This window comes from Sphingomonas lacusdianchii, assembly GCF_022664395.1.
In the GTDB taxonomy this organism is placed as follows: Bacteria; Pseudomonadota; Alphaproteobacteria; order Sphingomonadales; family Sphingomonadaceae; genus Sphingomonas; species Sphingomonas lacusdianchii.
This window is the reverse complement of the sequence record NZ_JAKRET010000005.1, coordinates 113,395-227,109: the sequence shown is the minus strand read 5'-3', so window position 1 is coordinate 227,109 and position 113,715 is coordinate 113,395. Positions and strand designations below refer to the sequence as shown.

Here is a 113,715-nt window from a genome sequence, read left to right as displayed (position 1 = left end):
CCGGGTCGGCGCGGTGCTGGAGGCATGGTATCCGGGCACGTCGGGCGGTGAGGCGATCGCGCGCGTGCTGACCGGCGAGGTCAATCCGTCGGGGCATTTGCCCGCGACCTTCCCGGCATCGCTGACGCAACTGCCGCGTCCGGTGATCGAGGGCGATCCGAAGCTCGACCGTGATTCGCATCCGATGAGCAACTACAATATCGAAGGGGCGGCGGTCGGCTATAAGTGGTTCGACAAGACCGGCGCCAAGCCGTTGTTCCCGTTCGGATACGGCCTGTCCTATACCAGCTTTACGCTCGGCGGCCTGACCGCCCAACCGGCCGGCAAAAGCGTGCAGGCGCGCTTCACCATCACCAATGCGGGGAAGGTGCGTGGCAAAGGGCTGGCACAATTGTACGTCGCCGGCACCGGTTGGGAAGCGCCCAAGCGACTGGGCGGCTTCGCCAAGGTCGATCTGGCACCCGGCGAAAGCCGGACCGTCGACGTGACCGTCGATCCGCGTCTGCTGGCGACGTTCGACAGCCAGACGCGCGGCTGGAAGATCGCAGGCGGGACGTATCACCTGCTGCTGGCCAACAGCGCGACCGACATCGTCGCACGGACGAGCGTGCAACTGGCAGCGGCAACGCTCGACAATCGCGGGCGCTAACGCCGCCACCGGGGATCGCGAAGACGGCGATCCCCGGCTCGTCCGACGCAGCATCGTCATACCCGCGCAGGCAGGACCTATGCGAAAGCCCCTTTTCGTACCCCGGCGGAGGCCGGGGCCCAGTTGGGGGACGGTGGCAAGGTGCGGAAAGGCCTTCCCAACTGGACCCCGGCCTTTGCCGGGGTACGGCAGTTTTCAGGCGATCGAGTGACTTTCGCAGGGGTCTCGCGAAGGCGGGAATCCATATGCGCGGATGTTGCGCCTCAAGTCGAAACGGCAGCGGCTATGGATTTCCGCCTGCGCGCGAATGAAGAAGAAGCAAACCGCGCATTCCCCCGAACGACAAAAGGCCGCGGTAGCAGACGCCACCGCGGCCTTTCGCGAAGTGCTCGGCGCCGGGGCGCCTTCGGCTTACTTCTTGCCGAGCGTGAGACCGCCGAAACGCTTGTTGAAGCGTGCGACCTGACCACCCGAATCCAGCATCTGGCCACGGCCGCCGGTCCATGCCGGGTGCGCCAGCGGGTCGATGTCGAGCTGCATCGTGTCGCCTTCCTTGCCCCAGGTGGAGCGGGTTTCGAACACGGTGCCGTCGGTCATCTGGACCTTGATCATGTGATAGTCGGGATGCGTGTCTTTCTTCATCGGTCTTCTCCGCGAGCGGCTGGTTCCGACCAGCCTGGAAACAGGAAGGCGCGCCCGTACACGGACGCGCCCCAAATAGCAATGATCGGCGCGGATTTACGCCTTGGGCGGATCGGCGATCATCGCGGTGAACTCGCATTCGGCGGCAAGGTCGCCATCGATGCGCGCCTTGCCCGCGAATTTGCAGACGCGCGCGCGCTTCTGCACGAATTCGGCCTCCAGCGTGAGCAACACGCCCGGTTCGACCGGCTTGCGGAACTTCACGCCGTCGATCGACATGAAATAGACCAGCTTGCCCGAACCGGCGAGGCCGAGGCTTTCGACCGCGAGGATGCCGGCGGCCTGCGCCAGCGCCTCGACGATCAGCACGCCCGGCATGATCGGACGGCCGGGGAAATGTCCCTGGAAAAAGCCTTCGTTGATCGTCACCGCCTTGATCGCGGTGATCGACCGGTCGGGGATCAATTCCACGACACGGTCGACCAGCAACATGGGATAGCGATGCGGGATCGCCGCCATCACGCGCGTGATGTCGAGCGGTCCGATCGAGGTCGCCTCCCCTTCCACGATCAGCGGCCTGCCGGTGCCGGACGCGTGCCGGCGGCGGGTGCAGCGGCAGCCGGAGCGGCCTGCGCCGGCGCGGTCACGCTGACGCTCGGCAGCTGGGTGTTGAGAGCTGCAAGCACCGCATCGGTGATTTCGGTCGCCGGCGCGTTGTAGAAGCTGTTGCCCTTGTCCACCGCCAGCGTGGCGCCGCGCTGCTGCGCGATCTGGGTGATGATCGGGCCGAGGCGGGTGCCGATCTGTTCACGAACATAGGCGATGTTGCGCTGGACCTGTTGTTCCTGCTGGCCGATCTGCTGCTGCGCCTGCTGCTGACGCTGTTCGAAGGTGCGGATGCGCGTCTGGAGCGCGGCGTCGGGGTTGCCCTTGGCGGCATTGACGGCGGTCTGCAGCGACTGTGCTTCGGTCTGCAACGGCTGACCGAGCGAGGTGGCCAGCGACTGAAGCTGCTGACGCTGCGACTGAAGCTGGGTCGTTGCCGCCTTGCATGCGGTGCAGTCGCGGAAGATCCGCTCCGAATCGACGACGGCGATCTTCGCGTCGGGCAGCGCCTGCGCGAAGGCCGGTGCGGTCGGAGCGGCAAAGACGAATGCGGCGATCGCCGCCTTGGTAAGGCTACGCATCAGAATTGAGTTCCTACGTTGAAAGTGATGAGTTTCTTGTCGTCGCCCGGCTGGCTCAGCAACGCCTTGGCCAGATCGATCCGCAGCGGGCCGAACGGCGAGTTCCAGTTCACGCCGATACCGATCGACAGGCGCGGACGAGCCGAATCGCCGAGGAACTGTTCGAGGAAGGGCTGGGTCGTGTTGATGGCGACGGTGTTCGGCTCGCCGCCGACACAGGTACCGCCGATCGTCGACGAATAGCCGACCGCGCAGGTCGTCTGGCGGATCGCCGGCGAGCCCGAACCATCGGTGAACTGGTTATTATAGACCTGCAACCCGTCCGAGGTCTTGATCGGCGAGCTGAACGGCAGCAACGACGGCGACCCGTCCTTGTTGAACTGCAACGTCCCGTCGGCATTGCGCGCCTGCTCGAACGCCAGCGTCGGGCGCGGCCGGGTGACGCCGAACAGCGCACCCGCCTGCACGAAGATCGACGGCCGCAACCCCAGTTCGGCGATGCCCGAACCCAGCGGCGGTTCGAGTTCGATCTTGCCGAGATAATAGGCCTTGCCGCCCAACGGGTCGTTCAGCACCTGTTCGCGCGCGGTTACCAATGCCTGATCGCCGCTCGCGACCGATCCGGTATATTGCTGGCGCTGGATACGCGGGCCGACGCCGCGAATGTCGAAGCCGCGGAACTGGGGTTCGCCGAGGTAGAAGCGGTCGACGATGCGGACCGGATCGATCCCCTCGCCCGCGCTCTTCTGCAGCGAGTGGATATAGCCGCCCTCGATGCCGGCCGACAGGATGAAGCCGCCAACATTCCAGTATTTGTCGAAATCGCCACGGATGCGCGCGAAACGCACGTCGCCGCCCAGACCGGCGAAATCGAGCCCGGTCACCAACCGCTGCCCGCGCGACGGACGCAGACGATTGTTGAGATTGTCGAAGATCAGGTTCGCACCGACCATGCTGGTCAGCCGATTGCCGATCGAATCGCACAGATAGCGTCCGGCCTTCAACGGATCGCAGACGCCGTTGGTGAAATAGGTCGCCTCGTCCAGCCCGACATTGTCCTGGCTCAACTGATACCGGCCCGACAGCGTCCAGAATTCGGTTAGCGGCACGCTGGCGACGATCTGCCCGCCAGTCGAAATCTGCGAATAGAGCGAGTTGCGGCCGGTGCCGAGGAAGTTGAACGAGTTGAAATCGCGGCGGAAGAGCGTACCGCCCAGCGCAATGTTCTTGTCGAACAGATAGGGTTCGGTGAAGCCGAGTTCGACCGACTTCTGATAGGTCGAATAATTGACCGACGCCTGCAGATCCTGCCCCTTGCCGCGGAAATTCCGCTGGCGGATCGACGCCTGGATGATGAAGCGTTCGAGGCTGGAGAAGCCCGCCGACAGCGTCAGTTCGCCCGTCGACTTTTCCTCGACATTCGCGCCGAGCACGATGCGATCGGGAGCCGACCCTTCGGTGCGCTCGATCTCGAACTTGTCCTGGAAATAGCCGAGCGAATTGATGCGGTCCTGCGAACGCTTGATGAGGAAGGCATTGAACGCATCGCCCTCCGCCACGCGGAATTCGCGGCGGATGACGCGGTCCTGCGTCTGGGTGTTGCCGGTGATGTTGATCTTTTCGACATAGGTGCGGTTCGCTTCGTTCAGGACGAAGGTGATCGACATCGTATGTTTTTCGCGATCCGGCACATAATCCGGGCGAACGTCGGTAAAAGCGTAGCCGAACAGGCCGGCATATTCGCTCAGCTGGTCGATCGTGTCCTCGACCTGCTTGGCGTTGTACCAGTCGCCCTTCTTCATCGGCAGCGTCTTGGTCAGCGCCGCATTGTCGAAGTCGCGGATCGCGCTCTCGACCTTTACCTCGTCGAACTTATAGCGCGGACCTTCCTCCACCACATAGGTGATGATGAAGTCTTCCTTGTCCGGCGTCAGTTCGGCGACCGCCGAAATCACGCGGAAATCGGCATAGCCTTCGGTCAGGTAGAATTGGCGCAGCTTCTGCTGGTCATAGGCCAGCCGGTCCTGATCGTAGCTCGTGTTCGAGCTGAAGATGCGCCACGGCCGCGATTCCTTGGTCGCCATCTCGCCGCGCAACTGGCTGTCGCTGAACACCTCGTTGCCGAGGATGTTGATCTGGCGGACCTTGGACTTCGCCCCTTCGCTGATCTCGAAGATCACGTCGACGCGGTTCTGGTCGAGCATGACCATCTTCGGCTCGACGTTCGCGGCGAAGCGGCCCTGCCGGCGATACAGTTCGATGATGCGCGCGACGTCGGCGCGAACGGCGGTCCGGGTGAAGATCTGCCGCGGGGCGAGCTTGATCTCCTTGGTGATCTTGTCGTCCTTCAGCCGCTTGTTGCCTTCCAGCACCACGCGGTTGATGATCGGATTCTCTCTGACCACGACGACGATGTCGCCAGTCTCGACACCCGTGATTTCGACATTGGCCAGCAGATCGGAGGCGTAGAGGTCCTTGATCGCCTGATCGAGGGTCTCCGCCGTATACGGAATGCCGATCCGCAGCTTGGTATAGGACAGTACCGTATCGGGTTCGATGCGCTGCGCTCCCTCGACGCGGAGCGAGCGAATGGTGCGAACCGGCGCGACGGGGGCGGCAGGTGCCTGTGCGGCGGGCGGGCGTACCGTGGGCGCAGCGGCGGGCGCAGGCTGGGTCTGCGCCAACGCCGTGCCCGAGAGCATCGTGCCCGCGAGCAGCGCGGCACCGCGCACGCCATGAATCGAAAACTTGCTTAGCGTCACCAAACCCACCCCAACCGGAGGAACTTTTACCACAGGACGTTCGCGCCCTGCCCTAACCACGTCAGCCGATCAAGCCGGCCAGCCCCTGCCACACGCCGAACGCCCCCAGATCGTTCACCGTGACGAAGATCATCAATGCCAGCAACAGGGCCAATCCACCGCGAAACGCCCATTCCATCGTCTGCGGACGGACCGGCCCCCGCTTCACCGCCTCGATCGCGTAGAACAACAGGTGCCCGCCATCCAGCATCGGAACTGGCAACAAGTTGATGAATCCAAGATTAATCGAAACGAACGCCACGAACGTCACCAGCGCCGGCCATCCGAGCGAGAATTGCTCGCCCGATGCCTTCGCAATGCGCAGCGGGCCGCCCATTTCCTCGACCGACCGCCGGCCGGTAATGATCTGGACCAGCCCGTCGACTGTCCCGCGCAGGATGCTGCCGACCATGCGTACGCCCTCGGCCGGCGCCTGCCAGATCGGGACCGAGACGAAGACCGGGTCGCCCCGTTCGATGCCGAAGCGGCCGATCTGCGCCTCGTTGCCGAAACGGTCGCGCTGGCGCACGGCGCCGATCGTCGCTTCGGTCTGGCGCGCGGCATCGCCGCGCAGATAGTCGACGCGGACGCGCTCGTTGGGGCGCATGACGGTATAGAAGGACAGGTCGGAGAAGGTGTCGATCGACCGGCCGCCCATCGCGGTGATACGATCGCCCGCCTCCAAACCCGCGCGCGCTGCCGCGCTGCCCTCGACCACCCGCCCGATCGTCGCCGGCGTCCGGTCGACGCCATAGGCTGCGGCAAAGCCACCGAGGATCGCGACGGCAAGCAACAGGTTCACCGCCGGCCCCGCCGCGACGATGATCGCGCGCTGCCACACCGGCTTGGCCTGAAACGTCCGCGCACGCTCGGCGGCCGGGAGTTGCAGCCATTCGGCGTCGGGTTGCGACGCCGGGTTCATATCGCCGGCAAAGCGGACATAGCCGCCCAGCGGCAGCCATCCGAACTTCCACCGCGTGCCCTGCCGGTCGGTAAAGCCGGCGATTTCCTTGCCGAAGCCGACTGCGAACGCATCGACCTTCACGCCGAACCAGCGCCCTGCCGCATAATGACCCAGTTCGTGCAGGAACACGAGCGGCCCCAGCACCAGCAGGAACGCGACGACGGTAATCAGCAACCCCGGGGATTCGATCAAGCCGCGCAATCCTTCACACGCTCCCGTGCCAATGCACGCGCTTCGGCATCGATCGCCAGCACGGCGTCGAGCGTCTGCGGCCCTGCCGGGTCGAAGCGCTGCAAGACATCACCGACGATTGCGGCAATTTCGAGGAAACCGATCCGCCGGTCGAGAAACGCGGCGACCGCGACCTCGTTGGCGGCGTTCAGAATCGCCGGACGCCCGCCACCGGCCGACAATGCGGCACGGGCCAGCGCCAGCGCCGGAAAGCGTTCCATGTCGGGCGCTTCGAAATCGAGCCGGCCGATGCGTGCCAGATCAAGGCGTTCGCACGGCGTCGCCATCCGGTCGGGCCATGCCAGCGCGTGCGCGATCGGCACGCGCATATCGGGCGATCCGAGTTGGGCGAGTGTCGACCCATCGACATATTCGACCATCGAATGGATGACCGACTGGCGATGGACCAGCACGTCCAGTTGTTCGGGCGTTACCGGGAACAGATGATAGGCCTCGATCAGTTCGAGCCCCTTGTTCATCATCGTCGCCGAATCGACCGAAATCTTGGCGCCCATCGACCAATTGGGATGCGCCACCGCCTGTTCGGGGGTGATGCCCTGCATCTCCGCCAGCGAGCGTTCGCGGAACGGGCCACCGCTCGCGGTCAGGATGATGCGGCGGATGCGCTCGGGCGGGCAATCGTCGAGGCATTGGAAGACGGCGTTGTGTTCGCTGTCGACCGGCAGCAGCGTGGTGCCGCCGCGGGTCGCAGCCGCCATCATCACCTCGCCAGCCGACACCAGCGCTTCCTTGTTGGCGAGCGCGACCGCGCCACCGCGCGCGAGTGCCGCCATCACCGGCTTCAACCCTGCGGTGCCGACGATCGCCGCCATGGTCCAGTCGACGGCACGCGCCGCGGCATCGATCACCGCCTGCTCGCCGCCCGCCGCTTCGATGCCGCTGTCGCCGAGCGCGTCGCGCAGTGCGGGCAGGCAGGCTTCGTCGCCGACCACCGCCAGCTTCGCGCCGACCCGCCGCGCCGCCGCCGCCAGCCTGGCAACGTCGCGATGCGCGGTCAGCGCTTCGACCTCGAAATCGCCCGGCGCGCGCTCGATCAGGTCGAGCGTCGACGTGCCGACCGATCCGGTCGCACCCAATATGCTTACGCGCTTCATGCCAGATACAGTCCTGCCAACAGCATCAGTGCCGCCGCCGGCGCGACCGGCACCAGCCCGTCGAGCCGGTCCATCACGCCGCCATGACCGGGCAGCACATTGCCCGAATCCTTGACCCCGGCGGCACGCTTCAACTGGCTTTCATAAAGGTCGCCCGCCTGTGCCAGCACCGCCAGCAACGGTGTCGCCAGCACGAGGTGCAGCGGCAGGCCGGCATATTGCAACGCGCCGCCCAGCACCGAGGCGGCAATGACCCCGCCGATCAGACCCGCCCAAGTCTTGTTCGGGCTGATCGTCGGCGCGAGCTTCGGTCCGCCGATCGTCCGTCCGGCGAAATAGGCGCCGATGTCGCATGCCCAGACCAGCGCCATCGCCCAGAAGGCGAGCAGCAATCCGTCCGGCCGATCGCGCAGGAACACGACCGCCAGTGCCGGAAAACCGCAATAGACAATCCCTCGGGCAAGCTTGGGCAGGCCGGTCGTGATGATGATGAAGAACGCCGCCCCGATGATGAGCCCGAACGCGAGGAACCCCGCTCCCGCCGCCAGCGGCGACAGGATCGCCAGCGGCACGGTCAAAGCCAGTTGCGCCAGACGCTTATGCTCGCGCGACACTTTGTGCAGATCGGCCCATTCGGCCATCATGAACAAGGTCCCGAGCGCGACCAGCAGCCAGAAGGCGAAGCCGCCGAGCCACAATGCCGTCGCGGCGACGGCGATCATGCCGACGCTGGCGAACGTGCGGGTGGCGAGGTCGGACTTGCGGCGCGCTACGGGGTCGGTAACGGGTTCGGGCGTCACAAGCCCCCGAACCGGCGCTGCCGCCGGCCATAGGCAGCGATGGCCTCCGCCAGCGCCGCGCCGTCGAAATCCGGCCACAGCGTGTCGACGAACAGCAGTTCGGCATAGGCCGCCTGCCACAACAGGAAATTCGACAGCCGCTGTTCGCCCGACGTCCGGATCATCAGGTCGAGCGGCGGCAGGTCGTGGGTATCGAGTTCACGGTCGATCGCCGCTTCGTCGATCGCCGATACCGGCATCCCGGCCGCGACCCGCTCCGCCAGACGACGGGCCGCCGCGACCAGTTCGGCCTGCGCGCCATAGTTGAGCGCGATGGCGAGAATCGGACCATTATTGGTCGCGGTCCGCGCGACCGCATTGTCGATCAGCTTGACCAGATCGGGCTGCAATGCCTGGTAATTGCCGAGGATTCGCAGCCGCACGCCTTCGCGGTGCAGTTCGTCGATCTCGCTCTTCAGGAAATGGCGCAGCAACCCCATCAGGTCGCCGATCTCCTGTTCGGGACGACGCCAATTCTCCGAGGAAAAGGCGTAGAGGGTCAGCGCCTCGACACCCTGTTCGCGTGCCGCCCGCGCGATGCGCCGCACCGCTTCCACACCCTGCCGATGGCCGGCGATCCGCGGCAGGCGCCGGGCCTTCGCCCAGCGGCCATTGCCGTCCATGATGATCGCGACATGGCGCGGGATCGGCGCGGAATGGGGCAGCCCCGGCGCCGCGCGATCGTCCGCCGGAACCGAAGCGCGAGCGGCGAACGACGTCACTTGCCGAGAATTTCCTTTTCCTTGGCGTTGGCCGCAGCATCGAGTTCGGCAATAGTCGCGTCGGTCAGCTTCTGCACCTCGGTTTCGTGGCGCTTGCGCTCGTCTTCCGAATAAACGCCCTTCTTCTCGTCGGTCTTCAGGCTTTCCATGCCGTCGCGCCGGACGTTGCGCACCGCGATGCGTGCCGACTCCGCATATTTGCCGGCGAGCTTCGCCAGTTCCTTACGGCGTTCCTCGGTCAGGTCGGGGATCGGCAGGCGCAGCGTCTGGCCATCGACGATCGGATTAAGACCGAGGCCCGCCGAACGGATCGCCTTGTCGGCCGGGCCGACATTCGACTTGTCCCACACCTGTACCGACAACATGCGCGGCTCCGGGGCCGAAACGGTCGCGACCTGGTTCAGCGGCATGTGCGCGCCATAGACTTCGACCATGACCGGATCGAGCAGCGATACCGCCGCGCGTCCGGTGCGAAGGCCGCCCAGATCACCCTTCAGCGATTCGACTGCGCCGGCCATGCGGCGTTCCAGATCGGCCTTGTTATATGCGGCCATAACCGACTTCCTTCTAATTCAAGCGTTGTTCTGGACGATCGTCGACACACCCTCGCCCGCCAGCACGGCGGCGAGATTGCCTTCGTCACGAATGTTGAAGACGACGATCGGGATATTGTTGTCGCGGCACAGCGCAACTGCCGATGCGTCCATGACCTTCAGGTCGTCGGCCAGCACGCGGCCGAAGCCGAGCGTGTCGTAACGCTTGGCAGTCGGCACCTTCTTGGGATCGGCATCATAGACGCCGTCGACGCTCGTGCCCTTGAACAGCGCCTCGCAGCCCATTTCGGCGGCACGCAACGCAGCGGTGGTATCGGTGGTGAAGAACGGGCTGCCGGTGCCGGCGGCGAAGATCACGACGCGACCCTTTTCCATGTGCCGCACCGCGCGGCGGCGGATATAGGGTTCGCACACCGATGCCATCGGGATCGCCGACTGCACGCGGGTCTCGACGCCCATCTGTTCGAGCGCGTTCTGCATCGCCAGCGCGTTCATGACGGTGGCCAGCATGCCCATATAGTCGGCGCTGGCACGTTCGAAGCCCTTGGCAGCGCCCGCCACGCCGCGGAAGATATTGCCGCCGCCGACGACGATGCAGACCTCATGCCCCACTTCCCGCGCGGCCTTGATCTCGCGCGCGACGCGTTCGCACATCGCCGGATCGATGCCGAACTGTCCCGATCCCATCAGGACCTCGCCCGAGAGTTTCAGGAGGACACGGTTGAAGCGAGGACGGATCATGACACCTGCGAAAATGGTCTATCGGGAGCGGGGCGGACCCTAGACGCGCCCGACCGCAAAGCCAAGCAACGTTATGCCCATACCAAAACGGGCCGCGTGGGCAGAGTGCCCGCGCGGCCCGCGAAGTTGGCAAAGGTTGCGCGTATTAGCGCGCGAGACCCGCCGTGGCGGCGACTTCGGCGGCGAAGTCGCTCTCTTCCTTCTCGATGCCTTCGCCAAGCTGGAAGCGGACATAGTCCTTCAGCACGATCGAGGTACCGGCGTCCTTCGCCGCCTTGGCGACGACGTCGGCGACCGGGGTCTTGCCGTCCATCACGATCGGCTGGCTGAGCAGCGCGTTTTCCTTGGCGAACTTCTTCACCGAGCCTTCGACCATCTTGGCGATGATATCGGCCGGCTTGCCCGAATCGGCGGCCTTTTCGGTCGCGATCTGGCGTTCACGCTCGAGAATGTCCTGGTCGAGACCGCTCTCGTCCAGCGCCAGCGGGAAGGCAGCGGCGATGTGCATCGCGATCTGCTTGCCCAGCGGCTCGAGCACGTCGACACCCGCGTCCGATTCCAGCGCGACCAGCACGCCGATCTTGCCGAGGCCCGGCGCGGCGGCGTTGTGGACATAGGGGATCACGGCGCCCTTGGCGACTTCGATCCGCTTCGCGCGGCGCAGCACCTGGTTCTCGCCGATGGTCGAGATATTGGCGACCAGCGCGTCCTCGACGGTGCCGCCATTCGGCATCGCCTGCCCCTTCAGCGCTTCGATGTCATCGCCCGATTCCAGTGCGATGGCGACGACGTCGCGGACGAAGCCCTGGAACTGGTCGTTCTTGGCGACGAAGTCGGTCTGGCTGTTGACCTCGATCGCGACGCCCTTGGTGCCGGCGACGGCAACGCCGACCAGACCCTCGGCCGCGGTGCGGCTCGACTTCTTGGCGACGGCGGCAAGGCCCTTGGTCCGCAGCCAGTCGACGGCGGCTTCCATGTCGCCATTATTCTCGGACAGCGCCTTCTTGCAGTCCATCATGCCGGCGCCCGAGCGCTCACGCAGTTCCTTGACGGCGGCGGCGGTAACTTCTGCCATGATCAGGCTCCTGTTTGGTGTTCGATATGCTTGCGGGCGAGGCAGCGCGATTTCCGCCCTGCCCCGCCCGCACGTCAGTTCCGTGACAGCTTAGGCTTCGACGGTCGCTTCCGGCTCGGCGGTCAGCGCCTCTTCCGCCGGCGGCTCGTCCATCGCGCCCAGATCGCGGCCCGAATGCGCCATCGCCTGCTGACCACCGCGGGTCGCGGCGATCGCGACGGCTTCGCAATACAGACGGATCGCGCGGCTGGCATCGTCGTTCGCGGGCACCGGGAAGGCGATGCCGTCCGGCGACACGTTCGAATCGAGGATCGCGACGACCGGGATGCCGAGCGTGTTGGCTTCCTTGATCGCCAGCTCTTCCTTGTTCGCGTCGATCACGAACATGATGTCGGGAATGCCGCCCAGATCGCGGATACCGCCGAGCGACAGCTCGAGCTTGTCCTTCTCGCGGGTCAGGTTCAGCACTTCCTTCTTGGTCAGGCCGTGCGTGTCGCCCGACAGCTGCTCCTCGAGCGCCTTCAGACGCTTGATCGAGTTGCTGATCGTCTTCCAGTTGGTGAGCATGCCGCCCAGCCAGCGATGGTTGACGAAGTGCTGGCCCGACTTGCGGGCTGCTTCGGCGATCGGCTCCTGCGCCTGGCGCTTGGTGCCGACGAACAGGACCTTGCCACCCGACGCGACGGTCGACGCGACGAATTCCAGCGCGCGGGCGAACAGCGGCACGGTCTGCGACAGGTCGAGGATGTGGACACCGTTACGATCGCCGAAGATGTACGGCTTCATCTTCGGGTTCCAGCGGTGGGTCTGGTGGCCGAAGTGTGCGCCCGATTCGAGCAGGGCCTGCATGGTGACGACAGGTGCCGCCATAGGATAATTCCTTCCGGTTGATCCTCTGGGAAGCAGGAACCCTTATCGAGCCAAAGGCTCGGGCACCGGTATATGCGCTTCCCATGTGGGGTTGAGATCGGCGCCGTTAGCGCAAAACGTACCAACGATCAAGCCTTGACGTTGGAACGATATGAGAACATTAAGGGTTCAGAAACGGACCATGGAACCGTGGTTCGGCGAAGATGTTGCACCTTTTGCGGTTTTTTTGAAATCGCATGTCCCGGGGAGTTTCGAGATGGCCCTGTTCGCTTACGCCTTGTTCGCCGCCGCGTTCCTGATCGCCATGGGAACGATCGTCGCCACCATCCTGCCGGCGAGCGGCCGCATCCTGCGCCTGCTGCGTCAGGGGCCGGAATGGACGATCGATCCGCTGCCGCCGGTCCGCCTGACGTCGCGTCGCGGCGTGATCCGGCAACGTGCCGTTACGGTCGCGCCGCAGCCGCTTCGCGTTGCCGCCTGATCCGACCGTAGCTGCGGATGCTGAACGGTAGCGTCGCCAGATAGGCGACGCAAACCACCGTCAGCGTCTGCCACGGCGCCGAGACCAGCGCGGCCGCGACGACGACCAACGCAACGATCGCCTCGAACCGGATGTTACGGCGCAGCTTGAGCGACGACCAACTGAACGTCGCGAGGCTCGATACCATCAGGAACGCCACGAACGCGACCCATGGTGCGACGATCCATGGCGAGCGGAAGATCGCCTCACCGCTCCAGATCCAGGCATAGAGCGGCAACATTGCCAGCCCGGCACCGGCCGGCGCTGGAATACCGGTAAGGAAGCCGGCCGATTTGTGTGGCTGGTCGACGACGTCGATCCGCGCATTGAAGCGCGCGAGCCGCAGCGCGGTGAACACCGCATAGATCAGCGACACGATCCAGCCGACCCGCGGTTCGTTGAGTAACGCCCATAGATACATGATCAGGGCCGGCGACACGCCGAACGAGATGGCGTCCGAAAGCGAGTCCAGTTCGGCGCCGAACCGGCTTTCTCCGCGCAGCATCCGCGCGACGCGGCCGTCGATGCCGTCGAGCACCCCGGCGAGCAACACCATCAGAACGGCACGTTCCCATTCGCCGCCTATGGCAAAGCGAATGCCGGTCAGTCCGGAACACAACGCCAGCGCGGTGACCGCGTTGGGGGCGAGGGCACGCAGCGGAATGCCGCGGACGGGCAAGGGGCGCCGCATCTTACTGTGCGATCCCGGTCGGCGCGGGCAGACCCGGCCGGCCCAGCACGGTTTCCCCAGCGACGCTGCGCTGGCCCAGCACGACCTGCGGCTCGATCCCCTCTGGCAGGAACACATCGACGCGGCTGCCGAAACGGATCAGCCCGACGCGCTGTCCCGCGGCGACGATGTCGCCCGGCTTCACGAAGCCGACGATCCGGCGCGCGACCAGTCCCGCGATCTGGGTAAAACCGACGCGTTGCCCGTCAAGGCTTTCGACGACGACGTGCTGACGCTCATTCTCGTCGCTCGCCTTGTCAAGATCGGCGTTCAGGAACTTGCCCGAGATATAGACCACCTGCCGGATCGTCCCCGCAATCGGGGTACGGTTGATATGGACGTCGAACACCGACATGAAGATCGACACGCGCACCAGCGGTTGATCGCCAAGGCCGTTGGGTCCGCGCAGTTCGGGCGGCAGGTCGACGCGCTGGATCATCGTCACCAACCCGTCGGCGGGTGCGACGATCAGCCCGTCGCCCTGCGGCGTGGTCCGCACCGGATCGCGAAAGAACGAGGCGACCCATAACGTCACCAGTCCCATCGGCCATGCCAGCGTCTCCCACGCCATGAAGGCGAAGAAGGCGGTGACGGCGGCGGCGATGAGGACGTATTTGCGCCCTTCGGGATGTACCGAGGGCCAGCGCCACTTGACGGTCGTGGTGCCGACCGCGGGCTTTTCGAGCGATGCCATGAAGCGTGGTGTACCCAAGGTGGGCCGTGCTGACAACCGCCGCGCATCCGCGACGCGGTTGATCCTTGCCGACCGACCCCGTAAGGCCGCGCCAATCGCAACAGAAATCGAGAGCAGGCGCATGGCGAAGATCAAGGTCAAAACCCCGGTCGTGGAGATCGACGGCGACGAAATGACCCGCATCATCTGGGCATGGATTCGCGAACGGCTGATCCAGCCCTATCTCGAAATCGACCTCGATTATTATGACCTCGGCATCGAGAAGCGCGACGAGACCGACGACAAGATCACCGTCGACAGCGCCAAGGCGATCCAGAAGTACGGCGTCGGCGTGAAGTGCGCGACGATCACCCCCGACGAGCAGCGCGTCGAGGAATTCGGCCTGAAGAAGATGTGGCGCTCGCCCAACGGCACGATCCGCAACATCCTGGGCGGCGTCGTCTTCCGCGAACCGATCGTCATCTCGAACGTGCCGCGCCTGATCCCGGGATGGACCAAGCCGATCGTCGTCGGCCGCCATGCATTCGGCGACCAGTATAAGGCGACCGATTTCAAGGTGCCGGGCGCGGGCAAGCTGACCATGAAGTGGGAAGGCACCGACGGCCAGGTGATCGAGGAGGAAGTGTTCGACTTCCCCGCCGCCGGCGTCGCCATGGGCATGTACAATCTCGACGAATCGATCCGCGATTTCGCCCGCGCGTCGATGAACTATGGTCTCGGCCGCGGCTGGCCGGTCTATCTGTCGACCAAGAACACGATCCTGAAGGCCTATGACGGCCGCTTCAAGGATATCTTCGAAGAAGTGTTCGCGACGGAATTCAAGGACCAGTTCCAGGCGGCGGGCATCGAATATCAGCACCGCCTGATCGACGACATGGTCGCATCGGCGCTGAAGTGGCATGGTGAATTCGTCTGGGCCTGCAAGAACTATGACGGCGACGTGCAGTCGGATCAGGTCGCGCAGGGCTTCGGCTCGCTGGGCCTGATGACCTCGGTGCTGATGTCGCCGGACGGCAAGACGATCGAGGCGGAAGCGGCGCACGGCACCGTCACCCGCCACTATCGCCAGCATCAGCAGGGCAAGGCGACCTCGACCAACCCGATCGCGTCGATCTTCGCATGGACCGGCGGCCTGAAGTATCGCGGCAAGTTCGACGATACGCCGGACGTCACCAAGTTCGCCGAAACGCTGGAGCGGGTCTGCATCGAAACCGTCGAAGCCGGCCACATGACCAAGGATCTGGCGATCCTGATCGGCCCGAACCAGCCGTGGATGACCACCGAACAGTTCTTCGAACAGGTTCGCGTCAACCTCGAAGCGGCGATGGGCTCGCAGGGCTAAAAACCCCTGCCCTCGCGGCCATGCGAACGGCGTCCATCCCAACGGATGGGCGCCGTTCGTGCGTTAGCGGTTGCCGCGACCGTGCCGCATCCGCAACAATGGCCCTATGCCGTTGCCGATAGATTCCACGCCGTTCAGTGATTCGCTGGTCATATTGGGGGCCGCCGGCCTCGTCATTCCCGCCTTCGCCCGTTTCCGCGTCAACCCGGTGATCGGGTTCATCCTCGTCGGCGTGCTGGTCGGCCCTTACGGCCTCGGCGCCTTGGTCGACCGGGTGCCGTGGCTGTTCCACATCACCATCACCGATCGCCATTCGATCGAACCCTTTGCCGAATTCGGCATCATCCTGCTGCTATTCTCGATTGGCCTCGAACTGTCGTTCAAGCGGCTGTGGGCGATGCGGCGGCAGGTGTTCGGGCTGGGCGCGGCGGAGCTGCTCGGGTCGGGGCTGTTGATCGGTTTGGCGCTGATGGTTATGGGCCAGGCGAGCGCGGGGGCGATCGGCCTCGGCCTCGCTCTGGCGCTGTCGTCGACCGCGCTGGTGCTGCCGATGGCGGGCACGACCGGACCGGTCGGGCGCACCGCCTTTGCGATGCTGTTGTTCGAGGATCTGGCGCTGGTCCCGATCATCTTCGCGCTGGGCGCGCTGGCACCGACCGCCAGCGACGATGGCTGGGCGGGCCTTGCCAACACCGCGCTATGGGGCGGGGTCAGCGTCGCCGCGCTCTATCTGGCCGGGCGGTTCATCCTGCCGAAGCTGTTCGCACAGGCGGCGCGGACGAAGAGCCCCGAACTGTTCCTGTCGGCCAGCCTGCTGGTCGTGATCGTCGCCAGCCTCGTCACCACCGCCGCCGGCCTGTCGCCGATCGTCGGTGCGCTACTGGCGGGCCTGCTGATCGCCGAAACCGAATATCATAGCGAGGTCGAGGTCATCACTGCGCCGTTCAAGGGGCTGGCGCTCGGCGTGTTCCTCATCACCATCGGCATGAGCCTCGATATCGCGACGATCATCGAGAATTGGCCGGAACTGCTCGGCGCGATCGCCGGTGTCGTTGTGCTGAAGGCCGTGGTGACCGGCGCGCTGCTCTGGGTCAACGGGGTGCGTCCCGGCACCGCGACCGAAACCGGCCTGCTGATGGCCAGTCCGTCCGAGACCACGTTGATCGTGCTCGGCGCAGCGACGCAGGCGCAGTTGATTCAGGCATCGACCGCCGCCTTCTGGCAGACGGTGACCGCCATCGGCCTCACCATCACGCCGTTGCTGGCGATGCTCGGCAAGCGCGCATCGCGGCGAATCGAGCGCCGGACCGGGACCGAGGAGGCGCCGCCGGTCGATCCGACCGGATCGGGCGTGGTTATCATCGGCTTCGGCCGGGTCGGGCGGCTGGTCGCGGAGATGCTCAAGACGCATGACAAGCGCTACATCGCCGTTGATTCGGACATCGACAATGTCGCCGCGGCGCGGGCGGAGGGGCATCCGATCCTGTTCGGCGACGTCGCGCGATCCGAACTGGTCGACCGGCTCGATCTGGGGCGGGCGACCGCCCTCGTGCTGACGATGGACGACCCGGTACTGACGGTGCGGCTGACGCGGCGGGTGCGTGGATGGGTGCCGAACCTGACGATCCTCGCCCGCGCTCGCGATGCGGCCCATGCCGCCGAACTCTATGCGGCAGGGGTCAGCGATGCGGTGCCGGAAACGCTCGAAAGCTCGCTGCAACTGTCCGAAGCAGTGCTGGTCGATCTCGGCGTCGCGATGGGGCCGGTGATCGCCTCGATCCACGAGAAGCGCGACGAACTGCGCCAGTCGATCCGCGAACAGGCCAGCATCGAACGCGAACCGCGCATCCGCCGGTTGCGCCGGGTCGACGACCCGGCGTGACGCCTCATCCGCGGCCGATCAGGCGGCGGGCAATGGCGTCGGCGACTTCGGAGTGTGGACGGCCGCTGACGTCGCTTTCGTCCCAGACCTCGACCAGCCGGTCGGGGATGCGGGCGATGCGGCTCTCGACCTCAACGCGGTCGCCCTGACCCAGATATTCGAGCGCGACGTTGATGATGCCGCCGGCGTTGATGACGTAATCGGGCGCGTATAGGATCCCGCGATCCTGCAGGCGCTTGCCGTCCCCCGCCGTCGCAAGCTGGTTGTTGGCACCACCGGCCACCGCCTTGCACTTGAGCGCCGCGATCGTCGCCTCGTCGAGTACCGCGCCGAGCGCATTGGGGCTGACGATATCGGCCTCCAGCGTCAGCACCGATGCCGGATCGGCGGTGGTCGCGCCTAGTTCGCTCGCGAGTGCTTCGGCACGTGCTTCGTTGACGTCGGCGAGCGTCAGTACCGCACCGTCCTTCGCCAACAGCCGCGCCAGCCCGCCGCCGACCGAACCGACGCCCTGCACCGCGACGCGCACGCCGCGCATGTCGTCGCTGCCCAGCGCCCGCTTCGTTGCGGCGCGGACGCCCAGATAAACGCCCATCGCGGTGAACGGCCCCGGATCGCCACCGGCATTGCCCGCCGCGACCGGCAGGCCCGACACATATTTGGTCGCGCCGGAAATGGTCAACATGTCGGCTTCGGACATGCCGACATCCTCGGCGGTCACATAGCGACCGCCGAGCGATTCGACCGCGCGGCCAAAGGCGCCGAGCAGTTCGGGGGTCTTGGCGCCGCCCTCGGGTGCCAACACCACGCCCTTGCCGCCGCCCATCGGCAGCCCGGCCATCGCGTTCTTGAAGCTCATGCCGCGCGACAGGCGCAGCGCGTCGGTGACCGCCGCATCGCTGCTGGCATAGCGCCAGAAGCGAACCCCACCCGCCGCCGGCCCGAGCGCGGTCGAGTGGACCGCGATCACGCAGCGCAGACCGGTCTTGTGATCGGAGAACAGGTGAATGCCTTCGTGATCGTCGAAGTCGGGATAGCCCCAATCGGTCTGCACGGCGGCGGCTCCAGCGCTGTAAGGGATGGGGCGACCGACGGGACTTGAACCCGCAACTTCCGGCATCACAAGCCGGCGCTCTAACCAATTGAACTACGGTCGCCGTGGAAGGGCGCGCTTAGCCGGGCCGTACGCATCGGTCAAGCAGTGGCGTGCCGACAATCGTTCTGGCAGGAAAAAGTCCATGGAAACGGCCCCGTCCCCCGCCCGCCCGACTCTCGGCTCCGGCTTTCCCAGCGAACCGGTCGTCGACCACATCATGACCCGACCGGGCGTACAGCGGGTGCCGAGCGCCAAGCTGTCGCTGTTCATTCGCCGCGGCCTGATCCCGGCCGATCTCTGCGCCGCGTTGATCGACCGGATCGATGCCAAGCGCCGCCCTTCGACCATCGCAGACGCCAATGGCGACCCGACTTTCCGCACCAGCGAGACCTGCGACCTCGATTCGAGCGACCCGGTCGTCGCCGCCGCCGAAGCGCTGATCTTCGATTTCTGCGGCCTCGACCCGGCGCATGGCGAACCGTTGCAGGGGCAGCGCTATGCCGTCGGGCAGGAATTCAAGGCGCACACCGATTATTTCGATCCGCAGGGCGGCGACTTCGCCCGCTATTGCTCGGTTGCGGGCAACCGGACATGGACAGTGATGCTGTATCTGAACGAACCGGGCGCCGGCGGCGCGACGCGGTTCAAGGCGATCGACAAGATCGTCCAGCCCGAGACCGGCAAATTGCTGGCGTGGAACAATCTGCGCGCCGATGGCGGGCCCAATCCGGCGACCTTGCATCATGGGATGAAGGTGCGCGAGGGCACCAAATATGTGCTGACCAAATGGTTTCGCGAACGCCCATGGGGATAAGCGAACGGGCCGCCGGCATTGCTGCCGACGGCCCGTCCATCGCCACCCGTTCGATCAGAACTGCGCGGTGATCCCAAGCGAGAATACGCGGCCCAGATCGTAGCGGTTGATATAGACCGGGTTGCCGGCGAAATCCTGGCTTTCGCTGTAACGCGTGCCGGTCAGGTTGCGCGCTTCGGCCTTCACTTCCAGCTGCGCCCCGGCGACTTCGAAGCCCTGCCGCCCGACTAGATCGAGGCGGATGCCCGGACGCTCGACGATATCGGGCTGGAACCCCGCACCCGAGAGGTTCGACGGACCGCGATTGGTCACGCGGTCGCTGGCATAGTTGAACAACAGCGTCAGCTGCGACAGCGCCGCCGTATCCTCGACGCCGATTTGGACGTTGACCAGATGGTCCGACTGTCCGGTCAGCGGCGCGCCGTCGCGGAACAACGCGCTGGCCCGACCGAAGCCCGCTTGACAACCGCCAATCCCCGGCGAGCCGAGCGCCGCCGCCGGGTTGGGCACGCAGGTGCCGTCCGCGGTGATCTGCGACTGGGTATAGGTATAGTTGGCGAGCAGAAGGAGGCGACGGGTCGCGAAGAAATTGCCGAGCCCGCTCAGCGGAACGTATTTCTGCGCCTCGACCTCCGCGCCGTACAGCGTCGCCTTGGGCAGATAGGTGAAACCGGTCTGCAACGTCGCGTCGGGGCTGGGATAGAAACCCGCCTGTTCGATCGGGTTGTCGATCCGCTTGTAGAAGCCCGCGGCGGTGATGCGCTGATCGCGGCCGAAGAAATATTCGTAACGGCCTTCGAGGTTCCACAGCTCGGAATCGCGCAAGTTCGGGTTACCGAAGAACAGGCGATCCGAATCGGGATCGCGGAACTGCTGCGGGGCCAGTTCGCGGAACTGCGGCCGCGAGATCGTCTTCGCACCGCTGAGGCGGAACTGCATGTCCGATGCGAAATTCCACGTCAGCGTGCCGGCCGGCAGCCAATAGGCATTCTTCAGGATCGTCGGCGTCAGGTTGATTGGCGTCACCTGCTCGTTCGCCGTTTCGTAGCGGACGCCAGCCACCGCACGCAGGCCGTCGGACACCTCGGCCTCCGCCTGGACGTAACCGGCATGGATTTCGAGGCTGGCGTCATAGGCATAGGCGCCGGCCTGGGTATTGAACTGCAACTCGATCGTGCAGGCACCCGTACCGCGCTGCGGACAGGCGTTAAACAGCGAATCGGGCGACAGCAGATAGTCGGGCCGCAACAGATTGTTGGGGAAGCCCGGCGCAGTGCCGGCACCGTCGCTGGTCTGGTAGTTGAATTGCAGACGACGCGACGAGCGATCGGTATTCGAATAGAAATAGCCCGTCGATATGGTCATCGGGCGATCGGTCGGCAGCTTGTAGGCGAGGTCCGCCTGCCCCGTGTACAGGTCTTCGTTCAGCTCGCTGAATACCACGCTGGCGAAGGGCGAGAAGCGCTGCGTCACCTGATATGCGCCGTTGCAGTTGAAGCCGCGCGATACCGGGGCGTCGGTGACGGTGATCGGATAGCCGTTGGTGGTACGGTTCGAGCAGAGATAGTCGAACTGGCGCTCGTACGGCGCATTACGCTTCGAATTGGCGAAGGCGCCGCGGGCGTCGAACTTCAACGCGTCGGTCAACTTAAATTCGCCGACCAGCTGGCTCTCGATCAACTGGCGTTCGAACCAGTTGGTGTTCTGCTGCACGCGCAGGCCGCTGAAATTGTTGTAATTGTCCGACGCGGCCAGACGCCCCTGCTTCAGCGTGTCGTGGATATAGACGTTGGTCCAGCGCAGCGTGTTATCGTTGAACTCATAGCCCAATCCGACCAACCCGTTGGCAACGATCCGGTTGTCGGTCAGCACCGTGCGGAAGTCGTTGCGGACGGTGCCGTTCTCGCTGACGCTGTCCTGCTGGGTCGCATCGCGCGTGCGAAAGGTGTTCGACAGGCCCAGCGACGCGATGACGCCCAGCCGGTCGCTGCCGATATCAAACACCGATCCGCCAGCGATTTCGCCCGACAGATTGGCGGGCAGCTGGTTGTTGACCTGCAACAGCGAGGTGCGGGCATTGTCGAGCTGGGCGACCTGCGCGACCGGGATCAGACCCGAACCCTTGTCGGCATTGCGGATGAACGACGGCACACCGCGGGTTCCGTCGTCATAGCCGATCCAGTCGCTCTTGCCGCCGGCATAGACATAGCCGAGCTCGCTGGTCGTGACCGTATCGGCGGCGATCGATCCGCCGATCGACAGGAAGTTCTTCTTGGGGATCGCCTTCGACGTCAGGTTGATGACACCGCCGCCGAATTCGCCGGGGAAGTTGACCGAATAGGTCTTCTGCACCAGCGCCGATCCGACGATCGACGTCGGGAAAATGTCGAGCGGGACCGAACGGCGCAGTGGCTCGGGGCTCGGCAAGGGCGACCCGTTGAGCAGCGACGACGAGTAGCGATCGCCGAGACCACGGACATAGACGAAGCCGCCGCCGACGACCGACAGGCCGGTCACGCGGGTCAGTGCGCCGGCAATGTCGCCGTCGCCGGTGCGGGCGATGTCGGCTTCGGACAGGACCGACACGATCTGCGGCGTGGCGCGGACCACGTTCGGGATGTTGCGACCGACGACGACGATTTCCTCGCCGGCGGCTTCATCGAAACCGGGCGACGAAACTTCGGCGGGGGCGTCGGTCGTCGTTCCGTCCTGCGGTGCGGACGTCGCGGTATCGGGTTCGGTACCAGTCTGCACGACCGGCGGCGTCGCGGCGGCGGGAGCGGCGGGCGTGGTCGACTGTGCCAGCACGGCCGGCGCAACCAGTTGCGACGTCAGGAGAAGGAGTGTTGCGTAAGCGCGGCGGTGCTGCATGACCGTTGATCCACCTTGTATATCTGAAAGAGCGAATGCCGGGACGGGCGTATCGGCCCGCCCCGGCATCGGCGTGTCATCGCGGGCTACGCGACGGGTCGGATCAACGGCCCTGGCAGGCGAAGTAGACCGACGAGAATACCGGCGGGCCGGCATCCTGCTTGGTGGTGTCGGCCGCACGGATGGTCGAGCGATCCGACGCGCTGGTCTCGCCGGCAATCAGGTTGACGCAGGCGACGTTGCCGACCGACTTCACCACGCCATTGACGTAGCGCATGTCCGAACCGCCGCGCTGACGGATCGCCGCCGGGGCGAGCGCGGTCTGGATGAAGGTGAAGTTGGCATAGGTGCTGTACGTACGCGGCAGCAGGTCCTCGCCATTGTTCGAGTCGATCTCCGTCGAGAACGAGTCGGCGGTCGCGCCGAGGACACGCTGCGCCGCGATCATGAACTGCATGAAGCCGCGATAGCCGTTGTCGATGTCGAAGCCGTCGTCGTCGGCGCCGGTGATGGCGATATACTTCAGGTTGGTGGTGCCGCCGAAGATTTCGATGCCGTCGTCGGCCGAGTTGTGGCTCTGGATATGATCCAGCACGGTGCCGCTGCCGGTACCGCCCAGCGTCAGGCCCTGCAGTTCATTGCCGTCGCTGATCGCGATGCCCGAATAGCGGATCTGGACGTAGGACATCTGGCCCGAATTGTCAGCGGCGTTCGGCCCGCCATAGAAGCGGCCGGTGACGCCTTCGATCGCCTGCTGGCAGGTCGTCGACGAACCGTCGGCGTTGTTCGGACCGGTGCCGGTGGCGCAGACCGCGGTCGGCGCACGGCCGAGCAGGATTATGCCGCCCCACTGACCCTGGCTTGCGTCGGACACGCCGTTGTTCACCAGATTCTGCTGCGAGGTGAAGATGATTGGCGCGTCGCGGGTACCGATCGCCGAGATCTTCGAACCGCGGTTCACCAGCAGCAGGTCGTTGGTATTTTCCGACGAGTCGGCGGCGATCACCGAACCGGCGGCGATCGTCAGCGTCACGCCGGCGGGACCGGTGCTGCCGAGATCGGTGCCGACTTCGGTCTGGCCGCGCAGGCGATAGACGACGCCAGCGATCTTCGGCAGCGACAGGTCGGTCGTGATGTTCTGCGGCAGGCGGCAGTAGCGGAAAGACGGGCTCGACGAGCTGTTCGTACCGTCGTCGATCGTGCCGGTCGGGCAGACCGAGGTCGCAACGGCATAGGTGCCGATCGACGGCACCGCGGTGCAGCGCGCGCCCGAACCGCCGAATTCAGCCGAGGTCGAGTTGCAGGTCCATCCCTGGAAGGCGGTATCGGTCGGGCCGTTCAGTGCGCCGACATAGTTGGTGCTGGTGAAAAAGCTGTTGATCGTCGACGGATCGGTCGCGGTCGTCAGCGATGCAGCGCCGACCGGATACACGCCGTTCAGCACCGAACCGACGCCGTTGACGTTGTTGTTGGTACCGGCGTTGACGATCGCCAGCTGTTCGTCCGACGTAATCGTGATGCCGTTGACCGTCGTCTGCGCGGCGAACTGCGCCGCGGTGATGGCGCTCGGCGCGGTCGAGGTCGGGGTCGGCGTGGGGGCCGGCGCCGGGACGGTCACGTTGATGCTGCCCGCCCCCGGCGATGCGACGCCGTCGGCGCCGCTGCACCCGGCCAGCGCGGCGCAGGCCGTGGTCGCCATGAGAATAAAGCCGAAGCGCTTGCTGCTGGCCATCACCGATGAAACTCCCGAAAACTTGGTTGTTCGTTATGCGGGCGCAAGACCCGGCGATCGTCCAAGGCTCCCCCTTCGGCCGACCCACGGCCGCCGCGTTAGGGATGCTGCATGACGGGAACATGCGATTCCGATGAAGTTTCGGAGACGTTATGGTTTCGGTTTTATGACAGCGGGCGACAGGCCAACGAGCCGACCGGAATCAGAAACGGCCGCCCGGCCCGTCGCCTCTGAACAGAGGTCTGACGTGCCGGACGGCCGTTGATCTGGTGGGCGCGACAGGGATTGAACCTGTGACCCCACCCGTGTGAAGGGTGTGCTCTACCGCTGAGCTACGCGCCCGGAAACCCGGAGGCCGGCTCCCTAAAGGGGTCCGGCCATGGTGTCCAGAACTTAATTCACCGAATCCTTCAGGCCCTTGCCGGCCTTGAACTTGGGCTGCGACGACGCCTTGATCGTCATCGGCTCGCCGGTACGCGGATTACGGCCGGTCGATGCCTTGCGCTTCGATACCGAGAACGTGCCGAACCCGACGAGACGCACTTCGTCGCCCTTCTTGAGCGCCGCCGAGATGACGTCGAATACCGCTTCGACCGCCTTCATCGCATCGCCGCGGGTGAGCCCCGAATGGTCGGCGACCTGCCCGATCAGCTCCTGCTTGTTCATCCCGTGGAACCCCCTTCGTCTCTGAAAAAATATGACCAGACTCGAACGCGGCAATAAGGCCGCTCCGTCGAACGCTGTCAAAGCAAATTGGCATTGTTAGCGCAATCCAATGGATTGCGTAGCGTCGCCTGCGTACGTCGCTTCGACGATGCCGGCGGGACGTCGTACCCTTCCCGCCGGCTCCGATCAATGCGGTCGCGATTCGGCGATACCGGGTACCGGCACCGGCGGTTGGGCGGCGAGATCGTCCGCCTCGGTCCAGTCGATCGCGGTCAACGGCTCGGTCAGCGCGAGTCGCAGCACCTCGTCGACATGCGACACCGGGATGATCTCGAGCCCGCTACGGATGTTCGCCGGGATTTCCGCCAGATCCTTTTCATTCTCGACCGGAATCAGGACGGTGGTGATGCCGCCGCGCAATGCCGCCAGCAGCTTTTCCTTCAGCCCCCCGATCGGCAGCACCCGACCGCGCAGCGTAACCTCACCGGTCATCGCCACCTCGCGCCGCACCGGCACGCCGGTCAGCGTCGACACGATCGACGTGACCAGCCCGATGCCCGCCGACGGACCGTCCTTCGGCACCGCGCCTTCGGGCAGGTGGATATGCACGTCCTTGCGATGGAACAGGCTCGGCTTGATGCCGTATCCCGGCGAGCGCGCCTTGACATAGCTCCACGCCGCCTCGACCGATTCCTTCATCACGTCGCCGAGCTTGCCGGTGGTCTTGACCGATCCCTTGCCCGGTACGGTGACGCTTTCGATCGTCAGCAACTCGCCGCCGACTTCGGTCCATGCCAGGCCGGTGACAGCACCGATCTGATGCTCTTCCTCGCCGACGCCGAAGCGATATTTGCGCACCCCGGCAAATTCGGAGAGGTTTTCGGGCGTTACCGTAACCGACGAAGCCTTACCCTCAAGGATCCGCCGCAGCGCCTTGCGCGCCAGCTTGGCGATTTCGCGCTCCAGCGTCCGCACACCCGCCTCGCGGGTGTAATAGCGGATCAGGTCGCGCAATCCCGCCTGGGTCAACTCGAACTCGCCGGCTTTCAGCCCATGCGCGTCGACCTGCTTGGCGACCAGATGGCGTTCGGCGATCTCGACCTTCTCGTCCTCGGTATAGCCCTCCAGCCGGATGATCTCCATCCGGTCGAGCAGCGGCTTCGGCAGGTTCAGCGTGTTCGCGGTGCAGACGAACATCACGTCCGACAGATCGATATCGATCTCCAGATAGTGATCGTTAAACTTCGCATTCTGTTCGGGGTCGAGCACCTCCAGCAGCGCCGATGCCGGATCGCCGCGGAAATCCTGACCCAGCTTGTCGATCTCGTCGAGCAGGAACAGCGGGTTCGACGCGCCGGCCTTGCGCAGGTTCGTCACGATCTTGCCCGGCAGCGACCCGATATAGGTCCGGCGGTGCCCCCTGATCTCCGCCTCGTCGCGCACGCCGCCCAGCGACTGGCGGATGAACTCGCGCCCGGTCGCCTTGGCGATCGACTTGCCGAGGCTCGTCTTGCCGACGCCCGGCGGACCGACGAGGCACAGGATCGGCCCCTTCAGCTTGTTGGTCCGCGCCTGCACCGCCAGATATTCGACGATCCGGTCCTTGACCTTCTCCAGCGCGTAATGGTCCTCGTCGAGCACCGTCTGCGCAACGGCAATGTCCTTCTTCAGCTTGGACTTCTTGCCCCATGGCAGGCCGAGCAGCACGTCGAGATAGTTGCGTACGACCGTCGCCTCGGCGCTCATCGGCGCCATCGTCTTGAGCTTCTTCAGCTCCGACGTCGCCTTGGTCCGCGCTTCCTTGCTCAGCTTCAGCGTGGCGATCTTCTGCGTCAGCTCGGCGATCTCGTCGCCGTCGCCATCCTCACCCTCGTTGCCGAGTTCGCGCTGGATCGCCTTCAGCTGTTCATTGAGATAATATTCGCGCTGGGTCTTCTCCATCTGCCGCTTCACGCGGCTGCGGATCTTCTTCTCGACCTGCAGCACGCCCAGTTCGCCTTCCATGAAGGCGAACACCATCTCCAGTCGCTTGTGCGGATCGGCCTCGACCAGCAGCGCCTGCTTGTCGGCGACCTTGACCGCGATATTGCCCGCGACCGCATCAGCCAGGCGCGAGGCGTCGTCCAATTCGGACAGCTGGACCGCAGTTTCAGCCGGCAGCTTCTTGTTGAGCTTTGCGTAATTTTCGAACTGGTCGACGACCGAGCGCATCAGCGCCTTCAACTCGGCACTTGGCTGCGCAACCGTCTCGGCGACCCGCTCTTCCATGCCTTCGTCGGCATCTTCCAGCGTCGTGTCGCCGGCACCCGCCGGCGTGACCGTTGCGACCAGATAATTGTCGACCGTTTCCAGATCGGTCAGCGTCGCGCGCGCCTTGCCCGACACCAGCACGCGGACGGTGCCATCGGGGAGCTTCAGCATCTGCATGACTTCGGCCGACACGCCGACATCATACAGGTCGTCGCGCGCGGGATCGTCCTCACCCGGATCGAGCTGCGCCACGAGGAAGATTTCCTTCGATCCCGCCATCGCCGCTTCCAGCGCGGCTACCGACTTGTCGCGCCCGACGAACAGCGGCACGATCATGTGCGGAAAGACAACGATATCGCGCAGCGGCAGCACCGGCAGCTTCAGCGCCTCGGACGAAACGGAATTGGTATTCTCGGACATGGACACTCCACGACCCGGCCGAACTGCCGGACCCATACACCTATATGGTGGTGATTACCGCCCCATCAATCTCCGGTCGATGGGAAGCTGAATCGTGACATCTTCTCTGGCGTTATTGCTTGCTGCTGCAACGGTGCAGGCCCCCGCCCCCAAACTGCCACCCATCCCGCCCGTCCACCCGATGACATTGCGTTCGGGAGGCGCGGTCGCCCCCGAACGCGCCGCGTTGCGATTGGCACATGTCGACTTGGCGATCGAAGCGCTGCCTGCACGCCGTGCGCTGTCCGGCCGGGCGGTGCTGACGATCGACGCGCAGGCAGCGACGCCACGGATCATCATCGATCTCGACGATGCCTTCACGGTTTCGGCGGTCGCGATTGGCAGAACCGTCCTTCCCGAGGCCCAGTGGCGGCAGGCTGGTGGTCAGATCGCGATCGACCGCCCGCTGGCCGCCGGGCAGCGCATGACGGTCGAAATCCGCTATGCCGGGCAGCCGCGCGTCGCCAAGCGTGCCCCATGGGACGACGGCTTCGTGTGGAGCGAATGGCAGGGCAAGCCATGGTTCGGCACGACCGCGCAGCTGACCGGGTGCGATCTGTGGTGGCCCTGTCTCGATTTTCCGGCGGGCGAGCCGGCGGCGGCCGACCTGCATTTCACCGTGCCCGCCGGCCTGTCGGCCCCCGCCAATGGCGTGTTGCGCGGCATCGACCGGCTGCCCGACGGACGCACGACGTGGAACTGGCATTCGGGATCGGTGAACCCCTATGCGCTGGCGATCAGCATCGGCCCCTATACCGAGATCGAGGGCACGTATCGCAGCCGCTACGGCAACGTCATCCCGCTGCAACTCTGGCACCTGACCGGCAAAGAGGCGCAGGCGGCACAGTTGTTCGCAGAATTCGCGCCGACGCTCGATTTCTTCGAACGGGTCATCGGCCCTTATCCCTTTGCCGATCAAAAGGTCGGGGTGGTCGAGACGCCCTATCTCGGCATGGAGCATCAGACGATCAACGCCTATGGCAATGGCTACAAGCCGGCGCCCGAGGGGTTCGACTGGCTGTTCCAGCACGAATTCAGCCACGAATGGTTCGGCAACCAGATGACGGCGGCCGACTGGGACGATTTCTGGCTCCATGAATCGTTCGCCGCCTATATGCAGCCGCTCTATGCAAAATGGCGCGAGGGCGATGCCCGCTATATCGCGATGATGCTGATCCAGCGCGATCGGATCGCGGCCAAGGTACCGGTCGTCTCGGGCGTGCCCCGCACCGCGCGGGCGATGGAAGGGAAGGCCGGACCCGGCACCGACGTCTATTTCAAGGGCGCGTGGATGCTGCACAGCCTGCGCAGCCTGATCGGGGACCGGGCGTTCTTCGCGGCAACCCGGCGGCTGGTCTATGGGCGTCCCGATCCGAAGCCGGGCAATTTCCGCCCCCGCTTTGCTACCACCCGCGATTTCGAAACCGCGGTGGCGCAGGAGAGCGGACGCGATCTGCGCTGGTTCTTCGACGTCTATTTGCGGCGCGGCACCCTGCCCGATCTGATCGAGAGCCGCGACGGCAACAGCCTGACGCTGCGGTGGAAGGTGCCGGGCGATGGCCCCTTCCCGCTGCCCGTCGAGGTGGAGGTCGACGGCGTCGTGCGGACGCTTCCAATGACCGATGGCAGCGGCTCTATCCCCCTGCCGGCCGATGCGCATGTCGTGATCGACCCGATGGCGCGTTTGCTACGCCGGTCGATCGCGGTCGAACGGATGCAGGCACCGATTGCGAAGCCGAACGTTGCAACCCGATGAAACACCTTGGGAAACGATCGGCCGAAATGGCCGCGACCTTCATGATCGGCGACGGGATGCTCGGCCTGTTGCAGCCGCGCCGCCATGTCGAACTGTGGCGGGAGCAGGCGGGCGGCGCCGAATGGCTGGTACGGCCGTTTGTCGGCCATCCCGGCCGCCGCCGCGCCTATGCCGTACTGCAGATCGCCGCCGGGCTGGCGCTCGCCGCCCGGCAGATCAGGGCACGACGGTGACGAAGATATAGGCGGCGAAGATCGTCAAATGGACGATACCCGCCAACACCGTCGTCCGCCCATTGCCCAGCGTCAGCGTAGACACCAGCAGCGACAGCGCGAACAGCACCGTCGACTTGCCGTCGATTCCCAGCGACAGCGGCCAGCCCATGACCAGCGATACGATCGCGACGCTGGGGATGGTCAGCCCGATCGTCGCCAGCGCCGATCCCATGGCAAGGTTCAGACTGGTCTGGAGCCGGTCCTTGCGCGCCGCTTTCACCGCCGCGAGGCTTTCCGGCGCCAGCACGAGCGCGGCGATCAGGATGCCGACCACCGCCAGCGGTAGCCCTGCCCCCAGCACCGCCGCCTCGATCGTCGGCGACAGGTCCTTGGCGAGCAGCACCACCCCGACCAGCGCCACCAGCAGCACGGCGAAGGCGATCCACGCGGTGCCGGCACTCGGCGGCTCGGCATGGGCGTCCTTGGGCAGCGACCCGTCGGCCGCCGGCAGGAAATAATCGCGGTGCCGCACCGTCTGCACCATCACGAACGTCGCATACAGGATGACCGACACCACCGCGACGAACGCCAGCTGCGAAGCCGACAGCGTCGGTCCGGGCACGGTCGAGGTATAGTTGGGCAGCACCAGCGACATCACCGCCATCGCCGCCAGCACCGACAGCGCGGCGCTCACCCCGCGCAGGACGAAGCGTTGCTCATGATGCCGGATTCCGCCGACCAGGACGCAAATCCCGACGATGAAATTCAGGATGATCATGATGGCCGCGAACACCGTATCGCGCGCCAGCGTCGCGACGTCGCCCGACCCCGACAGCATCAACGATACGATCAGCGACACCTCGATCACCGTCACCGCCACGGCCAGCACCAGCGTCCCGAACGGCTCGCCAACCTTGTGCGCCACAACCTCTGCATGGTGGACCGCGGCAATCACGCAGCCGATCATCACGACTGCCGCCAGTACCGCCCCGGTGCCACCGGCCTTGGCAAGATCCATCAGGATCGCGACCAGGCCGAGCACCGGGATCAGCAACGACCACCGTGGCAACGCCGTCCGATCGAGCAACGCCCGCTTCGTCGCCGGCGGGACTACCGCTTCCGACTGTTCCACCGCCATCATTGCATCGTGGTCGTTTGCTGCCGACATCATGCCTCCATGTTCGTTACGGTAAGGCAACACATGGTCGGACCGATGTTTCCCTGTCCGCCGGATTATCCGATGGACGAACGACCGATCGTATCGATCCAGTCCGGCAGCTCGGCCAGCGATCCCAATTGCCGGAAGCGGTCGTGATTGGCCGGCGGCGGCGCGGCCTCATGACCCCAAGCGAGCGGTTGCGGCACGAATGCCGCCCATGCACCCGCCGCGAGCGCCGGCAATATGTCCGAACGCATCGAATCGCCTGCCATCACCGCACGGTCGGCATCGACGCCGTAACGACCGAACAGGCGGGTAAACGTCTCGGTCGTCTTGTCGCTGACGATCTCGATGCCGGAAAAGCGATCGCCGAGCCCCGATGCCGCCAGCTTGGCTTCCTGATGCAGCAGGTCGCCCTTCGTCACCAGCACCAGTCGACCGCGCTCGGCCAGGGCATCGAGCGTCGCCTCGATCCCGTGCAGCAGTTCGACCGGATGCGCGAGCAACCGCCGCCCTGCGCTGAGCAGGTCGGCAATGACCCCGCCCGGCAGCCGCTCGCCGCCCAGTTCGAGCGCGGTTTCGATCATCGAAAGGGTGAACCCCTTGGCGCCATAGCCATAGAGTTTCAGGTTCCGCGCCTCGCACGCCTCAAGCGTCTCGATCGCCACATCGGCGGCTGCAAAGTGTTCGAGCATCGCGACGAAGGCGTCCTGTGCCTCTTCGAAATGGCGCATATTGTGCCACAGCGTGTCGTCAGCATCGAGGCAGATGAGTTCGATCGGCATGACGAAGCCGGTAGCCGACGAATCGGCCCTTCGAAAGCCCGCACAAACGAAATGGGCGCCGGTTGCCCGACGCCCATCTCTATCGATGGTTGGCGATGCAGCCTATGCCGCGTCGCCCGCCTTCTTCTTTTCGGCGTAGACGCGGACGGGTTCCTTGCGGCCCTCGATCACGTCCTTGTCGACCACGACCTCGTCGACACCGTCCATCGACGGCAGGTCGAACATCGTGTCGAGCAATATGCCTTCGAGGATCGACCGCAGCCCGCGTGCACCGGTCTTGCGCTCGATAGCCTTCTTCGAGACCGAGACCAGCGCCTCGTCGTTGAAGCCGAGCTTCACGCCCTCCATGTCGAACAGCTTCTGATACTGTTTGACCAGCGCGTTCTTCGGTTCGGTCAGAATCTTGATGAGCGCCGCCACGTCGAGATCCTCGAGCGTCGCGATCACCGGCAGACGACCGACGAACTCCGGGATCAGCCCGAATTTCAGCAGATCCTCCGGCTCGGTCTGGCGCAGCACCTCGCCGGTGCGGCGCTCTTCGGGTGCGGCGACATAGGCACCGAAGCCGATCGACTTGCCCTGCAGACGATCCGCGATGATCTTTTCGAGACCCGCGAACGCGCCGCCGCAGATGAACAGGATGTTCGTCGTATCGACCTGCAGGAATTCCTGCTGCGGATGCTTGCGGCCGCCCTGCGGCGGAACCGAGGCGGTGGTGCCTTCCATCAGCTTGAGCAGCGCCTGCTGCACGCCCTCGCCCGACACGTCGCGCGTGATCGACGGATTTTCGGCCTTCCGGCTGATCTTGTCGATTTCGTCGATATAGACGATGCCGCGCTGCGCCCGCTCGACATTATAGTCGGACGCCTGGAGCAGCTTCAGGATGATGTTCTCGACATCCTCACCAACATAGCCGGCTTCGGTCAGCGTCGTCGCATCGGCCATGGTGAACGGCACGTCGAGAATGCGTGCCAGCGTCTGCGCCAGCAACGTCTTGCCGCAACCGGTCGGCCCGACCAGCAGGATGTTCGACTTCGCCAGTTCGACGTCGGCACCCTTCTGACCATGATTCAACCGCTTATAGTGGTTGTGAACCGCGACCGACAGCACACGCTTCGCCTGCTTCTGCCCGATGACGTAATCGTCGAGCACATTGCAGATTTCCTGCGGCGTCGGGACCCCGCCATCCTTCTTGGCGACCAGTGCCGACTTCGTCTCCTCGCGGATGATGTCGTTGCACAGTTCGACGCATTCGTCGCAGATGAACACGGTCGGACCCGCGATCAGCTTACGCACCTCATGCTGCGATTTGCCGCAGAACGAGCAGTACAGGGTGCTCTTGGAGTCGCCGCCGCTGAGCTTCGTCATTCAATTCATCTCCCGCGTCGCCGTGACGCGTCTTTCCGCCTGTCAGGATACACACAGGCTTGTATCCGGCAATGCCTTAAAACTTTACCCGACCGCGCCGCCGGTTGAGGCGCGGCCGGCTTGGCCGCTTATGCCGCCGGGGTGGCTTCCTCGGGTGCGCCCGGACGCTTGTCGAACACCTGATCGACCAGCCCGAACGCCTTGGCTTCCTCCGCCTCGAGGAAGGTGTCGCGATCCATCGCCCGCTCGATCTCCTCCAGCGGCTTGCCGGTATACTTCACGTACAGCGCGTTCATCCGGTCCTTGATCCGCTGGATTTCCTTGGCCTGGATCTGGATGTCCGACGCCATGCCCTGCGCACCGCCCGAGGGCTGGTGGATCATGATGCGGGCATTGGTCAGCGCCACGCGCATGCCCGGCTCGCCCGCCGCCAGCAGGAAGCTGCCCATCGACGCCGCCTGGCCGATGCAGACCGTGCCGACGCGCGGACGGATATATTGCATCGTATCGTGAATCGCCATGCCGGCCGTCACCACCCCGCCCGGCGAGTTGATGTACATCCAGATGTCCTTCTTCGGATTTTCCGATTCGAGGAACAGCAGCTGGGCGGTGATGAGCGAGGCCATATGGTCCTCGACGCCGCCAGTCACGAACACGATCCGTTCGCGCAGCAGACGCGAATAGATGTCGAAGCTGCGCTCGCCGCGGCTCGACTGTTCGATGACGATGGGGACGAGGGCGTCGTGAATATCGTGCATTGGGTTCCCGCTGAGTAGATTTCGCCCCCTACATCGGCGCTCGCGAGAGGCGACGCAAGAGGCGACCCTGCCGCAGCGCACCCGGAAAGATGGTTAGTGGTCGCCGGGTGCCCGATGCGCGAGATAGGCGAGCCGTCGCACCTCGCGCCGCCCGCGCACCACCGTGTCGAGGATCAACCCCGAAAACAGGCAGAGCGACGCGAGAATGACAAGACCAGTGGCGAGGATCGCGGTCGGGAAACGCGGCACCAGCCCGGTCTGCGCATAGGTGACGGCAAGCGGCACCGCGAGGACCACCGCCAGCACGGCCAACGCCAGCCCGATCGCCCCGAAGAACCACAGGGGCCGTTCGATCCGGTACAGCGTGGCGATCGTCCGCGCGATCCGGAAGCCATCGCCATAGGTCGACAGCTTCGACGCCGATCCTTCCGGTCGCGCGAAATAGCGCGTCGCGACCTCGGCGACCGGCATGCGGAGTTCCAGCGCATGGACGCTGATCTCGGTCTCGATCTCGAACCCGGCCGAAAGGGAGGGAAAGCTCTTCACGAACCGGCGGGAGAATACCCGATACCCCGACAGGATATCGGTAAAACTCCGCCCGAACAGCCGTGCCAGCATGCCGGTCAGCATCGCGTTGCCGAACCGGTGCCCCCGTCGATAGGCCAGTTCCGCCTCGCTGACCCGTTGCCCGACGACCATATCAAGCTGCTCGTCGACCAGCCGCGCGACCAGTTGCGGCGCAGCCTCCGCATCATAGGTCGCGTCGCCATCGGCCATGACATAGATGTCGGCATCGACATCGGCGAACATGCGGCGCACGACCGCCCCCTTGCCCTGCAACCGCTCGGTCCGCACCACGGCGCCCGCGGCGCGCGCGACGTCGACCGTCCGGTCGGTGGAGTTGTTGTCATAGACATAGACGGTCGCCTGCGGCAGCGCGGCGCGGAAACCGGCCACGGTCGCGGCGATCGCGGCTTCTTCGTTGTAGCAGGGCAGCAGGACGGCGACGGTCATGGACATGGCGGGCCGTACAACATCCCCCGCCATCGAAAGCAAGCATCCCGACAGCAAAAGGCCGCCCGCTCCCGTTCAGGAAGCGGACGGCCTTCAAGCCGTTCGGTCGGGAAGGATCAGCCTTCGCTGGCTTCGGTCTCGACCTTCTTCTTGGCGCGCGGCTTCTTCGCCGGCGCCGGCGCGGCGTCGCCCTCGGCAACGTCGGCAGCCTCTTCGGCCGGCGCCGCTTCGGCCTTCTTTGCCGGTGCCTTGCGGGTCGCGGCCTTCTTCTTCGGCGCCTCGGCTTGAGCCGGAGCATCCGGCGAAGCCGGCTCGACGTCCTTCGCCGTCACCGGCTGGGCTTCGGCATGGTCATGATCGTGGTCATGGCCGTGATCGTGACCACAGCCCGGGCCATGCACATGCGGCACCGCGCCTTCCTCGCTCTCGATCTCGGCTTCGAGTTCCTCGCGCGTCACTTCGCGGTCGGTGATCTCCGCCTTGCCGAACAGGAAGTCGACGACCTTGTCCTCATAGAGCGGGGCGCGCAGCTGAGCGGCCGCCATCGGCTCCTGCTGGACATACTGCATGAAGCGCTGGCGATCCTGCGGGCCGTACTGCTGCGCAGCCTGCATGATCAGGCGCTGCATTTCCTGCTGGCTGACCTCGATGCCGTTGGCCTGGCCGATTTCCGACAGCAGCAGGCCGAGGCGAACGCGACGGACGGCGATCTGACGGTAATCCTCACGCTCGGCTTCCAGTTCGGCGCGCGCCGCTTCCGGATCGGCTTCATGGCCGGCTTCGTGCTGAAGCTGCGCCCAGATCTGGTCGAACTCGGCCTCGACCATCGACGGCGGCACTTCGAAATCATGGCCGGCGGCGAGCTGGTCGAGCAGCTTGCGCTTCATATGGGTGCGGGTCAGGCCGTTCAGTTCCTGCTCGATCTGCCCCTTGATGAGGCCGCGCAGCTGCTCGAGGCTTTCGAGACCCAGCGACTTGGCGAACTCATCGTCCGGTCCGCCCTCGGCCGGAACCTTCACGTCGGTGATCTTCAGGTCGAAGGTTGCGGCCTTGCCCTTCAGATTCTCGGCCTGATAATCTTCAGGGAAGGTGACTTCGATCGTCTTTTCGTCGCCCTTCTTGACGCCGACCAGCTGGTCTTCAAAGCCGGGGATCAGACGGCCCGAGCCGATCTCGATCGACATGCCTTCGCCCGTGCCGCCGTCAAAGGCAACGCCGTCGACCTTGCCGACGAAATCCATCACGACCAGATCGCCGGTCGCGGCTTCATGGCCATCCTCGGCGTCGTCATGCCGCTTGTTGTTGCTGGCAAGCTGCTCGAGCTGCTGATCGACGACCGATTCGTCGGCCGGAACGGTCAGGCGCTCCAGCTTCAGCCCGTCGATCGCCGGGGCCGGCACGTCGGGCAGCACTTCCAGCGACACGGTGACCGCAGCGTCCTGACCGGGGGCATAGGTGCCGTCCAGCGAGACCTGCGGCGCGGTGGCCGGGCGCAGCTTCTGTTCGGCGATCAGCGTCTGGATGCCGTCCTGGATCGAGCTGTTGAGCGCATCCTGCGACAGCGCTTCGCCATGCATCTTGCGGATCAGGTTCGCGGGCACCTTGCCGGGGCGGAAGCCGGGCATCTTCACGGTCGGCGCAACGCGCTTCACTTCGGCATCGACCTTCGCGTCCACCTCGGCCGCGGTGATGGTCAGCGTGTAGGCGCGCTTCAGGCCCTCGTTCAACGTCTCGACAGTCTGCATTCTCGAAGCTTTCGTCAAAGGAATCGATTCGGGGCGGCTCCAGCCTCGACCGGGCGGCGGCGTCACTGGTGCGGGCGAAGGGAGTCGAACCCCCACATCTTTCGATACTGGAACCTAAATCCAGCGCGTCTACCAGTTCCGCCACGCCCGCCGAGCGGACGCCGCCGGCACGGGCGCGTCTATAGCAGCCATGCACGCCGGGGCAAGTCGCCACGCTTCGCAGAGTTGCATGGCGACCGCAACCCGCATCCATCGGACGCGTTGGATAGAGCGAAGGAGAGCATTTTCATGCCCGTCGAACCACCGATCCCCGCCGAGACCCCCGCCCCCGATCCCGGCGTTGCGCCGACCGCGCCGCCGCCCGAACAGCCCGTTCCGCAAACCGAACCGGGCCAGCCGACTGCGCCGCCGCCCGAAATCGACGTGCCGGGCCCCGATATCGACGTGCCCAGCCCGATGCCCGGCGGTGATCCGGGGGTAACCCCGGTACCCGGCCAACCCGTGATGGAAGGAAACTGACATGAGCGATCGCGATCGCAGCAGCCACCCCGACAGCCCGCCGGAAGGCGAGACCGATCGCCGCAGCGATATCGAGAAGGCGGTCGACTCCGTCAACGGCGACATCGAGCGGGGCGGGACCGATCTTGGCGCGATCTCGCCGACCGAACCGACCGTCTCGCCGGATACGGCAGGTGGTTCCGGCGGCGTCGTCCGCAATCAGGAGGGGGACGGGCAGTAGGATCGCCACCAAAACCTTTTCAGCCAGGTCATTCCAGCGCACGCTGGAATCTCCCGGTCGGCTGGCCGCGTAGGAGCGGCGCGAGACCCCAGCCTTCGCTGGGGTGACGTCGCGACCGATGATACGCCCCTTTACCCGGTTACCCGCCGCGCAGTGAGGATCCGCACCGGCGCGGCGGGCATCTCGCCTTTGAATGCGCCGTTACTCGCCTTGGCCGGATCGACCGGCGTGTCGAGGATTTTCAGCAGTACATCGCGACCGTCGACGATACGGGCGAAGGCGGCATAGCCCTGCCCGTCCGCCGGCACGCCCGGCGCCGCATCCAGCGCACGTCGCTGGTCGCCGACCGAGATCGTGAACTCGCCGCGCGCGGTGCCGATGCCCAGTCGCGCGACCGACAGCGTGCCGTCGGTATGCGACAGCCCGGTCTGCGTCGTCGGTTCGTGCTTGATCGGGGGCAGCATCTTCTTGACATCGGTATGCGGGCCGAACTGGACAAAGCCGAATTCCGGCCCGACCTTCACGATGCGGTAGAAGCTGACGCCGTCGAGCCGCTTCTGGTCGATATAGCGCAGGAAATTGGCGGCGGTAATCGGCGCACGCTTCACCTCGACCTCGACAGTCAGCGTGCCGGCGGTGGTGACGATCGCGACGCGCGGCAGCGGCGGCTCGGCGGCCGGTTGCGGAGCGGGCGTCTGGGCCCATGCCGGCCCGACACAGGCAAATGCCACCAGCAGCGCGCGTCGCGTCGTCTTCATCATCCCAGCGCCTTCTTCAGCAGGTCGTTGACTACGCCGGGATTGGCCTTGCCACCCATCGCCTTCATCGTCTGACCGACGAAGAAGCCGAACAGCTTGTCCTTGCCACCACGATAGTCGGCCACCTTGTCGGCGTTCTTTTCCATGACCTCGGCGATCACCGCCTCGATCGCGCCGGTGTCGCTGGTCTGCTTGAGCCCACGCTCCTCGACAATGGCATTCGCGCCCTGCCCGGTTTCGAGCATGATCTCGAAGACCTGCTTCGACAGCGTGCCCGACAGCGTGCCATCGGCGACCAGCTTGAGCAGTTCCGCGCCCTGTGCCGGCGACACCGGGCTGTCACCGATCGTCTTGCCCAGACGATTCAGTGCGCCATACAGGTCGGAAATCAACCAGTTGGCGGCCGACTTTGCCGGCACGTCCGAACCGCATTCTGCCAGCAGCGCTTCGAACCAGCGCGCCGTTTCGACCTCGGCGGTCAGCACCGCCGCATTATATGCCGACAGGCCGAGTTCGCCTTCATAGCGCTTGCGCTTGGCGTCGGGCAGCTCAGGCAGCGACGCGCGGCATTCCTCGAGGAAAGCATCGTCCAGTTCGAGCGGCAACAGGTCGGGATCGGGAAAGTAGCGATAATCGTGCGCGTCTTCCTTTGACCGCATCGACCGCGTCACGCCCTTGTCCGGATCGAACAAACGGGTTTCCTGCACGATGCGACCGCCATCCTCGATCACCGCGACCTGCCGGTTCGCCTCATATTCGATCGCCGCCATGACGAAGCGCACCGAATTGACGTTCTTCGTCTCGGTCCGGGTACCGAATTCCTCGCCCGGACGGCGCACCGATACGTTGACGTCGGCGCGCATCGACCCCTGGTCCATATTGCCGTCGCAAGACCCGACATAACGGAGAATCGTTCGGAGCTTCGACAGATAAGCCCCTGCTTCGGCGGGAGAACGCATGTCGGGACGGCTGACGATTTCCATCAGCGCGACGCCCGAACGGTTGAGATCGACATAGGAACGCGTCGGATGCTGGTCGTGCATCAGCTTGCCGGCATCCTGCTCGACATGGATGCGCTCGACCCCGATCGCCTTGGGCACGCTGTTCGGGTCCTTCTCGTCCAGCACGATCTCGACCACGCCCTCGCCGACCAGCGGGTGGTAGAGCTGGCTGATCTGATAACCCTGCGGCAGATCGGCGTAGAAATAATTCTTGCGGTCGAAGCGCGACCATTTGTTGATGACCGCATCGATCGCCATGCCGGTCCGCACCGCCTGCCGGATGCATTCGCGGTTCGGGGTCGGCAACATGCCCGGCATTGCCGCGTCGACCAGCGACACCTGCGTGTTCGGCTCGGCGCCGAACGCGGTCGCCGCGCCGGAAAACAGCTTGGCGTTCGACGTGACCTGCGCATGGACTTCAAGGCCGATCACGACCTCCCAGTCGCCGGTCGCGCCACGGATGCGGTAGGTGGACTCAGTCATTCTCGTTCAATCCACGTTCTGGGCGCCGGAACAGTCGATGCCGTTCGCGCCGTTCCGTCTTTTCCTGCCGTTCGATCACTCTACGGCGTGCAGGACGATCATCGTTGCGCTTGCTCGACCAGTCGAGGGCGCCGGCAAGATCGCCGAGCGCCTCCAACCAGTCGAACAGGTTCACCACCATTTTTCCGCACGCGCGACGAACCCGGCCCGCTGTTCGAGCGCCAGCCCGGCGTTGAGCACGCCCTGCTCGTCGAGCGGCTTGCCGATCACTTGCAACCCCAGCGGCAGGCCATCCTTGTCGACCCCGCCCGGCACGCTCATCGCGGGCAGGCCGGCGAGCGACGACGGCACGGTGAAGACGTCGTTCAGATACATCGCAATCGGGTCGGCACTCTTCTCGCCCAAGACGAATGCGGCGGACGGCGCGGTCGGGGTGAGCAGCACGTCGCACTGCTCGAATGCCTGCTCGAAATCGCGGGCGATCAGCGTCCGCACCTTCTGCGCCTGCGTATAATAGGCGTCGTAGAAGCCGGCGGAGAGCACATAGGTGCCGATCATGATCCGGCGCTTCACCTCGTCACCGAAGCCGGCGGCGCGGGTCGCGGCATACATGTCCTGTAGCCCCGCCCCATCGGGCAGCACCCGCTGGCCATAGCGCACGCCGTCATAGCGGGCGAGGTTCGACGACGCCTCGGCCGGCGCGATGATGTAATAGGCCGGCAGCGCATATTTGGTGTGCGGCAGCGAGACCTCGACGATCTCCGCCCCCGCATCCTTCAGCCAGTCGATGCCCTGTTGCCACAGCGCCTCGATCTCGGCCGGCATGCCGTCGACGCGATATTCCTTGGGGATACCGACGCGCTTGCCGCGCAGGTCGGCGTTCAGCCCCGCTTCCCAAGCCGGAACCGGCAGATCGAGCGAGGTCGCATCCTTCGGATCGAAGCCGGCCATAGCCTCCAGCATGATCGCGCAGTCGCGCACGTCGTGCGCCATCGGCCCCGCCTGATCGAGCGAGGAGGCGAAGGCGACGACGCCGTAGCGCGAGCAGCGGCCATAGGTCGGTTTGATGCCGGTAATGCCGACGAACGCGGCGGGCTGACGGATCGACCCGCCGGTATCGGTGCCGGTCGCCGCCGGGCACAGCCGCGCCGCGATCGCCGCCGACGACCCGCCCGACGATCCGCCCGGCGCGAGCGGCGCGGTATCGCCCGGCCGCCGCCATGGCGAGATGACATTGCCGAACGCGCTGGTCTCGTTGGACGACCCCATGGCGAACTGGTCGAGGTTCAGCTTGCCGAGCATGCCCGCACCGGCATTCCACAGATTACCGGAAACCGTCGATTCATATTGCGGAACGAACCCCTTCAGAATGCCGCTCGCCGCCGTCGTCTCGACGCCCCGCGTGCAGAACAGGTCCTTCATGCCGATCGGCACGCCGGCCAGCGGCTTGAGCGTTTCACCCGCCGCGCGCGCATCGTCGGCCACCTTCGCGGCGGCCAGCGCATGGTCGGGGGTTTCGACGAGGAACGCGTTGAGCGGCTTCGCAGCGGCGACCGCGTCGATGAACGCATCGGCGACGTCGCGGGCGGAGAATTCGCCGCCGCGCACGCCGTCGCGGATCGCAGCGACGCCAAGGTCGGTCAGGTTCGACACTATTCGATCACTTTCGGAACGGTGAAAAAGCCATGCTCGCCCTGCGGCGCGTTGGCGAGCACCTTGTCGCGCACATCGCCATCGGTGACGACATCGTCGCGCAGGCGCAGATGATTGGGGATGACGGCGGTCATCGGCTCGACGCCGCTGGTATCGACCTCGCCCAGTTGCTCGATGAAGCCGAGGATGTTGCCGAGTTCGGGTGCGAGCTTTTCGGCTTCGGCATCGGTGATCGCGATACGGGCAAGGCCGGCCACGCGTTTGACGGTTGCAGGTTCGACGGACATGGCACGGCGGCTAGCATCCCGCCGCGCCCCCCACAAGCACCGCAAAGCGGTTGCACGGGAACGCCGCTTCCCGCACCTAGGGCGCAATCACCAGCGGAGATCGGTTTGGCGCGCAAGTTCCTGTATGTCGTGGCGGCGCTGATCGTCCTCGCGATCGCGGCGCTGTTCGCGTTTCGCCTGTTCGGCAACGACCTGTTGCGCCGCGCGATGGTGCCGAGCGTCGCCTTTCGCGCCGAACCGGCGATGCCCGCCAACGCCTATGCCGACCGCGCGATGTGGTTCGCGCGGCCGGGACTGACCAACACACCGATCGACTGGCTGCCGCAGGGCCTCACGAGGACCGCACCCGGCAATGCCGAAATCTTCTTCCTCCATCCGACTTCGTTCGTCGGCACCGATCGGTGGAACGCCGCGCTGAACGACAGCGAGACCAACGCCCGCGCCCAGGTGTTCCTGCGCGGACAGGCCAGCGCGTTCAGCGCCGCCGGCCGGGTCTGGGCACCGCGCTATCGCCAGGCGACGTTCGGCGCGTTCCTGACCAGCGATGCGGCCGCCACCCAGGCGCTCGACCTCGCCTATCGCGACGTGGCGGCCGCCTTCGACAGCTTCGTCGCCGAAGCCGACCCCAAACGGCCGATCATCCTCGCCGGGCATAGCCAGGGTGCACTGCACCTGACGCGCTTGCTGCGCGAGAAAGTCGCCGGCACCCCCCTCACCCGCCGGATCGTCGCCGCCTATGTCGTCGGCTGGCCGGTATCGAAGGCGACCGATCTCACGGCACTCGGCTTGGCCGAATGCGCCACTGCCGATCAGGCCGGTTGCATCCTGTCATGGCAAAGCTTCGCCGAACCCGCCGACCCGGCGCTGATCGTCGAGCAATATGACGCCTCGACCGGCTTCGACGGCCGCCCGCGCAAGGGCACGCCGATGGTCTGCACCAATCCGCTGACCGGCACCGCCAATGCCGCTGCGCCCGCCAGCGCCAATCGCGGCACGCTGATCCCCGACAAGGCGCTGGAGGATGCGACTATGGCGCCCGGCCTCGTCCCCGCCCGGTGCGACGAACGCGGCTTCCTGCTGATCGGCGACAATCCGCCCGATCTCGGCCCCTATGTGCTGCCGGGCAATAACTGGCACGTCTATGATTACAGCCTGTTCTGGGCGAATGTCCGCCTCGACGCGCTGCGCCGGCTGGCGGCGTGGGAGAAACGATGATTACCGAAGACCGCGCCGTCTTTCGCGACGCGCTGCCCGATGGCGGACGACTGATCGGGCTGGACGTCGGCACCAAGACGATCGGCACGGCATTGTGCGACGCCGGGTGGAGTTTCGCCAGCCCGGCCGTTCTGGTCAACCGCACCAAGTTCACGGCGGACAAGGCGCAGCTGAACACGCTAATCCGGCAGCAATCGGTACGCGGCATCGTCATCGGCCTGCCGCTCAACATGGACGGCAGCGATTCGCCCCGCACGCAATCGGTCCGCGCCTTCGCCCGCAATCTCGACGACACGGGCCTGCCGATCTTCCTGTGGGACGAACGCTGGTCGACGGTCGCGGTCGAGCGGCAGATGATCGCCGAGGATCTGAGCCGCGCCAAACGCGCCGAGCGCGTCGACAAGCTCGCCGCCGCCTATATCCTGCAAGGCGCGATCGATGCGCTGGTCAACGTTCCGCTCGCCTGACCTTGCGCGCGCGCGCCCTCCGGCTTAACCGGTCGCCTCGATGCCTAGCTCAGACCACCGCCCCGCCGCCATGATCGATGGGGGCGCCGTTTTCCCGCATCGCCACCTGACCGGGATAGAGGGGTTGCAGCCCCATGAAATCCTGTTCCTGCTCGACGAAGCCGAACAATGGATCGACGCCAATCGCAGCCGCGCGCCCGGCGACCACCGGCTGGACGGCGTGACGCAAATCAACGCCTTTTTCGAGAACAGCACCCGCACGCTGCTGTCGTTCGAAATCGCCGGCAAGCGGCTGGGCGCAGATGTCGTCAACATGCATGCCGGCCAGTCGAGCGTGAAGAAGGGCGAGACGCTGATCGACACCGCCGTCACGCTCAATGCGATGCGCGCCGACGTCATCGTCATCCGCCACAGTTCGTCGGGCGCGGTGCAGTTGATCGCCGACAAGGTCGACTGCCCGGTGCTGAACGCCGGCGATGGCTGGCACGAGCACCCGACCCAAGCGCTGCTCGACGCGCTCACCATCCGCCGACGGCTGGGCGAGATCGCCCACAAGCGGGTCGTGATCTGCGGCGACATCCTGCACAGCCGGGTCGCGCGGTCGAACATTCTGGCGCTCACGACGTTGGCCGCCGAAGTCCGCGTCGTCGCGCCGACGACGCTGATGCCGCAGGCGATCGAATCGATGGGCGTCACCCCCTTCACCGATTTCGATGCCGCGTTGGAAGGCGCCGATGTCGTGATGATGCTGCGGTTGCAGAATGAGCGGATGAATGGCGGCTTCATCCCGTCGACCCGCGAATATCATTTGCGCTACGGCCTGACCCGCGAACGGCTGACGCGCGCCGAACCGCATGCGATCGTCATGCATCCCGGTCCGATGAACCGCGGGATCGAGATCACCAGCGACGTTGCCGACGATCCCGAACGGTCGACGATCACCGAACAGGTCGAAATGGGCGTCGCGGTGCGCATGGCATGCCTCGACGTGCTGACCCGGCGCAGTCGCGGCGTGGAGGGCTGGGCATGAACATGATCTTCACCGGCGGCACGTTGGTCTGCCCCGACCACGGCGTTCGCAAGGGCGACCTGTCAGTCACCGGCGACCTGATCACGCAGGACGCGCCGGATGCCGAACGCATCGACATTGCAGGCAAGCTGCTGGCGCCCGCGATCGTCGATCTCGGCGTATTCGGCATTGATGCGGCGGCATGTCGGGCCGGCGGGATCGTCCGCGTTGGGCTGATGCCCGATCAGGCACCCGTGCTCGACGATCCGGGCATCGTCGCGCGCGCGGCGCATATGGGCAAGCCCGACATCTGGATTCATCCGCTGTCGGCCGCGACTCAGGGGCTGCGCGGCACCGACCTCGCCGAAATGGCGATCAATGCCGAAGCCGGCGCGGTGGCGGTCGCGACCGGGCGACGCTGGATCGCCGACAGCGGGGTCATGCGCAAGGTGCTGGCCTATGCGCGCGACTGCAACCTCGTGGTGGTGGCGCATGCCGAGGATGGCGGGTTGGCGGGCGATGCGGTGGCGACATCGGGCGAGACCGCGACCCGGCTTGGCCTGCCCGCGGCGCCGGCCATGGCGGAGGCGCTCGCGATCGCCCGCGACGTGATGCTGGCCGAGGATACCGGCGCACGGCTGCATTTCCGGCAGGTCACGACCGCTGCCGGATTCGACCTCATCCGGGCGGCGAAGCGGCGGGGGGTCCGCGTGACATGCGGCATCACCCCCGCGCATCTCTATTTTTCCGACATCGCGATGAGCGATTTCCGCACCTTCGCCCATCTCTCCCCGCCGCTGCGCGACGAAGGCGATCGGCGGGCGGCACGCGCCGCGCTGGCGGACGGGACGATCGACGTGCTGTGTTCGGGCCATGATCCGCGCGGACCCGAGGCAAAGCGCCTGCCCTTCGCCGATTCGGAGCCGGGCATGGCGGGGGCGGAGACGCTGCTGGCGTTGGGACTGGGGCTGGTCCGCGACGGGCTGATCGGGCTCGATCGCCTGTTCGCGCTATTGGCGCGCAATCCTGCGAAGCTGCTCGGGCTCGATTCGGGCACGCTGACGATTGGAGCGCCGGCCGACCTGATCGTCGTCGATCAGGATTTGCCGTGGCAGGTTCGCGCCGATGCGCTGGCGGGCAAGGCGGCAAACACCCCGTTCGACGGGCTGCCGGTGCAGGGCCGCGCAGTGCGGGTGATAAAGGGCGGCGCGTTCCTGTAACGGAACGCGCCGCCTCCTCCTGGGAGAGGCTCGGGAAACTGGTTTAGCGCGATGCGAGCCGTTCGGGACCGGCCCAGCTCGCAATTTGTTCGCCGGCATGGGTGCGAACGAAGCAACGGTCGCCCTTCGCCCGGACGCTGCTGCACAGCGACGCCGCATCGGCCCGCGCGAGCCCGCCGACCGACAGCCGATAGAAGCTGGCGCCACGGACGCTTGCCTGCATACCCTGCGGCGACATTTCGGCAAGCCGGGGTACGTTTCGGCTCAGACGCCGCCATGCCGTACGGGCAACCGCCGCATTGTCGAACGCGCCGAGCTGCACATAATAGTCACCCGCGCTGCGTGGGGCGGCGGCCATACGAACCGGCGCAACGGAACGCCCGCCCGCCCCGCGATAGTCGCGCGGCAGCGCTTGGACGATCTCCTGCCGCGGGGCGAAGGTGATCGCCGGCCGCACGATCGCCGCCAGTTGCGTCGGGGCTGCGTCAGGCGCCGGCGGCACAACGACCGGCTCGGCTGCCGCCCGCGCGACCGCCACCGGCGCTGCGTCGCCCGGCGCCGCCAAGGCGAGTTGCACCGGCTGCCCGCGATCGACCACCGGCGTCACGCCCAGCAACGCCGCCACCTGCTGCGCCGCCGATTGCGGCCGCGCGAAGCCGGCCCATTCGACCAGCCGCGCATCGACCTGTTCGGGCGACATATCGACCGACGCGATCGTCCGCGCCTCGACCCAGCGTCCGTCGAGCGCCAGTGCCAGCGCCAGATTCTGCCGCATCGTCGCGGTCGCCGCCGGATCGCGCGCCGCATTGCCGAGCAACGCGATGCCTCCCGCCGGATCGCCGGCAAGTGCCAGCGCCAACCCGCGATCTGCATCGGTGATCCTCGCAGCATGGGCGCTCAGCGTTTCACGCGCCGCCACCCATTCGCCGGTCGCCGTCTGCGCCAGCGCCAGGTTCAGCGCCGCGCGACCATCGGCGGGGTTCAGCGCCAGCACGTCGCTGAACGCCTGCGCCGCCGAGGCGAAGCGACCGGCCTGCAGATAGGCCCTGCCCAACAGGGTGCGATATCCCGCATCGCGCGGCATCAGCGCGACCGCCTGTTCGGCAAAGGTAACCGCTTCGTCACCGCGCCGCTTGGCCAGCGCTTTCGCCGCCTTGCCGGCCAGCTTCTGCGCCATGCCCTGCTCGGACGACGCCACCGCCATGGTGCCGCTGGCAACGAGCGCCAGCGAACCGCCAAGCATGGTTGCCGCGAGGCCGATCGATACGAACAAATGGGTCTTCATTGCGCACCCTTTGCGGCCCCATCGGGGGCAAGGCGCTGAACGAGCGCCGCGATGTCGGACGTCGACGGGAGGGACCGGTCGAGTGTTTCGAGAATGAACGCTTCGGGCGAAAGATTGCGCACCGTCGCCGCCAGCCGCAGCCGCAACAGCCGATCGGCGTCGAGCCGCAGCGTGATGGCGTCACCGGTTGCCGTCTGCAGTTTCGCACGCTCGTGCAACACTGCCGGAACCGGCATCGTCTCGCCAAGGTCGTTCCAGCCGAGATCGTCGCCGGGATCGGTCGCGTCGCCGGTCCCATGCGGTCGCATCGCCGGGCGCGCTTCGCCCTTGCGTGCCAGCAGGCCCGGATTGATCTGCGCCGGATTGCGCGGTGCCCCCATGACTAGCCCCGTACGCGCCGGCCGAAACCGCCCGTCGCCCGTGGTCCGCCCGGCAGGGTCGGCACCGCGAACACGGTACGGCGGAAATTCTTTTCCAGCCGGTCCTGGATATAGGACCACAACGCCTCGATCTCCGCGCTCGATTTCGACATCGGGTCGATCTCCATGACCGTGCGGCCGTCGACCATCGACGATGCGAAATCAACGCGATGATGGATCGTCACCGGCGCGACGGTGCCGTGCTGCGACAGCGCCATTGTTGCCTCACTCGTGATTTTCGCCCTCGGCGTCGCAGCATTGACCACGAATACCAGCGGTTTGCCGGCACGGTCGCACAGGTCGACCGTCGCCCCGACTGCCCGCAGGTCGTGCGGGCTGGGCCGGGTCGGCACCACGATCAGTTCGGCGACGGCGATCACGCTCTGGATCGCCATGGTGATGGCCGGCGGCGTGTCGATCACCGCCAGTTTGAAGCCGTGCCCGCGCAGCGTCTCCAGATCGGCGGCCAGTCGTGCGACCAGCGTGTGCGCAAAGGCGGGTTCGTCGGAGACGCGTGCATTCCACCAGTCGGCCAGCGATCCCTGCGGATCGATATCGACCATCACGACCGGCCCGGCGCCCGCCCGCTCCGCCTGCACGGCGAGATGGCCGGACAAGGTCGTCTTGCCCGATCCGCCCTTTTGCGATGCCACCGCCAGAACGCGCATGCCGCCAACGTCTCCCTTCTCTTGGCGCCGGGAGTCGCATGGTCGTCGCTAAAATGCGGTTAACGTCCGGTACGGGGACGGCGGATCGCGAAAGCCGTTCCGCAGACCGCCAAGCGCTGGTAATGGATCGGCATGATCGCAAAGGGAATTCGGATGCGCGCTGCGACGGGGCTGGCGATGGTGGTGGCGATGCTGGCGGCACCGGCGCTGGCCGATGTGAAGGCCGGGGTCGAGGCGTGGTCGCGCGGCGACTGGGTGACGGCGGTGCGCGAATGGCGCGAGCCGGCGGTCGCGGGCGACGCCGATGCGCAGTTCAATCTGGGGCAGGCGTACAAGCTTGGCCGCGGCGTGCCGATGAGCCTGACCGAAGCCGAAACATGGTATACCCGCGCCGCCCAGCAGGGCCATCGCCAGGCCGAGGACAATTACGGCCTGATCCTGTTCCAGAACGGCAAGCGCGCCGAAGCCGTGCGATGGTTGGAGAAATCCGCCGCGCGGGGAGAGGCGCGTAGCCAGTTCGTGCTCGGCACTATGTTGTTTAACGGCGATGCCGTCCCGAAGGACTGGCGACGCGCCTATGCGCTGATGACGCGCGCGTCGTCGGCCGGATTGCCGCAGGCGTCGGCGACGCTGGCACAGATGGACCGCTACGTCCCGTTGCCCGACCGGCAGGCGGCACTGATGATGGCGCGCGATCTGGAACGCGGTGCGGGACGGCCCACCCTCCCCGTCGCGACCGTGCCACCGGCGCAGGTCAAGCCGTCCGGGCCACCCCCGAAGCCTGCCCCCGCCCCCAAGCCCATCACGAAGCCGCAGGTCGCCAATGGCGATTGGCGCGTACAGCTCGGCGCGTTCCGTGATGCGGGCAATGCGCGGCGGCTATGGGCCGAGGTCGCGAGCAAGTTCGCCGGCCGTCAGCCCTTTTACGACGATGCCGGCGGGGTCACCCGGTTGCAGGTCGGCCCGTTCGCCAGCAGTGCCGAGGCGAGCCGCGCCTGTGCCGCGATCCGCCCGACAACCTGCGTGCCGGTCAAACGCTGATCTTCAGTCCGCCGCCCAGGCGGCGGACGCGATCCCCTGTATATAAAGCAGCGCGGTCAGGTCGTTATGGTCGATCCGCACGCCTGCTTCGGCGGCGACGATCGGCTTGGCGTGATAGGCGACGCCCAGCCCCGCGCGACGGATCATCGGCAGGTCATTGGCACCATCGCCCACTGCCAGCGTTGCCGCCGGATCGATCCCCAGTTCGTCGATCGCTTCGAGGAGCGTGACCTCCTTGGTCGTCGCATCGACGATCGGTTTGCGAACCTTTCCGGTCAGCTTGCCGTCCTCGATCAGTAGGCGGTTGGCGATCATCCGGTGAATGCCGAGGTCGGTCCCGACCGGCTCGGCGAAGCGGGTGAAGCCGCCCGACACTAGGATCGTCATCGCCCCCCGCGCGCGCATCGTCCGGATCAGCGTCTTCGCCCCCGGCATCAGCTTGACCCGCTCTTCAAGGCAGCGCTGGATCGCGCTTTCTTCCAGCCCCTCCAGCAGCGCCACCCGCGCGTCGAGTGCCGACGCGAAATCGAGTTCGCCCCGCATCGCCCGCTCGGTCACTTCGGCGATCTGCGCCTTGATACCGGCATAGTCGGCAAGTTCGTCGATGCATTCGACGGTGATCATCGTCGAATCCATGTCGGCGACCAGCAGCTTCTTTTCGCGGTCGGTGGCGGGCTGGATGGCAATGTCCGTGCGAAGGAAACGCCCCCCCAACACGCCCCATGCCCAGCCGATGTCGTCGGCGAAATGGATATCTGCAGCACGGCCCTCGTCGATCCAGTTCCAGCCGGTAACGCCGCAAAGCTCGCCCATCTCGCTGACCGCTTCGGAAATATCGCCCGCGGCGATCGATTCGGCTGCTATCAGCGTGGCGATGAACATGGCGAATTCTCCTGACCGTCCGAGGGTCGCGCTCATCGCAGGCCCGACCGCCAGCGGCAAGTCCGCGCTCGCGATCGAAATTGCCCGCGCGCATGACGGCGTCGTCATCAATGCCGACAGCGCGCAGGTCTATCGCGACCTGCGCATCCTCTCCGCTCGGCCGTCCCCACAGGAGGAAGCACAGGCGCCGCACCGGCTGTTCGGCCATGTCGACGGCGCGGACAGTTATTCGGCGCCAGCATGGGCGAAGGACGCCATCCGCGAGATCGACGCTGCCCATGCCGCTGGCAAGCTGCCGGTACTGGTCGGCGGCACCGGCCTGTATCTACGCACGCTGATCGACGGCATCGCGCCCGTCCCGGAGATCGATCCCGCCATTCGCGAAACGGTCCGGGCGCTGCCGGTCGCGGACGCGGCCGAAGCGCTGAAATCCGCCGACCCGGAAGCTGCCGCGCGGCTGAACCCGGCCGACACCACCCGTATCGCCCGCGCCCTCGAAGTGGTGCGGTCGACCGGCCGGACGCTTGCCGACTGGCAGCGCGACCGGACCGGCGGCATCGGTGATCGCATCGCCATTTCGCCGATCATTCTCCTGCCCGAGCGCGACTGGCTGACGGAACGCTGCGACCGTCGCTTGGCGGCGATGTTCGATGGCGGCGCGGTCGAGGAAGTGGCGGCGCTACTGGCGCGCGACGATGTCGCGCCACAGGCCTCGGTCCGTCGCGCGATCGGGGTAATCGAGATCGAACGCTGGCAAAACGGCGAATGGACCCGCGACGAAGCGCTACGCGAAGCCCGTTTCGCAACGCGGCAATATGCCAAACGGCAATATACCTGGTTCCGCAACCAGCCGCCGGCCGAATGGCTTCGCACCAGCGAAACCGAAACATGCGCACTAGCTGCAAAATTCGACACTTTATTACGCGTATGATGGTTGACACGTACATTTATGGCGACTAGCGACGCCGTTCCAACGGTGCTATCGCGCCTGCGAAATTGTTTGAGGAGTTGAAGACCCATGACCGAGAAGAGCGGAGCCGCCATTTTGGTCGAGGCCCTCGTCGACCTCGGCGTGGAAGTCGTATTCGGCTATCCCGGCGGCGCAGTGCTGCCCATCTATGATGCGCTGTTCGAACATAGCCGAATCAAGCACATCCTCGTCCGCCACGAACAGGCTGCAACCCATGCGGCCGAGGGCTATGCGCGTTCGACCGGCAAGCCCGGCGTCGTGCTGGTCACTTCGGGTCCGGGCGCGACCAATGCCGTCACCGGCATCACCGACGCGCTGCTCGACTCGATCCCGATGGTCGTCATCACCGGGCAGGTTCCGACCGCGCTGATCGGCACCGACGCGTTTCAGGAGGCCGACACCGTCGGCATCACGCGCCACTGCTGCAAGCACAATTATCTGGTGAAGGACCCGGCCAAGCTCGGCCATGTCATTCACGAGGCGTTCCATATCGCCACTGCCGGTCGCCCCGGACCGGTCGTGATCGACATTCCCAAGGACGTGCAGGTCGCGACCGCGCGCTATACCAAGCCCGGCCCGATCCAGCACAAGACCTATCGTCCGAAGGTGAAGGCCGACCGGGCGGCGATCGAACAGGTCGTCGACATGCTGGCCGCCGCGGAACGCCCGGTGCTCTACACCGGTGGCGGTATCATCAATTCGGGTCCGGGCGCGTCGCAGCTGCTGCGCGAACTCGCGCGGATTTCGGGCGCGCCGGTCACGTCGACGCTGATGGGTCTGGGCGCCCTGCCCGCATCCAGCCCGCAATGGCTGGGGATGCTCGGCATGCACGGCACCTACGAAGCGAATATGGCGATGAACGAGGCCGATCTGGTCGTCGCGATCGGTGCGCGCTTCGACGACCGGGTGACGGGGCGGCTCGATGCCTTTTCCCCGCGCAGCCGCAAGGTCCATATCGATATCGACCGTTCCAGCGTGAACAAGATCGTCCGTGCCGATCTCGGCATCATCGCCGATGCCGGTCACGCGATGGAGGACATGGTCCGCGTCTGGAAGGCGCGCCAGCATCCCAAGCCCGACCTGTCGGCATGGTGGTCGAAGATCGATGGCTGGCGGGCGAAGCGCTGCCTCGACTTCCCGGAGTCGACCAAGGAAATCATGCCGCAGCGGGCGATCCGTGCGCTGTACGAGGCGACCAAGCATCGCGCCCCGATCGTGTCGACCGAGGTCGGTCAGCACCAGATGTGGGCCGCGCAGCATTTCGGCTTCGAAGCGCCCAACAAGTGGCTGACCAGCGGCGGTCTCGGCACGATGGGCTATGGCCTGCCCGCCGCGATCGGCGCGCAGCTCGGCAATCCGGGGGCGCTGTGCATCGACATTGCCGGCGAGGCGTCGATCCAGATGAACATTCAGGAACTGGCGACGGCGACGCAATATCGCCTGCCGGTGAAGGTGTTCATCCTCAACAACGAATATATGGGCATGGTCCGCCAGTGGCAGGAACTGACCTATAGCTCGCGCTATTCGAACAGCTATTCGGACTCGCTGCCCGACTTTGTGAAGCTGGGCGAAGCCTATGGCTGGAAGGGCATTCGCATCGAGGACCCGGCTGATCTGGAATCGGGTATCCAGGCGATGCTCGATCATGACGGCCCGGTGATCGTCGACTGCATGGTGGCGAAGCTCGCCAACTGCTTCCCGATGATCCCGAGCGGCGCGGCACATACCGATATGATCCTGCAAGCCAACGAAGTCTCGGGCGAAATGGACGACGAGGCCAAGGCGCTGGTTTGACCTTTTAGTTCCTCCCCGCTCGCGGGGAGGGGGACCGCTCGAAGAGCGGTGGAGGGGGATCGCCTCATACGTATCGCCGGTGGAGGTCCCCCTCCACCAGCCTGCGGCTGGTCCCCCTCCCCGTGCCGGGGAGGAATTTTTCAGAATGCACATCAAGACCGAACAGACCGAACGGCACACGCTGGCCGTGCTCGTCGACAACGAACCCGGCATCCTTGCGCGCATCGCCGGGCTCTTTTCGGGGCGTGGCTATAACATCGAGAGCCTGACCGTGTCGGAGATCACCGTCGACAAGGCGGTTAGCCGGATCACCATCGTCACCAGCGCATCGCCCCCGGTGATGGAACAGATCATCGCCCAGCTCGACCGGCTGGTGCCGGTACACAAGGTCGTAGACCTGACCGTGCAGGGTGCGCATGTCGAACGCGAGCTGGCGCTGGTTAAGGTCGTCGGCACCGGCGAGCATCGCATCGAAGCGCTGCGCCTGGCGGAAGTCTATCGCGCCCGCGTGGTCGATGCGACGGTGTCAAGTTTCGTGTTCGAGGTGACGGGATCGATCGAAAAGATCGACAAGTTCACCGAATTGATGGCCGAAGTCGGTCTGGTCGAGGTTGCTCGCACCGGCATCGCCGCCATCGCCCGCGGACGAGAGGCCGCCTGAACCCATCCATCGCGCCCGAAACCGGGACTGCGCCAATTTCGAAAGGGAACCCACATGCGTGTCTATTATGATCGCGACGCCGATCTGAACCTCATCAGCGACAAGAAGATCGCGATCCTCGGCTATGGTTCGCAGGGCCATGCCCATGCGCAGAACTTGCGTGACTCGGGCGTCAAGAACGTCGCCATCGCCCTGCGTCCCGGTTCGGCCAGCGCGGCCAAGGCCGAAGGCGCCGGCTTCAAGGTGATGCCGAATGCCGAAGCCGCCGCATGGGCCGATATCCTCATGATCCTGGCGCCCGACGAGCATCAGGCCGCGATCTATGCCGCCGACATTCACGAAAACCTGCGTCCCGGCGCGGCGCTCGCCTTCGCGCATGGCCTGAACGTCCATTTCGGCCTGATCGAACCGCGCGCCGACGTCGACGTCATCATGATTGCGCCGAAGGGTCCCGGCCATACCGTGCGCAGCGAATATGTGAAGGGTGGCGGCGTGCCCTGCCTCGTCGCGATCCATCAGGACGCATCGGGCAATGCCCATGACATCGCGCTCGCCTATGCGTCGGGCGTGGGCGGCGGCCGTTCGGGCATCATCGAAACCAATTTCCGCGAGGAATGCGAAACCGACCTGTTCGGCGAGCAGGCCGTGCTGTGCGGCGGCGTGACCCACCTGATCCAGGCCGGGTTCGAAACGCTGGTCGAGGCCGGTTACGCACCGGAAATGGCCTATTTCGAATGCCTCCACGAAACCAAGCTGATCGTCGACCTGCTGTATGAGGGCGGCATCGCCAACATGCGCTATTCGATCTCGAACACCGCCGAATATGGCGACATCGTCACCGGCCCGCGCATCATCACCGACGAAACGAAGAAGGAAATGAAGCGCGTCCTAGCCGACATCCAGTCGGGCCGCTTCGTCAAGAACTTCGTCCTCGACAACCGTGCCGGTCAGCCCGAGTTGAAGGCCGCCCGCAAGCAGGCGGCGGCGCATCCGATCGAGAAGACCGGCGCCGAACTGCGCGCGATGATGCCGTGGATCGGTGCGAACAAGTTGGTCGATCAGACCAAGAACTAACGGCGTTAGTTCGTACTGATCGACCAACCGGCCGGCGCGACAAAGCCCGCCTTTCGGGGCGCGGCTTTGCCGCGACCGACGGGCGGGCGGGCCGCATCCGCTTCCCGTCATTCCGGCGAAGGCCGGCATCCATCGTGCCGGGTAGTGTCGATGGATCGCGAGCGTGCGGCATCCGTGGATCCCAGCCTTCGCCAGTATGGCGGCAGCCGACGCACCCTACTCCCAACCTACGGCACCCAAACCGAAACCAAGTGTTTCGCATCCGGTATTTGACCCGAAGCGCGGCGCCCCCGACAAAGGCGGCATCCTGACTTCGCCTTACCGGAGAGCACCAAATGCGCACGCCCCTGATCCTCGCCGCCGCCCTGTTCGCGGTCGCCGCCCCGACGGTTGCCCAAATGCCGGGCGCGCCCGACAAAGCCCGCGTCACCGCCGGCAACTACACTGTCGACACCGCCCACACCCAGGTCGCATGGCGCGTGAATCACATGGGCTTCTCGATGCTCGACGGCCTGTTCGGCGCGACGGGTGGATCGGCGACGATCGACCCGAAGAACGCTGCTTCCAGCAAGGTGGCGATTGACTTCAACATTGCCGATTCGCTGACCGTCACCAGCCCGCAGTTCGCGAATCACCTCAAGTCGAAGGACTTTTTCGACGTCGCCACCTATCCGACCGCGAAGTTCGTCTCGACCCGTATCCAGCCGATGGGCGACCACTGGATGATGGCCGGCGACCTGACGATCAAGGGCCAGACCAAGCCGGTTCAGTTGACCGTCCGTTTCATGGGCGCTGGCGAGAACCCAATGAACAAGAAGAAGAATGTCGGCTTCGTTGCAACGGGTTCGATCAACCGCAGCGATTTCGGCCTAGGCTTCGCCGTACCGGCGGTGTCGGACAAGGTCGACCTGACGATCAACGCCGCCTTCGTCGCGGCGTGATCCAGCCGCGCGCGGTTCAGGCCGCGCGCATCCCCGCAAAACCTTCGAAGGTGCCGCGCACGCTCGGCGCGGCGCCTTCGACGAGCTTCGCCACCTGTTCTATCACGCTGCCGCTGCCATCATCGGCGGCCATCGCCCAGTCGCCGAATTCGCGCGTTTCGACCGAACGCCGCGACAGCACGACCAGGGCGAAATGACGCGGATCCCGGGCGATGCGGGCATAGGCCGCTTCGACCTTGACCACGTCCCCCTCCAACGCCTGCAGGAACCGCCGCCCTTTCGCATGCAGCAGCCCGGTGATCCCGTCACGCCGGTTGTTGCGCCGCGATTTGGCGAGAATATCGTCGAGATCGATCGTCTCGCTGCTCCGCGCCGTACTCACATAGATTAATTGCAGCATGACATTCCGATGCGTTTCTCATCCAACGTGTTGGCATTGAACCGGAAAATATTACCAACCGGTGTCCCTGCCATCGGTGCTGGACTTTCGGTCCGCTTTTGCCCACAGACGCGTCATGGTCCGCGCGTTCGCCAGCCTGCTACGACTTAGCCGCCCTTAGGGCAGGATCGCACGCGCGTGCGCCTTCCCTGAGGGAGTATCGAACCTTTCCGGCAGATACCGGCGTCCGCACGACGCCCCAGACAGGCTGTAGACGACATGTTGCGCGATCCTTCGACCAAATACCGCCCCTTTCCGACCATCGACCTGCCCGATCGCCAATGGCCGTCGCGCACCATCACTCGTGCGCCGCGCTGGCTGTCCACCGACCTGCGCGACGGCAATCAGGCGCTGATCGATCCGATGGGCGCGGAGAAGAAGAACCGCTTCTTCGACCTGTTGCTGAAGGTCGGGCTGAAGGAGATCGAGGTCGGCTTCCCGTCAGCGGGCGCGACCGAGTTCGACTTCATCTCCGGCCTCGTCAAGCAGGACCGCATCCCCGACGATGTGTGGGTGCAGGTGCTGACCCAGTCGCGCCGCGACCTGATCGAACGCAGCTTCGAAAGCCTCGATGGCGCGAAGCAGGCGATCGTCCATCTCTACAACGCGGTCAGCCCGGCATGGCGGCGGATCGTGTTCGGCATGGAGCGCCCCGAGGTGAAGGCGATCGCGGTCGCCGGCGCCAAGGTGCTGCGCGACGAAGCCGGCAAGCGGCCGAACACCGACTGGCGGTTCGAATACAGCCCTGAAACCTTCTCGACCGCCGAACTCGATTTCTCGGTCGAGGTGTGCGCGGCGGTGATGGAGGTGCTGCAGCCGACGCCGGACAAACCGCTGATCCTGAACCTGCCGGCGACGGTCGAGGCAGCGACGCCCAACGTCTATGCCGACCAGATCGAATGGTTCTGCCGCAACGTGCCGAACCGCGACAGTGTCGTCATCTCGCTGCATACCCATAACGACCGCGGCACCGGCGTCGCCGCCGCCGAACTGGGGCTGATGGCGGGGGCCGACCGGGTCGAGGGCTGCCTGCTCGGCAATGGCGAGCGCACCGGCAATTGCGACCTCGTGACCGTCGCGCTGAACCTCTACACGCAGGGCGTCGACCCAGCGCTCGACCTGTCGGATATCGACGAGGTCGTGAACACGGTGAATTACTGCACCGCCCTGCCCGTCCATCCGCGCACGCCCTATGCCGGCGATCTGGTGTTCACCGCCTTTTCGGGCAGCCATCAGGACGCGATCAAGAAGGGCATGGCGGCGCAGGCGGTGCGCAATGACGGCCTTTGGGAAGTGCCCTATCTGCCGATCGATCCCGCCGATCTCGGCCGCAGCTATGAAGCGGTGATCCGCGTCAATTCGCAGTCGGGCAAGGGCGGCGTGGCGTGGGTGCTGGAACAGGACAAGGGGCTGAAACTGCCCAAGCGGTTGCAGGCCGATTTCAGCCGCCATGTGCAGGCGATGGCCGATACGCTCGGTCGCGAATTGAACGCCGCCGATATCTGGGCCGCGTTCCACGACGCCTATCTGCCGCATGGCAAGGATCGCTATGCCCTGATCGACTATGCCGAGACGCATGCGCCGGGGGGCGGGCCGCCGCGTACCTTTGTCGGGCGCGTCCGGCTGGATGGCGAGGAACGTTCGATCTCGGGCAAGGGCAACGGCCTGCTGTCCGGTCTCCTCGCCGCGCTGCGGGAAGAGGGCGGGATCGACATGGACGTGGTCGATTATAGCGAGCATGCGATCGGCCATGGCGCCGATGCGCAGGCCGCCGCCTATCTCGAATGCAGCCTGCCCGACGGCCGGCGCGTGTTCGGCGTCGGCATCGATGGCGACGTCGCGACCGCCACCGTCCGGGCTGCGCTGAGCGCGGCCAACGCGGCGGCGCGGGGTTAAGGCTACACCTCGACCTTTACTGTATCCCCGCGCGGGCGGGGATACAGCTGTTTCGTAAAGGTCAGAAAGCGACCCTCGCCCGCGCGAGCACCCGGTCGCCGCTATTCCCGCGATCACCGATCGCGCTGACCGGCCGCCCTTCGGCCAGATCGGTCCCGACATACTCGAGCGCCAGCGTCAGCGGTCCGGTCACATGCTCCAGGCCCAGCCGCCAGTCGCGATAGCTGCCCCCCGGCCGCAGTCGGTCGGCACGCACCGGATCGTCGACCGTTCCCGAAGACCGCCCGACCCCGCCGACCAGCGTGAACGGCGTCATCGGAATGCCCGCCACCGCCTGTGCCGACAGATACAGGTTGCTGCCCCCGATCGCGTCCTGCGGCGGCGCGTAAAGGGCACCGGCGGTCAGTTCCAGCGGACCCAGCGTGTAGCGCGCATCACCGCCGATCTCGCCATAGTCCATGCCGCTCGACGCGCCGGCAAAGACATGGCCGATCGCGCGCGCACGAAGCTGGAACGGCCCGACGCCGGTCACGAATGCCGCGCCCAGATCGGCCACCGCATCGGCATTGTCGTGCCGTATCGATCCGCGCAGCGCCGCCACCCGGGCGTCCAGTTCGATCGTTCCCAGCGTGACAGCGAGATCGCCCGACACCGACGCCCGGCCCTCGCTCCAGCTAAGCCCGCGACGCCGCTCGTCGATCGTCGCTTCGACACCGACGGACGGCAGCGACTGGCCATGCGCCGCCGCCAACGGCAGCAGCGACGCCGCACCTAGCATGACCCGGCCGATCATCCTGCCTGGGTCGTTCCGTGCATCCGGTCGATCTCGGCGTGCAGCACGCCGTGATCGTCCTGCGCCAAACGCACCAGTCGCTCGCGCAACTCGGGCTGTCGCAATGCGACCTCCTGTGCGATCGAACGACGCTGCGCGCTGCACCAGCCGGGCCGACTGCCCGCGACGACACCGTCATGCGCGAACGTACGGGCCATGGTCGACCCCGACGCGTGGCGCGCCTGCCGGTCGACGACCAGCCCCGCGCTCCACAAGCAGCGCAGCGTCGAGGGGCGGCCGCCGACGCCGACCGTGCCGACCTGCCTGCGCGTGATCCGAACATCGGCGCTGTACCGGGATTCCACTGCACCGGTGCGGTGGTCGATGCGGACCTCATGTTCCATGCCGCGATCCGGCGCGGCCACCATTGCACCCAGCAACAGCCCGACCATTCCGAATGTCATTCCGGTTCTCCTTATCCTTCTGCGGATGGTCCCGGCCCATGCTGGCCGGTGACCGTCATCGGACTTTCGTCCGATATGTACATAACCGATCGCCACCAGACCGCGTTCCGATATTTTCACCGGCAAAGCTTTGTTACGAAACGAAAAACGCCGCCCGGCAATGACCGGACGGCGTTCGTTCGTAACGGCGGCGCTGGTTTGCGCCGGACATCGTTACTTCATGTGCGCGCTCAGCAGCTTGTTCATTTCGAACATCGAGCACGACTTCTTGCCGAACAGCTTTTCAAGCGTTTCGTCGGCAAGGATTTCGCGCTTATCCTTCGGATTCTGAAGGTCGTGCTTCTTAATATATTCCCACATCTTGCTGACGACTTCGCTGCGGGGCAGCGGGTCGGATCCGGTGATCTTCGCCAGATCGGCCGACGGCGTCACCGGCTTCGCGATTCCGCCCCGGGCGCCGCCGGTCGTCGTGGTTTCCTTGGCCATAATATTTCTCCTATCCCCCTGCAGGGCCGCACCCCGTGGGCACGGCAGGCCGACGGTTATGCAAGGTTACGCTACGGTTGTCGCGGGGGAAAAGCGACAAACCGCACCGACGATTCCACGATTTTTCCGCTCGATCCAGCGTATACCGCCTGTCGCACCGTCAGAAGCCGAACCGTGCGCGCACGCCGTAGAAGCGTGGCATCGCCGGATAGACGCCATAGGTGCCGGTCTGCTCGGGAATCGCGAAGCCGGAAATATTGTAATATTGGTTGGTGATATTCTCGACGAAGAACTCCAGCTGCTTGCGCCGATCGTCGGTCGCAACGCCGATCTTCCCGTTCAGCAGCGGATAGCCGTCATTGCCGACCGTGGTCGCGCCCGTGCCGTCCCGGACGATCGACACGTCGCTGTTATAGCGCATGTCGACATGGAACAGCGCATTGAGCGTGCCGGTCAGTCGCGGCTGCCACGTCGCCGCCACAGTGACAACGTTGCGCGGCTGGTTCAGGAATTGCCGGCCCTGCTGGTTCTGCAGCGGAGTGCCGCTAAAATCGTTATCGGCATCGTAGGACGCGTCGAGCAACGTGTAGCCGAAGCGGAAGCTCAATTCGCGGATCGGCTGGATCAGCGATTCAAGCTCGACGCCCTTGGCGGTCGATCGGGGCACGTTCTGCACCACGAAGCTGTTGCCGGCAAAGATGAGCGACTGCAGCCCCTTGAACTTCTGGTAGAACAGCGCCGCATTGAATGAGAATTGCCGGGTGAAGCTGGTTTTGAAGCCCAGTTCGTAGCTGTCGACCGTCTCCGCCCCGAATTCCAGGTCCGTCGCCTGTGCGCCGTCGCCGCCCAATACGGTCGTGTCGAAGCTCGCCTGATCGAGATTGTAGCCGCCCGATTTGAAGCCGCGATCATAGCTGGCATAGCCGAGGATATCGGGCGTGAACTTGTACGCCAGCTTGGCCGTGCCGGTCAGGCGGCTTTCCGACCGGTCATGGCTGTAATTGCCGTTGAATTCGCTCGACACGGCGGGATTGCAGCTGAGTAGGAACAGGTTCTGGAACAAGGCGGGGCTCGCTGCGCGGATCGCGTTGCGATAGGTCACCGCGCGCGGATCGTTGCCGAGGAAGAAGCCGCACGCCGCCGGATTGCTGTTGACCGTCGCCGCCAGTTCCTTGCGCTCGTAATTGTAGCGCAGGCCGAGCGTCAGCGAGAGCTGGTCGGTGATGTTGACGATATTATGGGTGAACAGCGCGAAGGCGTTGGTATCGACCTGAAAATCATCGTTGTTGTTGCCCTGCCCGGCGACGTTCGGGGTCAGCGGCGTGTTGAAATAGGCGAACAACGCCGGGTTAGCGGCACCCGCCGCCTGCAACTGCGGGCTCTGCGCATAGAGGAGCTGTGAGAACAGCGGCACCGTCCCCGCCGGCAACGCAGCGCCGCCGCGGAGCGCGGTGACGAGCTGCGTAAAGGTCGGCACGTTGAAACTGCCATAGAATTGCGCCGCGCGTCCGATGCCGCCGGCGGAGGCCGGCTGTCCCAGCACGCCCGCCAGCAGCGTATCGACATAGCGATTGGCATCATTGCCCAGCCGCACCGTATCGCGCAGCTTCAGCTGTTCGTTGAGGTAGAAACCACCGACGAGGAAATCGAGCTTCCCGTCGAACAGCTGCCCCTGCAACCGCAATTCCTGCGTGATGTTGCGCAGCGACGACCGGTATCCGTCGCGATAGGCGCGATCGATCCCCGAATAATCGATATCCTGGTTCCGCAGCACCCGGAAATCGCGATAGGCGCTGATCGAGGTCAGCTTCATCTCGCCGACATCGGCATTGATCTCGCCCGACACGCCCCAGTCGCGCACGGCTTCGCCATAATCGCGATTGGGCGACGCGGCCATGCGCCGGTCGGAGGGCGGACCGGTATAGATGCCGGTGCGGCCCTGTTGCGCGGCAATCGCCTGTATCGCCGGGGCGGTCGCGCCGCGGGTGCCGCTGACCACGCCGCAGCATTGTTCATCGGTCTGGTAATAGTCGCCGATCAGCCGGAAGCTGAAGGCCGACGTGTCGTACAGCGCCTGTCCGCGCACATACCAGCGGTTGATGTCGTTGAACGCACGGTCGGAATTGACGTCCTGAATATAGCCGTCGCGCTGCCGCCAGCCGCCGTCGACGCGCAAGGCGAGCTGTTCGGACACCGGCCCGGTCAGTGCGCCCTTCAGCTCATAGGCGTTGAAATTACCATATTCGCCCTCGACATAGCCGCCCAGATCGAATTTCGGCATCGCCGTCGTCACCGACAGCGCGCCTGCCGAAGTGTTCCGCCCGAACAGCGTCCCCTGCGGTCCGCGCAGCACCTCGACCCGCTCCACCTCGGGCAGTTCGGCGATGGCGATGCCGGCGCGGGCGCGGAACACGCCGTCGATGAACACGCCGACCGCCGGTTCGAAGCCGGGATTGTCGCCCGCCGTGCCGACACCGCGAATCGACAGCGACGTCGACACCGCCGACGACTGACCGGTCGTGGTTTGCAGCGACGGGGCAAGCTGTTCGAGGCCACGGATGTCGCGCACCCCGGCATCGTCGAGCAGCTGCGCATTCACCGCGGTTACCGCGATCGGCACGTCCTGGATCGGTTCGGCGCGACGGTTGGCGGTGACGATGATCTCGTTCCCCCAATCGTCATCGGTCGTTGTCCCTTCCGACTGGACGGCGGCGGGTTCGGTCGCCGGAGTCGCGGTCTGTGCGATCGTCGGGCTGGTGCCGGCGACCATCGAGAGAGCGGTTGCGGCCAGCAGTTGGAACTTCGTCATGACATCCCCTCATCCGCGCTGCCGATATCGTCCGGCTAATGCAGTTGGCATTTGGTGACGGAGCATCTATCCCGCGTCAACGGGCAACCTGCACCTTCGTACAGCTTTTATCGGCGAACGGGTATGGAAGCCACAGTCGCGCCGATGCAGGGATTTTATGCGGCGGATGCGAACAAGTTCGAATATCGGGAATGGACGACGATCATGTGTGACGCGAATGACGATGCCGGGACCGGCGACCTGGTGGCATCGGCGCCGAAAATTCCGGTGCCCGACGACGTCGCAGAAGCGATCCGCACCCTGATCCGCTGGACCGGCGAGGACCCGAACCGTGAAGGGCTGCTCGAAACGCCGCTGCGCGTCGCCCGTGCGTGGAAGGAATATACGCAGGGCTATGCCGACGATCCCGCCCGCCACCTCGAACGCGTTTTCGAAGAGGTCGGCGGCTATGACGAGATCGTCCTGCTGCGCGACATTCCGTTCCAGTCGCATTGCGAACATCACATGGCGCCGATCGTCGGCAAGGCGCATATCGCCTATCTTCCGAAGGATCATGTCGTCGGCATCTCGAAGCTCGCGCGCGTCCTGCACGGCTATGCCCGCCGGTTGCAGGTGCAGGAGCGGCTGACCGCCGAAGTCGCCGACTGCATCTGGAACGGGCTGCAGCCGCGCGGCGTCGCGGTGGTGATCGAGGCAGCCCATGGCTGCATGACCGCGCGCGGCGTCCGCACCCCGGGCGTCACCATGACGACCAGCCGGATGATGGGCGTGTTCCGCGACGACGAACGCAGCCGCAAGGAAGTGCTGGCCCTGATCGGGCGCGGATGACGGAACGGTAGCGACCAGTCGACGTTTTGGAACGATGAACCGTTACGCCGCGCTGCTCATCCCGTTCGCGCTCGCCGCCTGTTCGGCCGAGCCGCCTGCCGACGCCAACGCGACGCAGGCGGCGATGCCGGTCGGTTCGTTGGGCGGTGTCGAACCGGCAGCCAATGGCGCGGTCGTCTCGACGCGCGGCGTGCCGACATCGCCGTCGCTACATACGGCGTCGGAATTGCAGCCGCTTGTCTATGACGACTTCAAGGACAAGGACCTGCTGGGGTCGGGCTGCGCCTTCCATGCCGGTGCCGGTACGCCCACGCTGCTGATGGTCCGCGACGAAGGCGACGGGCTGGTCAAATATGACAAGCGCTTCCATCGCATCACCGCCGCCACGCCCGGTCGCGAAGCGATACAGGGTGGTGCGATCCTTGCCGGCGACGGCGTGTCCTTCACCCTCGCACACCAGCCGGGCAATCCGGTGCAGGGGAGCACCGCGACGCAGGCGTGGCCGGCGACGCTGACCATGCGCACCGCCGATGGGGGCGAGCGCGTCTATCGCAATGGCCGCTGGGAATGCGGCAGTTGATCGCCCCCGTTGCACGACGGGCGACGGCATTCTACAGCGCACGGACGGTCTCGTAGCTCAGCTGGACAGAGCGCCGCTTTCCTAAAGCGGGCGTCGGGGGTTCGAGTCCCTCCGAGACCACCACCCCAACCCGGGCGATCGAAAGAGGCGTGGGTGGCGTCGACCCCCAGTTCGGCGAGTGTCGTTCCGCCGAAAGGCTGCCGCATGTCGGTCACCGTCATAACGTGATGACAAGAGATAGATCCGTTCGTGCTGCGTAGGGGCTGAGCGAAGTCGAAGACCCGTATCGAAGCACCTGCCACCGACGGTCCTTCGATACGCCATTTCGACAGCTCAATGGCTACTCAGGACGAACGGGTCGGGTTCATCTTCTCCGACCCTAATTCGCCCGCTCGGGCGGCACGACCGGCAGTAACAGTGGCGCTACGGCCACGCCCTCCTCGACTAGCGCCTTCGCCTCGGCACGCGTCGCCTGGCCATGGATCGTCGCCGGTTCGGCATCGCCGACATGCATCGCCCGCGCCCGATCGGCAAAGGCGGTGCCGACCCATTCGCTATTCGCCAACGCCGCCTGCTGCGCCTGCGCCAGCGTCTGCAGCGCCGCCTTCATCATTTCGGGCGTGGGGCCGGCGGCGCGATCCCCCTTCGGCGCGATATTGGGCGCCATCACCGCCTTCTCGATCGTCGCATCGGAACAGATCGGACATTGGATCAGCCCCCGCCCCCGCTGATCGGCATAGGCGTCGCTGGAGGCGAACCATGCCTCGAACACATGCGCATTGCCGCAGCGCAGGTCGAACACGATCACGCGACGATCCCGACCGGCGGGATCGCGCGGCGATGCTCGATCGCCGGAATCCGTGCGCGCACCGCATCGACCTGTGCCGGGTCGATGTCGACGAAGCCAAGGCCCGCCGCGTCGCCCATATCGAGCAACACCTTGCCCCACGGATCGACGACCAGCGAATGGCCATAGGTTATCCGGCCGTCCGCATGGCGACCGGCCTGTGCGGCGGCGACGACGAACGCGCCCGCTTCGATCGCACGCGCGCGCAGCAGGACGTGCCAATGCGCCTCACCGGTCGGCACCGTAAAGGCCGCGGGCACCGCCAACATGGTTGCGCCGGCATCGCTCAACGCACGGAACAGGTCGGGAAAGCGCAGATCGTAACAGATGGTCAGCCCTAGCCGACCGACCGGGGTCGCCACCACCGTCGCCGAATCGCCCGGCGCGTAGCTTGCCGATTCGCGCCAGCTCTCACCGGTCGGCAACGTCACGTCGAACAGGTGCAGCTTGTCATAGCGAGCCCTCACGGCGCCGGCCGCATCGATCACATAGCCGCGATTGGCCAATCGCCCGTCCGCCCGCCGCACCGCCAGCGACCCCAAATGCACCCAGATGCCGACCCGCGCCGCCGCCTCGCTTACCGATCGTAGCACCGGGTCGGCGTCTTCGGTCGCGATCGACGCGGCTGCGCGTTCGCGGTCCCGGTCGATCAGGCCGGACATTTCAGGCGTGAACAGCATCGCCGCACCACCCGCAGCCGCCTGCTCGATCGCCTCCACCAGCACGGCAGCATTGGCGTCGCGGTCGATGCCCGCCGTCATCTGGAGCAGCGCGATACGGGTCACGCCAGCAGCGCGTCCAGCTTGCCCGCGCGTTCCAGTGCCGCGAGATCGTCGGACCCGCCGACATGGGTATCGCCGATGAAGATCTGCGGCACCGTCATCCGCCCGTTGGCGCGCGCCAGCATCTCCTGCCGCTTCGCTCCGCCCAGCGTGATGTCGATCTCGTCATAAGCGGCGCCCTTCTCGTCAAGCAACCGCTTGGCGCGGGTGCAATAGGGGCAGAACGCCTTCGTATAGATGATGATATTAGCCATGCACGATCAGGTGTGACTGGCGGTCGGGCTTGTCAATCGTCCGCACCGATGACTCTTGCCCAGCACAGGATCGTCACCCGCGTCGCACCGGCGGCACGCAGCACTTTGGTACAGGCGGCAGCGGTCGCGCCGCTGGTATGGACATCGTCGACGAGCACGACCGTCTGCCCGGCGATCCGCCCCGGATCGGACGCCATGAACGCACCGCGCACCGCCTGCGCGCGCCTGCGACCGTTCATCCCCTTCAGCGCTGGCGTGGGGTGCGTCCGTCGCAGCGCGTCGCCTGCGACCGCGACACCCGACAGGCGCGACAATCCGTTGGCGATCAGCAGCGCCTGATTATAGCCGCGAGTCCACAACCGTCGTCGATGCAGCGGTACCGGCACGATCAGGGTCGCGTCGTCCGGCAGGTGGCGACGCATCAGCCGCGCCATCGTCTCCGCCAAGGCCAGCCGACCGCCATATTTCAGCTTGAGCGCGACATCGCGCGCGACCGGGCCATAGGCGACGGCGGCGCGCAGTCCGTCATGCGCCGGTGGCGCGGCAAGGCACGGCGCGCACCGCAACTCTCCTCCCCGATCGATCGCGAACGGCGCCCCGCAGGTCGCGCACGCCGGATCGCCCAGAAAGCGTAGTCCCGACCAGCACTTGGTACAAAAACGGTGATCCGCCTCGACGACCTCGCCACAGCCGGGGCAGCGCGGCGGCAGCGCCAGCGCGACCAGCCGGTTCAGTGCGGCGACAGGAGCGCGGGCAAACGGCATGCCCCCTTGTCGCCGCGCGCGCCACCCGGCACAAGCGGCGGCGTGAATGCCCCCGATATCTTCGATCGTCAGCGCCGCCGCCTGCATCGCGACCGTGCCCGGCCGGGCTTCGCGCGCGCCGATTTCCTGCACCGTTATATGCTGGAGGGGATTGAGGACCGGTTGCAGGCGGTGACGCGACAATTCACCGACGTGCTCGACCTCGGCTGCCACGATGCCGCCTTCATGCCCCCGACGGGCGCCCGCATCGCCCGCTTCGATCCGGGTTTCGCCTTTGCCCACGCGGCAGGCGGCGTGCAGGGAGACGAGGACCGGCTGCCCTTTGCCGATGGCGCGTTCGATTTGGTGGTGTCGGTCGGCGTGCTCGACAGCGTCAACGACCTGCCCGGCGCGCTGACGCTGATCCGCCGGACGCTGCGCCCCGACGGCCTGTTCCTTGCCGCCTTCACCGGCGGCAGGACGCTGGCCACGCTGCGCCAATCACTGCTGACTGCCGAGGGCGATCGGCCGGCTGCGCGTGTCCATCCGCAAATCGATCTGCGCTCGGCCGGCGACCTGCTGGTTCGGGCAGGCTTCGCGCTACCCGTCGCCGATTCGGAAACGCTGACGGTCCGCTATGCCGGGCTGGGCCGGCTGGTCGACGATCTGCGCGGCATGGGTGCGACCGGGCTGCTCGATCCCGCGCCGCTGGGTCGCGCAGGATTGATGGCGGCGGCCGGTGCCTTTGCCGACCGCGCCGATCCCGATGGCCGGACCGTCGAGCAGTTCGAGGTCATCTACCTGACCGGCTGGGCCCCTGCCCCCAGCCAGCCGCAACCCGCCCGCCGCGGCAGCGCCACCGCGTCGCTCGCCGACACGCTGCGGCCTAGATAAGCGCTTCCAGCAACCCGATCAGCGGCCGGTCGGCGGGCGGCATGGCGAGTGCGTGCAACTGTACCGGCCGCAGCCATTTGAGCGCGGTCGCATGGCGCGCGACCGGCATCCCCTGCCATTTGCGCAGCGCGTAGAGCAGCAGCAGCAGATGCCGCTCGCCCAGCGCCTCGCTGGCAAAGGCGGCCGGCGCCAGACAGCTATGGTCGACGACGATCCCCAATTCCTCGTCCAGTTCGCGGACCAGCGCCGCCTCGGGGGTTTCGCCCGGCTCGATCTTGCCGCCGGGAAACTCCCACAGCCCCGCCATCGCCGTCCCGGGCGGGCGTTGCTGGACGAGCACCCGGCCATCGCCATCGATCATCGCCGCGGCGGTCACCATCAGGAAGTGGGGTGGAAGCGACAATTTCTTAACCTCGCCGGCGTTAGGGGTCGAATCGGTCTTGGCGGAGTAGAAGGTCCATGCGTTGCGCGCAGCGCCCGCTACACAGTCTATGGCGCGATCGGCGTGGAGCCACTGCCGTCGAATATGGCATGATCCTCGCGATCGTCGCGATTGCGATCGCCGCTGCCATCGCTGGCGTGGGCGACATTAACGGCAGCCTGTGGAACGGGGTCGCGACCAACGTCATCGAGCATAGCCATGTTGGTTAACCATCGAAATATTGTCGGTAACCTTCCCGCTTAAAACTTTATCAACCGAGTTCTTCGTACACTGCGCCTGCTGACCGGGCATCGTCCGAACGGCCGGGAAAATTGAAGTACGCAGAACCACGGAGACCGATATGCAGAAGATCCGCACCTTTCTGAAGAACAGCAAGGGCGCCACCGCGATCGAATACGGGCTGATCGCCGCGCTGATCGCCGTTGCCGCCATCACCGCCATGCAGGGCCTGGGCAACCAGCTCAGCAAGACTTTCAACAACGTTTCGGGCCAGATGGCGGCGACGAAGGCCGGCGGCTGATCCTTACGATCACCGATTGCGAAAGGGCGGCGGGACTTCGGCTCCGCCGCCCTTTTCATGTCGGTTACAGCCGGCCCATCTTCAGGAACTTCTGCCGCCGCGCCTGGCGCAGCGACGCGGCCTCCATGCCCGACAATTCGCCCAGCGCCGTATCGATCGCATCACCCAGCGCCGCGATCGCCGCACCCTTGTCGCGATGCGCAGCGCCCAGCGGTTCGGGCACGATCCGGTCGATCACGCCCAGCGACTTGAGATCCTGCGCGGTCACGCGCATCGCCTCGGCCGCTTCCGGCGCCTTGTCGGCGGTGCGCCACAGGATCGATGCGCACCCTTCGGGCGAGATCACCGAATAGACGGCGTGCTCCATCATCAGCACGATATTGCCCGCCGCCAGCGCGATCGCGCCGCCCGATCCGCCTTCGCCCAGGATCGCCGACACCATCGGCACGCCGAGGTTCAGCGCCGCCTCGGTCGAGCGGGCGATCGCCTCTGCCTGTCCGCGCTCCTCGGCCTGGATGCCGGGAAACGCGCCCGACGTATCGACCAGCGTCACCACCGGCAGCGCGAACCGGTCGGCGAGTTGCATCAGCCGGATCGCCTTGCGATAGCCCTCGGGCTTGCCCATGCCGAAATTGTGGCGGAGGCGGCTGGCGGTATCGTCGCCCTTCTCATGTCCGATAACCACCACCTTGCGCCCGCGGAACCGCCCGATCCCGCCGAGGATCGCCGAGTCGTCGGCAAAGGCGCGGTCCCCGCCCAGCGGCATGAAATCCTCGACCAGCGAGGCGACATAGTGCTTGAAGTGCGGCCGCTCGGGATGGCGGGCGACCTGCGTCTTCTGCCACGGCGTCAGTTTGGTATAGGTTTCGCGCAGCAGCCGGTCGGACTTGGTCTGCAACCGCCCGATCTCGGTCGCGATGTCGAGTTCGCCATCGGCGGCGGTATCGCGCAGTTCGTCGATCCGCGCCTGCAATTCGGCGATGGGTTTTTCGAAATCAAGGAAGCTAGCCATGGGTCCGCGCCCTATGGCCGTGTCCGCCCGGCGTCAATCAGCGGGTGCCGCTCGTTGACCAGCCGCACCAGCCGCGACGCATCGACATGGGTATAGATTTCGGTCGTGGCGATATCGGCATGGCCGAGCATCGCCTGCAACGCACGCAGGTCGGCGCCGCCTTCCAGCAGATGCGTGGCAAAGGCGTGGCGCAGCACGTGCGGGCTGATCCGGTCGGGCGCGATGCCGGCCTCACCCGCCAATGCCCGCACGATCTGATATAGTCGCATCCGGCTGAGATGCCCCTTGCCCGACGGGAACAGCCACGGACTGGCCGCCGGCACATGCGCGCGCCAGCGGACGACGGCGGCCCGCGCGCGATCCGACAGCGGCAGCATCCGCTCGCGCCCGCCCTTCCCCTTCAGGATCAGATAGGGTCGGTCCGACACGATCGCGGCACGCGGCAACGACACCAGCTCGGTCGCGCGCAGTCCCGATCCGTAGAGCAGTTCGAACAGCGCCGACAGCCGCAGGTCGTTGCGATCGGGCGGCACCCGTATGATCCGTGCCTCGATCGCCGCGAACATCGCATCGATATCGCCGCTCGACAGCGTCTTGGGCAGCGGCCGCGACGTGCCCGGCCGGGGCAGCGCCGCCCCCGGATCGTCCGCCCGCAATCCCTCATCGGCCAGAAAAGCAAAGAATCGCCGCAGCGCCGCCGCCTTGCGCGCTACCGTCGACTTGGCAAGGTCGCCCCAGCCATCGGCCAGCCGCCCGATCGCCACCGCATCCGCCTCGGCCAGCCGCCCGCCCAGCGCCCCGGACGCCATCAACAAATCGGTGCGATAGGCGGCGACGGTATTGCGTGCCGCCCCCGCTTCCGCCGCCATCATTTCGAGGAAACGGTCGATCAGCACCCGATCGCCGCCGATGCCGCTCACGTCCGCGCGATCGCCTCGGCGGCGATCATCCGCGCCTCGCCCTCACGCCCCGCCGCGCGCAGTGCCGCGACGATATGGAACAGCGCCACCGGCGACACGCCGCGCCAGTCGCGCGTCTGCATGCCCGTTGCCGCCAGCAGCAGCACCGTGCCCGCCTCGCCGCGCACGCCCGACCGATCGATCGCATCGGTCCACGCGTTGCGCGCGCCGATCGCGACGTTCAGGTCGCGCGCCAGCCCCTGCACCTGATCCTGCGGCAGGCGCCCCAGCCCCGCCAGCCCGGCGAACAGCAGCTGGCCCTTGCGCCCATTCTGCCCGGCATAGTCCGACACCGCGCCGACCGGAACCGATCGTCCCATCGGATCGGCCAGCGCCAGCATCGCCCAGCCATCGCTGCCAACCGGCACCACCGGCCGCCAGCGCAGCGCCGGCAGGTCGAGTCCCGCGGTCAGCATCGACGCGATCAGCTGATCCGCGTCGCCGACATGATCGGCAACCGGCGCGATCATCGCCGCCGCCCTTGCCGTCAGCACCCGCCGGGCATGGCCGAGCGGCGTCGTCGCCGCCGGTTCCCAGAATTGCCGCAGCATGGTCAGCCGCTGATCGTCATTGCCGGTGAAGGCGGTGCGCAAATCGGTGGCCAGCGCACTTTGCGCGCTGCTGGCATCCTCATCGGCCAGCAACTGCGCATACAGGTCGACCAGCGCCTCGCTCGACAACACACCCTGTGCCGCCGCGAACTCGCCATCGGTCAGCCGGACATTGGGCGCGAATTGCGGCGCGGTCGCGTGCCAGTAGCGGACCTGCGGACCGACCCCGTCGAACATTTCCGCCGGGACCGGCGTCGCGCTGGCGGCGGCCATGCCATATCGCCATGCAGTCAGCCGGTCGACGCCGTCCCATTCGATCGTCGCCGCCCGCCTGCCCTGCGCGCCCTTGCCGACCAGCTTTTCGGCGAGCGCCACGTCGATCGCGCCGCCGCCCGGCGCCTGTCGCCGCGCCTGGTCGACGATCCGCCCCGCCTCGCGCGCCTCGCCCTTCAGGCCGAGGCAGACGGCATTGGCCAGCCGCCATCCGCGCTCGTTCGACACCCGCATCGCCGGTGCGACAAGCGGGCACATGCCGCCCGGATCGCCGGTCGCCAGCAACGCCTGCATCGCGATCTGATAAAGTTTGGGCGTATAGTTATCGATATCGACCGACTGGACCAGCGCGCGCGCCGCCGGCCCCTCCCCCATCCGCACCAGCAGCCATGCCCGCTCGGCGGCGAAATCCGCACCGTCGACGCCGCCCGGCGTATCGATATCGGCGACCAGCGCCCGCCGCAGCGCGATCGAGAGCCAGCGCGAGGCGACCGGCGCGTCGAGCGAGCGCATGATCCGCTCCAGCCACGGCCCATCGGCCGCGCCGAACGCGTCGCGCCTGAAGTCGCTGCCCTGCCCCGCAATGCCGATATTGGTCAGCGACCGGCGCGCGAAATCGGGCAATTCATATTGCCGAAGCGCCTCGGCATCGATCGGCACGGTCGATGCGGACGGGGTCGGCGTGGGCGTCGGCGTCGCGCCCGGCAATCCCGGTATCGGCTGGACGATCGCCGCGGGCGGCGCGAAGTTCGGTGCGCCCGGGGCCGCCGAGCCACTCGGTCGCGGCGTCGGCGTCGGGGCCGGTGCATCGCCGAACCCCGGCGGCAGCAGCGATTCGGGTACGTCCTGCCCCGTTGCCGGTACCGCGATCGCGATCAGCGCCGCCGCGGCGACCCCGATCCGCAACCGGTCAGTTGGCGAGATTTTCAAGCGAGACCGCCTTTTCGATCTGGGTCGGCTGCTGCTCGATCGAACGTCCCGCCAGCAGGAACATGCCCGCGATCAGCGCGACCACGACGACGAGAAGGATGACAAGCGAACGCGACATGGATCAAATCGTCCCGGTAATTTGGCTCGAACAAAGAAGGCGACGCGCCTTTTGCCCGATCGGTTGGGCGGCTGTATAGCCCATCGTTCGATGCTGCAAATTCAAGAATCCATTCCCCAGCCGCCGCCACCCTGGACCGGACGTCCGATCGTCCTGGTCGGGTTGATGGGCGTCGGCAAATCCACCGTCGGCCGGCGGCTTGCCCAACGCATGAAGCTCGATTTCGTCGATGCCGATCACGAGATCGAACATGCCGCGGGCATGACCATCGCCGAAATCTTCGAGCGGTTCGGCGAGGCGCATTTCCGCGACGGCGAACGCCGGGTCATCGCCCGACTGATCGACGGCACGCCCAAGATCATCGCGACCGGCGGCGGCGCATTCATGCAGGAGGAGACGCGCGCGCTGATCCTCGACCAGTCGCTGGCGATCTGGCTCGACGCCTCGCCCGAAATACTGGCCGAACGCGTCCGCCGCCGCGACACCCGTCCCTTGTTACGGGGGAAGGATCCGCGCAAGGTGCTGACCGAACTCGCCCGTATCCGCAATCCCGTCTATGCGCTTGCACCGATCCATATCGTCAGCCAGCACGCGCCGCACGACGCCACCGTCTCCGCGATCCTGAAAGCCATCGGCCAATGACCGTCATCCCCGTCGCCCTTGGCGACCGCAGCTACGACATCGTGATCGAGGACGGCGTGCTTGCCCGTGCCGGCGACCATCTTGCCCCCATCGCGCGCGGGCGACGGATGGTGATCGTCGCCGATGCCAATGTACCGATGCACCTTGCGACCCTGCGCGAATCGCTGTCGGCAGCGGGTGTGGCGAGCGAGGCGATCGAGATCCCGGCGGGCGAAGGCTCGAAAAGCTGGGCTACGCTCGAACGGCTGCTCGATTCGCTGCTGGCGCTCGGCGTCGAGCGCGGCGACCATATCGTGGCGCTGGGCGGCGGGGTGATCGGCGATCTGGTCGGTTTCGCAGCCGCGATCCTGAAGCGTGGCTGCGGCTTCGTACAGGTGCCGACGACCCTGCTCGCACAGGTCGATTCGTCGGTCGGCGGCAAGACCGGGATCAATACCCGCGCAGGCAAGAATCTGGTCGGCGCCTTTCACCAGCCGGCATTGGTGCTGATCGATCCGACCACGCTCGACACGCTGCCGCCGCGTGAAGTCCGCGCCGGCTATGCCGAGGTCGTCAAATATGGCCTGATCGACGATCCCGACTTCTTCGCCTGGTGCGAGACGAACGGTTCCGCGCTGCTGGCCGGCGACCCTGAAGCCCGCGCCCACGCCATCGCCCGGTCGGTTACGGCCAAGGCCCGCATCGTCGGCGCCGACGAACGCGAGACGACTGGCACGCGCGCGCTGCTCAACCTCGGTCACACCTTCGGCCATGCGCTGGAGGCGGAGGCCGGGTTCGACGGATCGCTGCTGCATGGCGAGGGCGTGGCGGCCGGCATGGCGCTGGCCTTTGCCTATTCGGCCGAACAGGGGCTGTGTTCCGCCGCCGATGCCGACCGCGTCGCGGCGCATCTGCGTGACGCCCGCCTGCCCGACGGTCTCGCCGCCGCCGGTATTTCCGCGTCGGGCGAAACGCTGGTCGCGCACATGCTGCATGACAAGAAGCGGGAGGGCGGCACGCTGCCCTTCCTGCTCGCACGCGGTATCGGGGCGACCTATCTCGACCGCTCGGTCGATCTGAAACAGGTCGCCGCCTTCCTGAACCGCTGCCCTCGCTGATGCCGCGGGGCGTCGCCAAGCGCGATCTGCCGACCAAAATCTGTCCGGTATGCGAGCGGCCGTTCGCGTGGCGCAAGAAATGGGAACGCGACTGGGACAAAGTCGTCTACTGCTCAGACCGCTGCCGTCGCACGGGGCGTGCGTTAACCGATCCGCAGTAGCGCCATGGTACAGCGCCGGCCTCCAGCGTAATTCGGGGGCCGGCTTCATGGAACACCAACGACGGGCGCGGCTGGGCAACGGATCTATGCTGGCGTGGCTGGTCGACCCCACGACGGACGTCCCCGCCGACACCCGGCCGATCCTGCTCGGTTCGCTGCTGTCCGCATCGGGCGTCGTGCTGGTCGGTGCATTGTCGGGCATCTTCATCGCGGTCGCCGCCGCATTGCGCACCGGATCGCGGCAATTCTGGGTGTTCGCCGCGATCGAGGTCGTGCTCGTGCTGCTACGGCTGCGTGCGATCCGACGCAGCGAACGCCATTTCCGTGCGGGGACGCTGCCGACCGTCGATCGTTCGGTCCTGCTGACGATCGGCTGGTGCGCGCTGCAGGGCATCACCGGCTTCGCCATCGCGCTGACCGGCGATCTGGTGATGATCGTCATCGCGACCGCGTTCATCCTCGGCCTCGTCGCGCCGATCTGCGCCCGCAACCACGCCGCCCCGCGACTGGCGGTCCTGCTGGTGATGCTGTGCGATCTCCCGTTCAAGATCGGGCTGGCCTTTTCGGGCCATCCGGTCCTGTGGGTGCTGATCCCGCTCTGCTTCCCGCTCTTCGCCAGCATCTGCGTGCTGCTGCGCAACGTCGCGGCGGTCATGGCCGCCTCGTTCAACGCGGCCGAACGCAACCGCTTCCTTGCCGGACACGACGCACTGACCGGCCTTGCGAATCGCTACGGCCTCGACGAGCGGCTGGCGGCGATGGCCGTCCGCCCGCTCGCGTTGCTCTGTCTCGACCTCGACCGGTTCAAGTCGATCAACGACCGGTACGGCCATGGCGCGGGTGATGCGGTGCTGGTCGCGGTCGCCGCGCGGCTGCGCGCCATGGCGGGGGATGGGGCACTGATCGTCCGGCTCGGCGGCGACGAATTCCTGCTCGCCGTCCCCGACCGCGACCCCGCACAGGCCGAAGCGCTCGGCCGGGATATCGCCGCCGCCATCACCGACGGCCGCATCCCGCTCGAGAGCGGCGACCATGTCGCGATCGGGACCAGCATCGGCTATGCCTGTTATCCCGAAGACGCGACCTCGGTCACTGCACTGCGGACCCGCGCCGACGACGCGCTCTATGCCGCCAAGCGCGGGGGCGGCGGCATCCGCCGGTATCGTGCGCCGGCGACGCTCCCCGACGCCGCCTGACGCCTCAGGGAATATCGCGCTCGGCCGCCTGCTGCTGGCGCCGCTCGGCGAACCATTGGCGCAGCATCGCCTGGGTACAGCCGGTCTGGCCGCCGGTACCGATCACCGAACAGCTATTGGGCCGCGTCGCCCGCGCCGCCTCCATCGCCACGTCGGCGCGCTGCGCCCAGCTCGCATCGGCCGACCGTTGCGACGGCGGGTCGCGGAAGCGCTTGGGAATGCGATAGCGTTCATTTTCGTTCAGCCGCGCGCATACCACGATTTCGTCGTCGCTATCGGGTTTGGGACATTGTTCGTCGCCATAGACGGTCGCGTTGCGCACCCGTTGCGGCGGATCGGCCGGCGCATCCTGCGCGAGCGCCGGCCCCGCGATCGCCAATGCCAGTCCCGCCAAAACCCAACGCGCCATCGCAAATCTCCTCGACGCCGACCATAACGACGCGGTCCGATGAGCGCAGGCTGAACGGCCGACACGTTCGGAGCGTTGCACACCGCCCACGACGCGCTATGGCGGTGCCATGATCCTCGTCATCGACAATTACGACAGCTTCACCTGGAACCTCGTCCATTATCTGATGGAGCTGGGCGTCGAGGTTCGCGTCGAACGCAACGACGCGATGACCGCCGCACAGGCGGTCGCCAGCAACGCGCAGGGCTTCCTGATCTCGCCCGGCCCCTGCACCCCGACCGAGGCGGGCATCTCGCTCGACCTCGTCGCCGCCTGCGCCGAAACCCGGCGTCCGCTGCTCGGCGTCTGTCTCGGCCATCAGGCGATCGGCCAGCATTTCGGCGGAAAGGTCGTGCGCGGCGGGCTGATGCACGGCAAGACCTCGCCGATCGAGCATGACGGCACCGGCCTGTTCGAAGGTTTGCCGTCCCCCTTCACCGCCACCCGCTATCACTCGCTGATCGTCACCGACATTCCCGACAGCCTGACCGTCAACGCCACCGCGTCCGACGGCAGCGTCATGGGATTTCGACACCGCGACCTGCCGATCCACGGCGTGCAGTTCCACCCCGAAAGCATCGCCACCGAACATGGGCACGCCATGCTCGCCAATTTCCTGAAGGACGCGGGCCTGCCTGCGACGATGCCGGCATGACCGTCACCACCCTGCTCCCCGATCCGTCGACCCCGCTCAGCCACGAGAGCGCCGCCGAAGCCTTTGCCGCGATCCTCGACGGCACCGTCGGCGACGAAGCCATCGCGACCTTCCTCACCGACCTCGCCATCCGCGGCGAGACCAGCATCGAGATCGCCGAGGCGGCGCGCGCGCTGCGCCACCGGATGATCCCGATCGCGCCGGTCCCCGGTGCAATCGACGTCTGCGGTACCGGTGGCGACGGGCATCACACGCTCAACGTCTCGACCGCCGTCAGCCTCGTCGTCGCCGCATCGGGCGTCCCCGTCGCCAAGCACGGCAACCGTGCCGCCAGCAGCAAGGCGGGCGCCGCCGACACGCTCGAGGCGCTCGGCCTCGACATGATCGTCGCCGGAGCGATGGCCGAATCAAGTCTGCACGACATCGGCATCGCGTTCCTCTTCGCCGCCAACCACCATCCGGCGATGCGTCGCATCACCCCGATCCGCCAGCGTATCGGCCGGCGGACCATTTTCAATCTGATGGGCCCGCTCGCCAATCCGGCGCGCACCACCCGCCAGCTGATCGGCATCGCCCGCCCCGATTATGCCACCGTCTATGCCGAGGCGATGGAATTGCTCGGCGCCGAAACCGCGCTGATCGTGTCGGGGGAGGAAGGGCTCGACGAAATCTCCGGTGCCGGTCCGACCATCGTCGTCCCCGTCGGCATGGCCATGGCCGACCGCATCGTCCCCGAGGATGCCGGCCTGCCCCGCCATCCGATCAGCGCGATCCGCGGCGGCGACGCGGCGCATAACGCCGCCGCCCTGCGCGCTCTACTCAAGGGCGAACGCGGGCCGTACCGCGACGCGGTCCTGCTCAACGCCGCCGCCGCCCTTCTCGTTGCCGACGCCGCCACCGACCTGCGCGACGGGGCGGAACGCGCCGCCGACACCATCGATTCCGGCGCCGCCGACCGCCTGCTCGACCAATGGATCGCCTACGCATGACGATGCTCGACACCATCCTCGCCACCAAACGCGCCGAGGTCGCCGAGCGGAGCGCCAGCGCGAGCATCGCCGATCTCGACGCCCGCGCGACCGAACGCAGCGCCCCGCGCGGCTTCCGCGCCGCGCTCGACGCAAAACCCGGCCACGCGCTGATCGCCGAGATCAAGAAGGCCAGCCCGTCCAAAGGGTTGATTCGTCCCGATTTCGACCCGCCGGCCCATGCCCGCGCCTATCAGGCGGGGGGCGCCGCCTGCCTGTCGGTGCTGACCGACGTCCAGTATTTCCAGGGTGCCGACGACTATCTGGTCGCCGCTCGCGCGGCGTGCGACCTGCCGGTGCTGCGCAAGGACTTCAACGTCGATCCGTGGCAGGTGGCAGAGGCCCGGTCGCTGGGTGCCGACGCGATCCTCATCATCGTCGCCGCGCTGTCCGATATGCAGATGGCGGAGATCGAGGCGGCGGCGATCGAACGCGGCATGGACGTGCTGGTCGAGGTCCACGACCGCGCCGAACTCGATCGCGCGCTTCTTCTCCGTTCGCGCCTGATCGGCGTGAACAACCGCAATCTCAAGGACTTCTCGGTCAGTTTTGATCGGACCTATGAACTGGTCGGCCACGCGCCGGCCGGCTGTACCTTCGTCGCCGAAAGCGGCCTGAGCACCCGCGCCGATCTCGACGCGATGGCCGAACACGGCGTCCGCTGCTTCCTGATCGGCGAGGCGCTGATGCGGCATCATGATGTCGAGGCGGCGACGCGGGCGATGATCGGATGAGCCTCACCCATCTCGACGCCGATGGCAGCGCCCATATGGTCGATGTCGGCGGCAAGGCGGTTACCCAACGCATTGCCGTCGCAACCGGCCGCATCACCATGTCCGCCGAGGCATTGGCCGCGATCTGCGACGGGCTGGTGAAGAAGGGCGACGTGCTCGCCGTCGCGCGCGTCGCCGGCATCATGGCCGCCAAGCGCACCAGCGACCTGATCCCGCTTTGCCACCCGCTGCCGCTGACCAAGGCATCGATCGACTTCGCATTCGAGGACGATGCGATCCGCGTCGGCGCGATCGCCGCGACCGAAGGCAAGACCGGCGTGGAAATGGAAGCTTTGACAGCGGCTTCCACCGCATTGCTTACCATCTACGACATGGCCAAGGCGATCGACAAGGCGATGGTGATCGAGGGTGTGTGCCTGCTGGAGAAGCAGGGCGGCAAGTCGGGCGACTGGCTGCGCGGTTGATTTACCGCGGAAGCCATATCGTCACCCTGGGTCGCCCCAAACCTTTCTGAAAATGCGGGACGGAGCCAAAGCCAAACCGTACCCCGGCGAAGGCCGGGGTCTAGTTGGGGGACGTGAGTAACCTACGGAAAACCCTTCCCAACTGGACCCCGGCCTTCGCCGGGGTACGGCTAGTTTTGTGGATAGATTTGCGACTTCCATAGTAGCTTCGATTCAGTCCTCGCTAAAAAAAACGCCCACGCGCCCCCTCTGAAAAGGCCCACCCATGAGCCTCCTCCCCGTCGCCGAAGCCCAGACCCGCGTCCTCGCACTCGGCCGCGCAGCCGCGCCCGAAACCCTCGCCATTGCCGACGCCATCGGCCGCTTCGCCGCAACCGACATCGTTGCCCGTCGCACACAGCCCGCGCGCCCGCTCTCAGCGATGGACGGCTACGCCATTCGTTTCGACGACCTCCCCGGCCCGTGGGACGTCATCGGCGAAAGCGCCGCTGGAGCATCCTTCGCCGGCAACGTCGGCGAGGCGCAGGCCACCCGCATCTTCACCGGCGCGGCGATGCCCGACGGCACCGATTGTGTGCTGGTGCAGGAGGAGGCGAGGCGCGACGGCACCCGCCTGCACCTGTCGGGTGAAGGTCCGGTGCGCGGCGGCAATGTCCGCCGCGCCGGGCTCGACTTTCGCGAGGGCGAGCTGCTGATCGCAACCGGCGAACGCATCACCCCCGCCCGGGCCGCACTGGCCGCGATTGCCGGCCACGGTACATTGTCGGTCGGTCGCCGCGTCCGCGTCGCCATCGCCGCGACCGGCGACGAACTCGTTCCTGCCGGACAGGCCATCCGCGACGACCAGCTACCCGAAACCAACGGCCTGATGATCGCCGGCCTGCTCCGCGACCTGCCCGTCGATCGCATCGATCTCGGCATTCTGCCCGACCGGATGGACGCCTTGGTCGACACCTTCACGAACGTCGACTGCGACCTGCTCGTCACCACCGGCGGCGCTTCGGTCGGCGACCATGATCTGGTCCGCCCCGCCCTCAAGGCGGCAGGCGGGACGCTCGATTTCTGGCGGATCGCGCTGCGACCCGGCAAGCCGATGCTCGCTGGAACGTTGCGTGACGCAGCCGTACTCGGCCTGCCCGGCAACCCCGTATCGTCGTACATCACTGCCCTGTTGTTCGTCCGGCCACTGGTTGCGCGAATGGCAGGGGCTTACGATCCCCTACCACGCACCGTCCGCGCGACGCTCGCCCATCCCCTCCCCGCCAACGGCCCGCGACAAGACTATCTTCGCGCCACGCTGGTCGATGGTCAGGCATCGACCGCTGCCATCCAGGACAGTTCGATGCTGCGGACACTTGCACGTTCAGACTGCCTCATCATCCGCGCCCCGCACGCGCCGGCGGCCGATGCGGGCGACTCGGCGGAAATCCTGCAACTCGCTTGACGGCAAGCAAATCGTTTCCTATTGGTTCCACGTCTGTTCCGACGGAGGACCCCATGCTGACGCGTAAGCAGCACGAGCTGATCTGCTTCATCGATGACCGGTTGCGCGCGACCGGCGTATCTCCTTCGTTCGAGGAGATGAAGGAAGCGCTCGACCTGAAGTCCAAATCGGGTGTCCACCGCCTGATCTCGGCGCTGGAGGAACGCGAATTTATTCGCCGCCTGCCCAATCGTGCCCGCGCACTCGAAGTGTTGCGGATGCCCGAGCGACCGGTCGCCAAAAAGGCCGCGGCAAAACCGGCCGCTGCCCCCCGCGCCGCGCCGCAGCCTGCCAACGACGTCATCGAACTGCCGCTGCATGGCCGCATCGCCGCCGGTGTCCCGATCGAGGCGATCGAGGGGCAGGCGACGCTTCCCGTTCCCGCCGCGCTGCTCGGTGCCGGCGATCACTATGCGCTCGAAGTCGCCGGCGACTCGATGGTCGAGGCCGGCATTCTCGACGGCGACTATGCGCTCGTCCGCCGGACCGAGACCGCCCGCGACGGCGAGATCGTCGTGGCGCTGATCGAGGATAGCGAGGCGACGCTCAAATATTTCCGGCGCGAAGGGGCGATGATCCGCCTCGACCCCGCCAACCGCAGCTACGATCCGCAGCGCTATCTCCCCGAACAGGTGCGCGTGCAGGGCAAACTGGCCGGCCTCCTCCGCCGCTACTAACCCCATTCCCTTTCCCGGCGCGAGAGGGAGGGAACGGCAGAGCTGCGGAAGGGTGAGAGCGATCTTACCCCCGCAAACCGCCTGTTAAGACTCAGTCGCACTTGCACACAAACCGCGTGCAAGTGTGAACTTTGTGAACTTTGGCGCCCCGCCCGGCTTCTTCGACCGGGCGGGGCGTTGCCGTTACTTGCCGTTCCCCGGCGCCCACGGAGTCCGTATTGCCTTGTAATAGCTGGCCGGATGCGGCGGCGGCGTTACCCCGGCCGGGATCGGACGGCCCGACACTTCCGCGAAGTACGCGATGCACGCATCGCGCCACCACTGCGCCTCCTGCCGCTGGATCGCGAGGAACTGGTTCACCTCGGCAAAGCGCCCGGCATCGACCTTCCCCTCCATCGCCGCCCAATGCGCCTGCATCGCCGTGACCTCGGCCACGCCGCGGTCGTACTTCGCGACCAGTTCCTCCCACAGCGTCCGCCCCGACGCCATTCGCCGGTCCCATGACACATGATGGAACCACAACAGCAGGTTTTCAGGCACTGCCTTGGGATCGCTGAACTTTCTGGCCAGCACCGGCGCATATTGCGCGGCGGCGTTGCTCCCCGACGGCGTCCGGTCGAACCCGATGCCGTTCCGGTCGGCCTTGTGGAAATAGACCGGGTTCCAATCCTCCCGCGCCAGATCGTCGACCCACGGCCCCGGCCCGTAATGATGCCCCGTCGCGAACAGGTGGTTGAGCCCCAGCGGCATCATGTAATCGACGACCGCCTCATGCGACCGCATCATCATCGCGACGATCGGCTCGGCCGCCGCCTGCCCCCATGTCATCGCCGCCCAGTCGCGCGCGATCTCGCGCGCATCGCCGTCCGGGTTCCATGCCAGCCGCCCGAACGCATACCAGTTCGCCTGATCGAATTGCGATCCCGACCAGTTGCGATCGGTGCCGATGTTCGACACCCCCGCCATCCCCGTCAGCGCGCCCGGCCGTACCGGCGTGTCGAGCACGTCGGCGACCGTGGTACCCTTGCGCGGACGATAGGTGTCGCTCCGCAGCACCTCTTGCCACAGGGTCCCGAGATAGACGAGGTGCGTGGCGAACCCCATATATTCCTTGGTGATCTGCACTTCCATCATCAGCGGCGTGCGCGGCATCGCCCCGAACAGCGGATGGAAGGGTTCGCGCGGCTGAAAGTCGATCGGACCGTTCTTGACCTGCACGATCACATTGTCGGCGAACTTGCCGTCGAGCGGCGCGAACTCGCTATAGGCCTGTCGCACCCGATCCTCGGGCTTTTCATTGGCATAGACGAACGCCCGCCACATCACGATCCCGCCATGCGGCTTGAGCGCGCGGGCCAGCATGTTGGCGCCATCGGCATGGCTGCGCTTGTAATCGCCCGGTCCCGGCTGCCCCTCCGAATTGGCCTTGACCAGGAACCCGCCGAAATCGGGAATGCGGGCATAGATTTCGTCGGCCTTCGCCTTCCACCACGCCGCGACCTGCGGATCGAGCGGATCGGCGGTCTTCAGCCCCCCGATCTCGATCGGTGCGGAGAACCGGGCCGAGACATAGACCTTGATCCCCCATGGCCGGAACATGCCGGCCAGCTTTTCGATCTTGCCCAGAAATTCGGGCTTCAGGATATCGGCGCTGGCATTGACGTTGTTCAGCACCGTCCCGTTGATGCCGACCGACGCATTGGCGCGCGCATAGTCGGTGTAGCGCGGGTCGGAAAACCCCGGCAGCTTCTGCCAATCCCACAACGACCGCCCGGCATAACCCCGCTCGACATAGCGATCGAGATTGTCCCAATGGTTGAGCATCCGCAGCCCAAGCTTCGGCCGATCCACCACCGACAGATTGTCGATCGATCCACCGGTCTGCGCCATACGGAGCAGCCGGAACGCGCCATATAGCACGCCAATCGGCCGGTTCGCGGCCACGACCGTCACCGGCTTTCCGTCGACCGTCGCCGACCGCACCACGAACCCCTCATCGCCAAGGCCGGCCAACGGCAACCGTAACGCCGCGATCCGAGCCGACCTGGCCGTGCCAATGACGATCGCACCAGTTGCCACGTTGCCCGCAGCAACCGCGCGGCCGGTCAGGCCGGTTATTCCCCGTACAAGCTCCGCCGCCGCCAGTTCGATCGTCGGATCCATTTCGTCACGGACCACCGATGTCGCACGCTCGGCAACGGCGCTCGCCTGTGCCGTCGGCAACGGTCGGTACCGCAGCCAAAGATCATAGCCGTCCTCGGCGCGCGCCGGCGCGGTCCATAGCCCGCCGACCAGCACGATCCATCCCAACCATTTCAGCATCCGGCATCCTCTTTTCGTCCCGTCTGACCGACGGCGTTGACACGGGCATATCATGCCGACCATGGTAGCGCTACCACGTCCAAGAGCGTGGAATCGGAGAGCGCATGACCCTGAATCCCCCCGATCGCGCGGGTGCAGCCGCAGTTGCGGCCAGTTCCTTGCCGCCCTTGGCAAAGCCCGCCGGCCGGGTACGCTGGATTGTCTGCGCGATGTTGTTCTTCGCGGTGGTGCTGTCCTATGTCGACCGGCTGGTGCTTGCGGTCCTCAAGCCCGACCTGGCGCAGCAATATGGCTGGTCGGAAACCGGCTATGCCGATCTCGCTTTCTATTTCCAGCTTGCCTACGGTCTCGCCTATGTCGTCGCCGGGCGTATCGTCGACCGGATCGGCGCGAAGGCCGGCTATGCACTGGCGATGATCGTGTGGACGATCGGCCACGTCCTGCACACCGCCTTCACTTCGACCAGCGGCATGATCCTCGCGCGGATGCCATTGGCAGCAGGTGAGGCCGGCACCTTCCCCGCCGCGATCGCCGCGACCAACGAATGGTTTCCGAAGCGGGAGCGGGCGTTTGCGATCGGGATATTCAACGCGGGGTCAAATATCGGGGCGTTGCTGACGCCGTTGCTGGTGCCCTTTATCGTTGTGACGCTGGACCTTGGCTGGCGGGCGGCGTTCTTCGTCACGGGCGCGCTATCGGTCGTCTGGCTGGCGGCGTGGTTCGCATTCTATCGTCGGCCGCGCGAAAAGGCGTCGTTGTCGGCCGAGGAACTGGCGTGGATCGAGGCCGACCCGGTCGAGCCGCAGCGCCACGTCCCTTGGGCACGGATGTTCCGTATTCGCCAGACCTGGGCCTATATCGCCGGACGATTCCTGATCGATCCGATCTGGTGGACGTTCCTGTTCTGGTTGCCGGATTTCTTTGCAAAGTCGTTCAACCTGTCGATGAAGGAATTCGGCCCGCCGCTGATCGCGGTCTATCTGCTCGCCGATGTCGGATCGGTCGCGGGCGGGTGGCTCAGCACCCGACTGATCGGCAGCGGCATGTCGATCGGACGCGGACGCAAGACCGCCATGTTCTGCGCCGGACTGTGCGCCGTGCCGATCGCCGGAGCAGTCTATGCGCCGAGCATGTGGATTGCGGTCGGGTTGATCGGGCTGGCCTGTGCCGGGCATCAGGGCTTTTCGGCCAATCTCTATGCGCTGCCCGGCGACCTGTTTCCGCGCTGGATGGCGGGGTCGGTGGTCGGCATCGGCGGGCTGGCCGGGGCGGTCGGCGGCATGTTGATGGCGAAGTTCGCCGGGGCGATCCTCGAAACCGTCGGCAGCTACCAACCGATCTTCATCGTCGCCGCCTGCGCCTATCTGCTCGCGGTCGCGGTCATCCACCTGATCGTGCCCAACTACACCCCCGTCGATGGAAAGGCCGTCGCATGACCATGATCGATCGCCGCAACTTGCTTGCGGGCAGCGCCGCCCTCCTCGCCGCCACGACGGCGCGCGCGGCGGATGCACCCACCGATACGCTGAAGGCCGCCGCCGCCAGCAAGGGCCGCCGCTTCGGATCGGCCTTTGCGTGGAGTCCGCCGGGCGCCGATGCCGGATCCTTCGCCAACCCGGCCTATGCCGCGTTGCTCAAGCGCGACTGCGACGTGCTGGTCCCCGAAAATCAGATGAAGTGGCAGGCGATCCGCCCCGCCGCCGATCGGTTCGATTTCAGCCGCTTCGATCCGATGGTCGAATGGGCGACGACCAACGGCTTCGCCCTGCGCGGTCACACGCTGCTCTGGGCCTATTCGAAATGGTTTCCTGCATGGCTGAACAATCATGATTTCGGCCAGCGGCCCGCGGTCGAAGCCGCCCGCATCCTCGACCAGCATATCGATACCGTCACCAAACGCTATGGCCGCAAGATCGAAAGCTATGACGTCGTCAACGAAGCGGTCGATCCCGATACGGGGGGCTTGCGCGAAACATCGCTGTCACGCGCGATGGGCGGCACGGCGGTCGTGCTGGACCATGCGTTCCGCACCGCCCGCGCCGCCGCGCCACATGCGGAACTGGTCTATAACGACTATATGAGCTGGGAAGACGGCAACGCGAAGCACCGTGCGGGGGTCCTGACGCTGCTGGAGGAGTTTCGCCGTCGTGGCACGCCGGTCGATGCGCTGGGCGTGCAGTCGCATATCGGTCTGTTCAAGCCGACAACCGATGCCGGCGCGGTCGCGAAGCGGCTGGAACCCGAATGGCGCGCGTTCCTCGACCGGGTGACAGGCATGGGATACCGGCTGGTCATCACCGAGTTCGACGTGCGCGACAAGGGTTTGCCGGCGACGATTGCCCCGCGCGACAAGGGCGTGGCCGACTTCGCGCGCGCGTATCTGAACATCATGCTGTCCTATCCACAACTGGGCGATGTACTCGCCTGGGGCATGAGCGACCGGTACAGCTGGTTGCGCGGGTTCGAACCGCGCACCGACGGGGTGATCGCGCGCGGCTGTCCCTATGATGTCGATTTCAGGGCCAAGCCGTTGCGTGGGGCGATGCTGGCGGCGCTGGCCGGGGGCGTGCAGCGGGCTGTTGTGGCCCGGTAGAGGGCTTCGTAGATCGCAGTTCTTTGGGATTTTGCAGAGGCGTAGGCCGTTCGTCCTGAGTGCCATTGAGCTTGTCGAAATGGCGTATCGAAGGACCATGATCGCGCGGTGCTTCGATTCGGGTCTTCGACTTCGCTCAGCCCCTACTCAGCACGAACGGTTCAAGTTCATCACCGTCTTGCTTGAGGGGCGAATCGCTTACTGCCGGGCTGAGGCTCCCTCGCCGGCAAACCCATCCCCGCCGCTTCATGGTAGGACAGTGAAGAACGACCTCACCTTAGCAGACGGTTGTTTTGCGGCGCTATTGCCCCGTTTTGGCAGGCACGGAGGGTTTATAGAATCAGCGAGGGCATATTTCAGGATGCCAATTTTGATCCAGTGCGACGCGACCGGGGCACCAAAGCGCCCCGGTCCACCCCGTCAATAATCCCGGCTGTAGCGCACCGAGGCGTTCGATCCGCCGAACGATCCCGTTTGCGACAGCACGCTGAGCGTACGGGTCAGGGCGATCTGGATCTGCGTGGCGGTGAAGCCGCGGGCGTCGGTGATGATCTCGATATAGATGTCGTCGGTCAAATATTTTCCCGCTGCCAACGAGGTGCCGCGGCCGGTCGCCTCGTCGCCGCCCAGCACGCGCAGCCGGTCGAAGCCGGTCGCCGAGCGGAGCTTGCCGAGCGGGTTGAGCCCGCCCCCGCCCGATCCGCGCAGCGAGTTGAGCGCGGCGGCCAGCTGGATCGCCTCGGTCGCCGACAGGTTGGTGACCGAGCTGCCGAACAACAGCCGCGACAGCACCTCGTCCTGCGCCAGCGCCGGAGTCGAGTTGAACGCGATCTGCGGCGCCTGCGCCGTGCCACTGACGTTGATCGACGCGGTGATTCCTTCGGCGGTCGTGCTTGCGACGATATCGATGACCGGGTTGGTGTAATTCTCCCCTTCGAAGCGGATGATGCCGCGTTCGACGTCGAACCGCTTGCCGGCGAAGGAATAGGTGCCGCGGACCAGTTGCAACTGGCCGTTGATCGTCGGCGCGGCGGAGGTGCCGCCGATGCGCAGATCGGCCTCCCATTCCGATTCCAGCCCCATGCCCGACACATACAGCCGGTTGTCGGCACGGACGCGCAGTGCGAGGCGGAACAACCCGGCCGACGCGGCCTGCTGCTGTTGCGGGCGGGTGGCGGCGGGGCGATTGGCGTCGCTCTTGCGTCGGACGCCGGTCAGTTCGGGGACTTCGGCCGCACCCTGGCGGATGATCTGATAGCGCGCCTCGGGAATGGTGAGGTCGCCCGAGATCAGCCCGCCATCGGCACCGTTCTGGATGCGGATATCGCCGGTCGCCGATGCGCCCAGCGCATCGCTGCGCGCCAGTTGCGCGTCGCGAAGCTGCGCCCGGATATCGATCGGGAAACCGCTGTTCGACGCCAGCCCGACCGTGCCCTGCGCGGCGATCGTGCCGTCCCCGGCACGGGCGCGAAGCTGGGTCAGTTCGAACCGGTCATTGGTGAAGCGGCCGTTGATGCCGAGATTGGTCAGCCGGGTGCCCAGCGTCTCATTCTCATAGGTCAGGTTGTTGGCACGGACGACACCGGTCAGCTGCGGCGATTGTACCCGGCCGCCAAAGTCGGCGGCGATGCCGATCGGTCCGCTCAACTGCTGATCGGCAAGACCCGCAAAGGAGAACAGCACGCCCGCCGGCCCGTTGTAACGAATGCCGCCAGACAGCGGTGCCGCCAGCATCCGCGTGACCCACGACCCACTGCCCGGGGGCAACGGCCGCAGGTTGGCAACCATCCGCCCGACAGTGGTCGTACCACGCCGGATCAGCGCGCGACCGCTGCCGCCCTCGGGCCGCAGGTCGCCCGCGAACACGATATCGACCGGCTCTGAGATCGAGGCGAGGCTGGTCCGCTGGAAATTGCGGATCGTCAGCCGGGCATCGGCGCGCGGGAAGCTCTGATCGGCGGCCTGCGCGAAATCGAGGCTGCCGGTCGCGGTGCCGCCGATGCCGGTGCCGGGCATGAAGGCATTGATGATGCTTAGGTCGAGCCGGTCGAGCCGCGTCTGGATCGACATGCCGTTGCCATAGACGCCGGCAGCGCGGATCGACCCCTGCGCGAAATCGATGCGCGTCGGGTACAGGCGATAGCCGCCCGGCGCCGACACGATCCGTGCCGGATTGACCGTCTTGAACGGGATCGAATTGGCGACCCCCTGCAACGCGACCAGATAGTCGTTCGGACGCAGGCGCGCATTGGCGGCGACACGGAACGGGACGCCCGACGATCCTTCGGCGAACAACTGCGCCGTGCCGTTGCCGCCGCGATAATTGACCTTGGCGCGGCTGCGTTCGAGCAGGAAGTCGCCCATCGACAGGTTGGCGACCTGCGCATCGGCGACGATTTCGGGCTGGTCGTACAACACGGCGGTGGCAGTGACGATCGCGCGGCCAATGCGAATGCCCATATTGCCGGGAATCGCGGCGTTCGATGCCTGTGCATTCACATCGGCGCGCTGATAGCGGCCCTGTGCCGACAGGCGGGCGATGCCGGCGATGCCCGATCCGGCAAAGTTGATGCGTCCGGCAAACGGCCCCGCATTCGTCGCCTCGACCCGGCCGTCGATATTGACACCGGCGAAGGTGGCGGAGCGGATATCGGCGACGAGCCGCGGCGCGGTCGACACCAGCACATCGGCGCGGAACGGGCCGTAGTTCGTGCCGCCTGTCGCCTGGATCGCATAGCGATCGCCCTGCCCGCGCACCCGCGCTTCGAGATTGACGAGGCCGACGCCGACGCCCGGCCTGGCCGCGCGCAACAGCACCTGCGGCGCGGCGACCGATCCGGTCACCCGCGCCGACAGCGGGCCATATTGGGTCGAATAGGCATCGGCATTGACCAGCAACGGCCCCGCCGGGTCGTATCGACCCGATCCGTTGGTGATGCGGAACTGTGGTGCGTTCATGCGCAGGTTCGAGAAGGTGATGATCCCGTCCGGGGCGACGCCGACATCGACGCGGGTGGTCGAGACATTGCCGCCGAGGAAGTTGCGGACGCCTTCGTTGAACAAACGCGTGGTCTGGGCGACGACGCGCCCCTTGATGCCGAAGCCGCCATTCGGCGCGGCATAGAGGCTGGCGTCGGTCGACAGGTTGAGGATGCCGATGCTGGCGACTTCGTAGTCGTTGATCCGCCCTTTGATCGCGCCGGTATAGCGGCCGGTGGTCAGGTTGGCGGCGACGATCGCGGTCGCATCGATCCGGTCGGAACGGATGCGCAGATTGTCGGACAGCACCTGATCGCCCGAAATGGCGAGGTCGCCATTGATCGCGACGTTGGTGACCAGCCCGCCGACCGCGGCGTTGAGACCGGTGATGCGGCGCGCCTTTGCCGCGATCGGGATCAGGATGCGATCGGCATCGACGGTCGCGCGACCCTCGGCATAGAGTTGCTCGACGACGGTCTCGCCAAAGCCGAGGGCGGCGGCCTGTACCTTGTAATCGACGGTCGGGGTGCCGAAGCCGCCGTCGAGGACGACGGCGGCACGAACCGAGCGGCCGTTGAGGTTGGGCAGGATCGCGCCGGGGGTGAGCAGCATCGCTTCGGTGCGGAAATTGCCGAAGCGGCTGTTGCCCAGATCGAGCAGGCCGGCGGCGTTGACCGCGAGCGCGCTGGAGCGAAGCTGGATGCGGGTTTCGGCCTTGCGATCCGCCAGCGCCGCGTCGATCGCGACGTCGAGGCGCGGCGCGGTCAGCCGCTCGACCGGTCCCTGCAGGATCAGTCCCGGCCGGGTCGAGCCACGCACGGTGAAGCGGCCATCGCGCCCGGTGACCGCCAGATCGGCGAGCTGCTGCCCACCGAGCGTCCCGGCCAGCCGGCCACGCCAGTTATTCCAGTCGCCCTGCCCGTCGATCGTCGCGGCGATCGGTGCCTTAAGTCCGGCCATTCCGGCGATCATGCCGTTCGCCGGACCGAGAATGCGTGCGTCGATGTCGAAGCGGTTGTCGTCGGGGACCGCGTCGAGCTTCAGCGCGACGCTGTCGCCGCCGGCCACACCCGGTGCGGCGATGGTCGCGGCATTGGCGGTCACCTGCGCCCGGCGGTCGGCAATGTGCACTTCGCCGTCGAGACGGGCGATATGGCGCTGGCCGGTGACGGCCTGGCCGACCTCGATCCGGTCGATGCGCAGGCGGTTCACGTCGATATCGTAATCGGGGAGCAGCGGCGCGTTGGGATCGCCGGGCGGCGTGTCCTTCAGCACCGGATTGCGGGCATAGCGGACCAGCGGGCTGGTCAGGCTGCGGATATCGACATGACCGTTGGCGAAGGCGAAGGGCCGCCAATCGAGCGCAATGGCGGGCGAATCGGCGAAGACGCCACGCGTATCGCTCAGCCGCAGGTCGCGGATTGTCATCGCACCGTAGAGCGATCCGTCGATCCGGCCGATATTGACCTTAAGGCCGGAAGCGGTGGTGTAGCCGTCGAGCTTGCTGACGAGGAAGCCGCGACCGGGCCCGGTGTTCAGTGCGAACACGAGCGCGACGACCAGCAGCAGCAGCGCGACGATCGCGATGCCGATCCATTTCAGGATACGCAGCCAGAGCGGGCGGTCGCGGACGATGACGGTGTCGGCGGCGGGCAGTTCGGCGTCGGTCATCAGAAGGCCTGCCCGATCGAGATGTAGAGCGCGATCTTCGATTCCCCCGGCCGCCGGGCGATCGGCGTGGCGACATCGACGCGCAGCGGCCCGAAATTGGTGTAGAAGCGGCCGCCGATGCCGGCGCCGAAGCGCAGGTCCGACCCCTTGGGCAGGCTCGATTCATAGACCTGCCCGGCGTCGAGGAACGGCACGATCCCGAAATTGCCGAAGCGGTAGCGCGCCTCGATCGCGAATTCGTTGAGGCTGCGGCCGCCGATCGGACGGTTCAGACTGTTGCCGTCCTCATCGACCTCGGGTGTGCGGGGTCCGAGTTCCTGGAACCCGAAACCACGCACCGACCCGCCGCCACCGGCATAGTAACGCCGTGAAGGGGCGAGGTCGTCGCGGGCGATGCCCTGGATCGATCCGGCGCGGGCGCGGCCCGCGATGACGATGCTCTCGCCGATCGGGTAATAGCCGGTGCCCTCGACCATGAACCGGCCATAGGGACGCGCGGCGCCCTGCACCGATGCTTCGGGGCTGACGTTCAGTTTCAGGCGGAAGCCCTTGGTCGGGTTGAGCAGATTGTCCGACGTGTCGAAGCCGGCGAACAGCGGCAGCGCGGCGATGCCATAGGTCTTGCGACGGCGCGCGCCGACATCGAAATCGTAGGTGTCCTCGTTGGTGCCGATCAGTTCGGCGCCATAGGCATAGGTGAAGCGCTTCTGCCAGATCGGCGTCGAGTCATAGGACCAGCGGATGCCGAGCGTACCGGTGAACGCCTCGAACGCGTCGTAATTGGTGCGGCTGGCATTGGCGAGGATCTGGAACGTGCGGTCGCGGCGACCGGCGTTCGAACGGCGGAATGTGACACCCGCGCCCTGTTCCTGCGTACCCGCGACACCGCGCACGATCAGCGCGCCTTCGGGCGGGAACAGGTTGCGATGGGTCCACGACCCTTCGAGGCGGATGCCCTGTCCGGTGCCATAGCCCGCCTCCCCCGCCAGCGTCCGCGCCGGCCCGGCATCCTGCCGCACCAGCAGGTTCACATATTCGGTGCCGTCGGGCGCAAGCTGCCCGGTCCGCTGCGGTTCGACCGAGACGCTGGAGAACAAGCCCGTCGACACCAGCGCGGCGCGCAGATCGTCGACCTTGCGATTGTCGTAGAGTTCGCCCTGCTCGAACCGCGCCAGTACGCCGACATGCTCGGCATCGAACGCCAGCTTGCCGGTGGTCGAATAGGTGCCGAACGACGAACGCGGCCCCGTGGTCACCGGCAGGGTATAGGCGCCGGTATAGGCGGTGTCGTCGAGCAGGATATCGCGCTGTCCGACCTCGACAAAGGGATAGCCTTGCTGCGGCAGCTTCAGGCTGACATTCGCCTCCGCCGCCTGAATGCGTTCGGCATCGACCGGGTCGCCGACCTTCAGCGGCAATTCGCGCTGGACGAGGTTGGGCGGTACAGTCGGCTGCGTATCCACGCGGATCGACCCGAGGGTGAATTGCTTCCCCGGAATGGCGGTGACGACGGCGCGGATGCGTTCGCCCGGCGGGTTTTCGATCGTCGAGGTCGCAGTGCCGTCATAATAACCCTTGGCCCGCATGATGCGGATCGCAAGCTGTTCGTCCTCGCGGGCGCGCGCCTGCACCATCGTCGCGTTCGCGGCCTTGCCCTTCCCCTCCTGCAACGACGACAGCGCCTTGAACTGCGCAGCGCCGTCAATCTCGTCGAGGCCGCGGATGACGGTATCGTAGCGGATCTCGACCGCCCGACCGTCCTCGACGCCTGCGACCTCGACCGGGGTGACGTCGAACGTCGACAGCGGCGGTAGCGGCTGGGCCAGTTCGGGTGCCTCGGGCAAGACTGCGTCAGGCAAGGTCTCGGCCGGGACCGACGCTTCCGTCGCAGGCGCTACCGGCGGCGTCACCGTTGCGGGAGCGGGCGCGGCGGCCTGGGGCTTGGCGGACTGCGGCGTCGGCGCGGCCGGCGCATCGAAACCGGACATCGGCTCGAGGGGCGCATTGATGTCGCCCGACAGCGTCGGCAGTGCCGCGTCGAATTCGGGATCGGGGACGATCGCGCCATCGGCGGCCGTACCCTGCGGCATGGAAGGAGCCGCGACCGGTGGCGGGTTCTGCGTCGTTTGGGCCAGCGCGGTCGGGGCAGTCATCGTTCCCGCCAGCAACATATAGATCGTCCGCGCGCGAAAATCCCCCAACGTTCCGTCCCCGTCCCCTTGTCCCGGGCATTGCAGCGCACAATCCCCGCCGCGTTTCCAAACGCGGTATCGAAGAATTGGTTCATATTGAAATTACGCTGCATCCCAACAAAGCGCGACGCGTTGGTTGCAGCAGCGAAGGGGAAGAACGTGACCGACACCGCGACACCGATCGATCCGGCAACGATTCCGGGGAGCCAGTCGACCCATCCATGGGCCCATCCGTGGCCGGCATGGCGCGCGATCCTGTTCCGTGTTTATACGATGGTCGGCTACCATAATCTGACGCTGATGGCGGCCGGCGTCGCGTTCTACGCGTTCCTGTCGTTCGTGCCGCTGCTGGGTGCGATCGTCATGACCTATGGCCTGGTCGCCGACCCGTCGACCGTGTCGCGGCACATGCAGACGATCTTCGAACTGGTGCCGGCCGATGCCGCGCGGCTGATCTCCGACCAGCTGATCGCGGTGGTGACGACCGCGTCGTCGCAGGCCGGCCTGGGCCTTGCCGTCGCGCTGCTGTTGTCGATCTATGGCGCGATGCGGGCGGCAAGCGCGATCATCCAGGCGCTGAACGTGATCTACGAGGAGGAGGACGAGCGCAGCATCATCACGACGACGCTGTTGTCGGCGATGATTACCGTGGCGGCGATCATTGCGGCACTGGTCGGCATCGTCTCGGCGGGCGTGCTGACGTGGATCCGCAGCGAGACCCAGTTCCTCGGTACCGCCGGCGCGGTGTTCATTCAGGGTGCGACGTGGCTGGTCGCGGGGGGCATCGCCAGCGCGGCGATCGCCTTCGCCTACCGCTACGGCCCCGATCGCGCGCGCGCGCAATGGCGATGGCTGTCGGTCGGGTCGGTTGCGGCGACGTTGCTATGGCTGCTGGCGACCGTCCTGTTCGGCATCTACGCCGCCAACTTCGCTGATTACAACGCGACTTATGGCGCGCTCGGCGCGGTCGTCGTGCTGCTGATGTGGCTGTTCGTGTCGAGCTTCGCGATCCTGATCGGCGCCGAGATCAACGCCGAGGCCGAACGCCAGACCGCGATCGATTCGACGGTCGGCCACCCCCGACCCATGGGCCGGCGCGGCGCGCGGCTGGCCGATACGCTGCCCACCAAGCATCAGGCCAAGCCGCGCCGCGACCGTTACTGATCGAGGGTCCGCCGTTCCATCGCATCGGCGGCGACCTGTACCCGTTCGAGCATGTCGCGCAGGACGTCGATCTCGCCTGGCGTAAAGGACGCGAACAATTCCTGTTCGATCAGCAACGCCTTTGGCGCGACCTGTTCGTAGAGTGCGCGGCCCGATGGGGTCAGTTGCAACAGGTGCGAACGTTGATCGCCGGCATTGGCACGCCGTTCGACCAGCCCGCGATCGACCAGCGCGATGGCGCCCCGGCTGACCGTCACCTTGTCCATTCGGGTCGCAACGCACAGCGATTGCTGGGTAATCCCGTCGCTCTCGGCGATCACCGTCACCAGCCGCCATTCGGGAATGCGCAACCCGAACAACGAGCGATAGGTCGATGCGATCGCGTCGGACACGCGATTCGAGGCGATGGACAGCCGATACGGCAGGAAGTCGTCGAGAAGCAGGCGTTTGTTCACGGACCGGATTGTTGCCGCGCCGCCTTCACTCGTCAACTGTCGCGGAACCGGTGTCAGTCGCGAAACGTACTCTCCATCCAATAACCGGGTCGGGACCTCCGAAATATGTTCAACTGGAAGCACGAAGCGCAGGATCGCCTGCAGGCGATGTTGTTCGAGCATGTCGACGACCGCGCCTTCCCCTGCGTCGGGGCGAAATCGGCAATGGCGAAGGGGACGCTCGACGTGCTGGCCTGCTCCCGCATCGACAGCGCATGGGACGATGTCCGCATCCACGATTCGCTGATGCGGCTGGCGGAGAATTATCGGCGCGATCGCGCCATGTATCGCAGCTTTGCGGTGATCTTCGACGGACCAGGCGATCTGAGCGAAGCCGAATTCGAGCAGGCACTGTGGCAACGTGTCCAGTCACTGTCCGACAAGGATGTGTGGCGTGGTCAGGATTATGACGCCCGGGTCAGCACCGATCCCGACAACCCGCATTTCTCGCTGAGTTTCGGGGGCGAGGCTTTCTTCATCGTCGGGCTGCACCCGCGCGCCAGCCGGCCGGCACGGCGGTTCGATCGCCCGACGCTGGTGTTCAATCTGCACGACCAGTTCGAACGGCTGCGCGCCGAAGGCAAATATGAGACGATGCGCGAGAAGATTCTCGTCCGCGACGAGGCGCTGGCCGGCAGCCGCAACCCGATGCTCGCCCGCCACGGTGCCGCGAGCGAGGCGCGGCAATATAGCGGGCGGCAGGTCGACGACCGCTGGGCATGCCCTTTCCACTATTCGGGGGAGGCAAAGTGAACGTCGTCATCCCCGAACGCTCTGGCACCGCATTCCGGTTGCAGGAGGGCGACACGCTGGTGGTGATCGATCCGCGTGGTTGTCAGGTCGCCGACCTGCTGGCGTTCAATGCCGACGATCTGGACGAAGTGATCTCCTCTGGCCGGACGCTCGATTATGCCGAGACGATCCGGCTGACGACCGGGCACAAACTCTATTCGAACCGCAGCCGGGTCATGCTCGAGATCGTCGACGACATGGTCGGGATGCATGATTTCCTGCTCACGCCCTGCTCCTACGACACCTTCGATCATTTCTATCCGGACCTGCCGCCACATCGTGGCTGTTTCGGCAATCTGGCGGCGGCGCTCGAACCCTATGGCGTGCGGCCCGACCGGATACCGGTCGCCTTCAACTGCTTCATGAACGTGCCGGTCGATCCAACGGGAAAGCTGAGCGTCCTGCCGCCGATCAGCAAGGCGGGCGATTCGATCACCTTTCGCGCGGCGATGGATTTGGTGATCGGGCTGACCGCCTGTTCGGCGCCGGCATCGAATGGCGGCAGCTTCAAGCCGATCGAATATCGGGTCGAGGCAGCTTAGACAGAGAGCGCCCAGCAGAGGAAGGCGGCGCCCGCAAGCAGCGTGCCGAGCGGCAGGCGGTCGGTCGCGGTGGGACGTCTGCCGGCGACCGCTATCGCCAGCACGACCGCCAGCCCGGCCAGCGATGCGATCAGCAACACGACCGGCAGTGCGCGCCAGCCGAGCCACAGGCCTATCGCACCGAACAGCTTCGGGTCGCCGCCACCCAGCCCGGTCCGTCCGCGGACCCGTCGGTAGAATGCGGCGACAAGCCACAGCGTCGCGAAGCCCCCTACCCCGCCGATCAGCCGCTCGGTCGTGTCGGGCGCGGCACCTGCCAGCCCTCCCACCAGCGCGGCGATGGCGAGGCTGACGGTGATGCGATCGGGGAGCCAGAAGGCGGCCAGATCGATCGCGCCCGACGTAAGCAACAGCCAGCCGCAGACGGCGCCGGCAACGCCCTCGAAACCGGGGGCAACAAGTCCCGCGACGATCCCGATGGCTGCGCCGAGACATTCGGTTATCCAATGTGCGGGCGCAATACGGGCATCACAGCTACGGCATCGGCCGCGCAGAACAAGAAAGCTCAGCAGCGGCACCAGATCGGTCGCGCGTAACGTCCGGCCGCAACCGTCGCAGGCCGATCGCCCGACCGCGATCGACCGCCCCTCTGGCCAGCGGATCGCCAAGGTTGCGATGAAGCTGCCGAACACCGCCCCCAGCACGCCGAGCAGAACGGGCCAGACATTGGGGGGAAGCGCGGACGACATGCCCCGCCCCTATCGACAGTTGCCGACATTTGCGAGGCGGGGGCGAAACGCCTAGATATGATATCAAACGAAACCAGAATCCGTTGGAGAGCCGCATGTCCGATCCCGTCGTCATCCTGTCCTATGCCCGCACGCCGATGGGCAGCTTTCAGGGATGCCTGACCGGGGCGAGCGCGACCGAACTGGGCTCGGCGGCAGTGGGCGCGGCAGTGGCGCGTGCCGGCCTGTCGGGCGAGGCGGTCGAGCGCATCTATATGGGCTGCGTGCTGCCCGCCGGTCTTGGCCAGGCACCCGCGCGACAGGCGGCGCTGGGTGCCGGCCTGCCGCAGCATGTCGAGGCGACGACCGTCAACAAGATGTGCGGGTCGGGAATGCAGGCGGTGATGATGGCCGCCGACACGATCGCCGCCGGATCGGCCGACATCATCGTCGCCGGCGGCATGGAGAGCATGACCAACGCCCCCTATCTATCGCAGCGGCACCGTGGCGGCGCGCGGATCGGGCACGATCGGCTGCTCGACCATATGTATCTCGATGGGCTGGAGGACGCCTATGAACCCGGCCGGCTGATGGGCAGCTTCGCCGAGGAGACCGCTGCCGCCTATGGCTTTACGCGGCAAATGCAGGACGACTTCGCCATCGCGTCGCTGACCCGGGCGCAGGCGGCGCAGGCGTCGGGTGCGTTCGATCGGGAAATCGTGCCGGTCGAGGTTGCCGGTCGCAAGGGCAGCACGACCATCCGCACCGACGAACAGCCGACGCGTGGCGACGCGTCGAAAATTCCGACGCTCAAGCCCGCTTTTGCCAAGGACGGGACGATCACCGCCGCCAACGCATCGTCGATCTCGGACGGGGCGGCGGCGCTGGTGCTGGCGCGGGCGTCGGTCGCCGACCGGCTGGGCCTGACCCCGGTCGCGCGGGTCGTCGCGCAGGCGGGCCATGCCCATGCGCCGGCTCGCTTCGCCACAGCCCCGGTCTTCGCCATGCGCCGTGCGCTCGACCGGGCCGGCTGGGCGAGCGGCGATGTCGACCTGTTCGAGGTCAACGAGGCGTTCGCCTGCGTGACGATGGCGGCGATGCACGACCTCGGCCTCGCGCATGATATCGTCAACGTGCATGGCGGTGCCTGTGCGCTCGGTCATCCGATCGGGGCGAGCGGCGCACGGGTCCTCGCGACGTTGCTGTCGGCGCTGGAGACGCGCGGATTGCGGCGGGGGATGGCGTCGCTGTGCATCGGCGGCGGCGAAGCCACGGCAGTCGCGGTCGAAATGGTCCTTTAACTACTGGAACTTTCGCACATCTTTCTGCGTACCCTACGCCTGACGGCGTGGCGAAGGGATGAATGTGGCGGATCGCGATGATGTGATGGGGTATGACGGCCCCGCCGGCGGTTGGGGTTCGGTCAAGGGGATGTCGAAAATCCTCGGCAAGGAACGCAACCGCCCCGCCGCGCTCGCCCAGCTAGCCCGCCAGAACAAGCCAAAGGGCTTCATGTGCACCTCCTGCGCATGGGGCAAGCCGGCCGAGCCGCACCCGTTCGAGTTTTGCGAGAACGGCGCAAAGGCCACGCTGTGGGACCTGACTCCCAACCGCTGCACGCCCGAATTTTTCGCCGAACATTCGGTCAGCGAGCTGAAGGGCTGGAAGGATTTTGATCTGGAGCATCAGGGGCGGCTGACCCACCCGATGCGTTACGACCATGCCACCGACCATTATGTCGAATGCAGCTGGGACGAAGCCTTTGCCGCGATCGGTGCCGAGTTGCGCGCGATCGATCCGAAGAAGGCGATCTTCTACGCCTCGGGCCGGGCCAGCCTCGAAACCTCGTATCTCTTCGCCCTGTTCGCGCGGCTCTATGGGCATAACAACCTGCCCGACAGTTCGAACATGTGCCACGAGACGACGTCGGTCGCGCTGAAGAAGACGATCGGTGCGCCGGTCGGCACGTCGATCCTCGACGATTTCGAACATTGCGACGCGATGTTCTTCTTCGGGCAGAATACCGGATCGAACAGCCCGCGTTTCCTCCACCCTTTACGCGATGCGGTGAAGCGCGGGTGCAAGGTGGTGACGTTCAACCCGGTCAAGGAACCGGGCCTGATCGCCTTCACCGACCCGCAAAACCCCTTCGAAATGGCGACGCGCAGCGAGACGAAGATTTCCTGCCAATATCACCAGGTCCGGCCCGGCGGCGACGTGGCGGTCATGATCGGTCTCGCCAAGCATGTGCTGGCTGCCGAAGACAAAAGCTGGGCCGAGCACAAGGTTCACGTCCTCGACGTCGATTTCATCGAGCAGCATACCGACGGCTTCGCGGCGTTCGAGGCGATGGTGCGCGCGACCGAATGGGCGGACATCGAACGCGAGAGCGGGCTGAAGCGCGCCGATATCGAGGCAGCGGGACAGGTCTATGTCGAGGCGGATCGGACGATCGGCATCTACGGCATGGGACTGACCCAGCAGGTCAACGGGTTCGACAATGTCGCGACCTATGTGAACCTGTTGCTGATGAAGGGGAATATCGGGCGCGTCGGTACCGGCATGTCGCCGGTCCGCGGGCACAGCAACGTGCAGGGGCAGCGCACCGTCGGTATCTCCGAAAAGCCCGAACTGGTGCCGATGGACCGGCTGCGCGAATTGTTCGATTTCGACCCGCCGATGGAGCATGGCCACAATACCGTGACCGCATGCGAAGACATATTGAAGGGTGAGATCGAAGCCTTCGTCTCGCTCGGCGGTAACTTCCTGCGCGCGATCCCCGATCTCGAGCGGGTCGAGGCGGCGTGGCCCGACATCCGCCTGACCGTCCAGATCGCGACGAAGCTGAACCGCAGCCACCTGATCAACGGCAAGACCGCCTATCTTCTCCCCTGCCTCGTCCGGACCGAGGTCGACAAGCAGGCGGGCGGCGAACAGATCGTGTCGATCGAGGATACGTTCAGCCATATCCACGGGTCGATCGCAACGCACGAACCGGCAAGCGAGCATCTGAAGTCCGAAGTCGCGATCGTCGCCGGCATGGCGAAGGCGACGCTCGATCCTAACCCGAAGGTCGACTGGGACGGCTGGACGGGCGACTATGCGAAGATCCGCAAGCTGATCGAAGCGACCTATCCGGAAGAGTTCCACGATTTCGAGGAACGCATGTTCACGCCCGGCGGCTTCTACCGCGGCAATTCGGCGCGCGAACGGGTGTGGAAGACCGAAAGTGGCAAGGCGGAGTTCACCGTACCACGCTCGCTGTCGGGAACGGCGATCGACGATGCGCCAGGACGGTATCGGCTCGTGACGCTCCGTTCGAACGATCAGTTCAACACGACGATTTACGGCTATGACGATCGCTTCCGTGGCATTTCGGGGACGCGCGACGTGTTGATGATGAACCCGGCCGAAATCGCCAAGGCCGGCTTGCACAAGGGACAGGTGGTGACGCTGATCGGTGACGCACCGGATGGCGTCGATCGTCGTGTCGCCGGGCTGAAAGTCGTGCCGTTCGACCTGCCCGATGGTTGCGTCGCGGGCTATTATCCTGAACTCAACCCGCTGATCCCGATCGGCTGGCACGACCATGCGTCGCAGACCCCGGCCGCCAAGGCGGTGCCGGTACGCATCGTCGCCGGATGATACGCGGCGATACGACCATCCGGCAGTTCGACCGGTTGGAACCAGGCGGGAAACGCACCGGGCACGACCGCGCCGTTGCGGTCGAGGCACCGATCGCGGTCGAGGTAAACGGCCTTGGCTATGCGGTGCTGATGGCGACGCCGAGCTATTTGGACGACCTTGCCCATGGGTTCGTGCTGGCCGAACGGCTGATCGACCGGGCGGAAGAGTTGATCGACGTCGATGCACACGCCACCGATGCGGGTACGCTGTTGCGCGTAACGCTGGCGGCCGAGCGTCACGACCGGGTGGCCGATCGTGTTCGGCATCGCGTCTCCGAATCGTCGTGCGGACTGTGCGGGATCGAGAATCTCGAACAGGCGCTGCGGCCGTTGCCGACCGTCACCGCCCGTTCCGTGGCGGACGACGCCGCGCTGTTCGCCGCTGCCGCCGCGCTGCGCGATCACCAGCCGCTGGCGCAGGCCACCGGGGCGACCCACGCCGCGGCACTGTGCGCGCCCGATGGCGGTATCCGGCTGGTTCGCGAGGATGTTGGCCGGCACAACGCGTTCGACAAGCTGATCGGGGCGATGCGCCGCGGCGGACACGACTGGGACGGCGGCTTCGCGCTGCTGTCGTCGCGCTGTTCGTTCGAACTGGTCGAGAAGGCGGTGCTCGCCGGATGCCCGATGCTGGCCACGCTGTCGGCCGCGACGACGCTGGCGCTGGACCGCGCGGCGACGGCCGGACTGGCGTTGCGGACGCTGGTCCGGTCCGACGCGATGCTCGCATCATGACACGGGTCCTGGGTGCGATCATCGCCGGCGGCCGATCGAGTCGTTTTGGCAGTGACAAGGCATTGGCGACGATCGGCGGCCGGGCACTGATCGATCGTGTCGCCGACGCCGTCGAGCCGCAGGTCGATGCGTTGATCGTGGTCGGACGCACGCATCCGGGGCTGGAGGCGGTACCCGACCGCCCGGCCCCCGATCTGGGGCCGCTGGGGGGCATCGCGGCGGCGCTGCACCACGCCTGCGCGGAAGGGTTCACGCATGTGTTGACCGTGCCATGCGATACGCCTTTCGTACCCGGCGATCTGCGCGCGCGATTGGCGGCGGCTGGCCCGGCTGCGTATCTGCCCGACCTGCCGGTCGTCGGGTTGTGGCCGATCGACGCGAACACGACCTTGCGCACGATGCTGCATGGCGACGGGTCGAGGTCGGTACGGGCCTTTGCCGACTGGATCGGGGCGGAACCGGTGACCGGCGCGGGCGAGATCGCCAACGTCAACACGCCGGGCGATCTCGCACGCATCAGCGCGCAACGCGACTGACAGCAGGCCAAGCCCGCGATATAGCAGGCCGCGATGACCGCGTCGTTCCTGATCCTGCGTATCGGCGATACCCGATTGGCGCTGCCCCTGTCGGCGGTGCGCGAGGTGCTGCCGATGCTGCCGATCGATGCGTCGCCGGGACTGCCCGTGCCCATACTGGGTTTCGTCTTGTTGCAGGGCGCGCCCGTGCCGGTGCTTGCCCCGCTGATGCTGCTCGATCCACTGGCACGGGTCGATACCGTCGCCCTGTCCGCGCATCTGGTGCGGCTGCGCGATGGCGGACCGTGCCTGCTTGTCGACCGGGCGGAGGACGTCGCGTCCGGCAACGTCGCGCCGGTATCGCCCGACCACAGCCTGAACGCGGCGATCATCGGCGAATTGCCGGTCGGGGACGACGTCGCGCATGTCATCGCACCGGATCGCCTGCTCCTCGACGGCGAACGCGCGACGCTGGCCGCGCTGACCGCTGCGGCCGCAAGGCGTGCCCAGCAGTGGAACGCGGCATGATCCACGACGTAGCCTTCGCCGCGGTCAAGGCGCTGGTGATCGACCGCACCGGTCATCATTATTATGTCGACAAGGATGCGCAACTCGCCGAGCGCATCGCCCACCGCATGGCCGAAACCGGCGACGCGACGCTCGCCGGCTATCGCGACCGGCTGCAGGACCCGCAGGACGCCGAATGGCCGTTGCTCGAAAGCGCGGTGACCATCAACGAAACCTTCTTCTTCCGCTTCGCCGAACAGTTCGAGGCGTTGCGCAGCGTCATCCTGCCGCGCCTGATCCGCCGCAATGCCGCCGAGAAGAGGCTGCGCATTTGGAGCGTCGGCTGCTCGACGGGCGCGGAGGCGCACTCGATCGCGATCGTGCTGACCGACCTGCTGGGCGAGGCGATCGGCGAATGGCGGATTGCGCTCACCGGAACCGATATCGACGAGGCGGCGCTGAACGCGGCGCGGCAGGCGGATTATTCGTCCTGGGCGTTGCGCACGGTCAGCGAGGGCGAGCGCGCGCGGCTGTTCGACCGCAACGGCGAGCGGTACCGGTTGAAGGAACGCTATCGCGGGATGGCGCGGTTCGAACGGCATAATCTGATGTCGATGATCGACGGGACCGCTGCGCTCGGCTTCACCGATTACGACCTGATCCTGTGCCGCAACGTGCTGATCTATTTCGCGCAGGATCATGCGACCGCCGTCGTGGGAGCGTTGGTCGAGCGACTTGCGCCCGAGGGGCTGCTGCTGCTGGGGCATGCCGAACCCAATCCGGGGTTCGATGCCGTTGCCGATCCGGTGCAGGCCGGGGGCGTTCTGGCGTATCGCCCAAAGGGTTCGGTCGAGCGGCCCGTGCCGGTCGTGCCGGTATCCGTCGCAATGCCAAGACCATTGCCCGCGACGCCGCCGCCGGCCCCGCCGCGACCGGTGGCGGTGGCGAAGCCGCTGCCCGTTCCGCCGCCCGTCGTCGGGCGGACGCAGGATGCCGTCGCGCGCTACTTCGCGGCGCTCGACGCGCTGGCGAGCGGCGACAAGGATTCGGCCGAGCGGGCGTTTCGCGATGCGCTGTATCTCGACCGGTCGTTCGCGATGGCGCATTATCAGTTCGGCCACTATCTGTTGGCGCAGGGGCGGCAGCCCGATGGGAAACGCAGCCTGACCAACGCGTTGCGCGTCGCCGCCGCGCTCGATCCCGCGACCGAACTGGCTGAGGGCGACGGCATGACCGCTGGCGCGATGACCGCCGCGATCCGGCATATCATCGGGACCACGCGGTGAGCGGGCGCCCGATCGTCGCCGAGGGGATGGACGCCGATGCCGTCGCGGCGGTGCTGCGCGCGCGGCAGCGGGCGGTGGCGGGGGAGCGGACCCAGCGCGATACGCCAACCGAGACGCTGCTGGCGTTCGTACTGGGCGGGGTGGCGCACGGGCTGCCGATCGCGCAGGTCCGGGCGGTGGCGATGGTGCCAAAGGTTACACGTGTGCCGCAGGGTCCGGCCGCCCTGCTGGGGCTGGTGGCATGGCGGGGGGCGGTAGTGAATCTGTTCGATCCGGCGGGGCTGCTGGCGCGCGAAGTTGACACGCCCGCCGCAATGATCGTCCTGCGCCACGACGCGCCGCGCATCGCGCTGGCGGTCGATGCCCTGCTGGGCGTGGTCGACGCGCCGCAGGGCGACACGACGCCAACTTTGTCGCGTCTGGTCGAGGGAGACGGCGAGCGCCTGACCCGTATCGACCCGGCGCTGCTGATCGAGCTACTGCTCCCCGCCCGTCTTCAGGAAGGATAAGGTTTGTCCGTTTCCACCCGGATCGCCGCCGGCTTCGCGGCTCTCACCGCGATCCTGCTCGCCCTCGGCCTCTATGCGCTGATCCAGATCGGCGAGGTCCGGTCGACCGTCGACCTGATCGTCGAACGCGACCTGTCGTCGATGGAGGCGCTGAACCGCATCGATCATGCTTTGTCGCGCAAGGTCGAACAGCGCGCGGCACTGGTTCGCGGGTTCCTGACCGGCGACAGCGCCGGCACGCGCGAAGCCACCGCCGGCTGGCGGGCGGCGGTCGACGACGCCGCGCGCGGCATCGCCGAACAGGAGCGCGCCGCCGAAACCTATCGCGCGAATGCCGTCACCGGCCTGCGGTCCGAACAATGGGCACGCATGGGCCGCCAGCTGGGCGATGCCGGCCGGGCGCTGACCCGCACCCGCAACGATGTCGAGACGCAGCTGGCCGCGATCCAAGCGGGCGACCGGGCGGGCGTATTGGCGGCGGAGGACGAGATCGTCCGCGACCATGCCGCGACCGTGGCCCGCGTCGGGCAGGCGCGCGAGACGCTGAACGCCGCGATCGAGAAGGGCCGCGATGCGACCCGCGACGTCTACACCGCCAGCCGCATATCGATCATCATCGGGCTGATCGTCGCGATACTGGTCAGCGTTGCCGTCGCAATCACCATCCGCCGGTCGATCGTCCGCCCGCTCGACGAGTTCATGGAGTTCGTCGGCCGGATCGGCGGCGGCGACCTGTCGACCACGACCGATGCGACCGGCAAGGACGAGCTGGGCCAGTTGGGGCGGACGTTGAACGAGATGGTCGCGGGACTGCGCACCATCGCCGCGCAGAACCGCGCCGCGACCACCAACCTGAACGCCGCGACCAACGAAATCCGCGCATCGACGCAGGAGCAGGCGGCATCGGTCGAGGAACAGCTGGCCGCGGTGCAGGAAACGGCGGCGACCGTCGACGAAATCACCCATAGCGGGGCGCAGATCAGCCGCCGCGCGCAGGAGGTCATCGCGCAGGCACAGGCAACCGCACAGGTCAGCGATGCCGGGCTGAACGCGGTCGGCGACACCGCGCGGGCGATGGACGCGATCCGCGAACAGGCCGAGGCGGTCGCGACCAACATCGTCGCGCTGTCGGAAAAGACGCAGGCGATCGGCGACATCATCGCCACGGTCAACGACGTGTCCGAACGGTCGCACCTGCTGGCGCTGAACGCGTCGATCGAGGCGGCGGCGGCGGGCGAACAGGGGCGCAGCTTCGCGATCGTCGCGGCCGAGATGAAGCTGCTGGCCGATCAGGCAAAGGGCGCGACGCGCAACGTGCGGTCGATCCTCGGCGATATCCAGCGCGGTATCAATTCGTCGGTGATGCTGACTGAGGAAGCGGTCAAGCGCGTCGCATCGGGCAAGGAGCGGACCGATGCCGGCCATGCCGCGATCGAGGAACTGGCGACGCGGGTGCAGGAAAATGTCCAGACGTTCCAGCAGATCGTGGCATCGACCAACCAGCAGCAGATCGGCATCGAACAGGTGACGATCGCGTTGCAGAATATCCGCGAGGCATCGCAGCAGACCGCGTCGTCGACCCGGCAGCTCGACCAGGCGGCGGGCGATCTGGGCGAATTGTCGCGTACACTGGTCGGGCTGACCGAACGCTACCGGCTGTAGGCCATGGACGAATTGCAGGCCGAATTGATGGCGGCGTTCGCGTCGGAGCTGGCCGAGCATATGGCCGGCATCCGCGCGGCGCTGGCCGATGCCGATGCCGGGCGGCCGGTCGACCTGCGCGAGTTCAGCCGGCGGGCGCATAGCCTGAAAGGGGCGGCGCGCGCCGTCGAACTGGCCGCGACCGAGGCGGCGGCGCATGAGGCCGAGGCGCTGTTGCTGGCGGTCGAGCGCGGCGACCGCGCGCTGGATGCCGCCGCGATCGCCGAATTGCGGACGCTGGCCGATGCGATCGAGGATGGCGCCGCGCCGCCGTCGGTCGAGACGACGCGCGACCATGAGCCCGAACGCCGCGTCGCGATCGCCGGGCACCGCGTCGAACGGCTCGGCCGGTCGCTGCACGTCATGGCGACGCAGGTCGCCGAACAGGGACAGGTCGCCGAGCGACTCGACGCCCTCGCCGAGGATCTGGCGGCGCTGCACCCGTTGCTGGCCATGGGCGGCGATGGCGAGGCGGCGCGACGGCTGCGGCAGGCGACCGGCGAACTCGACCGCATCCGTCGGCTGCACGGCCGGCTGCGCGACGCGCTCGACCGGTCGAGCGCCGAGCTGGAGCGCGATGGCGAGCGGCTGTTGCTGCAACCGGTCGCGACGCTGTTCGACGGGCATGAGCGCGCGGTCCGCGACCTTGCCGCCGCCGAGGGCAAGATCGCGCGATTGCAGGTGGCCGACAGCGATGGCGAAGCCGATCGCCGGGTGCTGAACGCGTTGCGCGATCCGCTGCTGCACCTGCTGCGCAACGCCGTTCGCCATGGGATCGAGACGCCGGCGGTGCGGCGGCGCGCGGGCAAGGAGGATGCCGGTACCATCGCCGTCGACGCGCGCATCGATCGCGGGCGGATGACGATCGCCGTGCGCGACGACGGCGCCGGGCTGGACGATGCCGCGATCGTCGCGCGGGCGCGCGCTGCCGGGCTGATCGCCGCCGACGCGCCCGCACCGCGCGGAGCCCAGCTGCATGCGCTGCTGTTCGAACAGGGATTTTCGACCGCCGACCGTCTGGACGAAGTCGCCGGGCGTGGCATCGGCCTGTCGGTCGTCGCCGAGGTCGCCCGGCGGCTGCACGGAACGGCGACGATCGCGCGTAGTGCGCTTGGCGGAACGGTCGTGTCGATCGCGGTGCCCGTCGCGCTCACTCGGCGGACCTTGTTGCTGGTCGAGGTCGGCGACATGCGCGTCGCGCTGCCGTCCGATGCGGTCAGGCAGGTGCGGCGGATCGATCCGACCGATCTGACGCCGAGCGGCGGCGACACCATGGTGACCGTCGATGGCGAGGCCGTGCCGGTCGGTCGGTTGTGCGACGTTCTGGGCGTGGCGCAGGGCGCGGCGAACGGCAGCCTGCCGGCGGTGCTGGTCACGGCCGACGGCGTCCGGCGGATGCTGGTCGTCGATGCCCTGAGCGACGTGCGGGCATTGCTGGTCGGCGACGTCGCGGCAATCGCCGCCGATGTACCGCTGGTGCTGGGCACGGTGCTGCTGAACGGGGAAATCGTGCTGGTGCTCGACCCGGCGCAACTGGTGCGCGACCGGCCCGGCATCGTCCGGCCGCCGATCGCGGTCGCCGCCGCGCCGGACACGAGCAGCCACACAATTCTGGTCGTCGACGATTCGATCACGACCCGCACGCTGGAGCGCAGCATCCTCGAAGCGCAGGGCTACCGGGTGCTGATCGAGGTCGACGGGCTGGCGGGACTCGAGCGGTTGCGATCCGGTCTCGACGCGATCGACCTGGTCGTCGCCGATGTCGAAATGCCGCGCATGGACGGGTTCGGATTGCTTGCCGCGATACGGAACGATCCGGCACTGAAAACTTTACCCGTCGTCATGATGACCTCGCGCAACAGCCCCGACGACATCGAACGCGGCCTCAGCCTCGGTGCGGATGCCTATGTCACCAAGCAGGACTTCGATCAGGGCAAGTTGATCGCCGTCGTCCAGCAATTGATCTGACCCGCCGATGCGTGATCGTACCCATCCGGCCCGCGTGATGATCGTCGAGGATTCGATCGTCGTCCGCACCTTGCTGACCCACATCATCAACGACGATCCGCGGCTGACCGTTGCCGGTGCCTTCGCCAACGCCGAGGAAGCGATCGCGGCGATGCCGGCGGTGCAGCCCGACGTCATTTCGATGGATATCCGCCTGCCCGGCATCGACGGGCTGGAGGCGACGCGGCGGATCATGGCCGACCAGCCGACGCCGATCGTCGTCATTTCCGCCAGCATGGACGGCGGCGCGATGGGCAACAGCATGGACGCATTGCGCGCGGGGGCGCTGTCGGTCGTCGAAAAGCCCGTCGGGCTGGGCGATGCCGCCTATTCGCGGGTAGCCCAGGAAATCCGCACGCAACTGGCGATCATGAGCGAGGTGGCGGTCGTCCGGCGGCGGATGCGGACCGCGCCGGTGCTGCCGGTACCGGTGTCGCGACAGCGCGCGCCGCAGATGTTGCTGGTGGCGGCATCGACGGGCGGCCCCCCTGCCCTTGCCCGGCTGTTCGCGGCGCTGCCCGCCGAGCTGCCGGTCCCGGTATTGCTGGTCCAGCATATGGGGGCAAGTTTCATGACCGGCTTTGCCAGCTGGCTCGACAGCGTCGTGCCGCAGCGGGTCGAGATTGCCGGGCATGGCGAAGCGCCGCGCGCGGGGAGCATCCATGTCGCGCCGGGCGACGCACACCTGACTGTCAGCCGCAGCGGCACGATGCTGGTCGGGCGCGACGCGCCGGTCAACGGCCAGCGTCCGTCGGCGACCCGGCTGATCGAGAGCGGCGCCAGCGCGCTGGACGGGGCGGCGATGGCGGTGGTGCTGACCGGCATGGGCGAGGATGGCGCGGTGGGCGTACAGGCGCTGCTGGCGGCGGGCGGACAGGCGGTGGCCGAGGATGCGACCAGTTCGGTCGTCTATGGCATGCCCGCCGCCGCGCACCGGATGGGGGCATTGTCGCTGCCGCTCGACCTGATCGCACCGCATATCCGCCGCGTGCTGGAACGGGCACGATGATGGAGGGTGCGTCGATCCTGCTGGTCGAGGATTCGGAGACGCAGGCGCTGCAACTGCGCCGAATGTTCGAGCGGGCCGGGCTGCGGGTCGCGCGGACCCGCGATGCCGAGACCGCGCTGGCGACGCTGAACGATGCGCGGCCCGACCTGCTGGTCGTCGATTACCGGCTGCCGGGGATGAACGGCGACGAACTGGTGCGGATCGTGCGGCAGACGGGCGCGACGCGCACGCTGCCGGTGCTGATGCTGACCGGCGACGATGCGTCGGAGGTCGAGCGGCAGGGCCTCGACAGCGGCGCCAACGCCTATGTGCCCAAGCGCGGCGGCGGCGAGTTGATCGTGTCGCGGATCCGCGCGCTGCTTCGCCAGACGCGCGGACGGCCGATCGAGGACGGGCCGGCGCCGGCGCTGCGGCAGGCGCGGCTGATGCTGCTCGATACCGATGACGCGAACCGCGATCCGCTGGTCGGGCGGCTGTCGGCAGAGGGGTATCGGGTCGATTGCTGCGCCGATCCGGTGGTGGCGCTGGCGGCGATCGAGGCGGACGATATCGACGGCATCCTCGTCATCGAGCGCGAGCGGGATTTCGCGTTGTCGGCCCGGCTCGACGGATGCCGGGTGGCGCGGGCGAGCGGGATGGCGCTGGTCGCGCTGACCGACGATGCCGAACCGGCGACGATGCTGGCCGGGCTGGCCGCCGGCGTCGACGATGTCGTGTCAAGGCGCAGCGACGGCGACATGCTGCTGGTCCGCATCCGCGCGATCGTCCGGCGCAAGCTGGCACGCGACGAGGAGGCCGCCGGCATCGCCCGCGAGCGGGCACAAGCGATCGCGCTGGCACAGGCGCGTGCGGAGGCCGATTCGGCGGACCGGCTGGCGCAGGCCAATGCCGAACTGGCCGGGGCCAACGCCCTGCTGCGCGAGACACAGGCGCAGCTGGTGCAGTCGGCCAAGATGGCGTCGCTGGGCGAACTGGTCGCGGGCATCGCGCACGAGATCAACAATCCGCTCGCCTTCATCCTCGCGCATCAGGCGACCGTCGAACGCGCGGTGGCGGGGGCGCGCGAGGCCGACGATGCGACGCGGGCGACGCTGCTGACCAAGGCGGCGGACCGGCTGGGCTCGATCCGGTCGGGACTGACCCGCATTCAGGAACTGGTGGTGAAGCTCCGGCGCTTCTCGCGGCTCGATGACGGAGAGGTGTCGCAGATCGACATTCCCGATGCGATCGATGCGGTGCTGACGCTGCTGGCGCCCCGGCTGGGGACGGTGCGGGTGGTGCGCGATTATGGCCCGGCACGGATGCTCGAATGTTCGGGGGCGCTGGTCAATCAGGTGGTGATGAACATCGTCGCCAACGCCGCCGACGCGGTCGATCCGGTGGCGGGGGAAATCGCGATCGCGACCGGATCGGCGGACGGCCAGTATCTGATCCGGATCGACGATAACGGCCCCGGCATTCCCGAGGACAAGCGCGAGCGGGTGTTCGAACCGTTCTTTACGACCAAGGATGTCGGCGCCGGTACCGGGCTGGGCCTCGCCATCGCGTACGGCGTGGTGCGGTCGCATGGCGGCACGATCGAGATCGGACGTGCGACACGGGGTGGCGCGTCGTTCGCGATCAGGATACCGGAACAGTCATAATGGAAACCGCCGGTACCCAACCTTTGCTGCTGCTGGTCGATGACGAGCGCGAGATCCTCGTCGCGCTGACCGACCTGCTGGAGGATCGGTATCGCATCCTGTCCACCACCTCGCCGGTCGAGGCGCTGGGCCTGATCGCGGTCCATCCCGACATCGCCGTGATCGTGTCCGACCAGCGGATGCCCGAGCTGACCGGCAGCCAGTTCCTGGCGCGCGCGCGTACCGCGACCGATGCGGAGGCGATCCTGCTGACCGGCTATGCCGATCTGTCGGCGGTGGTCGCGGCGCTGAACGAGGGTGCGATCAGCGGCTATGCCAACAAGCCGTGGGATGCCGAGGCGCTGACGGCGATGATCGCCGCCGCCGCCGAACGCCACGCGCTGCGCCGGGCGCTGGCGTTCGAGCGCGCCGCCTTTCGCGGCCTTGCCGACAGTTCGGGAGACGCGGTCGCGATCCTCGATGCGGAGGGGCGGATCGTGCGCGGCGCGAACGATGCGAGCGTCGACGCGCGCGATCTGGCGGCGCTGGCGCAGGACCGGGTCGACGACGAGGACCGGCATCAGGCGGTACCCGGCGGCGACCGGTGGACGCATGTCCGGCGCATCCCCTTCCAGGCGGGAAGCGACCGCTACCTGCTGCGGATCGAGCGGGACGACACCGATCGCCGACTGGCGCAGCGGCGCCACCACCAATCGGAAAAGCTGGAGGCGCTGGGCACGTTGTCGGGTGGTATCGCCCATGACTTCAACAACCTGCTGGCGGCGATCATCGGCAATCTGGAGCTGGCCGAACGGCGCATCGACGATCGCGACCGGCTGAAGCGCTATCTGGCATCGGCGGGGGAAGCCGCCGGGCGTGGCAGCGCGATCACCCGCCGCCTGCTCAGCTTCAGCCGCCAGCGCGACCTTGCCGCCGAAATCTTCCGCCCCGACGCCGCAATCCGCGCGATCGAGGAGCTGATCCTGCGGACCACCGCCGGGCGCATCCGCGTCGCCTATCGTTTTGCCGAGGATCCCTGGTCGGTGCGCACCGATCCGGGACAGTTCGAACTGGCGCTGCTGAACCTCGCGATCAATGCGCGGGACGCGATGGACGGCGGCGGGACCGTCGGCATCGCGACCGAGAATATCGTCGATGCCGCCGCGCAACTGCCCGAATTGCGCGGACCGTTCGTCCGCATCTCCGTCACCGATACCGGCAGCGGCATCGACGATGCGGTGCGCGAACGCGTGTTCGAGCCGTTCTTCACCACCAAGGCGCAAGGGGCCGGGACCGGACTGGGCCTGCCGATGGTGCGGGCGATGGCCCGCGCGGCAGGCGGCGAGGTGACGATCGACAGCGTCGTCGGTCAGGGTACGACGATCCATTTGTGGCTGCCCCGCGCCGAAGCCGACAGCGCGACGACCACGCTGCCCGATCCGCATGCCGTGACGCCGCGCCGGCTGTTGCTGGTCGAGGACGATGCCGAAGTCCGCGCCGTGGTCGCCGCGCAGCTGGAGGCGGTCGGGCACAGCGTCACCGTACAGGGATCGGCCCGCGCGGCGGTCGAGGCGCTGGAGGCGGGCGCGCGGTTCGACCTCGTGCTGACCGACTTCGCCATGCCCGATCTGTCGGGGATCGACGTCGCCAACCGGGTACGGTGCTGCTGTCCCGACGTGCCGGTGCTGCTGATCACCGGGTTCGCCGAGATCGGCGACACGCCGGTCGGATTGCCGGTACTGACCAAGCCGTTCACCGGCGACCAGTTGCACGCGGCGATCGCGGCGGCGCTGGCTAATCCGGACAGCGCACGCGGCTGATCGGCCGGCCGCCGGTAGCGATGGTCAGCCGGTCGCCGGTTACGCGCAGCGTCTGCGTCGCGGTCCAGCGTTCGCCCTCGCCGTCATAATCGGCGGTGATCCGGACGCGGTCGGTCGCAAGCGGTTCGACGTTCGTCACCCGGCCGGCGCTTTCATGGAACAGGATTTCGGACGGCGTGACCCGCACCCCGTCGATGGAGGTCGCCGGACTGGCGCAGGCGGCGGCATCGATATTCCATTCGCCGAGGAAGGTCGCGGGGATGGTCGCTGCCGTCTCGCCGAGTGGCGGTGCCGGCGTGCCGGTGAAGGCACAGCCGCGCACGGTCCGGTCGCCGAAGGTCAGCGTGCCGGTAAAGTCGCGCGGGGCGCCCGACATGTCGTCCTTGCAAGGGCTGCGGATGACGCTGACGATCAAGGTCCCGCGATCGTCGCGCGCGGTCCAGCTACGGCGATCGGCAGCAATGGTACGATCGACGATCTTCAGGCGACGCTCGGGCAGGTCGACCCCGGTCAGAAGCACGGCGTCTGCGGCTACCTTCGCCGAGTAAAAGGGTTCGTTGGTCGTCACCGTGATCTGGTCGGGTACGGTCGAGGTAATCGGCTTCGAGGTCGCGGTCGGCTGCCGCGTCGCGGTCGGTTGCGGCGTCGGGGCAGGCGCGGGGTCGCGGCGGTCGTTGCAGCCGGCCAGCCAAAGGACCATGACGGAGATAGCGATGCTAGCGCGGGTCGGCACGCCGGCCTCCCATGCTGACCCGGTCATCGCGACCGGCGAGCATTGCCACCTCCGCCTCCAGCCGCGGGACCGGATCGGCGGAGCGGTAGGCGGGAAAGGCGATGACGTCGTTCACCACCGCCACCTGCCCGCCCAGCGCCGTCGCGGCGAACAGTGCGCGGGCAAAGGCGGTCGGGATGCGGATACAGCCATGCGACGCGGGAAAGCCCGGCAGATTGCCGGCGTGCAGCGCCACGCCGTCCCAGGTCAGCCGCTGCATGAACGGCATCGGTGCGTTGTCGTACAGGTTGGAGCGGTGGAACGGCCGCTTCTGCAGGATGGTATATTCGCCGATCGGCGTGGTCTTGCCCGGTTTGCCGGTCGATACCGTCGACGCACCGACCAGCACGTCGCCGCGATAGACGAACAGCATCTGCATCGGCACGCTGACGACGATGCTGACCGGTCCGGGCAGGTGGGGATCGTCGCCCCAGCGATGCGCCCCCGGCCGCATTGCCAGCGCGGCGCGCTCGATGGCCAGCGCGTCCGATCGCTGCGCCAGTGCCGGCGACGGCAGCAGCGCCAGACACAGGCCGAGGCGGAGCGCGACGTTCATGCGCCGACTATTCCCCAGCCGCGCCGCGAACGCAAATGCCGTATCGGTTGCAACGGAGTCGACCGCCCGTGGCATCGTCGCGACCAGTGACGGCGTGGATTACCCGGCGTTAATTGATTGGAACCGTCTCGTCCCGTATCTGGGGGAGCCATAACGGTTAAACGAGGATTTGGATGCAGGACGAAGCGGTTCGATCGCGGCGGGCGGTGCTGAAGGCGGCAGGGGGCCTTGCCGGGCTCGTGCTGGCACAGGGCTGCACCAAGAATGCGATCGTGCCCGTCGCGCAGAATCTGCCGGTCGCGCCGGTGCCGCAGCGGCTGGCATCGGCACCACTGCCCGCCGCCCCGGTCAAGAAGATGCTGGCGCCGCCGACGGTCAATGCCGGCCTGTTCGAACGAGCGCACGCCGCTTTGCAACGTCATGGCGCCACGATCGGCAAGACCGACCGCATCGCCATCGCCGATTTCGCGCTCGATTCGGCGCATCCGCGTTTCCAGTTCATCGATATGCATAGCGGCGTCGTCTCGGCGATGCGCGTTTCGCACGGTAGCGGATCGGACCCGCGCCATCGCGGCATGCTCGACCGTTTCAGCAACGTGCCCGATTCGAATGCCACGTCGGAAGGCGCGTTCGTCACCGAGAATTATTATGTCGGCAAACACGGCCGGTCGCAGCGACTGGTCGGGCTGGACCATACCAACGACAATGCGCTGATGCGCGCGATCGTCATTCATGGCGCATGGTATGCCAATCCGGAAATGATCGCGCAGCACGGCAAGCTCGGCCGCAGCCAAGGCTGTTTCGCGGTCGCCGAGGGCGATCTGGCGCGGGTGTTCGACCTGCTGGGCGAAGGGCGGATGCTGTACGCGGCGAAGGTTTGATTCGGACTAGGACCGTTCGACCTCCAGCCATACCGGCGTAGTTCGTTCTTTCCGCGCTGGCGGGACCTCTGCGAAAATCCTCCGTCTATGCCCGAACCCTTCCGTACCTCGGCGAAGGCCGGGGTTCAGTTGGGAAGGCTTTTGCCCACCTTACCGACGTTCCCCAACTGGGCCCCGGCCTTCGCCGGGGTACGAGAAGGGACTTTTGGAGAGGTCTCGCGCAGGCGGGAATCCGTAGCTGCTACGGTGTCGTTTCGGCGCAAACGATCGCCCAGCATTACGAACGGTTTCGCTTTCCGGCGCCCTCCCCTACGTTGCGACCCATGACCGCGCACCCGTTTCATTCGATCCATACCCATGGCCTGCTCCGCGTCGGGGCCTGTACCCCGCTGGCGAGCGTCGGCGATCCGGCCGCCAACGGCCGGGCCGCGATCGCGCTTGCCCGTGAAGGCCATGATGCCGGCGCGGACCTGCTGGTCTTTCCCGAACTGAACCTCACTTCCTATGCGATCGACGACCTGCATCTACAGGACGCGCTGTGCGACGCGACCGAGACCGCGTTGGCGGAGGTCGTCGCCGCCAGTGCCGATCTGCGCCCCGCGCTGCTGCTGGGCGCGGCGCTGCGGCGCAACGGG

Annotated in this window: 110 protein-coding genes and 4 tRNA genes (2 of these 114 cut by a window edge); 55 read left to right on the top strand and 59 right to left on the bottom strand. The window is 66.5% G+C overall.

The genetic code is table 11. The annotated features are described in order from the left end of the window. Window positions 1–649: the final stretch of a beta-glucosidase family protein gene (locus MF607_RS09210; RefSeq protein WP_242117756.1), read on the top strand. Its footprint begins 1,643 nt before the window's first position; 649 of the gene's 2,292 nt are visible here — the last part of the coding sequence; its start codon lies off the left edge, out of view; its stop codon occupies window positions 647–649. A 411-nt stretch (window positions 650–1,060) separates the two neighbouring features. Here the strand turns inward: MF607_RS09210 and rpmE are convergent, their stop codons facing one another. From rpmE to rpsB, 12 genes are all read right to left on the bottom strand, one after another. Beyond that, window positions 1,061–1,291 carry a 50S ribosomal protein L31 gene (gene rpmE, locus MF607_RS09205; RefSeq protein WP_066689861.1) on the bottom strand — a complete coding sequence of 77 codons (231 nt, stop codon included), beginning with the start codon at window positions 1,289–1,291 and terminating at the stop codon, window positions 1,061–1,063. A 96-nt stretch (window positions 1,292–1,387) separates the two neighbouring features. After that, entirely contained in the window at window positions 1,388–1,810 is a 423-nt protein-coding gene (gene fabZ / locus MF607_RS09200; RefSeq protein ID WP_242117915.1) for a 3-hydroxyacyl-ACP dehydratase FabZ, read from the bottom strand. 50 nt (window positions 1,811–1,860) lie between these two features. Beyond that, a complete protein-coding gene (locus tag MF607_RS09195; protein WP_242117754.1) occupies window positions 1,861–2,478 on the bottom strand; it encodes an OmpH/Skp family outer membrane protein in 618 nt (205 codons plus the stop codon). Continuing rightward, a complete protein-coding gene (bamA, locus tag MF607_RS09190; protein WP_242117752.1) occupies window positions 2,478–5,240 on the bottom strand; it encodes an outer membrane protein assembly factor BamA in 2,763 nt (920 codons plus the stop codon). Before bamA ends, MF607_RS09195 begins: the two co-directional genes overlap by 1 nt. Before the next feature lie 61 nt (window positions 5,241–5,301). Next, window positions 5,302–6,435 (bottom strand): M50 family metallopeptidase, encoded by a 1,134-nt coding sequence (locus MF607_RS09185; RefSeq protein ID WP_242117750.1) that lies wholly within the window; start codon window positions 6,433–6,435, stop codon window positions 5,302–5,304. Then, on the bottom strand, window positions 6,432–7,589 hold the full coding sequence (locus MF607_RS09180; RefSeq protein ID WP_242117748.1) for a 1-deoxy-D-xylulose-5-phosphate reductoisomerase: 1,158 nt from the start codon (window positions 7,587–7,589) through the stop codon (window positions 6,432–6,434). Before MF607_RS09180 ends, MF607_RS09185 begins: the two co-directional genes overlap by 4 nt. Then, window positions 7,586–8,389: a phosphatidate cytidylyltransferase gene (locus MF607_RS09175; RefSeq protein ID WP_347340873.1), complete on the bottom strand. Its 804-nt coding sequence runs from the start codon at window positions 8,387–8,389 to the stop codon at window positions 7,586–7,588. The genes MF607_RS09180 and MF607_RS09175 overlap by 4 nt, the downstream gene beginning before the upstream one ends. Beyond that, complete coding sequence (locus MF607_RS09170) at window positions 8,386–9,150, bottom strand: isoprenyl transferase (RefSeq protein ID WP_431311917.1); 765 nt, start codon at window positions 9,148–9,150, stop codon at window positions 8,386–8,388. The genes MF607_RS09175 and MF607_RS09170 overlap by 4 nt, the downstream gene beginning before the upstream one ends. Then, entirely contained in the window at window positions 9,147–9,704 is a 558-nt protein-coding gene (gene frr / locus MF607_RS09165) for a ribosome recycling factor (RefSeq protein ID WP_242117746.1), read from the bottom strand. Before frr ends, MF607_RS09170 begins: the two co-directional genes overlap by 4 nt. 18 nt (window positions 9,705–9,722) lie before the next feature. Continuing rightward, window positions 9,723–10,445 (bottom strand): UMP kinase, encoded by a 723-nt coding sequence (pyrH, locus tag MF607_RS09160; RefSeq protein ID WP_242117744.1) that lies wholly within the window; start codon window positions 10,443–10,445, stop codon window positions 9,723–9,725. A gap of 145 nt (window positions 10,446–10,590) precedes the next feature. Next, on the bottom strand, window positions 10,591–11,520 hold the full coding sequence (tsf, locus tag MF607_RS09155; protein ID WP_242117742.1) for a translation elongation factor Ts: 930 nt from the start codon (window positions 11,518–11,520) through the stop codon (window positions 10,591–10,593). Window positions 11,521–11,610: 90 nt separating this feature from the next. Beyond that, window positions 11,611–12,390: a 30S ribosomal protein S2 gene (gene rpsB / locus MF607_RS09150; RefSeq protein ID WP_242117739.1), complete on the bottom strand. Its 780-nt coding sequence runs from the start codon at window positions 12,388–12,390 to the stop codon at window positions 11,611–11,613. A 256-nt stretch (window positions 12,391–12,646) separates the two neighbouring features. Between rpsB and MF607_RS09145 the strand changes: the two genes are divergently transcribed. After that, complete coding sequence (locus MF607_RS09145) at window positions 12,647–12,871, top strand: hypothetical protein (RefSeq protein WP_242117737.1); 225 nt, start codon at window positions 12,647–12,649, stop codon at window positions 12,869–12,871. Here the strand turns inward: MF607_RS09145 and MF607_RS09140 are convergent. Further along, complete coding sequence (locus MF607_RS09140; protein ID WP_242117735.1) at window positions 12,834–13,601, bottom strand: CDP-alcohol phosphatidyltransferase family protein; 768 nt, start codon at window positions 13,599–13,601, stop codon at window positions 12,834–12,836. The two genes, MF607_RS09145 and MF607_RS09140, sit on opposite strands and share 38 nt — an antisense overlap. Before the next feature lies 1 nt (window position 13,602). Beyond that, complete coding sequence (locus MF607_RS09135; RefSeq protein WP_242117734.1) at window positions 13,603–14,334, bottom strand: phosphatidylserine decarboxylase; 732 nt, start codon at window positions 14,332–14,334, stop codon at window positions 13,603–13,605. A gap of 121 nt (window positions 14,335–14,455) precedes the next feature. Here MF607_RS09135 and MF607_RS09130 point away from each other — a divergent pair, with 121 nt between their 5' ends. Both MF607_RS09130 and MF607_RS09125 read left to right on the top strand, forming a co-directional pair. Next, entirely contained in the window at window positions 14,456–15,676 is a 1,221-nt protein-coding gene (locus tag MF607_RS09130; RefSeq protein WP_242117732.1) for an NADP-dependent isocitrate dehydrogenase, read from the top strand. A gap of 106 nt (window positions 15,677–15,782) precedes the next feature. After that, entirely contained in the window at window positions 15,783–17,558 is a 1,776-nt protein-coding gene (locus MF607_RS09125; RefSeq protein WP_242117730.1) for a cation:proton antiporter domain-containing protein, read from the top strand. A gap of 4 nt (window positions 17,559–17,562) precedes the next feature. On the opposite strand, the gene MF607_RS09120 is transcribed toward MF607_RS09125, so the two are convergent. Next, window positions 17,563–18,612 carry a Glu/Leu/Phe/Val family dehydrogenase gene (locus MF607_RS09120; RefSeq protein ID WP_242117726.1) on the bottom strand — a complete coding sequence of 350 codons (1,050 nt, stop codon included), beginning with the start codon at window positions 18,610–18,612 and terminating at the stop codon, window positions 17,563–17,565. Between the two features lie 26 nt (window positions 18,613–18,638). Then, window positions 18,639–18,715: transfer RNA gene (locus MF607_RS09115), tRNA-His, on the bottom strand. Window positions 18,716–18,796: 81 nt separating this feature from the next. Here MF607_RS09115 and MF607_RS09110 point away from each other — a divergent pair. Then, window positions 18,797–19,468: a prolyl hydroxylase family protein gene (locus MF607_RS09110; RefSeq protein ID WP_242117724.1), complete on the top strand. Its 672-nt coding sequence runs from the start codon at window positions 18,797–18,799 to the stop codon at window positions 19,466–19,468. A 54-nt stretch (window positions 19,469–19,522) separates the two neighbouring features. On the opposite strand, the gene MF607_RS09105 is transcribed toward MF607_RS09110, so the two are convergent. The 5 genes from MF607_RS09105 to lon all read right to left on the bottom strand — a co-directional run bounded on the left by MF607_RS09105 (window position 19,523) and on the right by lon (window position 27,407). Beyond that, window positions 19,523–22,339, bottom strand: coding sequence for a TonB-dependent receptor domain-containing protein (locus MF607_RS09105; protein WP_242117722.1), 2,817 nt, complete (start codon window positions 22,337–22,339; stop codon window positions 19,523–19,525). 103 nt (window positions 22,340–22,442) lie between these two features. Next, window positions 22,443–24,071, bottom strand: a complete 1,629-nt coding sequence (locus MF607_RS09100) for a hypothetical protein (RefSeq protein WP_242117720.1) — start codon at window positions 24,069–24,071, stop codon at window positions 22,443–22,445. A gap of 267 nt (window positions 24,072–24,338) precedes the next feature. Beyond that, window positions 24,339–24,413, bottom strand: a tRNA-Val gene (locus MF607_RS09095). 51 nt (window positions 24,414–24,464) lie between these two features. Beyond that, window positions 24,465–24,737 carry an HU family DNA-binding protein gene (locus MF607_RS09090; RefSeq protein ID WP_055756411.1) on the bottom strand — a complete coding sequence of 91 codons (273 nt, stop codon included), beginning with the start codon at window positions 24,735–24,737 and terminating at the stop codon, window positions 24,465–24,467. A gap of 186 nt (window positions 24,738–24,923) precedes the next feature. Then, window positions 24,924–27,407: an endopeptidase La gene (gene lon, locus MF607_RS09085; protein ID WP_242117718.1), complete on the bottom strand. Its 2,484-nt coding sequence runs from the start codon at window positions 27,405–27,407 to the stop codon at window positions 24,924–24,926. Window positions 27,408–27,588: 181 nt separating this feature from the next. Here lon and MF607_RS09080 point away from each other — a divergent pair, with 181 nt between their 5' ends. After that, complete coding sequence (locus MF607_RS09080) at window positions 27,589–29,202, top strand: M1 family metallopeptidase (protein WP_242117716.1); 1,614 nt, start codon at window positions 27,589–27,591, stop codon at window positions 29,200–29,202. Next, window positions 29,199–29,435, top strand: a complete 237-nt coding sequence (locus MF607_RS09075) for a hypothetical protein (RefSeq protein ID WP_242117714.1) — start codon at window positions 29,199–29,201, stop codon at window positions 29,433–29,435. The genes MF607_RS09080 and MF607_RS09075 overlap by 4 nt, the downstream gene beginning before the upstream one ends. On the opposite strand, the gene MF607_RS09070 is transcribed toward MF607_RS09075, so the two are convergent. From MF607_RS09070 to MF607_RS09040, 7 genes are all read right to left on the bottom strand, one after another. Beyond that, the gene (locus tag MF607_RS09070) at window positions 29,419–30,588 is read right to left on the bottom strand and encodes a calcium:cation antiporter (protein WP_242117712.1); all 1,170 of its coding nucleotides are present in this window, start codon (window positions 30,586–30,588) and stop codon (window positions 29,419–29,421) included. The genes MF607_RS09075 and MF607_RS09070 overlap by 17 nt on opposite strands. 62 nt (window positions 30,589–30,650) lie before the next feature. Next, on the bottom strand, window positions 30,651–31,361 hold the full coding sequence (locus MF607_RS09065) for an HAD family hydrolase (RefSeq protein WP_242117710.1): 711 nt from the start codon (window positions 31,359–31,361) through the stop codon (window positions 30,651–30,653). 102 nt (window positions 31,362–31,463) lie between these two features. Continuing rightward, a complete protein-coding gene (clpX, locus tag MF607_RS09060) occupies window positions 31,464–32,729 on the bottom strand; it encodes an ATP-dependent Clp protease ATP-binding subunit ClpX (protein ID WP_242117707.1) in 1,266 nt (421 codons plus the stop codon). Between the two features lie 128 nt (window positions 32,730–32,857). Continuing rightward, window positions 32,858–33,487, bottom strand: a complete 630-nt coding sequence (locus MF607_RS09055; RefSeq protein ID WP_242117705.1) for an ATP-dependent Clp protease proteolytic subunit — start codon at window positions 33,485–33,487, stop codon at window positions 32,858–32,860. A 93-nt stretch (window positions 33,488–33,580) separates the two neighbouring features. After that, entirely contained in the window at window positions 33,581–34,507 is a 927-nt protein-coding gene (locus MF607_RS09050) for a glycosyltransferase family 2 protein (protein ID WP_242117701.1), read from the bottom strand. A gap of 110 nt (window positions 34,508–34,617) precedes the next feature. Next, on the bottom strand, window positions 34,618–36,246 hold the full coding sequence (gene tig / locus MF607_RS09045) for a trigger factor (RefSeq protein ID WP_242117699.1): 1,629 nt from the start codon (window positions 36,244–36,246) through the stop codon (window positions 34,618–34,620). 66 nt (window positions 36,247–36,312) lie between these two features. Beyond that, window positions 36,313–36,397: transfer RNA gene (locus MF607_RS09040), tRNA-Leu, on the bottom strand. Between the two features lie 137 nt (window positions 36,398–36,534). On the opposite strand from MF607_RS09040, the gene MF607_RS09035 reads away from it, so the two are divergent. After that, window positions 36,535–36,765, top strand: a complete 231-nt coding sequence (locus MF607_RS09035) for a hypothetical protein (RefSeq protein WP_242117696.1) — start codon at window positions 36,535–36,537, stop codon at window positions 36,763–36,765. 1 nt (window position 36,766) lies between these two features. After that, window positions 36,767–36,985: a hypothetical protein gene (locus MF607_RS09030; protein ID WP_242117694.1), complete on the top strand. Its 219-nt coding sequence runs from the start codon at window positions 36,767–36,769 to the stop codon at window positions 36,983–36,985. A 131-nt stretch (window positions 36,986–37,116) separates the two neighbouring features. Here MF607_RS09030 and MF607_RS09025 read toward each other — a convergent pair whose 3' ends face one another. From MF607_RS09025 to gatC, 5 genes are read right to left on the bottom strand one after another with little or no spacing between them, the layout of a single operon-like run. Continuing rightward, entirely contained in the window at window positions 37,117–37,746 is a 630-nt protein-coding gene (locus MF607_RS09025) for a peptidylprolyl isomerase (RefSeq protein ID WP_242117693.1), read from the bottom strand. Continuing rightward, entirely contained in the window at window positions 37,743–39,227 is a 1,485-nt protein-coding gene (gene gatB, locus MF607_RS09020; RefSeq protein WP_242117691.1) for an Asp-tRNA(Asn)/Glu-tRNA(Gln) amidotransferase subunit GatB, read from the bottom strand. The genes MF607_RS09025 and gatB overlap by 4 nt, the downstream gene beginning before the upstream one ends. Then, window positions 39,220–39,402 (bottom strand): hypothetical protein, encoded by a 183-nt coding sequence (locus MF607_RS09015; RefSeq protein WP_242117688.1) that lies wholly within the window; start codon window positions 39,400–39,402, stop codon window positions 39,220–39,222. The genes gatB and MF607_RS09015 overlap by 8 nt, the downstream gene beginning before the upstream one ends. After that, entirely contained in the window at window positions 39,399–40,880 is a 1,482-nt protein-coding gene (gene gatA, locus MF607_RS09010) for an Asp-tRNA(Asn)/Glu-tRNA(Gln) amidotransferase subunit GatA (RefSeq protein WP_242117687.1), read from the bottom strand. The genes MF607_RS09015 and gatA overlap by 4 nt, the downstream gene beginning before the upstream one ends. Beyond that, window positions 40,880–41,167, bottom strand: a complete 288-nt coding sequence (gatC, locus tag MF607_RS09005; protein WP_242117685.1) for an Asp-tRNA(Asn)/Glu-tRNA(Gln) amidotransferase subunit GatC — start codon at window positions 41,165–41,167, stop codon at window positions 40,880–40,882. Before gatC ends, gatA begins: the two co-directional genes overlap by 1 nt. Window positions 41,168–41,272: 105 nt before the next feature. Here gatC and MF607_RS09000 point away from each other — a divergent pair, with 105 nt between their 5' ends. From MF607_RS09000 to MF607_RS08985, 4 genes are read left to right on the top strand one after another with little or no spacing between them, the layout of a single operon-like run. Further along, window positions 41,273–42,382: a DUF3089 domain-containing protein gene (locus MF607_RS09000; protein ID WP_242117682.1), complete on the top strand. Its 1,110-nt coding sequence runs from the start codon at window positions 41,273–41,275 to the stop codon at window positions 42,380–42,382. Next, complete coding sequence (gene ruvX, locus MF607_RS08995; RefSeq protein ID WP_242117679.1) at window positions 42,379–42,849, top strand: Holliday junction resolvase RuvX; 471 nt, start codon at window positions 42,379–42,381, stop codon at window positions 42,847–42,849. Before MF607_RS09000 ends, ruvX begins: the two co-directional genes overlap by 4 nt. Before the next feature lie 40 nt (window positions 42,850–42,889). Further along, entirely contained in the window at window positions 42,890–43,879 is a 990-nt protein-coding gene (locus MF607_RS08990) for an aspartate carbamoyltransferase catalytic subunit (protein WP_242117677.1), read from the top strand. Next, on the top strand, window positions 43,876–45,078 hold the full coding sequence (locus MF607_RS08985) for a dihydroorotase (protein ID WP_242117674.1): 1,203 nt from the start codon (window positions 43,876–43,878) through the stop codon (window positions 45,076–45,078). Before MF607_RS08990 ends, MF607_RS08985 begins: the two co-directional genes overlap by 4 nt. Before the next feature lie 43 nt (window positions 45,079–45,121). On the opposite strand, the gene MF607_RS08980 is transcribed toward MF607_RS08985, so the two are convergent. Genes MF607_RS08980 through MF607_RS08970 form a run of 3 tightly spaced genes read right to left on the bottom strand, consistent with a single transcriptional unit; the run spans window position 45,122 to window position 47,450 of the window. Beyond that, window positions 45,122–46,363, bottom strand: coding sequence for an SPOR domain-containing protein (locus MF607_RS08980; RefSeq protein ID WP_242117672.1), 1,242 nt, complete (start codon window positions 46,361–46,363; stop codon window positions 45,122–45,124). After that, window positions 46,360–46,743, bottom strand: a complete 384-nt coding sequence (locus MF607_RS08975; RefSeq protein ID WP_242117669.1) for a hypothetical protein — start codon at window positions 46,741–46,743, stop codon at window positions 46,360–46,362. The genes MF607_RS08980 and MF607_RS08975 overlap by 4 nt, the downstream gene beginning before the upstream one ends. Window positions 46,744–46,745: 2 nt before the next feature. After that, window positions 46,746–47,450, bottom strand: coding sequence for an AAA family ATPase (locus tag MF607_RS08970; protein WP_242117667.1), 705 nt, complete (start codon window positions 47,448–47,450; stop codon window positions 46,746–46,748). Window positions 47,451–47,603: 153 nt separating this feature from the next. Between MF607_RS08970 and MF607_RS08965 the strand changes: the two genes are divergently transcribed. After that, the gene (locus tag MF607_RS08965; protein WP_242117665.1) at window positions 47,604–48,491 is read left to right on the top strand and encodes an SPOR domain-containing protein; all 888 of its coding nucleotides are present in this window, start codon (window positions 47,604–47,606) and stop codon (window positions 48,489–48,491) included. A gap of 3 nt (window positions 48,492–48,494) precedes the next feature. Here the strand turns inward: MF607_RS08965 and serB are convergent, their stop codons facing one another. Next, window positions 48,495–49,373 (bottom strand): phosphoserine phosphatase SerB, encoded by an 879-nt coding sequence (serB, locus tag MF607_RS08960; protein WP_242117662.1) that lies wholly within the window; start codon window positions 49,371–49,373, stop codon window positions 48,495–48,497. Between serB and miaA the strand changes: the two genes are divergently transcribed. The 5 genes from miaA (at window position 49,372) to MF607_RS08935 (ending at window position 54,813) form a co-directional block, all read left to right on the top strand. Further along, a complete protein-coding gene (gene miaA / locus MF607_RS08955) occupies window positions 49,372–50,304 on the top strand; it encodes a tRNA (adenosine(37)-N6)-dimethylallyltransferase MiaA (RefSeq protein ID WP_431311921.1) in 933 nt (310 codons plus the stop codon). The genes serB and miaA overlap by 2 nt on opposite strands. A gap of 87 nt (window positions 50,305–50,391) precedes the next feature. After that, window positions 50,392–52,137, top strand: a complete 1,746-nt coding sequence (locus tag MF607_RS08950) for an acetolactate synthase 3 large subunit (protein WP_242117658.1) — start codon at window positions 50,392–50,394, stop codon at window positions 52,135–52,137. A gap of 145 nt (window positions 52,138–52,282) precedes the next feature. Further along, window positions 52,283–52,798 carry an acetolactate synthase small subunit gene (gene ilvN / locus MF607_RS08945; protein ID WP_242117655.1) on the top strand — a complete coding sequence of 172 codons (516 nt, stop codon included), beginning with the start codon at window positions 52,283–52,285 and terminating at the stop codon, window positions 52,796–52,798. 54 nt (window positions 52,799–52,852) lie between these two features. Further along, window positions 52,853–53,872 carry a ketol-acid reductoisomerase gene (gene ilvC, locus MF607_RS08940; protein WP_242117653.1) on the top strand — a complete coding sequence of 340 codons (1,020 nt, stop codon included), beginning with the start codon at window positions 52,853–52,855 and terminating at the stop codon, window positions 53,870–53,872. A 335-nt stretch (window positions 53,873–54,207) separates the two neighbouring features. After that, window positions 54,208–54,813, top strand: coding sequence for a YceI family protein (locus tag MF607_RS08935; RefSeq protein ID WP_242117651.1), 606 nt, complete (start codon window positions 54,208–54,210; stop codon window positions 54,811–54,813). Between the two features lie 16 nt (window positions 54,814–54,829). On the opposite strand, the gene MF607_RS08930 is transcribed toward MF607_RS08935, so the two are convergent. Continuing rightward, window positions 54,830–55,213 (bottom strand): BLUF domain-containing protein, encoded by a 384-nt coding sequence (locus tag MF607_RS08930; protein WP_277925813.1) that lies wholly within the window; start codon window positions 55,211–55,213, stop codon window positions 54,830–54,832. A gap of 258 nt (window positions 55,214–55,471) precedes the next feature. On the opposite strand from MF607_RS08930, the gene leuA reads away from it, so the two are divergent. Further along, window positions 55,472–57,148: a 2-isopropylmalate synthase gene (leuA, locus tag MF607_RS08925; RefSeq protein ID WP_242117647.1), complete on the top strand. Its 1,677-nt coding sequence runs from the start codon at window positions 55,472–55,474 to the stop codon at window positions 57,146–57,148. Window positions 57,149–57,209: 61 nt separating this feature from the next. Here the strand turns inward: leuA and MF607_RS08920 are convergent, their stop codons facing one another. The 4 genes from MF607_RS08920 to MF607_RS08905 form a co-directional block, all read right to left on the bottom strand. After that, on the bottom strand, window positions 57,210–57,941 hold the full coding sequence (locus MF607_RS08920) for a TorF family putative porin (protein ID WP_242117645.1): 732 nt from the start codon (window positions 57,939–57,941) through the stop codon (window positions 57,210–57,212). After that, the gene (locus tag MF607_RS08915; RefSeq protein WP_242117643.1) at window positions 57,938–58,384 is read right to left on the bottom strand and encodes a hypothetical protein; all 447 of its coding nucleotides are present in this window, start codon (window positions 58,382–58,384) and stop codon (window positions 57,938–57,940) included. The genes MF607_RS08920 and MF607_RS08915 overlap by 4 nt, the downstream gene beginning before the upstream one ends. A 213-nt stretch (window positions 58,385–58,597) precedes the next feature. Continuing rightward, on the bottom strand, window positions 58,598–58,870 hold the full coding sequence (locus tag MF607_RS08910) for an SWIB/MDM2 domain-containing protein (protein WP_055761337.1): 273 nt from the start codon (window positions 58,868–58,870) through the stop codon (window positions 58,598–58,600). A gap of 160 nt (window positions 58,871–59,030) precedes the next feature. Beyond that, window positions 59,031–61,679 carry a TonB-dependent receptor gene (locus tag MF607_RS08905; protein WP_242117641.1) on the bottom strand — a complete coding sequence of 883 codons (2,649 nt, stop codon included), beginning with the start codon at window positions 61,677–61,679 and terminating at the stop codon, window positions 59,031–59,033. A 204-nt stretch (window positions 61,680–61,883) separates the two neighbouring features. Between MF607_RS08905 and folE the strand changes: the two genes are divergently transcribed. The 3 genes from folE to MF607_RS08890 all read left to right on the top strand — a co-directional run bounded on the left by folE (window position 61,884) and on the right by MF607_RS08890 (window position 63,210). Then, window positions 61,884–62,507, top strand: a complete 624-nt coding sequence (gene folE / locus MF607_RS08900; protein ID WP_242117910.1) for a GTP cyclohydrolase I FolE — start codon at window positions 61,884–61,886, stop codon at window positions 62,505–62,507. A gap of 34 nt (window positions 62,508–62,541) precedes the next feature. Continuing rightward, on the top strand, window positions 62,542–63,087 hold the full coding sequence (locus MF607_RS08895; protein WP_242117639.1) for a hypothetical protein: 546 nt from the start codon (window positions 62,542–62,544) through the stop codon (window positions 63,085–63,087). 46 nt (window positions 63,088–63,133) lie between these two features. Next, window positions 63,134–63,210, top strand: a tRNA-Arg gene (locus MF607_RS08890). A 256-nt stretch (window positions 63,211–63,466) separates the two neighbouring features. Here MF607_RS08890 and MF607_RS08885 read toward each other — a convergent pair. From MF607_RS08885 to MF607_RS08870, 4 genes are read right to left on the bottom strand one after another with little or no spacing between them, the layout of a single operon-like run. Beyond that, entirely contained in the window at window positions 63,467–63,895 is a 429-nt protein-coding gene (locus tag MF607_RS08885; protein WP_242117637.1) for a DUF1178 family protein, read from the bottom strand. Next, window positions 63,892–64,719: a carbon-nitrogen hydrolase family protein gene (locus MF607_RS08880; RefSeq protein WP_347340872.1), complete on the bottom strand. Its 828-nt coding sequence runs from the start codon at window positions 64,717–64,719 to the stop codon at window positions 63,892–63,894. The genes MF607_RS08885 and MF607_RS08880 overlap by 4 nt, the downstream gene beginning before the upstream one ends. Beyond that, complete coding sequence (grxC, locus tag MF607_RS08875; RefSeq protein ID WP_242117634.1) at window positions 64,716–64,970, bottom strand: glutaredoxin 3; 255 nt, start codon at window positions 64,968–64,970, stop codon at window positions 64,716–64,718. The genes MF607_RS08880 and grxC overlap by 4 nt, the downstream gene beginning before the upstream one ends. Window positions 64,971–65,002: 32 nt before the next feature. Then, complete coding sequence (locus MF607_RS08870; protein WP_242117631.1) at window positions 65,003–65,734, bottom strand: ComF family protein; 732 nt, start codon at window positions 65,732–65,734, stop codon at window positions 65,003–65,005. 42 nt (window positions 65,735–65,776) lie between these two features. Between MF607_RS08870 and MF607_RS08865 the strand changes: the two genes are divergently transcribed. Continuing rightward, window positions 65,777–66,607, top strand: a complete 831-nt coding sequence (locus tag MF607_RS08865; protein WP_242117629.1) for a class I SAM-dependent methyltransferase — start codon at window positions 65,777–65,779, stop codon at window positions 66,605–66,607. Here the strand turns inward: MF607_RS08865 and MF607_RS08860 are convergent. Then, on the bottom strand, window positions 66,600–66,986 hold the full coding sequence (locus tag MF607_RS08860; RefSeq protein ID WP_242117906.1) for a (deoxy)nucleoside triphosphate pyrophosphohydrolase: 387 nt from the start codon (window positions 66,984–66,986) through the stop codon (window positions 66,600–66,602). The genes MF607_RS08865 and MF607_RS08860 overlap by 8 nt on opposite strands. Window positions 66,987–67,066: 80 nt before the next feature. On the opposite strand from MF607_RS08860, the gene MF607_RS22700 reads away from it, so the two are divergent. Continuing rightward, complete coding sequence (locus MF607_RS22700) at window positions 67,067–67,258, top strand: Flp family type IVb pilin (protein WP_277925809.1); 192 nt, start codon at window positions 67,067–67,069, stop codon at window positions 67,256–67,258. Between the two features lie 131 nt (window positions 67,259–67,389). Further along, a complete protein-coding gene (locus tag MF607_RS08850) occupies window positions 67,390–67,569 on the top strand; it encodes a Flp family type IVb pilin (RefSeq protein ID WP_242117625.1) in 180 nt (59 codons plus the stop codon). Between the two features lie 64 nt (window positions 67,570–67,633). Here the strand turns inward: MF607_RS08850 and MF607_RS08845 are convergent, their stop codons facing one another. Genes MF607_RS08845 through MF607_RS08830 form a run of 4 tightly spaced genes read right to left on the bottom strand, consistent with a single transcriptional unit; the run spans window position 67,634 to window position 71,412 of the window. Then, the gene (locus MF607_RS08845; RefSeq protein WP_242117622.1) at window positions 67,634–68,581 is read right to left on the bottom strand and encodes an acetyl-CoA carboxylase carboxyltransferase subunit alpha; all 948 of its coding nucleotides are present in this window, start codon (window positions 68,579–68,581) and stop codon (window positions 67,634–67,636) included. Between the two features lie 11 nt (window positions 68,582–68,592). Further along, window positions 68,593–69,492 carry a tyrosine-type recombinase/integrase gene (locus MF607_RS08840; RefSeq protein WP_347340877.1) on the bottom strand — a complete coding sequence of 300 codons (900 nt, stop codon included), beginning with the start codon at window positions 69,490–69,492 and terminating at the stop codon, window positions 68,593–68,595. 5 nt (window positions 69,493–69,497) lie between these two features. Further along, complete coding sequence (locus MF607_RS08835; RefSeq protein WP_242117620.1) at window positions 69,498–71,294, bottom strand: hypothetical protein; 1,797 nt, start codon at window positions 71,292–71,294, stop codon at window positions 69,498–69,500. After that, complete coding sequence (locus MF607_RS08830; protein ID WP_242117618.1) at window positions 71,275–71,412, bottom strand: hypothetical protein; 138 nt, start codon at window positions 71,410–71,412, stop codon at window positions 71,275–71,277. The genes MF607_RS08835 and MF607_RS08830 overlap by 20 nt, the downstream gene beginning before the upstream one ends. A gap of 90 nt (window positions 71,413–71,502) precedes the next feature. Between MF607_RS08830 and MF607_RS08825 the strand changes: the two genes are divergently transcribed. Genes MF607_RS08825 through MF607_RS08810 form a run of 4 tightly spaced genes read left to right on the top strand, consistent with a single transcriptional unit; the run spans window position 71,503 to window position 74,508 of the window. Then, window positions 71,503–72,054 carry a shikimate kinase gene (locus MF607_RS08825; protein ID WP_242117616.1) on the top strand — a complete coding sequence of 184 codons (552 nt, stop codon included), beginning with the start codon at window positions 71,503–71,505 and terminating at the stop codon, window positions 72,052–72,054. Further along, window positions 72,051–73,151: a 3-dehydroquinate synthase gene (aroB, locus tag MF607_RS08820; protein ID WP_242117613.1), complete on the top strand. Its 1,101-nt coding sequence runs from the start codon at window positions 72,051–72,053 to the stop codon at window positions 73,149–73,151. The genes MF607_RS08825 and aroB overlap by 4 nt, the downstream gene beginning before the upstream one ends. Continuing rightward, window positions 73,151–73,312 carry a DUF2256 domain-containing protein gene (locus tag MF607_RS08815; protein WP_242117611.1) on the top strand — a complete coding sequence of 54 codons (162 nt, stop codon included), beginning with the start codon at window positions 73,151–73,153 and terminating at the stop codon, window positions 73,310–73,312. Before aroB ends, MF607_RS08815 begins: the two co-directional genes overlap by 1 nt. A 47-nt stretch (window positions 73,313–73,359) precedes the next feature. Then, the gene (locus MF607_RS08810) at window positions 73,360–74,508 is read left to right on the top strand and encodes a GGDEF domain-containing protein (protein WP_242117608.1); all 1,149 of its coding nucleotides are present in this window, start codon (window positions 73,360–73,362) and stop codon (window positions 74,506–74,508) included. Between the two features lie 4 nt (window positions 74,509–74,512). On the opposite strand, the gene MF607_RS08805 is transcribed toward MF607_RS08810, so the two are convergent. After that, window positions 74,513–74,917 carry a hypothetical protein gene (locus tag MF607_RS08805; RefSeq protein ID WP_242117607.1) on the bottom strand — a complete coding sequence of 135 codons (405 nt, stop codon included), beginning with the start codon at window positions 74,915–74,917 and terminating at the stop codon, window positions 74,513–74,515. A 109-nt stretch (window positions 74,918–75,026) separates the two neighbouring features. Between MF607_RS08805 and MF607_RS08800 the strand changes: the two genes are divergently transcribed. The 6 genes from MF607_RS08800 (at window position 75,027) to lexA (ending at window position 79,997) form a co-directional block, all read left to right on the top strand. Continuing rightward, window positions 75,027–75,611 (top strand): anthranilate synthase component II, encoded by a 585-nt coding sequence (locus MF607_RS08800; RefSeq protein ID WP_242117606.1) that lies wholly within the window; start codon window positions 75,027–75,029, stop codon window positions 75,609–75,611. Continuing rightward, window positions 75,608–76,600, top strand: coding sequence for an anthranilate phosphoribosyltransferase (gene trpD, locus MF607_RS08795; RefSeq protein WP_242117605.1), 993 nt, complete (start codon window positions 75,608–75,610; stop codon window positions 76,598–76,600). The genes MF607_RS08800 and trpD overlap by 4 nt, the downstream gene beginning before the upstream one ends. Then, window positions 76,597–77,373, top strand: coding sequence for an indole-3-glycerol phosphate synthase TrpC (gene trpC, locus MF607_RS08790; RefSeq protein WP_242117604.1), 777 nt, complete (start codon window positions 76,597–76,599; stop codon window positions 77,371–77,373). The genes trpD and trpC overlap by 4 nt, the downstream gene beginning before the upstream one ends. Beyond that, window positions 77,370–77,837: a cyclic pyranopterin monophosphate synthase MoaC gene (gene moaC, locus MF607_RS08785; protein WP_242117603.1), complete on the top strand. Its 468-nt coding sequence runs from the start codon at window positions 77,370–77,372 to the stop codon at window positions 77,835–77,837. The genes trpC and moaC overlap by 4 nt, the downstream gene beginning before the upstream one ends. Window positions 77,838–78,102: 265 nt before the next feature. Further along, complete coding sequence (locus MF607_RS08780; RefSeq protein WP_242117600.1) at window positions 78,103–79,281, top strand: molybdopterin molybdotransferase MoeA; 1,179 nt, start codon at window positions 78,103–78,105, stop codon at window positions 79,279–79,281. 53 nt (window positions 79,282–79,334) lie between these two features. Further along, the gene (gene lexA, locus MF607_RS08775; protein WP_242117598.1) at window positions 79,335–79,997 is read left to right on the top strand and encodes a transcriptional repressor LexA; all 663 of its coding nucleotides are present in this window, start codon (window positions 79,335–79,337) and stop codon (window positions 79,995–79,997) included. Between the two features lie 183 nt (window positions 79,998–80,180). Here the strand turns inward: lexA and MF607_RS08770 are convergent, their stop codons facing one another. Next, window positions 80,181–82,319, bottom strand: coding sequence for an alpha-glucuronidase family glycosyl hydrolase (locus MF607_RS08770; RefSeq protein ID WP_242117595.1), 2,139 nt, complete (start codon window positions 82,317–82,319; stop codon window positions 80,181–80,183). A 209-nt stretch (window positions 82,320–82,528) separates the two neighbouring features. Here MF607_RS08770 and MF607_RS08765 point away from each other — a divergent pair, with 209 nt between their 5' ends. After that, complete coding sequence (locus tag MF607_RS08765) at window positions 82,529–83,755, top strand: MFS transporter (protein WP_431311920.1); 1,227 nt, start codon at window positions 82,529–82,531, stop codon at window positions 83,753–83,755. Then, complete coding sequence (locus MF607_RS08760; RefSeq protein ID WP_242117590.1) at window positions 83,752–84,912, top strand: endo-1,4-beta-xylanase; 1,161 nt, start codon at window positions 83,752–83,754, stop codon at window positions 84,910–84,912. The genes MF607_RS08765 and MF607_RS08760 overlap by 4 nt, the downstream gene beginning before the upstream one ends. Window positions 84,913–85,332: 420 nt before the next feature. Here MF607_RS08760 and MF607_RS08755 read toward each other — a convergent pair whose 3' ends face one another. After that, entirely contained in the window at window positions 85,333–89,562 is a 4,230-nt protein-coding gene (locus MF607_RS08755; RefSeq protein ID WP_242117587.1) for a translocation/assembly module TamB domain-containing protein, read from the bottom strand. Continuing rightward, window positions 89,562–91,733 (bottom strand): autotransporter assembly complex protein TamA, encoded by a 2,172-nt coding sequence (locus MF607_RS08750; RefSeq protein WP_431311919.1) that lies wholly within the window; start codon window positions 91,731–91,733, stop codon window positions 89,562–89,564. Before MF607_RS08750 ends, MF607_RS08755 begins: the two co-directional genes overlap by 1 nt. Window positions 91,734–91,913: 180 nt before the next feature. Here MF607_RS08750 and MF607_RS08745 point away from each other — a divergent pair, with 180 nt between their 5' ends. Then, window positions 91,914–92,918 (top strand): YihY/virulence factor BrkB family protein, encoded by a 1,005-nt coding sequence (locus tag MF607_RS08745; protein WP_242117585.1) that lies wholly within the window; start codon window positions 91,914–91,916, stop codon window positions 92,916–92,918. On the opposite strand, the gene MF607_RS08740 is transcribed toward MF607_RS08745, so the two are convergent. Further along, window positions 92,912–93,373 (bottom strand): MarR family winged helix-turn-helix transcriptional regulator, encoded by a 462-nt coding sequence (locus tag MF607_RS08740; RefSeq protein WP_242117583.1) that lies wholly within the window; start codon window positions 93,371–93,373, stop codon window positions 92,912–92,914. The two genes, MF607_RS08745 and MF607_RS08740, sit on opposite strands and share 7 nt — an antisense overlap. Window positions 93,374–93,478: 105 nt before the next feature. Between MF607_RS08740 and gntA the strand changes: the two genes are divergently transcribed. Together gntA and MF607_RS08730 are read left to right on the top strand one after the other, a co-directional pair. Further along, window positions 93,479–94,165 (top strand): guanitoxin biosynthesis heme-dependent pre-guanitoxin N-hydroxylase GntA, encoded by a 687-nt coding sequence (gntA, locus tag MF607_RS08735; RefSeq protein ID WP_242117581.1) that lies wholly within the window; start codon window positions 93,479–93,481, stop codon window positions 94,163–94,165. Continuing rightward, complete coding sequence (locus tag MF607_RS08730; RefSeq protein WP_242117579.1) at window positions 94,162–94,746, top strand: DUF1989 domain-containing protein; 585 nt, start codon at window positions 94,162–94,164, stop codon at window positions 94,744–94,746. The genes gntA and MF607_RS08730 overlap by 4 nt, the downstream gene beginning before the upstream one ends. On the opposite strand, the gene MF607_RS08725 is transcribed toward MF607_RS08730, so the two are convergent. Further along, window positions 94,743–95,495 (bottom strand): prepilin peptidase, encoded by a 753-nt coding sequence (locus tag MF607_RS08725; protein WP_242117577.1) that lies wholly within the window; start codon window positions 95,493–95,495, stop codon window positions 94,743–94,745. The genes MF607_RS08730 and MF607_RS08725 overlap by 4 nt on opposite strands. Window positions 95,496–95,590: 95 nt before the next feature. Between MF607_RS08725 and MF607_RS08720 the strand changes: the two genes are divergently transcribed. The 12 genes from MF607_RS08720 (at window position 95,591) to MF607_RS08665 (ending at window position 110,871) form a co-directional block, all read left to right on the top strand. Then, window positions 95,591–96,775 carry an acetyl-CoA C-acyltransferase gene (locus MF607_RS08720; RefSeq protein WP_242117576.1) on the top strand — a complete coding sequence of 395 codons (1,185 nt, stop codon included), beginning with the start codon at window positions 95,591–95,593 and terminating at the stop codon, window positions 96,773–96,775. A gap of 85 nt (window positions 96,776–96,860) precedes the next feature. Beyond that, window positions 96,861–99,119: an FdhF/YdeP family oxidoreductase gene (locus MF607_RS08715; protein WP_242117899.1), complete on the top strand. Its 2,259-nt coding sequence runs from the start codon at window positions 96,861–96,863 to the stop codon at window positions 99,117–99,119. After that, the gene (gene fdhD, locus MF607_RS08710; RefSeq protein WP_242117574.1) at window positions 99,116–99,895 is read left to right on the top strand and encodes a formate dehydrogenase accessory sulfurtransferase FdhD; all 780 of its coding nucleotides are present in this window, start codon (window positions 99,116–99,118) and stop codon (window positions 99,893–99,895) included. The genes MF607_RS08715 and fdhD overlap by 4 nt, the downstream gene beginning before the upstream one ends. Beyond that, the gene (gene mobA, locus MF607_RS08705) at window positions 99,892–100,431 is read left to right on the top strand and encodes a molybdenum cofactor guanylyltransferase (RefSeq protein WP_242117571.1); all 540 of its coding nucleotides are present in this window, start codon (window positions 99,892–99,894) and stop codon (window positions 100,429–100,431) included. The genes fdhD and mobA overlap by 4 nt, the downstream gene beginning before the upstream one ends. Before the next feature lie 33 nt (window positions 100,432–100,464). Continuing rightward, window positions 100,465–100,938 carry a chemotaxis protein CheW gene (locus MF607_RS08700; protein ID WP_242117569.1) on the top strand — a complete coding sequence of 158 codons (474 nt, stop codon included), beginning with the start codon at window positions 100,465–100,467 and terminating at the stop codon, window positions 100,936–100,938. Next, window positions 100,935–102,203 carry a CheR family methyltransferase gene (locus tag MF607_RS08695; protein ID WP_242117566.1) on the top strand — a complete coding sequence of 423 codons (1,269 nt, stop codon included), beginning with the start codon at window positions 100,935–100,937 and terminating at the stop codon, window positions 102,201–102,203. Before MF607_RS08700 ends, MF607_RS08695 begins: the two co-directional genes overlap by 4 nt. Beyond that, window positions 102,200–102,712, top strand: a complete 513-nt coding sequence (locus MF607_RS08690) for a chemotaxis protein CheW (RefSeq protein ID WP_242117564.1) — start codon at window positions 102,200–102,202, stop codon at window positions 102,710–102,712. Before MF607_RS08695 ends, MF607_RS08690 begins: the two co-directional genes overlap by 4 nt. A 3-nt stretch (window positions 102,713–102,715) precedes the next feature. After that, entirely contained in the window at window positions 102,716–104,374 is a 1,659-nt protein-coding gene (locus MF607_RS08685) for a methyl-accepting chemotaxis protein (protein ID WP_242117562.1), read from the top strand. 3 nt (window positions 104,375–104,377) lie between these two features. Continuing rightward, complete coding sequence (locus MF607_RS08680; protein ID WP_242117561.1) at window positions 104,378–106,381, top strand: hybrid sensor histidine kinase/response regulator; 2,004 nt, start codon at window positions 104,378–104,380, stop codon at window positions 106,379–106,381. A 7-nt stretch (window positions 106,382–106,388) separates the two neighbouring features. Then, window positions 106,389–107,429 carry a chemotaxis protein CheB gene (locus tag MF607_RS08675; RefSeq protein WP_242117558.1) on the top strand — a complete coding sequence of 347 codons (1,041 nt, stop codon included), beginning with the start codon at window positions 106,389–106,391 and terminating at the stop codon, window positions 107,427–107,429. Continuing rightward, window positions 107,426–109,072, top strand: coding sequence for a response regulator (locus tag MF607_RS08670; protein WP_242117556.1), 1,647 nt, complete (start codon window positions 107,426–107,428; stop codon window positions 109,070–109,072). The genes MF607_RS08675 and MF607_RS08670 overlap by 4 nt, the downstream gene beginning before the upstream one ends. Next, window positions 109,072–110,871, top strand: a complete 1,800-nt coding sequence (locus tag MF607_RS08665) for a response regulator (protein WP_242117553.1) — start codon at window positions 109,072–109,074, stop codon at window positions 110,869–110,871. Before MF607_RS08670 ends, MF607_RS08665 begins: the two co-directional genes overlap by 1 nt. On the opposite strand, the gene MF607_RS08660 is transcribed toward MF607_RS08665, so the two are convergent. Both MF607_RS08660 and MF607_RS08655 read right to left on the bottom strand, forming a co-directional pair. Beyond that, window positions 110,846–111,571 carry a hypothetical protein gene (locus tag MF607_RS08660; protein ID WP_242117551.1) on the bottom strand — a complete coding sequence of 242 codons (726 nt, stop codon included), beginning with the start codon at window positions 111,569–111,571 and terminating at the stop codon, window positions 110,846–110,848. The genes MF607_RS08665 and MF607_RS08660 overlap by 26 nt on opposite strands. 16 nt (window positions 111,572–111,587) lie before the next feature. Beyond that, complete coding sequence (locus tag MF607_RS08655; protein ID WP_242117549.1) at window positions 111,588–112,199, bottom strand: L,D-transpeptidase family protein; 612 nt, start codon at window positions 112,197–112,199, stop codon at window positions 111,588–111,590. A 173-nt stretch (window positions 112,200–112,372) separates the two neighbouring features. Here MF607_RS08655 and MF607_RS08650 point away from each other — a divergent pair, with 173 nt between their 5' ends. Both MF607_RS08650 and MF607_RS08645 read left to right on the top strand, forming a co-directional pair. Beyond that, on the top strand, window positions 112,373–113,080 hold the full coding sequence (locus MF607_RS08650; RefSeq protein WP_242117547.1) for a murein L,D-transpeptidase catalytic domain family protein: 708 nt from the start codon (window positions 112,373–112,375) through the stop codon (window positions 113,078–113,080). 323 nt (window positions 113,081–113,403) lie between these two features. Then, window positions 113,404–113,715, top strand: partial view of an NAD(+) synthase gene (locus MF607_RS08645; RefSeq protein WP_242117545.1) — the 5' portion only. The gene runs 1,743 nt beyond the window's last position; the window shows 312 of its 2,055 coding nt (coding positions 1–312); it begins with the start codon at window positions 113,404–113,406; the stop codon falls past the right edge of the window.

Coding starts and splice junctions, on each gene's coding strand:
- rpmE (WP_066689861.1), bottom strand. CDS start 1,291: ATGAAGAAAGACACGCATCCCGACTATCACATGATCAAGGTCCAGATG.
- fabZ (WP_242117915.1), bottom strand. CDS start 1,810: ATGGCGGCGATCCCGCATCGCTATCCCATGTTGCTGGTCGACCGTGTC.
- MF607_RS09195 (WP_242117754.1), bottom strand. CDS start 2,478: ATGCGTAGCCTTACCAAGGCGGCGATCGCCGCATTCGTCTTTGCCGCT.
- MF607_RS09180 (WP_242117748.1), bottom strand. CDS start 7,589: ATGAAGCGCGTAAGCATATTGGGTGCGACCGGATCGGTCGGCACGTCG.
- frr (WP_242117746.1), bottom strand. CDS start 9,704: ATGGCCGCATATAACAAGGCCGATCTGGAACGCCGCATGGCCGGCGCA.
- pyrH (WP_242117744.1), bottom strand. CDS start 10,445: ATGATCCGTCCTCGCTTCAACCGTGTCCTCCTGAAACTCTCGGGCGAG.
- tsf (WP_242117742.1), bottom strand. CDS start 11,520: ATGGCAGAAGTTACCGCCGCCGCCGTCAAGGAACTGCGTGAGCGCTCG.
- rpsB (WP_242117739.1), bottom strand. CDS start 12,390: ATGGCGGCACCTGTCGTCACCATGCAGGCCCTGCTCGAATCGGGCGCA.
- MF607_RS09145 (WP_242117737.1), top strand. CDS start 12,647: ATGGCCCTGTTCGCTTACGCCTTGTTCGCCGCCGCGTTCCTGATCGCC.
- MF607_RS09140 (WP_242117735.1), bottom strand. CDS start 13,601: ATGCGGCGCCCCTTGCCCGTCCGCGGCATTCCGCTGCGTGCCCTCGCC.
- MF607_RS09135 (WP_242117734.1), bottom strand. CDS start 14,334: ATGGCATCGCTCGAAAAGCCCGCGGTCGGCACCACGACCGTCAAGTGG.
- MF607_RS09130 (WP_242117732.1), top strand. CDS start 14,456: ATGGCGAAGATCAAGGTCAAAACCCCGGTCGTGGAGATCGACGGCGAC.
- MF607_RS09125 (WP_242117730.1), top strand. CDS start 15,783: ATGCCGTTGCCGATAGATTCCACGCCGTTCAGTGATTCGCTGGTCATA.
- MF607_RS09110 (WP_242117724.1), top strand. CDS start 18,797: ATGGAAACGGCCCCGTCCCCCGCCCGCCCGACTCTCGGCTCCGGCTTT.
- MF607_RS09105 (WP_242117722.1), bottom strand. CDS start 22,339: ATGCAGCACCGCCGCGCTTACGCAACACTCCTTCTCCTGACGTCGCAA.
- MF607_RS09100 (WP_242117720.1), bottom strand. CDS start 24,071: ATGGCCAGCAGCAAGCGCTTCGGCTTTATTCTCATGGCGACCACGGCC.
- MF607_RS09090 (WP_055756411.1), bottom strand. CDS start 24,737: ATGAACAAGCAGGAGCTGATCGGGCAGGTCGCCGACCATTCGGGGCTC.
- lon (WP_242117718.1), bottom strand. CDS start 27,407: ATGTCCGAGAATACCAATTCCGTTTCGTCCGAGGCGCTGAAGCTGCCG.
- MF607_RS09080 (WP_242117716.1), top strand. CDS start 27,589: ATGACATTGCGTTCGGGAGGCGCGGTCGCCCCCGAACGCGCCGCGTTG.
- MF607_RS09075 (WP_242117714.1), top strand. CDS start 29,199: ATGAAACACCTTGGGAAACGATCGGCCGAAATGGCCGCGACCTTCATG.
- MF607_RS09070 (WP_242117712.1), bottom strand. CDS start 30,588: ATGATGTCGGCAGCAAACGACCACGATGCAATGATGGCGGTGGAACAG.
- MF607_RS09065 (WP_242117710.1), bottom strand. CDS start 31,361: ATGCCGATCGAACTCATCTGCCTCGATGCTGACGACACGCTGTGGCAC.
- clpX (WP_242117707.1), bottom strand. CDS start 32,729: ATGACGAAGCTCAGCGGCGGCGACTCCAAGAGCACCCTGTACTGCTCG.
- MF607_RS09055 (WP_242117705.1), bottom strand. CDS start 33,487: ATGCACGATATTCACGACGCCCTCGTCCCCATCGTCATCGAACAGTCG.
- MF607_RS09050 (WP_242117701.1), bottom strand. CDS start 34,507: ATGTCCATGACCGTCGCCGTCCTGCTGCCCTGCTACAACGAAGAAGCC.
- tig (WP_242117699.1), bottom strand. CDS start 36,246: ATGCAGACTGTCGAGACGTTGAACGAGGGCCTGAAGCGCGCCTACACG.
- MF607_RS09035 (WP_242117696.1), top strand. CDS start 36,535: ATGCCCGTCGAACCACCGATCCCCGCCGAGACCCCCGCCCCCGATCCC.
- MF607_RS09030 (WP_242117694.1), top strand. CDS start 36,767: ATGAGCGATCGCGATCGCAGCAGCCACCCCGACAGCCCGCCGGAAGGC.
- MF607_RS09025 (WP_242117693.1), bottom strand. CDS start 37,746: ATGATGAAGACGACGCGACGCGCGCTGCTGGTGGCATTTGCCTGTGTC.
- gatB (WP_242117691.1), bottom strand. CDS start 39,227: ATGACTGAGTCCACCTACCGCATCCGTGGCGCGACCGGCGACTGGGAG.
- gatC (WP_242117685.1), bottom strand. CDS start 41,167: ATGTCCGTCGAACCTGCAACCGTCAAACGCGTGGCCGGCCTTGCCCGT.
- ruvX (WP_242117679.1), top strand. CDS start 42,379: ATGATTACCGAAGACCGCGCCGTCTTTCGCGACGCGCTGCCCGATGGC.
- MF607_RS08990 (WP_242117677.1), top strand. CDS start 42,890: ATGCCTAGCTCAGACCACCGCCCCGCCGCCATGATCGATGGGGGCGCC.
- MF607_RS08985 (WP_242117674.1), top strand. CDS start 43,876: ATGAACATGATCTTCACCGGCGGCACGTTGGTCTGCCCCGACCACGGC.
- MF607_RS08980 (WP_242117672.1), bottom strand. CDS start 46,363: ATGAAGACCCATTTGTTCGTATCGATCGGCCTCGCGGCAACCATGCTT.
- MF607_RS08975 (WP_242117669.1), bottom strand. CDS start 46,743: ATGGGGGCACCGCGCAATCCGGCGCAGATCAATCCGGGCCTGCTGGCA.
- MF607_RS08970 (WP_242117667.1), bottom strand. CDS start 47,450: ATGCGCGTTCTGGCGGTGGCATCGCAAAAGGGCGGATCGGGCAAGACG.
- MF607_RS08965 (WP_242117665.1), top strand. CDS start 47,604: ATGCGCGCTGCGACGGGGCTGGCGATGGTGGTGGCGATGCTGGCGGCA.
- miaA (WP_431311921.1), top strand. CDS start 49,372: ATGGCGAATTCTCCTGACCGTCCGAGGGTCGCGCTCATCGCAGGCCCG.
- serB (WP_242117662.1), bottom strand. CDS start 49,373: ATGTTCATCGCCACGCTGATAGCAGCCGAATCGATCGCCGCGGGCGAT.
- MF607_RS08950 (WP_242117658.1), top strand. CDS start 50,392: ATGACCGAGAAGAGCGGAGCCGCCATTTTGGTCGAGGCCCTCGTCGAC.
- ilvN (WP_242117655.1), top strand. CDS start 52,283: ATGCACATCAAGACCGAACAGACCGAACGGCACACGCTGGCCGTGCTC.
- ilvC (WP_242117653.1), top strand. CDS start 52,853: ATGCGTGTCTATTATGATCGCGACGCCGATCTGAACCTCATCAGCGAC.
- MF607_RS08935 (WP_242117651.1), top strand. CDS start 54,208: ATGCGCACGCCCCTGATCCTCGCCGCCGCCCTGTTCGCGGTCGCCGCC.
- MF607_RS08930 (WP_277925813.1), bottom strand. CDS start 55,213: ATGCTGCAATTAATCTATGTGAGTACGGCGCGGAGCAGCGAGACGATC.
- leuA (WP_242117647.1), top strand. CDS start 55,472: ATGTTGCGCGATCCTTCGACCAAATACCGCCCCTTTCCGACCATCGAC.
- MF607_RS08920 (WP_242117645.1), bottom strand. CDS start 57,941: ATGATCGGCCGGGTCATGCTAGGTGCGGCGTCGCTGCTGCCGTTGGCG.
- MF607_RS08915 (WP_242117643.1), bottom strand. CDS start 58,384: ATGACATTCGGAATGGTCGGGCTGTTGCTGGGTGCAATGGTGGCCGCG.
- MF607_RS08910 (WP_055761337.1), bottom strand. CDS start 58,870: ATGGCCAAGGAAACCACGACGACCGGCGGCGCCCGGGGCGGAATCGCG.
- MF607_RS08905 (WP_242117641.1), bottom strand. CDS start 61,679: ATGACGAAGTTCCAACTGCTGGCCGCAACCGCTCTCTCGATGGTCGCC.
- folE (WP_242117910.1), top strand. CDS start 61,884: ATGTGTGACGCGAATGACGATGCCGGGACCGGCGACCTGGTGGCATCG.
- MF607_RS08895 (WP_242117639.1), top strand. CDS start 62,542: ATGAACCGTTACGCCGCGCTGCTCATCCCGTTCGCGCTCGCCGCCTGT.
- grxC (WP_242117634.1), bottom strand. CDS start 64,970: ATGGCTAATATCATCATCTATACGAAGGCGTTCTGCCCCTATTGCACC.
- MF607_RS08870 (WP_242117631.1), bottom strand. CDS start 65,734: ATGCCGTTTGCCCGCGCTCCTGTCGCCGCACTGAACCGGCTGGTCGCG.
- MF607_RS08860 (WP_242117906.1), bottom strand. CDS start 66,986: ATGGTGACCGCCGCGGCGATGATCGATGGCGATGGCCGGGTGCTCGTC.
- MF607_RS22700 (WP_277925809.1), top strand. CDS start 67,067: ATGCGTTGCGCGCAGCGCCCGCTACACAGTCTATGGCGCGATCGGCGT.
- MF607_RS08850 (WP_242117625.1), top strand. CDS start 67,390: ATGCAGAAGATCCGCACCTTTCTGAAGAACAGCAAGGGCGCCACCGCG.
- MF607_RS08845 (WP_242117622.1), bottom strand. CDS start 68,581: ATGGCTAGCTTCCTTGATTTCGAAAAACCCATCGCCGAATTGCAGGCG.
- MF607_RS08830 (WP_242117618.1), bottom strand. CDS start 71,412: ATGTCGCGTTCGCTTGTCATCCTTCTCGTCGTCGTGGTCGCGCTGATC.
- MF607_RS08825 (WP_242117616.1), top strand. CDS start 71,503: ATGCTGCAAATTCAAGAATCCATTCCCCAGCCGCCGCCACCCTGGACC.
- aroB (WP_242117613.1), top strand. CDS start 72,051: ATGACCGTCATCCCCGTCGCCCTTGGCGACCGCAGCTACGACATCGTG.
- MF607_RS08815 (WP_242117611.1), top strand. CDS start 73,151: ATGCCGCGGGGCGTCGCCAAGCGCGATCTGCCGACCAAAATCTGTCCG.
- MF607_RS08810 (WP_242117608.1), top strand. CDS start 73,360: ATGGAACACCAACGACGGGCGCGGCTGGGCAACGGATCTATGCTGGCG.
- MF607_RS08805 (WP_242117607.1), bottom strand. CDS start 74,917: ATGGCGCGTTGGGTTTTGGCGGGACTGGCATTGGCGATCGCGGGGCCG.
- MF607_RS08800 (WP_242117606.1), top strand. CDS start 75,027: ATGATCCTCGTCATCGACAATTACGACAGCTTCACCTGGAACCTCGTC.
- trpD (WP_242117605.1), top strand. CDS start 75,608: ATGACCGTCACCACCCTGCTCCCCGATCCGTCGACCCCGCTCAGCCAC.
- trpC (WP_242117604.1), top strand. CDS start 76,597: ATGACGATGCTCGACACCATCCTCGCCACCAAACGCGCCGAGGTCGCC.
- moaC (WP_242117603.1), top strand. CDS start 77,370: ATGAGCCTCACCCATCTCGACGCCGATGGCAGCGCCCATATGGTCGAT.
- MF607_RS08780 (WP_242117600.1), top strand. CDS start 78,103: ATGAGCCTCCTCCCCGTCGCCGAAGCCCAGACCCGCGTCCTCGCACTC.
- lexA (WP_242117598.1), top strand. CDS start 79,335: ATGCTGACGCGTAAGCAGCACGAGCTGATCTGCTTCATCGATGACCGG.
- MF607_RS08770 (WP_242117595.1), bottom strand. CDS start 82,319: ATGCTGAAATGGTTGGGATGGATCGTGCTGGTCGGCGGGCTATGGACC.
- MF607_RS08765 (WP_431311920.1), top strand. CDS start 82,529: ATGTTGTTCTTCGCGGTGGTGCTGTCCTATGTCGACCGGCTGGTGCTT.
- MF607_RS08760 (WP_242117590.1), top strand. CDS start 83,752: ATGACCATGATCGATCGCCGCAACTTGCTTGCGGGCAGCGCCGCCCTC.
- MF607_RS08755 (WP_242117587.1), bottom strand. CDS start 89,562: ATGACCGACGCCGAACTGCCCGCCGCCGACACCGTCATCGTCCGCGAC.
- MF607_RS08750 (WP_431311919.1), bottom strand. CDS start 91,733: ATGTTGCTGGCGGGAACGATGACTGCCCCGACCGCGCTGGCCCAAACG.
- gntA (WP_242117581.1), top strand. CDS start 93,479: ATGTTCAACTGGAAGCACGAAGCGCAGGATCGCCTGCAGGCGATGTTG.
- MF607_RS08725 (WP_242117577.1), bottom strand. CDS start 95,495: ATGTCGTCCGCGCTTCCCCCCAATGTCTGGCCCGTTCTGCTCGGCGTG.
- MF607_RS08720 (WP_242117576.1), top strand. CDS start 95,591: ATGTCCGATCCCGTCGTCATCCTGTCCTATGCCCGCACGCCGATGGGC.
- MF607_RS08715 (WP_242117899.1), top strand. CDS start 96,861: ATGGGGTATGACGGCCCCGCCGGCGGTTGGGGTTCGGTCAAGGGGATG.
- fdhD (WP_242117574.1), top strand. CDS start 99,116: ATGATACGCGGCGATACGACCATCCGGCAGTTCGACCGGTTGGAACCA.
- mobA (WP_242117571.1), top strand. CDS start 99,892: ATGACACGGGTCCTGGGTGCGATCATCGCCGGCGGCCGATCGAGTCGT.
- MF607_RS08700 (WP_242117569.1), top strand. CDS start 100,465: ATGACCGCGTCGTTCCTGATCCTGCGTATCGGCGATACCCGATTGGCG.
- MF607_RS08695 (WP_242117566.1), top strand. CDS start 100,935: ATGATCCACGACGTAGCCTTCGCCGCGGTCAAGGCGCTGGTGATCGAC.
- MF607_RS08680 (WP_242117561.1), top strand. CDS start 104,378: ATGGACGAATTGCAGGCCGAATTGATGGCGGCGTTCGCGTCGGAGCTG.
- MF607_RS08675 (WP_242117558.1), top strand. CDS start 106,389: ATGCGTGATCGTACCCATCCGGCCCGCGTGATGATCGTCGAGGATTCG.
- MF607_RS08670 (WP_242117556.1), top strand. CDS start 107,426: ATGATGGAGGGTGCGTCGATCCTGCTGGTCGAGGATTCGGAGACGCAG.
- MF607_RS08665 (WP_242117553.1), top strand. CDS start 109,072: ATGGAAACCGCCGGTACCCAACCTTTGCTGCTGCTGGTCGATGACGAG.
- MF607_RS08660 (WP_242117551.1), bottom strand. CDS start 111,571: ATGGTCCTTTGGCTGGCCGGCTGCAACGACCGCCGCGACCCCGCGCCT.
- MF607_RS08655 (WP_242117549.1), bottom strand. CDS start 112,199: ATGAACGTCGCGCTCCGCCTCGGCCTGTGTCTGGCGCTGCTGCCGTCG.
- MF607_RS08650 (WP_242117547.1), top strand. CDS start 112,373: ATGCAGGACGAAGCGGTTCGATCGCGGCGGGCGGTGCTGAAGGCGGCA.